Below are 115,343 nucleotides of genomic sequence, written 5' to 3'. Positions count from 1 at the left end.
GGGAGCCGCCGCAGGCGGGCTACCTGGCGTGGATCGATGTGCGGCCGCTGGGCGTGGACGACGAGGTGTTGCAGCGGGTGCTGGTCGAGCGGGAGAAGGTCGCGATCATGCCTGGGACCGTGTACGGGGCGCCGGGGTTCCTGCGGCTGAACGTGGGGTGCCCGCGCAGCAAGGTGATCGCGGGCGTGGAGGCGCTGATACGGGGCCTCGGGGCGGCCCGGTAGGGGTACGGGTGGCCGTGGGCCGGGCAACGCCTACCCGCTCACGCCCGCCGGGCCGATCCCGCCCGGCGCGGCGCCCGGGGACCCCGGAGCGCGGGCGGGAAGCGGGGTGATGCCCACGGGCCCGTCCCAGCAGGCACACTTGCACCCATGTCCATCCACGAGAACCTGCTCGGGGGCCCTCCCCGACCCATCTGCCCGACGACCCGGAGCCGCGCGAGCTGCTCGCCAACGGCGCGGCGCCCGCCGACGTCGCAGCGAAGTACCCCACCTCCTCGCTGGCCTGGGCGCAGCTCGCCGACGAGGCGTACGAGGGCGGCCGGGTCATCGAGTCGTACGCGTACGCCCGCACCGGCTACCACCGCGGCCTCGACGCCCTGCGCCGCGCCGGCTGGAAGGGCCACGGCCCCGTCCCGTTCGAGCACGAGCCGAACCGCGGCTTCCTGCGGGCGCTGCACGCCCTGGCCCGCGCGGCGGGGGACATCGGCGAGCAGGAGGAGTACGAGCGCTGCTCGTCGTTCCTGCGCGACTCCTCGCAGACCGCCGCCGACACGCTGGGCTGACCCCCCGCGCCGTACCGGGCCCCGTGGACGCGTGCCGTCCGCGGGGCCCGCGCGCTGCCGGGCAGGCCGCCCGACCTGCCACGCAGGACGCCGCCCCCGGCTCCGGCTTAGGATGCGGGCAGGGGACCGGAGCTCCACTTCCTCACGGAAGGGGCGGACCGCTACCCGGAAGCTCGTGTCGAGGAGACAGAAATGTCGACGAATCACCCCGACCCCGAAGCCACCGGTGCGGCCAACCCGCACCTCGACTTCGCGGGAACGACTCCGTACGAGGACTATGTCCAGGCGGATGTCCTGACCCACCTCCAGCACCTTCGCTCGGACGATCCCGGCGAGATGGTCTTCCTGGTCACCACCCAGGTCATGGAGTTGTGGTTCACGGTCATCGTCCATGAGTGGGAGACCGCGGCGCACGCCCTGCGCGAGGACCGCATACCCGCCGCGCGCGACGCGCTGAAGCGGTCCGTACGGGAGCTGGAGGCGCTGAACGCCTCCTGGACCCCGCTGGCCGGCCTCACCCCCGCCCAGTTCAACTCCTACCGGGGCGCGCTCGGTGAGGGCTCCGGATTCCAGTCGGCGATGTACCGGCGGATGGAGTTCCTGCTCGGGGACAAGTCCGCCTCCATGCTCGTACCGCACCGGGGCGCGCCCCGGGTCCACGCCGAGCTGGAGAAGGCGCTCCACGAGCCCGGTCTGTACGACGAGGCGCTCGCCCTGCTCGCCCGGCGCGGGTACGCGGTGCCGCAGTCGGTGCTCGGCCGGGACCTGACCAGGAAGTACGAGCCGTCGCCCGAGGTCGAGGCCGTCTGGGCGCGGATCTACGCCGATCCCGACCAGAACGCCGAGCTGGTCCGCCTCGGTGAGACGCTCACCGACGTCGGCGAACTGGTCTGGCGCTGGCGCAACGACCACCTGGTCGCCACCCGCCGTGCGATGGGCTCCAAGACCGGGACCGGCGGCTCGGCCGGGGTCGCCTGGCTGGAGAAGCGGGCCACGAAGAGTGTCTTCCCCGAGCTCTGGACGGCACGCAGCCATGTCTGAGACCTACGCCGGGAGGGCGGCGGCGCTCGACGCCGCCGACGAACTCGCCAAGTACCGCGAGCTGTTCACGCTCGACGACACCGTCTACCTCGACGGGAACTCGCTGGGCGCGCTGCCCAGGCACGTCCCCGCGCGGCTCCAGGAGGTCCTCACCCGCGAGTGGGGCGAGCTGCGTATCAGGTCGTGGGAGGAGAGCGGCTGGTGGACCGCGCCCGAGCGGATCGGCGACCGTATCGCCCCGCTCGTCGGGGCCGGGCCCGGACAGATCGTGGTGGGCGACTCCACGAGCGTGAACGTCTTCAAGGCCGTCGTCGCCGCGAGCCGCCTCGCGGCGCAGGGGCGCGACGAGATCCTGGTGGACGCGACGACGTTTCCCACGGACGGGTACATCGCCGGGTCCGCCGCCCGGCTGACCGGCCACCGGATCGTGCCCGTCGCCCCCGCCGACGTACCGGCCGCGCTCGGCCCCCGTACGGCCGTCGTCCTGCTCAACCACGTCGACTACCGCACGGGCAGGCTCCACGATCTGCCCGCTCTCACCGCCGCCGTGCGCGCGGCGGGCGGTCTCGCGGTCTGGGACCTGTGCCACAGCGCGGGCGCCCTGCCCGTGGGCCTGGACGAGCACGGGGTCGACCTGGCCGTCGGCTGCACGTACAAGTACCTGAACGGCGGTCCCGGTTCGCCGGCCTACCTGTACGTCGCCGAGCGCCACCAGGCGGCCTTCGACTCCCCCCTGCCGGGCTGGACGTCGCACGCGGACCCGTTCGCGATGACGCCCGGATACGCGCCCGCCGAGGGTTCGGTACGGGGCCGGGTCGGCACCCCCGACATCCTGTCCATGCTGGCGCTCGAAGCGTCGCTGGACGTGTGGGACGGGGTCGAGGTGACCGCCGTACGGGCGAAGTCCCTCGCGCTGACGGACTTCTTCCTGGAGTGCGTCGCCGCGTACGTGCCACCCGGCCGGGTCACCTCGGTCACCCCGGCCGCGCACGCGGAACGCGGCAGCCAGGTCGCGCTGCGGTGCGAGGACACCGAGCGGGTGATGCGCGCGCTCGTCGAGCGGGGCGTCGTCGGTGATCTGCGGCGGCCCGACGTACTGCGGTTCGGTATCACGCCGCTGTACGTCGGCTTCGCGGACGCCGAGCGCGCGGCGCGGATTCTCGCGGACGTGCTGGAGGGGTAGCCCCGCCGACACTGTTCCCCGGTCGCCGGACGGGCCCACGGCGCCCGTCCGGTGATCGGAGGGAGTCGCCCGGTGCTGATACCGTCCCCGCAGGTCAAGCCAGTTGGGCTTATTCGAGGGACGGTTGGAGCAGCATGTCGGATTCTGCCGCGCGTGATCGTGATGCCGCCGAGGAGGAGTCGGCGTTCGCCCATCCGGTGATCGCCCCCGACCGGTCCGCGGCCTACGGCAGCCACCCCGACCAGGTGATCGACTTCTACGCGCCCCGGGACGGCCGGACGGGGGCGCCGCTCGTCGTCCTGCTGCACGGCGGGGCGTGGCGGGCGCCCTACGACCGGCGGCACGTGTCGCCGCTCGCGGACTTCCTGGCCAGGCGCGGCTTCGCCGTCGCCAGCGTCGAGTACCGGCGCGGCGGGGAGATCCCGCAGCAGCGCGGTGGCGAACCGGCCGCGGGGCGCTGGCCCGAGACGTTCGACGACGTGGCCGCCGCGATGGACGCGGTGCCGGTGCTGGCCGGGCGGGAGCTGCCGCAGGCCGATGTGCGGCGGATCGTGGTCACCGGGCACTCGGCGGGTGGTCAGCTGGCGCTGTGGGCGGCGGCCAGGCACGTACTTCCCGAGGGGTCACCGTGGCGGCTGCCCGCGCCGCCGCCGTTGCGCGGGGTGGTGGCGCTGGCGCCTGTCGCCGACTTCGCGACGGCCGTCGAGCTGGGCGTCTGCTCCGGAGCCGTACACCAACTGCTGGGCGGCGAGGGTGAGTTCGCGGAGCGGAGTGGCTTCGCCGACCCGGCCGCCCTGCTGCCCACCGGTATCGCGACAGCCGTGGTGCAGGGCACCTGCGATCTGACCGTGCCCCCCGCGGTCTCCGAGGCGTTCGTCGACGCGGCGGCCAGGGCGGGGGAGATGGTGGGCCTGACGCTGCTCGACGGGGTCGGCCACTTCCCGCTCATCGACCCGTCGGCCGACGCGTGCGCCGTGGTCGCGGAGGAGCTGGCCCAGCTCGCCTGGTGACCCCGGGCCTGTCCGCGGGGGCAGGCCCGGGCCGCTTCCCCGACTGCTTCCGGAGGCTCACGTAGTCCTTTCGGCGGACGCCGGGGAATCCGTATCACTGCTGACGACCCGGCTCGCCGCGCCGCCTACCGTGAGAGGCGTGACCGAGACCAAGACCAGAAGCCCCGAGTTCCGGGTGGCCGCAGACACGATAGGCGGCCTGCGGCAGGACCTCTTCCACGATGTGCTCGCCTACCGTCCGCTGGACCCGCTGGGGACCGGCGGCCGGGTGATCCGGCGGCTGCCCGAGCGGCTGCGGGCGCGTGCCGTCTGGTCCCCGCACGCGGCGGTCGGCGTGCTGGCCCTGTTCACGGTGATGATCGGCCTGACGGCGGCGGACTCCGACGGCGTCTACGGAGTGCCCGCCGTCGTGACCGGACTGCTGCCGGCCGTTCCGCTGCTGCTGACCCTGGTCAGGCCGGTCGGTGCCTTCTGGGCGTCGATGGCGCTGACCCCGGTGGCGGCGGTCGCGGGCAGTGGTGACTGGCCGTGGGGGCCGGGCATGTTCCTCTGCCACCTGGGCGTGATGGTCGTCGTCGCTGCCCGCACCCGGCCCCGTACGGCGGCCTGGATGTGGACCCTGACCCTCTTGTTGGGCTCCTTCCTGGACACGTTCGGCGGGTTCTACCGCTCCTCCACGATCTCGGGCATGGCCGTCACCTCCGCTTTCGCCCTGCTCGTCGTCGCCATGGTCCAGGTGCGCCGGGACGCCCAGCGCGAGGTGACCGTGCAGCGCACGGTGACCGCCGTCGAACGCGACCGGCGCACGCTCCTGGAGGAGCGCACGACCATCGCCCGCGAACTGCACGATGTCGTCGCCCACCACATGTCGGTCGTCGCGATCCAGGCGGAGGCCGCTCCCTACCGGGTGGAGAATCCGCCGCCCGAGCTGGAGCAGGCGTTCCGCACGATCCGGGAGAACGCCGTCGCCGCGCTCACCGAGCTGCGCCGGGTCCTGGGAGTCGTACGGGCCGAGGGATACGAGGCACCCGGGGGGCCGCAGCCCACGCTCGCCGAGCTGGACCGCCTCCTGGCCAACGTGGGCGACGCGGGACTGCGGACGGAGAAGACCGTCACCGGAGCCGTACGCGAGCTGCCGCAGGGCGTCGAGCTGTCGGCGTACCGGATCATCCAGGAGGCCCTGAGCAACACGCTGCGGCACGCGCCGGGCGCCACCGCGAAGGTGGAGATCGGTTACGTACTCGGCGGGCTCGGACTGCGGGTGGTGAACGGGCCGCCCACCGGTCTCGTCAAACCGTCGCCGGGGGCCGGGCACGGCATCACCGGGATGCGCGAGCGGGTGGCCATGCTCGACGGTGAGATGACGGCCGAGGCGACGGCGGACGGCGGCTACGAGGTGACCGCGTTCATCCCCGTGCAGACCGTGCGCGAGCAGGGGGCGGACGGCACGGCTGTGCAGGACACGGCGGGGCGGGACACGGCGGCGGGCGGCGCCGTATGAGCACCATCGGGGTGCTGATCGTCGACGACCAGATGATGGTCCGCGAGGGGTTCTCCGTCCTCCTCAACGCCATGCCGGGCATCGAGGTCGTGGGCGAGGCCGTCGACGGTCGCCAGGCCGTCTCGCAGGTGGCGGCCCTGCGTCCGGACGTCGTGCTGATGGACATCCGGATGCCGGAGCTCAACGGCATCGAGGCGACCCGCGAGATCGTCGCCGCCGACCCGGACGCCAAGGTCCTCGTCCTCACCACCTTCGACCTCGACGAGTACGTGTACCAGGCGTTGCGCGCGGGCGCCTCCGGCTTCCTGCTGAAGGACGCGTCGGCGCGGCAGCTGGCGGAAGGGGTACGGGTGGTGGCGTCCGGGGAGGCGCTGCTGGCCCCGGCCGTCACCCGGCGGCTGATCACGGAGTTCTCCAAGCTCGCCGAAGCGCCGCGCCCGCCCGCGCTGGCCCGGATCGGGGACCTCACGGAGCGGGAGACGGAGGTGCTCGTGCTGATCGCGCAGGGGTTGTCGAACGCCGAGATCGCCTCCCGGCTGGTGGTCGCCGAGTCCACCATCAAGACGCATGTGAGCCGCATCCTGGTCAAGCTGGGGCTGCGCGACCGGACGCAGGCGGCGGTGTTCGCGTACGAGGCACGGCTGGTCACACCCGGGTAGGGCCGGGTGGGTCCGGGCGGGAGCCCGGTGGGACGGTGGGGTGCGGGGGCCCGGGACCCGGGGCATGCAGGCGCGGGGCCCGGGTGCGGTGGGGCGCCGGCCGGTAGCGTCGGGGCATGTATGTGTCCTTCGACCCCTGGTCACCGGCGTTCGTCGCCGATCCGTACCCCGCCTACACCGCGCTGCGCGCCGCCGGCCGGGCGCACTTCTTCGAGCCGACCAGGCAGTGGCTGATCCCGCACCACTCCGATGTGTCCGCGCTGCTGCGCGACCGGCGGCTGGGCCGGACCTACCTGCACCGGTTCACGCACGAGGAGTTCGGGCGCACCCCGCCGCCGGACGCGCACGAGCCCTTCCACACGCTGAACGGGCAGGGGCTCCTCGACCTGGAGGCCCCGACCACACCCGCATCCGGCGGCTGGTCTCCAAGGCGTTCACACCGCGTACGGTCGAGCGCCTGGCGCCCACGGTGGAGCGGCTGGCGGCCGACCTGGTCGACGCGTTCGTCGCCTCCGGCGGGGGTGACCTGCTGGCGGCGGTCGCCGAACCGTTGCCGGTCGCCGTGATCGCGGAGATGCTGGGCGTGCCGGAGGGAGACCGGGAGCTGCTGCGGCCCTGGTCCTCGGCGATCTGCGGGATGTTCGAGCTGAACCCCTCGGAGGAGACGGCCCGGGCGGCCGTGCGGGCGTCGGCCGACTTCTCCGCGTATCTGCGGGGACTGATCGCGGAACGCCGGAGCGACCCCGGGACGGACCTGATCTCCGCGCTCATCGCCGCCCATGACGAGGGGGAGCGGCTGAGTGAGCAGGAGATGATCTCCACCTGTGTGCTGCTGCTGAACGCGGGCCACGAGGCGACCGTCAACACCACCGTCAACGGCTGGTGGACGCTCTTCCGGCACCCGGAGCAGCTGGCGGCCCTGCGCGGGGACCACGGGCTGCTGCCCACCGCTGTGGAGGAGCTGCTGCGCTACGACACCCCTCTGCAGATGTTCGAGCGCTGGGTGCTCGACGACATCGAGATCGGTGGGACCGTGATTCCGCGCGGCTCGGAGGTCGCGCTGCTGTTCGGCTCCGCCAACCGGGACCCGGAGCGGTTCGCCGAGCCGGACCGGCTGGACCTGTCCCGGCCGGACAACCCGCACCTCACGTTCGGGGCGGGCATTCACTACTGCCTGGGCGCACCGCTGGCCCGTATCGAGCTGGCGGCCTCCTTCGGCGAGCTGCTGCGCAAGGCGCCGGGCATGCGGCCGGCCGGGGAGCCGCAGTGGCATCCGGGATACGTGATCCGGGGGCTGAAGGCGCTGGACGTGGAGGTGTGACGGTGAAGAGGCCGTGTCCCGGTGACGGCGGGGCGGACCGAGGGCCGCCATCGGGGAGCCGCCGCGCTGCCGGCCCGGCCTATCCCGCCCCCACCACCGGGGGCAGTATCAGCGACCACGCTCCCGCCCGTACCGTCCACGTCCGGGTGCGCACCGGGCCCGTGACGTGTATGTCGGCCCGGTAGCGGAAGTCGGCGCCGGAGACCGTCACCGCCTTGGCCTCCCGGGACTCCGACCGGCCAGGCGAGGTGTGTATCACCACGTCGACCAGGCCACCGTCACCCTGGGCGGTCACCGAGACGCCCTCGACCGGCCGGTCCAGGTCGTTGAGCAGGACGCCGTCCGCCTCCACGCGCAGCCGGTACGTGCGCGGCGGCGGGTGGGCGGTGGTGGGGGCGGCCGGGTGGACCAGGGACGCCACCAGCGAGCGGCAGGTGTCCCAGACCGCCGTGACCCCCGGATGGGAGGCCGCACGGGTCGGGGCAGGACCGGGATGCGCAGTCTGCCGAGGACCACACCGTCGCTGTCGTCCACCAGCAGGTCGAGCCGTCGGACCGTGCCGTCGAGCGCCGAGCGGGCCGCGGCGACCGCGCCGCGGGGCACGCCGAGCGCGTGGGCCAGTTCGAGGGTGGGCGGGGCGCCGACCGGGATCAGCGAGAGGGCGCCACCGGACAGCTCGCGCTCCCGGTGCAGATGGGCGACGGCGCGCAGCAGCGCCCCGTCGTCGCCGACGACCACCGGCCGTCGTCCGCCCCGCCGCGACAGGGCTCTGATGAACTCCTCGGGGGTGTCCGGAAGGCAGATCTTGGCGCGTGAGCCGGCGCTCAGCACATCCTTCGCGATACGGACGGACTCACCGTCGGTCCGGCGGGCGACCGGGTCGATGAGCACCAGAAGCTGGTGGTCGCCGTCGCCGGGGGCTCTGCAGCCGACACCTCGGTCCTTCCTCGGGTAGCATCTTGGTGCAAGAGCCCCTTGCGCTATTGCGCCAGGGGCTTCGTCTATTCCGGGGCACCCGGTTCGACGGCTCAGGCTTTGCCGTACATCGTCGTGCGGCAGGTACACCTTTACGTACGCCCCCTGGCCTTGGACATGCCCCGCCCGGAAGGGGTGTACGCCTGTGCCCGCACTTGTGCTGCTCGGTGCTCAGTGGGGTGACGAGGGCAAGGGGAAGGCCACCGACCTCCTCGGTGGTTCCGTGGACTATGTCGTGCGCTATCAGGGCGGCAACAATGCCGGCCACACGGTCGTCGTGGGCGACCAGAAGTACGCACTGCATCTCCTCCCCTCCGGAATCCTGTCGCCGGGGTGTACCCCGGTCATCGGGAACGGAGTCGTGGTCGACCCGGCCGTGCTGTTCTCCGAGCTGAACGGTCTGAACGAGCGAGGCGTCGACACGTCCAAGCTTCTGATCAGCGGTAACGCTCATCTGATCACTCCGTACAACGTCACCGTCGACAAGGTGACGGAACGCTTCCTCGGCTCCCGCAAGATCGGTACCACCGGTCGCGGTATCGGACCGACGTACGCGGACAAGATCAACCGCGTCGGTATCCGGGTCCAGGACCTCTACGACGAGTCGATCCTCGTCCAGAAGGTCGAGGCGGCCCTCGACTTCAAGAACCAGATCCTCGCCAAGCTCTACAACCGGCGCGCGATCGAGTCCGGGAAGATCGTCGAGGAGCTGCTCACGTACGCGGACCGGCTGAAGCCGTACGTCGCCGACACGACACTGATCCTCAACGACGCCATCGACGAGGGCAAGGTCGTCCTCTTCGAGGGCGGCCAGGGCACGCTGCTCGACGTCGACCACGGCACGTACCCCTTCGTCACCTCCTCGAACCCGACCGCGGGCGGCGCCTGCACCGGTTCCGGCGTGGGCCCGACGAAGATCAGCCGGGTCATCGGCATCCTCAAGGCGTACACCACGCGCGTCGGCGCCGGTCCGTTCCCGACGGAGCTGCTCGACGAGGACGGCGAGGCGCTGCGCCGCATCGGTGGCGAGCGCGGTGTCACCACCGGCCGTGACCGTCGCTGCGGCTGGTTCGACGCCCCGATCGCGCGGTACGCGACCCGGGTCAACGGTCTCACCGACTTCTTCCTCACGAAGCTGGACGTGCTGACCGGCTGGGAGCAGATCCCGGTGTGCGTCGCGTACGAGATCGACGGCAAGCGCGTCGAGGAACTGCCGTACAGCCAGAGCGACTTCCACCACGCGAAGCCGGTCTACGAGATGCTGCCCGGCTGGTCCGAGGACATCACGAAGGCGAAGACCTTCGACGACCTGCCGAAGAACGCGCAGGACTACGTGAAGGCGCTCGAAGAGATGTCGGGCGCCCCGATCTCGGCGATCGGTGTCGGCCCCGGCCGCACCGAGACGATCCAGATCAACTCCTTCCTGTAGACCGGGAAAGGCGTGACGCGGGAGGGCCGGGACGCACACAGCGTCCCGGCCCTCCCGCGTCCGGGGTCCCCGTGACGCCTCACTCCTCCCCGCAGATCCGCAGGCCCTCCGGGGTGGCGCACGGCAGGTGGCCGTGGGTCCTGACGACGTCCTGGCCGCTGCCTCGGGTCAGATAGCCCAGGAAGCTGGAGGCCAGCGAGTCGGCGGGCGGCTGGCCGTAGCTGTAGGCGTACTCGATCTCGCGGTACGGATAGGTGCTGCTGCCGATCGTGTCGACGGACGGGGTGCTGCCGTCGATCGCGAGCTGGCGCAGCCCCTTCAGTTCGGTGCCGGCGCGCAGTTCGCTGTAGCCGATGGCTCCGGGGAGCCGGGCCACGGTGGACAGCACCTGTTCGGTGCTGTCGAGTTCGCAGCGGGTGACCGCGGCCTCCGGGTCGTCCATGGTGGCGCAGTCGCGGGAGGACTGGGCGGGCTCGTTGCGTCCGAGTACCCGTCGCTGGAAGACCTCGCGGGTACCGGAGTTGGCGTCCCTGCTGACGAGCAGGACCTTCAGGTCGGGGCCGCCGAGCGCCTTCCAGTTGCGGATCTCGCCCCGGTAGATCCTGCGGATGTCCGCCGAGGAGAGGTCGCGCACCGGCACCCGGTCGTTGACGACGAGGGAGAAGAGCGAGACGGCGACGCGGGTCTCGCGCAGCTGGGGGTAGCCGTCCGGTTTCGGCCCGTCCGAGAGGGCGAGGAGGGCGGGGGAGCCGGACGTGGCCTGTTCGCCCTGGTCGGCGAGTTGCCGTATGCCGGCGTTGGAGCCGCGCGCGTCCACGTCGACGGCGGAGCCCTCGCACTCCTTCTCGTACTTGTCGGCCAGTTCGCGTACGACCGGGGCGAACGCGGTGGAACCGGTCACCGTCAGCGTGCCCTGCGCGCAGCCGATCGGGGGCGGGCTGTCGTCGCGTACGAGGATGATCGAGGAGAGCGTGACCACGCAGGCGGTCAGGGCCACGGTGATCAGCCGGGCGGCCCGGCCGAACAGGGGCGGTTTCTCGTCGGGGCGGACAGCCTTGTTCGGGCCACCGCGCCGTCCCGGATGCCGCCGGTGATCGTGACGGGGCTGCCCACCTGCCCCCCGGTGAGCACGACGAGCAGCTTGAAGTGCTCGTTGCGGTTGAGCGGGACCCGGGGCAGCCGGATGAGGGACCCGCTGTCGCGCAGCCCGCCCGCAGGGGTGAAGTGCTCCATCAGGTGGTCGGCGCCCGGTGACTGGGTGACCGCGATGCCGCGCACGGTCCTGCCGGTGAACTCGACGGTCAGTCCGTGCAGTTCGCGGCCGGTGTAGTCGCTGTCGGCTATGGACTGCGAGCCGTCGTTCTCCACGCGCAGCAGGACGAGGGTGGCCTCGGACATCTCCGGCATCTCGTTGAAGAGTCCGAGCCGTACGTTGGCCCGGCCCTCGCTGACGTCCCGGCCGATCGGGGTGTCCATCTGCACCCGGTAGCCGATGCGTTTGCGCCAGGGCACGCGGCGCTCGTACCAGAGCACCCCTACGGAGGCCAGTACGCCCAGTACGGCGGTGAGTACGGCCACGACGTTCTCGGCGCTTAACCATTCCACGGCTGTCCGCGCTCCCCCGGCTACCGAGTACTTCCCCGAGCCGCTTCCCCGAGCACTCCCCGGCGCGCACGGTCGTGCGCCTGGCGCGGCCATCGATTCGCGTCACCGTAAGCGCGGGGCGGGTGGGGGGAAAGGCGAGTTGGCGTTCCGTCGGCGGAAGTTCGCCCGTTGTTCGCCCATGCGGCCAACCTTGGTCTAGACCTTGACAGGTCCAGACCACTCCGCTTGAGTGACGGACACCCCCATGGCGGCGCACGGTATCCCGGGCGCCGCGCCGAAGGAGTGATCACCTTGATCAGACGCGTCCTGAGTCTGCTGACCGCGCTGAGCGCGGTCGTCGCGACGCTCGTCATCCTCCCCGCCACCACGGCGGCGGCGGCCACCTGCGCCCCGGCCTGGAAGGCATCGTCCGTCTACACCGGAGGCGGCACGGCCTCCTACAACGGCCGCAACTGGGCCGCGAAGTGGTGGACCCAGAACGAGACGCCGGGCGTCGCCCAGGTCTGGGCCGACAACGGCACCTGCGGTACCGGCGGCGGTACGGACCCCATCCCCTCGGGCTTCGTCGTCAGCGAGGCGCAGTTCAACCAGATGTTCCCGAGCCGGAACTCCTTCTACACCTACAGCGGCCTCAAGGCGGCTCTGAGCGCCTACCCGGCGTTCGCCACCACCGGCAGTGACACGGTCAAGCGCCAGGAGGCGGCGGCGTTCCTCGCCAACGTCAGCCACGAGACCGGCGGTCTGGTGCACATCGTCGAGCAGAACACGGCCAACTACCCCCACTACTGCGACAGCAGCCAGCCCTACGGCTGCCCGGCCGGCCAGGCCGCCTACTACGGCCGTGGCCCCATCCAGCTCAGCTGGAACTTCAACTACAAGGCGGCCGGTGACGCCCTCGGCATCGACCTGCTCCGCAACCCGAACCTGGTGCAGCAGGACGCCTCCGTGGCCTGGAAGACCGGCCTCTGGTACTGGAACACGCAGAACGGCCCCGGCACCATGACGCCCCACAACGCCATGGTCAACGGCGCCGGCTTCGGCGAGACGATCCGCTCGATCAACGGCAGCCTGGAGTGCAACGGCCGCAACCCCGCGCAGGTCCAGAGCCGCATCGACAAGTACCGGGCCTTCACCCAGATCCTCGGCACCACCCCCGGCTCGAACCTGAGCTGCTGACCCCCTAGGCCCCCCACCCGGACGGGGGGTGCTTCCGGCCACGGCCGGGGGCACCCCCCGCTTCGGTGTCCGGCCCCGTGCCTGCGGCGGCGGCTGCACGGACATCAGCAGATGCCGGAGCGTGGTTTCCGCGGGGGCCGGATCTCCGGGGAGCGCGGCGGCAGCGACCACCCCCGTGGGCCGCTGCCGTCGCGCCCGCTCCGGTCCCCCCGCGTGGCCGGCTTCCCCCGAAGACCGGACACGTTCGGACTCTAGGGGCCTGGCAGGCGACGGGGAGCTTCACTTCGCACTCCGTGAGGCGCTCGGGGTAACAGTTCGCACAACCGGACGGGTACGCTTCGCTCCGATTTCAGCAGTAGATCGAACAGTCGATCGAACGGAGCGGGCGGGTGCAGGCGTCGGAGCGGGCCGAGGACGTGCTGCGCATGTACCGTCTGGCCCGGACCGGCGGAACGGCGGAGCTGCTGCGCCGGCTCGCCCGGCGCGCCGACGGCTGGGCCGGTCTGCTGGACTCCGATGGCACGGTGCTCCATGCCGCCGCGGCCCCCGGCCGGGAGCACTCCCGCCCGCGCTCCGGGAAGCCGCCGCGCTGGCGGCGGAGGGCGTCGCCGTGCTGAAGGGCCGGGGCGTGCGCGCGTACTCCTTCGACAGGGACGCGTACACCGGGCTGCTCTTCCCCCTCGACGCGCCGACCGGTGCGCCCGCCCCCGGCCTTCCCGTCCTCGCCGTCCTGGCGCCCCGCCCCCTGCCCGCCGGGCTGTCCACCCTGCTGGCCGACGCGGTGATGCCGCTGGCCCTGTGCTGGGAGTCGGAGACGGTCGAACGCAAGCGCCGCCGCGTCGAGCTCGCGGAGTCACGGGGCCGTGAGGCCGTCCTGCACCTGCTGATGACCGGTCAGCTCTCCATCGCGCACCAGGTGGCGGGCGCGCTGCGGCCGAGGCTCCCGGACCCGGCGCGGGTGTGTGTCGTCGAGTGCTCGGGCGGGAGCCGCGACGAGGTGGCGCGGGTCTGCGCGGACGTCTCGGGCGGCCGGTCGTGGATCGTGCGCTGCCCGGTCTACGCACGCCATCTGATCCTGGTGACGCCCGCGGGGGACAAGACGCCGGGCGGCCCCCTCGGTCCGGCCGTCGCCGCCCTCGTGGACGACTGCGTCGTGGGGATCAGCGAGGAGATACCGCTCGGTGACACCGCGACCGGCTACCGGCAGGCGTTCCACGCGCTCGCCGTGGCCCGCGGACTCCCCGGCAGGCACTCCCGGTTCGGCCTCTCGCCGGAACCCGCCCTCGTCGTCGGCGGCGCGGGCGCGCGGTGGGCCGACGCCCTGCTCGGCCCCCTGCTGACCTACCGCCCGAGGCGCTCGCAGGACCCGGGTAGCCAGGAACTGGCGGCGACCCTCGGCTCCTGGCTGGCCTTCGCGTCCGGTGCGACCCAGCACCTGAAGATCCACCGCAACACGCTGACCGCCCGGCTGCGGCTGATCGGCGAGCTGCTCGGCCTGGACCTGGACCGCCTCGCCGACCAGGCGGCACTGGACCTCGCCCTCCGCGTACGGTCGGCCCCCGCCCGGACCCGCGCCCCGGACTCCGAGGCCCTCGCGCCGGACCTCGACGCACTGCTGGTCGGCCCCGCACTCCAGGCGTGGGCCGCGGGTCAGGTGGGGGCCCTCACCCCGGCCGGTGGGACGGCGGAGACGACTCTGCGCACCTGGCTCGCGTACGAGGGCCGCCTCGGCCCTACGGCGGAGGCGCTGGGCATCTCCGTGCCGGGAGCCCGTAAACGGCTCACCCGGCTCGAAGCGGTACTCCAGCGCTCCCTGCTCAGATCCCCCAGCGCCCGCTACGACCTCTGGCTGGCGTTCCGGGCCGTGGATCTGGCCACCTAGGGGGTCACTCCCATGGCCAGTGGCAGGTACGAAGGGAAGCGGAAGGCCGGGCACGCGTGCCCGGCCCCCGCTCGCTCAGCCCGCCCAGGTGAGGAACGTCGTCCAGGCGCCCGGGGCGACCTCGAAGGCGGGGCCTTCAGGGACCTTGGAGTCCCGGACGTGGACGGCGTGGGGGCAGGTGGCCACCTCGATGCACTCGCCACCGCTTGAGCTGCTGTACGAGGACTTGTGCCAGTCGAAGGCGACTTCGATGCACTCGCCGCCGCTGGCGTTGCTGTAGCTGGACGTGAACCAGCGCAGGGTGTTGCTCATACCCGATCTCCTGCCAACCGCTCGATGAGGCCCAGTGACTCACGAGGACCCATGGCCTGTGCCCGGATCTTTGCACACCGCTGGGCGTAGGTGCTTACCTTTGCCGGGTCGCTGAGCGTCCAGCTTTCTTCCTGTACCTCCAGGTAGATGAGGTACTGGTGGTCCGAGGTCTCCACCACGCTCAGCCCGCCGTGGCCAGCGGCGTACTCCCCGCCGAAACCGGCGTCCAGGGGCAGCACTTGCAGGGTGACATTGCGCCGGCGCGCGTACTCCGCGAGGTACCGCATCTGTTCGCGCATGACCTCCTTGCTGCCGATGCCCCGGGTGAGGGCGGACTCCTCAAGGACCAGCTCGATCAGTGCTGCCGGTTCGCGGTCGAAGATCGCCTTGCGGACCATCCGCATCTCGACCAGTTCCTCCACCCGCTGGTCGGACAGCGGGGGATACCCGCCGCCGATCAGCGCTCGTGCGTACGCCTCCGTCTGGAACAACCCGTGGATGACGTTGGTGGCGTACAGCTGGAGACCCACTGCCGCCTCCTCCAGGAGCGCGTAGTCCTGGAACTGCTGCGGATACTTCTCCATCCGTACGTACCGCCGCGCGGTCTCGAAGAAGTCCGCGCTCTCGTGGAACACCCGGTGCAGCGCGACCAGCATCGCGTCGCTCGCCGGCTGGGCGTTGGTCTCCATCGCGCTCACGGCGGCTGCCGAGTAGCCGATCTCGGTGCCCAGCTCCTCCTGGGTCCACTGCCGTTTGATGCGCATCGCGCGCGCCATTTCGGCCACCATCTGTGCCGTCGGACTCGCCGTTTCCTTGTTTTCCGCTCGCGCCATCGCGATCCCTTTTCGACTCAACCGGACTCAACCGGTCACTACCCGACACTGCCGAACTCAACTGAGGAGCAGAGGAGTTCGCGCAGGTCAACGGGTGTGCGACGCCCCTCGCCAGTCAGAGGAAACGCTAGGCGTTCGGCCGCACAATGTCCCTGTGAATGCGCCGAACAGTGAACTGAACATCGAGTGGATTCCGGACTCGGGATTCCAGCTCCGCAAGGCGGGCGTGCAATTCGACGCCGTCCGCGTCGACGGGGACGACGGGCGTCGGCTCGCCGATCTCATGGAGGCGATCACGGGAGGCGAGCCCGGACCCGTGGTCACCGAGGCGAGTGGGCGGCGGGGGGTGTATTTCCTCGTACCGGCCGGGACGACGGCAGGGCGGGCGTGGCCCCAGGGGGTGACGCGGCTCAACGCGACGACCGGGTCGGTCAGTTACGTGCCCGTACCGGCGCTGACCGGGCGCACGTGGCCGCTGGAGTGGCGGTATCCGCCGACGTGTCCGGGGCGCTTCGTGCACACGCTGATCCTGCTCAACGCGGCGTTCCTGCTGCTGGGGTGAGGGGGAAGAGGGGGGAGGTGCCGTTCACCCGGGACCGGGCCGCCCCTCGGCACCCCTGCCGGCGGCTGCGCCGCCCACCGCGTCCACCGCGTCGGACAGCCGCTCCAGCACCCGTACGGTCTCCGCGAACCCCTCCGGCCCCAGCTCCCGCGCGAGCCGCGCCGCGAACTCCGCGTGGCCGGGGCCGATCCGGAACATCGCCGCCCGCCCGTCCCCGGTCGGGCGGAGCAGCTTCGCCCGACGGTGGGCCGGGTTCGGTACGTACTCCGCGAGGCCCCTGCCCACCAGCAGGTCCGCGATCCGCTGCACGCTCTGCCGGGTGATCCCCATCGCCCGCGCGATCGCGGACACCGGCAGCGGTTCACCCACCACCGCTCCGAGGACCTGCCACCAGGCCGCCGTGAGCCCGGCCGGCCGGGCCAGTTCCTCCGATACGGCGAGGAACTGGCCGTTGAGCCGGAACACCCCCAGTGCGGTCCGGCTCAGCCGGCTCCGGTCGTCGGAGCCGCTCATCCCGCCAGCACCTCGTAGGCGCCCGGGTCGGAGTCGTGGAACAGGCGGTACCAGGCGTCCAGCTTCTTCTCGTCGTACACCCCCAGCAGCCGGAACACCTCCCGGGCGAGCGCCACCGGCTCGGTCGGCCCCGCCGTGACCAGGCCGCCGTCCGTCACCGCGTCGGCGTCCACGTACCGCGCGCCGCCCGCGTACCCCGTGGCCGCCAGGTAGAAGGAGACCGCGCTCGTGTGGGCCCGGTCGTCGAGCAGCCCCTCGCGGGCGAGCCCGGCGGTCGCCCCGCAGATCGCCGCGACCGGAACCCCGGCGTCCAGGAACGCGCGGGCTCTGCGGGCGAAGGGGGCCAGCTCGTCGCCGCTGTCCCAGAGGGCCGCCCCGGTCAGGACGAGCAGCGCGCTCTCCTCGGGCCGCAGCTCGTCCAGCGCCAGGTCGGGCTGGACGCGCAGCCCGCCCATGGTGGTGACGGGTTCGGTGGTGGCGGCGACGGTCCGGACGGTGTAGCCGTTCTGGGTGAGGTGGGCCGTGGTGTACCCGGTCTCCCAGTCGGCGAAGGTGTCGTAGACGGCCAGATGAACGGTCGTGCGGGTCATGGCGACCTCCGGGACGGGGAACACGGGACCTTCACCGCGTCAGCTATGACAGCAGACTGTCATGAAGACAGTGTGCTGTCAACGTGTCCGCAACCCGACACCCTGCCGAACCCAGCGCCACACTCCATACAACGTGGCCATGGAGCGCGCCCCCCGCCAGCACCTACGCTCACCGGCATGACCCCTCATGCCCCGTATGTCGACTCCGCAGCCGGTGCGGCCGTGAAGGCCGCCGACCGCGCGCACGTGTTCCACTCCTGGTCCGCCCAGGGCCTGATCGACCCGCTCGCCGTCGCCGGCGCCGAAGGGGCGTACTTCTGGGACTACGACGGCAACCGCTACCTCGACTTCTCCAGCGCTCTCGTCTACACCAACGTCGGCTACCAGCACCCGGCCGTCGTCGCCGCGATCCAGGAGCAGGCGGGCAAGCTCGCCACCTTCGCGCCCGCCTTCGCGATCGAGGCCCGCTCCGAGGCCGCACGCCTCATCGCCGAGCGCACCCCGGGCGACCTGGACAAGATCTTCTTCACCAACGGCGGTGCCGAGGCCGTCGAGAACGCCATCCGGATGGCGCGGCTGCACACCGGACGTACGAAGGTGCTCTCCACCTACCGCTCGTACCACGGCGGCACCTCCACCGCGATCAACCTCACCGGTGACCCCCGGCGCTGGCCGTCCGACAACGGTTCGGCGGGCGTCGTCCGCTTCTGGGCGCCGTTCCTCTACCGCTCGCCGTTCCACGCCGGGACCGAGGCCGAGGAGTGCGCGCGGGCCCTCCAGCACCTTGAGGACACCCTTGCCTTCGAGGGCCCGTCCACCATCGCGGCGATCATCCTGGAGACGATCCCCGGAACGGCGGGCATCATGACGCCGCCGCCCGGCTACCTCGCGGGCGTCCGCGCGCTCTGCGACCGGTACGGGATCGTGTTCGTCCTCGACGAGGTCATGGCCGGTTTCGGCCGTACGGGCAAGTGGTTCGCCGCGGACCACTACGACATCACCCCCGACCTGATGACCTTCGCGAAGGGCGTCAACTCCGGTTACGTGCCCCTCGGCGGGGTCGCGATCAACGCGGAGATCGCCGCGACCTTCGAGACCCGTCCCTTCCCGGGCGGACTCACCTACTCGGGCCACCCGCTGGCCTGCGCTGCGGCCGTCGCCACCATCAAGGTGATGGAGGACGAGAAGGTCGTCGAGAACGCCGCCCACATCGGCGAGCACGTCCTCGGCCCCGGCCTGCGGGAGCTGGCCGGGCGCCACCCCTCGGTCGGCGAGGTCCGCGGCCTCGGCGCGTTCTGGGCGGTGGAGCTGGTCCGTGACAGGGAGACCCGTGAACCGCTGGTCCCGTACAACGCTGCGGGCGCGGACAACGCCCCGATGGCGGCCTTCGGCGCGGCGGCGAAGAAGAACGGCCTGTGGCCCTTCATCAACATGAACCGCACCCACGCCGTACCCGCCTGCAACGTCACCGAGGCGGAGGCGAAGGAGGGACTGGCGGCTCTGGACGCGGCGCTCTCGGTCGCGGACGAGTACACCGTGTAGAAGCCCCACCCGACGCTCCCGCCCCCTGCGCCCCTCCTCCGCTTCCCTCCCCTTCGGCTTCCCTGCCCGGAAGCGGGCAGCCGTGCCTGGCTTATGGTGACCGGAACCGAAAAGGGGAGGGGGCGCCATGGGGGCGAGCGGAGGCGTGACCCGCAACACGCTGAGGCAGCAGATCGCGGACGCACTGCGGGACGAGGTGCTGTCCGGGCGTCTGCGGCCGGGCCGGGAATTCACCGTCAAGCAGATCGCCGAACAGTACGGGGTCTCCGCGACCCCGGTACGCGAGGCGCTGTTCGACCTTTCCGCACAGGGCCTCCTCGAATCGGACCAGCACCGCGGTTTCCATGTGCGCGAGTTCAGCGTGGCCGACTACCGGTCGATGGTCGAGGCACGCGCGCTCGTCATCGACGGGGTGTTCCGCGAGGTCTTCGAGGCCCGGCAGCCGGCCCAGGGCTGCCTGGTCCCGCACCGGGACGCCCTCGTCTCCGTACGCCGCCGGGCGGAGGAGGCCGCGCGGGCGGCCCGCTGCGGCGACCTCGACATCCTGATCGGTTACGACCTGCGCTTCTGGCGTGAGCTCGGCACGTTCGTCGCCAACACGTACATCACCGATTTCCTGCACCGCCTGCGCGTCCAGGCGTGGGTGTTCGCCGTGCCGTACCTGCGCGGGGAGGCCGACGTACTGGACTGGCTGTGGAACGGCCACCAGGAACTGGTCGAGGCCATCGCGTCCGCGGACGCCGCCGCCGTACGCGCGGTACTCGACGCGTACAACGAGCACGGCATGAAGTGGGCCGACCGGCTCGCGGCCGGAAACCCGGTACACCCCGGCCACGGCGCGAGGACGGCCGGGGCGGCGGAATAGGTCGGGAGGTGCACTGTGCGCGACGTTCCGTCCGCATTACGCTGTCCCGACCACCGCACGACCGTTGGAGAGCGAGAATTCGTGGCCTGTGACCTGTGGCTGGTCCCCCTCGTCGACGTGCTGTGCCACAGCCCCGACAACCCCTTCGCCGAAGAGATCGCCGTCTACGACAAGGCGCTGGGTGAGGCGGGGCTCCCGCCGGTCCCGGTCTACGCCTACATGCCCGGGCTGAACGGGGACGTGGCCCCGGTCGCCGGCTTCGACTACGACGCGCTGCACTTCCTTCGCCGCGCCTACCTGCTCCGGCTGAGCGGCCTCGCCGTGACGCCCGTCGACGAGCTCGGCGGGGACTACGAGCAGTTGTTGGAGATGTTCGAGCAGAGCGCGCAGCAGTCGCACCTGGTCTGGCACTACGACCACGCGGGGGCGTACGTCCCGGTGGACTTCGCCGGCCCGCTCTCGAACGACGAACTGCTGGAGGGCGGCGGCCCGCTCGGCTCCTCACACGGCCTGCTGCGGGACCTGGAGTTCGTGGCCCCGGCGATCGGCATCGACCCGGCCAACCCGCCGGCCGCCCCGCTGCCGCCCATCGGCCCCACGACGCTGGAGGAACCGGCCGGCCCGATCGTCCACGACGACCACCCGTTCGCCCGCGAACGCCACGTCTGGCTGGGGCTGCACGCGGCCTCGACGAGGAGCCTGGCCCAAGGCTCCATGATCATCTTCAGCTGACCGCGCCGCTCGCTCACGGAGGCGACCCCCGGGCCCGCCCCCCGGGTCTACTCCGGGGGCCGCTGCCGGGGCATGTTCGGCCGCCCCACGGTGGGCAGCGCGAACCGCCCCACCGGGCCGCCCGGCTCGGCCCGCCCGCCCCCGCCGCCCGACACCATCGACTGCATCCCCATCGGCGCGGGCCCGGCCCGGAACTCCACCATCCAATCGGCGGTCTCCGAGCGCACCAGTTCCGTGATGTCCTCGGAGAACCGGCGCAGCACCCCGAGGCACCGCTCCGCCGCCTCGCTCGCCGTACCCTCGGCGGGCCCCAGCACCTCCCGTACGGATTCCGACGCCCAGTCGAACTGGAGCACCTGGAGCCGCCGCTGCACCGCCTGTGCCGTCGCGAGGTCCCTTATCCACCCCGACGTCAGCCCGAAGTACCGGTCGCAGGCCATGCAGGCCGCACCGAGCAGCAGCGACAGGTAGCCGTACCCCGCCGCCCCGTCGAGCGCGCCCGTCAGGTCGAGCAGCGGCAGCGCCGCCCCGGCGACCACCCCCGCCGCCGTGCCCAGCCGCAGCGCCCGCGCCGCGCGCCGCTTGCGAAGGCGGTCCTGGAGGTACCAGTCGGCGGTGCTCAGAGCGCCCTGTTCGGCCCAGCGGTAGAGCTCGTCGAGCCGCTCGGCCGGTTCGCCCCAGTCCCCGAGCGGGAAGGCGCGGCTGGTGAGGTCCCGGGGGGCCTGAGCCTCCCGGGGATGCCCGGAGGGCTCAGCTCCGGTCTCTGCGCCGGTTCCCTCGCCGGACTCCTTGCGGGGCGGCCCTTCGGGCCGCATCTCCGGCTGACTCACCGGGGCACTCCTCTGCACTCTGCGTAGGAACGACGGGGGGATCTACTGAATGGCTCCGGGTAACTGTGCGTCACCGCCGACTCGCGTGGGCGTACCGATGCGCATCTCTTCCTACCGCCGAATGGTGGGCCGTGGGATCAAAATCCCCGGATTCCCGCGTGTACACGGTCCGTGATCAGGTATAGGACGGTGAGCACGGCGTTCCGAATCTCACCCGAAAGAGTTGGCCCCCGGTGAGTGGGGCGAGCCGACCGGCGAGCACGTAGGCTCGGGATACCGAAAGTTCTGTCGTCGAAATGCCAGGAGTGCACCGTGATTCCCGGTGGTGGTCAGCCCAATATGCAGCAGCTGCTCCAGCAGGCCCAGAAGATGCAGCAGGACCTCGCCGAGGCCCAGGAGGAACTGGCCGGGACCGAGGTCGAAGGACAGGCGGGCGGCGGTCTCGTCAAGGCCACGGTGACCGGGTCCGGAGAACTCCGCGCCCTGGTGATCGATCCCGCCGCGGTGGACCCGGAGGACACCGAGACGCTCGCCGACCTCGTGGTGGCCGCGGTCCAGGCGGCGACCGAGAACGCGCAGACGCTCCAGCAGGAGAAGCTGGGACCGCTCGCGCAGGGCCTCGGCGGGATGCCCGGCCTCCCGTTCTGATCCGCTCGGTCCGTCCGCGACCCCGTAGCCGGTTCCGGCCACCGGGACGCGGCCGGGACCTACAGATACCCAGGCGTACCAACTACGGTACGGACAGAGCAGTACAGCAGCAGAAGAAGGGCTTTCCGTGTACGAAGGCGTTGTTCAGGACCTCATCGACGAACTGGGCAGGCTGCCCGGCGTCGGTCCCAAGAGCGCGCAGCGGATCGCCTTTCACATCCTTCAGACCGAGCCGACCGATGTACGACGTCTCGCGCACGCCCTCCTGGAGGTCAAGGACAAGGTCCGGTTCTGCTCGGTGTGCGGCAACGTCGCCCAGCAGGAGCAGTGCAACATCTGCCGGGACACCCGCCGCGACCTGACCGTCATCTGTGTGGTCGAGGAGCCGAAGGACGTCGTCGCGATCGAGCGGACCCGCGAGTTCAGGGGCCGCTACCACGTACTCGGCGGCGCGATCAGCCCGATCGAGGGCGTCGGTCCCGACGATCTGCGCATCCGTGAGCTGCTGACCCGGCTCGCGGACGGCTCCGTCACGGAGCTGATCCTGGCGACCGACCCCAACCTGGAGGGCGAGGCCACCGCGACGTACCTGGCGCGGATGATCAAGCCCATGGGTCTCCGGGTGACCAGGCTGGCCAGCGGCCTGCCCGTGGGCGGTGACCTGGAGTACGCCGACGAGGTCACCCTGGGCCGCGCGTTCGAAGGCAGGCGGCTCCTGGATGTCTGACGCCCGCGCCGTACTTCTCCGGCCCCACTCACCGTCCGAGACCGCGCCTACGGGAGGTCCCCTCGATGTCTGACGCCACGCTGAACTCCGTCACGCAGGACCCGGACGACTTCGCCGTCCAGATCGCTGACCAGATCAAGACGTTCATCGTCGCGGTCACCGAGGTGTCCAAGGTCGAGGAGCCGGAGGAGGCCGTCCCCGTACTGCTGCTCCAGGTCTCGCAACTCCTGCTCGCGGGAGGAAGACTCGGTGCGTACGAGGACGTCCTGCCCGACGAGCGCTACGAGCCGGACCTCGGCCCCGAGCCGGACGCGGACGGCCTGCGCGAACGGTTCGCGGCCCTCCTCGAACCGATCGACGTCTACTCCGAGGTCTTCGACCCGTACGAGCCCCGCAAGGCGCCGCTCCCGCACCGCATCTCCGACGGCCTGGCCGACCTGGTCACCGACCTCGGCCACGGCCTGGCCCACTACGAGGCGGACCGCACGGCCGAGGCGCTGTGGTGGTGGCAGTTCTCGTACTTCTCCAACTGGGGCTCCACGGCCTCCGCGACCCTGCGGGCCCTCCAGTCCCTGGTCGCCCACATCCGCCTGAACCAGCCCCTTGCGGAGCTCGACGGCCTGGACACGGACCAGGACCCGGGCGACGCCGACCTGGCGGAGGAGGCGGGCCGCGTGATGTTCCAGGAGATCGCGGGTCCGCTGGGCCTCGGCCCGGTGAAGTAACCGCACATCCGTACGGACACTCCGGCGTGGCCCATGAGCACCACGGGCCACGCCGGAGGTATGTCGTCGCAGGTCGCCCCGGGGCTCAAGCCCGAGCCCCGAGCTCTTTCTGTAGGAATGGGTGGTCGGGTTCAATCCCACCCACCCACCCACCCACGTGCCCTGCGGACGCGTGCGGACCGCACACGAAGTGACTTTCGGTGACCGGCTTGCGTCGGAGCGTGTGCACGCTCTAGGTTCGCGTTGAGCAACCCACAATCCGAAAAACGGACGACCCCGGCGGTGCGCCAACACCAACCGGGGTCTTGCCGAACGAGATCGAGACAGAGGTCGATCCGATGGCTACGGCCCACATTAGTGCCGCCCTGCGCGCACCGTCCCACCCGATGGCCAAAGCCGGTTACGGCAAACGCCACGCGCCCGGCGAGGCCCCGCGCGGCGCGGCCGACTTCGCCCATCTGCCCGCCAGGGAAGCGGCGATCGCCGGATATATCGACCGGCTCCCCGAAGGCTCCGCCATCGGCTACAAGCCGCTCGCCGAGGAGCTGTCCGACTACGGGCAGCAGGCGTGCCGCAGCGCCCTGGACCGGCTGACCCGGGCCGGGCACCTGCGCCGCATCAAGGTGCACCTCACCGTCGACGGCGGCGGAAAGCGCTGGGTGACGCGTACGTACTTCTCCCGGACGGCCCGCGACGCGGCCTGGTGGGCGGAGTTCGTGCGCTTCATCCGGGGCGTGGACGTCACCGGCCAGCCGGCCGCCGTGCCGGAGGCGCCGCAGGCCGGCCCGCAGGCCGACACGGTGGGCGAGCCGCCCGCGCGCTCGGAGGCGTACGACGTCCTGGCGGGACTCGGCCGCAAGGAGCCCAGGCTCCAGCTCTCGGACGGCGAGTGCGTGGTGCTGGAACACCTGGTCGACGAGTGGATGGCGCGCGGCGCCGGCCGCGAACAGGTCACCCATGCCCTGGTGGCGGGGTTGCCGGCCTCCGTGCACTCCGCCGGAGCCTTCCTCCGTACCCGACTGGAGAACAAGATGCCCCCCGCCCCGCAGCCCGCCGGGAACGTGCAGCAGGAAGAGATCGTCGGCGCCGAGATGATGTGCGCGTTCTGCGACGAGGACGAGACCACGACCACGCTGATCGACGGCGTCTGCGTGGACTGCCGCGCCGACATCGACCGCGACGAGGCGGCCGGGGAGACGGGCGACGTACCGGACACGTTCCTGGCCCGCCCCCGGCAGCGGCCGGACGTCGCCGCCCGGGTGGCCGAGCTGCGCGCCGCGGCCGGCCGGGGGACCCTTCCGCTGCCCAGGCGCCGGTAGGAGGCCACGACCAGGCCGCCGCACCCATCGTTGTGGACTGGGACACAGAAGGGCGTGGTTCGGGTGCCGGTGGGCAGCAACCCCGTACGAGCGGTTCGGGACGGCACGCCGGACCATGTGGTGGGCGGGACATCTCACCATCTGGTATGGACGGGTCGAACCCGGGCTGCTCGTTAAACTGAGCCGACCGCACCATTGAACTGAGCGAGGAGCGCACGTGGGCCTTGTCGTGCAGAAGTACGGAGGCTCCTCCGTAGCCGATGCCGAGGGCATCAAGCGCGTCGCCAAGCGAGTCGTCGATGCCAAGAAGAACGGCAACCAGGTGGTTGTCGTGGTGTCAGCGATGGGCGACACGACGGACGAGTTGATCGATCTCGCCGAGCAGGTCTCCCCGATCCCTGCCGGGCGGGAGTTCGACATGCTGCTGACCGCGGGAGAGCGGATCTCCATGGCGCTGCTGGCCATGGCGATCAAGAACCTGGGCCACGAGGCCCAGTCGTTCACGGGCAGCCAGGCCGGCGTCATCACCGACTCGGTTCACAACAAAGCGCGGATCATCGACGTCACGCCGGGCCGGATTCGTACCGCGCTCGACGAGGGCAACATCGCGATCGTCGCCGGGTTCCAGGGTGTGTCCCAGGACAAGAAGGACATCACCACCCTCGGCCGGGGCGGGTCCGACACCACCGCCGTCGCACTCGCGGCGGCGCTGGACGCCGAGGTCTGTGAGATCTACACCGACGTGGACGGTGTCTTCACCGCCGACCCCCGGGTCGTGAAGAAGGCCCGGAAGATCGACTGGATCTCCTCCGAGGACATGCTGGAGCTGGCCGCGTCCGGTTCCAAGGTGCTGCTCCACCGCTGTGTGGAGTACGCACGCCGTTACAACATCCCGATCCACGTCCGCTCGTCCTTCTCCGGACTGCGCGGCACCTGGGTCAGCAACGAGCCGCAAGGGGACCAGCAGGTGGAGCACGCGATCATCTCCGGAGTCGCCCACGACATCTCGGAGGCCAAGGTCACGGTCGTCGGCGTGCCCGACAAGCCGGGCGAGGCCGCCGCGATCTTCCGCACCATCGCGAACGCGGAAGTCAACATCGACATGGTGGTCCAGAACGTCTCCGCCGCCTCGACGGGTCTGACGGACATCTCCTTCACCCTTCCGAAGTCCGAGGGCCGCAAGGCCATCGACGCCCTGGAGCGGCAGAAGGGTGCGATCGGCTTCGACTCGCTGCGTTACGACGACCAGATCGCCAAGATCTCCCTGGTCGGCGCGGGTATGAAGACGAACCCCGGCGTCACCGCGGGCTTCTTCGAGGCGCTGTCGGACGCGGGCGTGAACATCGAGCTCATCTCGACCTCCGAGATCCGCATCTCGGTGGTCACCCGTGCCGACGACGTCATCGAGGCCGTCCGCGCCGTGCACACCGCCTTCGGACTCGACAGCGACTCCGACGAGGCCGTGGTCTACGGGGGCACCGGACGATGACGCACAGCCGCCCTTCGCTCGCGGTCGTCGGTGCGACCGGGGTGATCGGCGGCGTCATGCTCCAGATCCTTTCGCAGCACGCGGATGTCTGGGGCGAGGTGAAGCTGATCTCCTCGCCGCGGTCGGCCGGCCGGAAGCTGGTCGTCCGCGGTGCGGAGACAGAGGTCCTCGCGCTCCACGAGGACGTGTTCGACGGGGTCGACGTGGCCCTCTTCCTGGTCCCGGACGACGTGTCCGCCCGGTGGGCGCCGGTCGCCGTGGCCAAGGGCGCGGTGGTCATCGACGACTCCGCCGCCTTCCGGATGGACGACGACGTGCCGCTGGTCGTCCCCGAGATCAACTCCCATGCCGCCCGGCTCCGGCCGCGCGGCATCGTCGCGTCCCCGCACTGCACGACGCTGTCACTGATCGTCGCGGTCGGCGCGCTGCACGCCGAGTTCGGCCTCCGGGAACTGATCGTCTCCTCCTACCAGGCGGTGAGCGGCGCGGGCCGAGAAGGCGTCGCCGCGCTCCGCGAGGAGCTGTCCCTCGTCGCCGGTACGGAACTGGGCACCCACCCCGGAGACGTACGGCGCGCTCTGGGCGACGGTGGCGCGAGCCCGTTCGCCGCCCCGGTGGCGCTGAACGTCGTGCCGTGGGCGGGGACCGATGCCGGGCACGGCTGGTCCTCCGAGGAGATCGCGATCCGCCAGGAGTGCCGGAAGATCCTGAGCCTGCCGAACCTCCGGGCCACCGCCACCTGCGTGTACGTGCCCGTGGTCGCGACGCACTCGATGTCCGTCCACGCACGCTTCGAGAACGAGGTCCCCGTGCACCGGGCCCACGAGATCCTGGCGACCGCCCCCGGGGTGGTGCTCTTCGACAGTCCGGCGGCCGGTGACTTCCCCACCCCGTCGGATGTGGTCGGCACCGATCCCACCTGGGTCGGCCGGGTACGGCAGTCGATGGACGATCCGAGAGCGCTCGAAATGTTCATCTGCGGCGATAACCTCAGAAAAGGGGCAGCGCTGAATATCGCGCAGATCGCCGAGTCCGTGGCCGCCGAATTTCCCCGTACCTGAACAAGCCGGTTTTGTGGGATCTGTGCGTTCCCTGTGAGCAACTAGCAGGTCTGAACCTCTTGAGCTGGGACATTGCCGTATCCGACGATGATCTCCTGGCTTTCTGCAACCGCGGGTCGGACGACTGCGTCTCTGTCGTCACCCTTCTGTGGCGGGGCACATTTTTGGGGCATTCGGGGAAGAGCAGGTATGTATGAGGGCATGTCGCACAGCGCCGAACGCGGTGGCGCACGCGTACAACCCTGACGGGGGAAGCGTGTCCAACAGGCGTGGCAGAGGTTCTCGACATCACAGTGGTGGGCCCGTTGCGAGGCGCTTCGTTGCGTCCGCTCCGGAAGCCCCGCGCAGCCGGCGGCATGCCGGTGATCGCGCCCATGCCCGCAGCGCGTTCCACCCGGCTGCCTTCGCAGCGCGGGGGCGCTGAGGAGACGGTGGCGGCGGGGACCACGGTCGATCACCTCACGGAGACGTACAGCGCCCACTACCGTTCACTGCTGGGCCTGGCGGCCCTGCTGCTGGACGACACCGCGTCGTGCGAGGACGTGGTGCAGGAGGCGTTCATCCGCGTGCACTCGGCGCGCAACCGGGTACGTGACCCGGAGAAGACACTCGCCTACCTCCGCCAGACGGTGGTCAACCTCTCGCGTTCCGCGCTGCGTCGGCGCATTCTCGGCCTCAAGCTGCTCTCCAAGCCCATGCCGGACATGGCGAGCGCGGAGGAGGGGCGTACGACCAACTGGAGCGGGACGCGCTGATCAAGGCGATGAAGGGCCTGCAACGGCGACAGCGTGAGGTGCTGGTACTGCGCTATTTCGCCGATATGACGGAGGCTCAGGTCGCGGAGACCCTCGGGATATCACTCGGCTCGGTCAAGGCGTACGGTTCCCGAGGCATCGCGGCGCTGCGCGTCGTGATGGAGGCGCAGGTATGAGTGGCCCAGAACCCAGGCATGAGAGCGACCGAACTGGAAACGGAATTGTGAACCACGGGTCGGAGAACGCACCGAACGCCTCCTCGGAGGCTCAGGGTCAGGTTCCGGACCAGGAGCCGACCCAGGAAGTGGAACTCGAACCGGAAGTTGAACCGGAAGTTGAACCGGGACGTGAGCCCGAGGTCCGACCGGCACCGGAGCTCGAACGGGACGTCGCCCCGCAGCCGCAGCCGCAACCGGAGCCGCACGGTGTGCAGGCCCGTGACACAGCGGCCGTCGACGGCGAAGGTGACGCCGTGCCGCCCGTCGACGGCCGGGACGACGGTGAAGGCGCAGGCGCAGGCGACGGTGAGGACGACCCGGCCGGTACGCGGGTGCTGACCGGCCTCTTCGGCCGCGTCCCGGCGGCCGGCGCGGAAGCCGTCCCCGAGGCGGAAGCCGGCCTCGACGAGCTCGCCCTGCGGCGCATGCTCCGTGGAGCCGTACAGGACCTCGCCCCCTCCAGCGGCACCCTCGACCACCTCCACCGCGCCGTGCCCGCCCGGCGCGCGCGGCGGCGGCAGGCGGTCGTCGGCTTCGCCGCCGCGGCCCTGCTGATCGGCACCGCGGTCCCCGCCTTCGTTCACGTCGCGCGCTCGGACGGGGACACCGGCGTCAACTCCGCCATCGCCGGTCACGGCGAGCAGGCCCAGGGCGGCAGCGGTGAGGAACCGGACGAGAAGCCCGACGGCGGCAAGGAGTCCGGACCCGCCGACGAGGTGACCGACAGCGGCGAGGGCGAACCGGATGTCTCCGCCTCCCCCTCCGAGGACGGCGCCACGGTCCCCGGCCCCGAGGCCGGCGGCGGCGGCGTCGTCGACGCACCGCGCTCCGAAGCGGCGGCCGTCCCCGGCTGCGGCCCCGGCCAGCTGGGTGTCGTCTCGGCCGAGTCGGGCGCCCCGGGCGCGGACGGCGTGGTGTACGGCACCTTCCGGATCTCCAACGTCTCTGCCACCGAGTGCTCGGTGAGCGGCGACGGTTCGGTGGGCGTGCAGACGACGGGCGCGGCCGACCCGCTCAGGGTGCAGGTCGTCAAGCACGCGGCGGGCGACCCGGCGGCCGGACTGCCCGATCCCGCGACGGAGCCGGGCACGGTGACGCTGAAGCCGGCCATGGCGTACGAGGTGCGGTTCGCCTGGGTGCCGTCGGACACCTGTCCGGTGACAGAGCCCACGCCCACCCCCACGCCCACGGACGACGGCGCCGCTGGTTCCACGGGCGACGGTACGGCCTCGGAGGGCACGGGGACCCAGTTCGGCGGTGAGGACGGCGGCACCATGGACGGCGGCATCGCGGTGACGCACACCCCGGAAGCGGGCTCACCCTCGGCTCAGACGACGATCACCAACGCCTGCGCGGGCACGGTCTACCGCACGGGAGTGCTCCCGGCCTCGCAGTGACGGGGCTCGCAGTGCCGGTGCCGCACCATGACGGGGTCGTGGCGGCGCCGGTTCAGTCGGCGTCGGCCGCGAGTCCCAGCTCCACGTCGCGCGCGGCCTCGGCCTCGCGCCTCATCAGCCGGAACCACATGAAGAGCACGAAGCCGCCGAAGACGAACCACTCGCCGGTGTAGCCGAGGTTCTGGAACGCCTTGAGGTCGAGCCCGCTGTTCTGCGGCGCCTCGGCGGGCACCGGCTTCAGCGCGCTCGCGTCCTTCGCGCCGCCTGCCGCGCCCGCACCGCCCGCCTCGGGCTTCTGGAGCGTGATCCAGGCGTCGTACACGTCGTAGGGCACCAGGTTGACCAGCGTCGCGGCGCTGATGATGCCGAGCTGGCCCTCGGGCAGCCCGCCCCTGGAGTGGGCGCCCTCGGTGCCCGCGTTCTCGGACGCCTGGAGATCCCCGGTCACCGTGACCTCGCCGGCCGGTGCGGCGGGCACGTCGGTGGCGCCCGCGTCGCCCGGCAGCCAGCCGCGTACGACGGGCAGGGCCTTGCCGCTGTCCGTACGGAGCAGGTTGAGGACGTAGAAGCCGTCGCGGTCGTCCAGCTCGCGGCCGGGGACGAGGAACTGCTCGGCGTACGTCCCGGTGGCGGTCGCGGGACTGCCGGACGTCACCTGGTCGACCGGCAGCAGGGAGTCCAGGGGCCTGGCGGCCCGCGTGCCGGGATCGGGCCGCTTCCCGGCCTCCTCGTGCGACTGCACGCGGTCCTCGAAGCGGCCGAGCTGCCAGGTGCCCATGAAGACGCAGAACGGGATGGCCAGCGCGACGAAGAGGTGAATCCCCCACCATCGCGGGGTCAGCAGGAACCGGTACACCCCTCCACGGTACGGTCCCCGCTCCGGGCTTCCGGATCTGGGGGCCCTCGGCCACGCCGGGGATGTCGAGAAACCGTTTCCGGCTCCGTCCTCGTAGTGCAAGCGGCCACAATGGGCCGCACCAGAGCACCGAGGAGAACCACCATGGCCAAGTACCTGCTGCTCAAGCACTACCGCGGAGCCCCGGCCGCCGCCAACGACGTCCCCATGGACCGGTGGACACCCGAGGAGATCTCGGCCCACATGCGGTACATGCAGGACTTCGCGGACCGCCTGGAAGGGAGCGGCGAGTTCGTCGACGGTCAGGCGCTCGCCCCCGAGGGGACCTTCGTCCGGTACGACGGCGAGGGGCGCCCGCCCGTCACGGACGGCCCGTTCGCCGAGACGAAGGACCTCATCGCCGGGTGGATGATGATCGACGTCGACAGCTACGAGCGTGCCGTCGAGCTGGCCGGGGAACTCTCGGCCGCTCCCGGGGCGGGCGGGAAGCCGATCCACGAGTGGCTCGAACTTCGCCCGCTCCTGACCGCGCCTCCCACCATCACGGAGTGACCTCCCAGGTGAACGAGGTACTGCTCCGGAGCCTCACGCCCAGCGTGCTCGGCGTCCTCGTCCGCCGCGGAGCCGACTTCGCGGCGGCCGAGGACGCGGTGCAGGAGGCGCTGGCCGACGCGGTACGGGTCTGGCCGGCCGACCCGCCCCGGGACCCGAAGGGCTGGCTGGTCACCGCGGCCTGGCGCCGGTTCCTCGACGCGACCCGGGCGGAGGCCGCCCGCCGCCGCCGCGAGGACCTGGTGGTCGAGGAGCCGGCGCCCGGGCCCGCGCCGGCGGTGGACGACACGCTCCAGCTGTACTTCCTGTGCGCCCATCCGTTGCTGACGCCGTCGTCCGCGGTCGCGCTCACGCTGCGCGCCGTGGGCGGGCTGACCACCCGCCAGATCGCCCAGGCGTATCTGGTGCCGGAGGCCACCATGGCCCAGCGCATCAGCCGGGCCAAGCGCACCGTGTCCGGTGTGCGGTTCGACCGGCCCGGCGACGTCGCCACCGTGCTGCGTGTCCTCTACCTGGTGTTCAACGAGGGCTACTCCGGCGATGTCGACCTGGCCGCCGAGGCCGTCCGGCTGACCCGGCAGCTCGCGGCGACGATCGACCACCCCGAGGTGGCGGGGCTGCTCGCCCTGATGCTGCTCCACCACGCCAGGCGGTCCGCCCGGACCGCGCCTGACGGCAGCCTGGTGCCGCTGGCCGAGCAGGACCGGGGCCGGTGGGACACGGTGCTGATCGCCGAGGGCGTCGAGATCCTTCAGGCGGCACTCGCCCGCGACCGGCTGGGCCAGTTCCAGGCGCAGGCGGCCATCGCGGCGCTCCACGCCGACGCGCCGCGTGCGGAGGAGACCGACTGGGTGCAGATCGTCGAGTGGTACGACGAGCTCGCGCGCCTCACGGACAGCCCGGTCGTGCGGCTCAACCGGGCGGTGGCGGTCGGGGAGGCCGACGGCCCGCGCGCGGGCCTGGCGGCGCTGGCGGCCCTGGACGAATCGCTGCCCCGCCGGGCCGCGGTGGCGGCGTACCTCCACGAGTGCGACGGCGACCTGGCGACGGCGGCGCGGCTGTACGCCGAGGCGGCCCGCAACGCCCCCAACCTCGCCGAACGCGCCCACCTGACCCGCCAGGCGGCCCGGCTCAACACCCACCGGGGCCTCTGAGGGCGGGGGAGGGCGGGGGCCACGGGCCGGGCGCACGGGTTTGAGGACCCGTGCGTCGCGGACCGGGCCTCGGTCTTGAGGCCCGCCCCCGCCCCGCCCCCCGCCCCCCGCCCCGTACGCCCTCCGGCCTCAGCCTTCTCCGAGGTGCCGGAGCGCGAAGTCCAGTTCCAGGCGCACCTGCTTGATCCGTTCCTCCACGACCAGGGAGCCGTGGCCCGCGTCGTACCGGTACACCTCGTGCACCGCGCCGCGTGCCTTCAGGCGGTCCACGTAGTTCTCCACCTGGCGGATGGGGCAGCGCGGATCGTTGACGCCCGCGGAGATGTAGACGGGAGCGCGCACCGCGTCGACGTAGGTCAGCGGGGAAGACGCCTCGAAGCGCTCGGGCACCTCCTCCGGAGTGCCGCCCAGCAGCGTCCGGTCCATCGCCTTGAGGGCCTCCATCTCGTCGTGGTAGGCCGTGACGTAGTCGGCGACCGGAACGGCGGCAAGCCCCAGCGCCCAGGCGTCCGGCTGCGTGCCGAGGCCGAGCAGGGTCAGATAGCCGCCCCAGGAACCGCCCGCCAGGACCAGCCGGGCCGGGTCGGCGAGACCGGACTTCACCGCCCAGTCGCGGACGGCAGCGATGTCCTCCAGCTCGATCAGCCCGACGCGGTGCTTCAGCGCGTCCGTCCAGGCACGGCCGTAACCCGTCGACCCGCGGTAGTTCACCCGGATGACGGCGAACCCGTGGTCCACCCAGGCGGCCGGGCCGGACGCGAAGGCGTCGCTGTCGTGCCAGGTCGGACCGCCGTGGATCTCGAAGACGGTCGGGAACGGGCCGTCCCCGCCGGCGGGCCGCTGGACGAGTGCGTGGACCCGGCCGCCGGGGCCCTCCACCCAGGCGTCCTCGACAGGCACCGACGCCGGCGCCTTCGGGCCCGGCGGGTCCAGGACCACCGCGCCGGTGGTGGACCGGACGACCGGGGGCAGCGCGGCCGACGACCAGAGGTACTCCACGGTGCCGTCCGGGCGGGCCGTCGCGCCCGACACCGTGCCGGCCGGGGTCTCCACCCGGAACGGCTCCTTCGCGCCGGGCTCGTACCGCCACAGCTCGCTGCGTGCCTCGAAGCTGTGCTCGATGAGCAGCGCGGAGCCGTCCGGATACCACTCGGCGCCCACATCACCAGGAAGGTCTATGGGGAGATCCGTCTCCGTCCCCGCGACCGGGTCCCAGATCATCGGCTCCCAGCGCCCCCGGCGCTGGTGTCCGACGAGGAGACGGGTGTCCCCGGCCGCCGGGGCGAAGCCCAGGACGGTGAGGCCCAGCTCCTTGGTGCCGCCCTCGGTGTCGTCGAGCTCGGCGAGCGTCGAACCGTCCGGCCGCACCACCCGCAGCGCCGAGTGCATCGCGTCGCCGTGCTCCGTGTGCTCCAGGGCGATCATCGTGCCGTCGTGGGAGAGGTCCCCGACCCCGGCGGACTCCCGGTGCCGGTAGATCTCCACGGGTGCGGCGGAGGGCCGTACGACGTGGATGGTCGTGCCCTCCTCGTCGGTGGACCGGCCGATCACCGCCGTACCGTCCCGGCCGATGGCGAGACCCGCCGGGTAGGAGGCTTCCAGGCCGGGGGCGGCGGGCTCGTCCTGCCCCTGGGGGCCGTCGAACGGCTGCCGCATCCACACACCGAACTCGTCACCGTCGCTGTCGCTGAACCACCAGATGGCCGATCCGTCAGGGGTCAGCACCCCGTCGGTCGTCCCGTTGGGCCGGTCGGTCACCTGGCGCTGCCGGCCGCTCGCCCGGTCCCAGGCGTAGAGCTCGTACGTCCCGGTGGCGTTGGAGACGAAGAGTGAGCGGTCAGGGGCGTCCTCGGCCCAGTCGGGCAGGGACACCCGCGGCGCGCGGAAGCGCTGCTCCCACTCGGGCGTGGACGAGCTGTCCGGCGAGGACGAGCTCTCCGGCGTGGACGGGACCTTCTGTGTGTCGCTCATGCCACCATCCAACCCGATCGGGCGCCGCGCCCGAGTGGCCTGTGGATAACTGTTCGCGTGACCACCGGCCCGTGGGTAGCTTTCGGACATGCACGCACCGGCTCCGGACGACTGGCACGACACCAACCGCGCGCGGTGGGACGAACGTGTGGCGATACACGCGGCGAGCGACTACTACGACCTCGACGCGTTCCGCGGGGGAAAGGACGCGCTGCGCGACTTCGAGCTCGCGGAGGTGGGTGACGTCACCGGGAAGTCCCTGCTGCACCTCCAGTGCCACCTCGGCCTCGACACCCTCTCCTGGGCCCGGCACGGCGCCTCCCCCGTGGTCGGCCTCGACTTCTCCGAGCCCGCCGTGGAGACCGCCCGCGGTCTGGCCCGCTCGCTCGGTCTCGGTCCTGAGCGCGCGGCGTTCGTCGCCGCCGATGTGTACGACGCTGCGGAGGCCGTCCCCGACCCCTCGTACGACATCGTGTACACGGGCGTCGGCGCGCTGAACTGGCTGCCCGACATCGGGCGCTGGGCGGAGACCGCCGCCTCGCTCGTCGCGCCCGGCGGCTTCCTCTACCTCGCGGAGTTCCATCCGCTGGCCGACGCCCTGGACGACGAGACGGGCTCCCGGGTCACGTACGACTACTTCACCCGCGAGGCGTGGGTGGACGAGACACCCGGTACGTACACCGACCTCGACGCGCCGACGATCCACAACCGCAGCGTCGAGTGGCAGCATCCGGTGGGCGAGGTCGTCTCGGCGCTGGCTGCGGCCGGGCTGCGGATCGAGCTGCTGCACGAGCACGACGTCTCGCTCGTCGCACGCTTCGCGGCGCTGGAGAGGCGGAGCGACGGTTACTACCGCTTCCCGGCCGACCACCCGCGTATCCCGCTGATGTACTCGGTCAAGGCGTCTCGTCCGCTCGTCGGCTGAGCGCGGGCGCGTAAGCGAGAGCGGCGGTCCACCGGAGCGGGCTCCGGCGGACCGCCGCCTCTGCCGCGGAATACTGTGTCGAGCGGCTGACCGCGCGGCCGACTACGCGGCCGAGCGGAAGGCCGGCAGATATCCGCCCGCCTGCCCCGTGGCCTTGGGGTGGTAGGAGTTGTGGACCGGGATCGACACGCTGTGGAGCCAGGCGTCACCGGAGCACAGCTCGTGTCCGGTGAACTCGTCCACCACGCTGGAGAAGGCGAATCCGGCATCGGCGGACCGCTTGGCGATGACTCCGTTCAGGATGTCCGACGCCCTGTTGATCGCCCCGCGCTCGGTCTCGGTGAGTCCGGCGATGCAGCTGCCCGACATCTTGTAGAAGCGCGGGTACCCCAGCACGACCACCCGGGCCTGCGGAGCCCGAGCGCGGATGCCGTCGTAGAGCGAGTCGAGCCGCGCGGGCAGCACGTTCTGCACCTGGGAGATCGCCGCGTTCACGCTGTTGACGCACGTGGCCTCGCTCGCCAGGACGCAGTCCGTCATGACGCTCGCGAAGCCGACGTCATTGCCGCCCGCCGTGACACTGACGAGAGCCGTCGAAGAACTCAGCGCACCCAGCTGCCCGTTGGCCACCGAGCTGGTCGTCGCCCCGGAGCAGGCGACGAACGTGAATGACGAGGGGGAATTCGCCGCGGCCCAGAGGTAGGGGTACGCCTTGGTGCTGCGCATGCAGTCGCCGCTGTCGGTGAGGTAGTTGCCGGCACCGACACCGGAGGAGTACGAGTCGCCGAGAGCGACGTAGCCACCGGCGGCCGCGGAGGCCGGAGTGGCGGCGCCCAGGGCGGCGACGGCGGCGAGAGCGAGTGCGGTGAGGGATGCCCGGAATCTGCGTACCGACATGGTTGCCAGCCCTTCGAAGCATTGGGGGATGCGGGGGGATTTGGTGGGGCGCCCCAGTTTTTAGCAGCTCCGGGTACTCATCGGTAATGCCTGCGCGAGAAGTCGTCTGATATGCCCGAATGATCGTTCGGCACCCATAGCTTCGCGCGTAGATAAACCTCGAAAGCCCCCTGAAATAAAGGCTGTTGGGCCAACTAAGGATGTAAATCATTTGAATGCAGACTGCGGGGCTCATAGCGTTCCCCGCCGGATCACCCACCCGGATACCACTTCCGCCGCGAGGGCTGAGGCAGGGGACGCGTCAGGGCTGACGCAGGGGAAGGGTCAGGGCTGACGTAGGGGATGCGTCAAGACCGCCCCCTTTCCCGTATGGGACCCGTCAACGGGAGCGCCGGCCCCCTGAAGAGGGCGTTTCCTCGGACTGTCCGAGAATCCGTTCTTCATCCAGGAGCTCACGATGGCCGATACGGCCTTCGTCGTCACCACGATCGCGGTCTTCGCGCTGGTGGCCTTCATCGCCCGAGGGGTGGCGAAGCTGTGACCGCCGAGAACATCGTCGGCATCGTCGTGGCCGCCGCCCTGCTGGGCTACCTCGTGCTGGCCCTCATCAAACCGGAGAGGTTCTGAGTCCGGCCATGAGTCCTGCCCTCTCCGGAGTGCTCCAGCTCCTCGCCCTGGCCGCCGCGCTGGGGCTCGTGTACCGCCCGCTCGGCGACCACATGGCCCGTACCTACTCCTGCGACCGGCATCTGCGCGTCGAGAGGTGGATCTACAAGGCCATCGGGGCCGATCCCACCGGCGAGATGAGCTGGCCCGCGTATCTGCGCGGCGTCCTCGCCTTCTCCGCGGTGGGCGTCCTGTTCCTCTATCTGCTCCAGCGGGTGCAGGGCGTGCTGCCCGGTTCGCTGGGCTTCTCCTCGATCGACCCGGACCAGGCGTTCAACACGGCCGCCTCCTTCGTGTCGAACACCAACTGGCAGTCGTACTACGGCGAACAGGCCATGGGGCACGTCGTGCAGACCGGTGGCCTCGCGGTGCAGAACTTCGTGTCAGCCGCCGTGGGCATGGCCGTCGCCGTCGCCCTCGTACGGGGCTTCGCCCGCGCGCACACCGGTGAGCTCGGCAACTTCTGGTCGGACCTGGTGCGCGGCACCGTCCGCGTCCTGCTGCCGGTCTCCGTGATCGGCGCGATCGTGCTGGTGGCGTGCGGAGTGATCCAGAACTTCGCCGGTATCCACGGGGTCGGCCAGTTCCCCGGCGGCACCCAGCAGTGGAACGGCGGCGCGGTCGCCTCGCAGGAGGCCGTCAAACACCTCGGCACGAACGGCGGCGGCTACTTCAACGCCAACTCCGCACACCCCTTCGAGAACCCCACCCCCCTCTCGAACCTCTTCGAGGTCTTCCTGATCCTCCTCATCCCCTTCGCGCTGACGCGCACGTTCGGCAGGATGGTGGGCAGCCTCAGGCAGGGGTACGCGATCCTCGCCGCGATGGCGACCATCTGGGTCGTCTTCACGCTGCTCATGATGTGGACCGAACTCGCCCACCGCGGAACGGCGTTCGAGATCGCCGGCGGAGCGATGGAGGGCAAGGAGACCCGCTTCGGCATCAGCGGATCGGCGCTCTTCTCCGTCGCCACCACGCTGACGTCGACGGGCGCGGTCAACTCCTTCCACTCCTCCAACACCGGGCTGGGCGGGGGCATCAACCTGCTGGGCATGCAGCTCGGCGAGACAGCGCCCGGCGGTGTGGGCTCGGGTCTGTACGGCATGCTGGTCATGGCGGTCGTCGCGGTGTTCATCGCCGGTCTGATGGTCGGCCGGACGCCCGAGTACCTGGGCAGGAAGATCGGCACCCGCCAGATCACGTTCGCCGCCTGCTACCTCCTCGTCACCCCGGCACTGGTGCTCGGGTTCACCGCCGCGGCGATGGCCCTGGACACACCGGGGCACTCGATGACCAACTCCGGAGCGCACGGCTTCTCCGAGATCCTGTACGCGTACACCTCGGGCGCCAACAACAACGGATCGGCCTTCGCCGGTCTGGACGCGGACACGCAGTGGTTCAACACCACGATCGGCATCGCGATGCTGCTCGGCCGGTTCCTGCCGATGGTGTTCGTCCTCGCGCTGGCCGGTTCCCTGGCCGAGCAGACCCCCGTACCCGAGACGGCCGGCACCCTGCGCACGCACAAGCCGCTGTTCACGGGGCTTCTGATCGGCACGATCCTCATCATCACCGGTCTGACCTACTTCCCGGCGCTCGCGCTGGGACCGCTCGCCGAAGGGCTCGCGTCATGAGCACCAGCACACCGGCCACCCTCCCCGACGAGGTGCCCCACCAGGACGGGCCCACCGGTCCCGCGCCCGGTCATGCGTCCGGTCACGCGTCCGGGAACGGCGCGGTGGGCGGGGGGTTCTTCGATCCCGGGATGCTCGTCAGGGCGGTCCCGGACGCGCTCCGCAAGCTCGATCCACGGGTCATGGTCACGTCACCCGTGATGTTCGTCGTGCTGGTCGGGTCCGTACTGACCACGGTCCTCGCTCTCAGGGAGCCGGGCGACTGGTTCGGCTGGGCCATCACCACGTGGCTGTGGCTGACGACCGTCTTCGCCAACCTCGCCGAGGCGGTGGCCGAGGGCCGGGGCAAGGCGCAGGCCGACACGCTCCGCAGGGCGAAGACGGACACGGTCGCCCGCCGGATCACCGGCGCCGGCGAGGAGCGGGTGCCCGGCACGGAGCTGCGCGTCGGCGACCTCGTGGTCTGCGAGGCGGGTGACACCGTCCCCGGCGACGGTGACGTCACCGAAGGGGTCGCCTCGGTCGACGAGTCGGCGATCACCGGCGAGTCGGCGCCGGTGATACGGGAGTCGGGCGGCGACCGCAGCGCGGTGACGGGCGGTACGAAGGTGCTGTCCGACCGGATCGTCGTCAGGATCACGACGAAGCCCGGTGAGACCTTCATCGACCGGATGATCAATCTGGTCGAGGGCGCGGCCCGGCAGAAGACACCGAACGAGATCGCGCTCAACATCCTCCTGGCATCGCTCACGATCGTCTTCCTGCTCGCGGTGGTGACGCTCCAGCCGTTCGCCACGTACGCGGGCGCCGGGCAGTCGATGACCGTGCTCACGGCCCTGCTCGTCTGCCTCATCCCGACGACGATCGGCGCGCTGCTCTCGGCCATCGGAATCGCGGGCATGGACCGGCTGGTCCAGCGCAACGTGCTGGCGATGTCCGGGCGGGCCGTCGAGGCGGCGGGCGATGTCTCCACGCTTCTCCTCGACAAGACCGGCACCATCACCCTCGGCAACCGCCAGGCGTCGGAGTTCGTACCGGTGAAGGGCGCGACGCGGGCCGAACTCGCCGATGCCGCCCAGCTCTCCTCGCTGGCCGACGAGACGCCCGAGGGGCGCTCGATCGTGGTCCTGGCGCAGGAGGCGTACGGCCTGCGGGAGCGCCGACGCGGCGAACTGGGACCCGCCGAGTGGATCGGGTTCACCGCACAGACCCGGATGTCGGGTGTGGACGTCGGTCGGCGCAGAGTCCGCAAGGGCGCGGCGGGTTCCGTCACCGCGTGGGTGAGGGAGCGCGGCGGCCGTGTCCCCGAGGACACGCGGGCGCTCACGGACCGCATCTCCCAGGCCGGCGGCACACCGCTCCTGGTGGCGGTGGAGGACGGCGGGGGCGCCCGGGTCCTGGGTGTCGTCCACCTCAAGGACGTGGTGAAGGCGGGGATGCGGGAGCGGTTCGAGGAGCTGCGCCGCATGGGCATCAGGACCGTCATGATCACGGGTGACAACCCGCTGACCGCGAAGGCGATCGCCGAGGAGGCGGGGGTCGACGACTTCCTCGCCGAGGCGACCCCCGAGGACAAGTTGGCCCTCATCAAGCGTGAGCAGGCGGGCGGAAAGCTCGTCGCAATGACGGGCGACGGTACGAACGACGCCCCGGCACTCGCGCAGGCGGACGTCGGGGTGGCCATGAACACCGGCACGTCGGCCGCCAAGGAGGCCGGGAACATGGTGGACCTGGACTCCGATCCCACCAAGCTCATCGAGATCGTCGGGATCGGCAAACAACTCCTCATCACCCGAGGTGCCCTGACGACGTTCTCGATCGCGAACGACGTCGCGAAGTACTTCGCGATCATCCCGGCGATGTTCGCGGTCGCCTATCCGGGCCTGGACAAGCTCAACATCATGGGGCTGTCCTCACCGGAGTCCGCGATCCTCTCCGCCGTCGTCTTCAACGCGCTGATCATCATCGCGCTGGTACCGCTGGCACTCCGGGGCGTCCGCTACACGCCAACGAGCGCCGACCGGATGCTCCGCCGCAACCTCGGCATCTACGGACTGGGCGGGCTGGTGGCCCCGTTCATCGGCATCAAGATCATCGACCTGCTCCTCTCGACGCTTCCCGGAATCGGCTGACCTGCCATGAACAGCTCTCTCAAGAACACCGCCCGGATGCTCGGCGCGGGGCTGCGCGCCCTGCTCGTGCTCACGCTGGTCTGCGGGGTCGTCTACCCGCTCGCGGTCACGGGCGTCGCCCAGACGCTCTTCCGCGACCAGGCGAACGGCTCGGAGATCACGTCCGAAGGACGGGTCGTCGGCTCCTCGCTCATCGGGCAGCGCTACGACCTTCCCGTGACCACCGGGACCGGGGAGGCGGCCGCCCCTGACCTGCGTTGGTTCCAGCCGCGCCCGTCGAACGGACTCGGGGCCAACGGCGTCAACACCCGGTACGCGCTCATCCTCTCCGGCGCCACCAACCGCGCCGGAGACAACGCGGAGCTGGTCCGGTGGGTGAAGGACGCCAAGGAGGCGGTGAGCCGGGACAACTCGACCCCCGGCCACCCGGTCGCCCCGTCCGACGTCCCGGCCGACGCCGTCACCTCGTCGGGGTCGGGTCTGGACCCCCACATCTCCCCGGCGTACGCGAGACTCCAGGTCAACCGAGTGGCAGAGCGGAACGGCCTGGACGCGGGGCGGGTCGCCGAGCTGGTGGAGTCCCATACCTCCGACCGCGTGCTCGGCTTCATCGGCGAACCCCGCGTCAACGTGCTCCAGCTGAACCTCGCACTCAGGGCGTCGGCCTCGTGAGCTGATCGAGAACCCGGAGCGCTACGCCATGCCGCGCCAGGTCCTCCTGCTCGCCTGCGACAGCTCCGATCTACGGAACGTCTCTGCCGGGGAGTGGCTGGTCCTGGCACCGGCGATGCTCTGGGCCGGGTCCGAGCGCCTCGTCGTCACCAGCCATCCCGTCATCGATTCGGCCGGCGCTGACGACGGCGAGGTGGGAGGTGGCGAGGAGGGCGGCGGCGTGGTGGGTGGCGGCGAGGAGGACCACGGCGCCGAGGTGGGTGGCGGCGAGGTGATCGACCGGCACCTGCTGACGGCCCTGCTGGAACGCCGTGAGCTCGGTGAAGCACTGCGAGAAGTGCAGATCGAGCAGCTGGGGCGATGGCGCTCCACCGGCCGGGAGGGAGCCCCGGTGCACTGGGGCGGACACCTGGCCATGGGGGCCTACGGAGACGTGAACGCGCCCACCTGGCTACCGCCGAGCCGACGGCGGTATGTCCACGCTGGTCTGCTGGAGCTGCTGGACGACGCCGCCAAGGACTCGGCGACTGCCGGGCGGCACGTCCTCACCGGGAACGGTCTCATGGTCAAGCTCGCCACCCACGGCTTCGCGGAGGAACTGCCCAAGCCCCGCCGTCTCATCGCGCTGATCCTCGTACGCCCTTACGAGCTCGCCGCGTTCGGACGGGCGGCCAAGAACCCTGTGCCCGCGCTACGGGCGACACCGGATGAGAGCGTCTTCGAACTCCTGCGGAGCGCCGCCGCCATCGCACGCGCGGCGGGGCACCCCGTCGTGAACGTGGAACATCTGCTTGTCGCCGTCCTCGGCGCGTCAGGGCGCTCCGCGCTCCTCGCCAGAACCCTCTCCGGCTGGGACGGCCGACAACCGGAGGTGGTGAAGGAGATCATCGGGGACACGCAGGCCGGACTCCAGGACACGAGCCTCCCGGAGACCCCGCACCTGACCGCGGACACCGTATCCGCGGTCTACGCGGCACTGGACGCTCACATGCCAGGCCCGCAGGACGCGGCACCTTGGTACACCACGGACCGCTGACCCACCCGCCGGCGCCGCTCGCGGTATGCGCTGACCTCCGGAGTACGGCCCTCACGCGAGGAAGGGCCGCACTTTCCGGCGAGGCGGATCGGATGATCGAAGGGCGGAATCGGCGCTGCAGCCCGACAACTGCGGAGACGCCCCCGCCGGCTCCGGCCGCCCCACCTGCCCAAGCTGACCCCGCCAAACGAAGGCGCATACGGCCTGGGGAAGCTCCGTTCCCTAGTGGCCTCAAGTGTTCTCAGAGGGCCCAGGGACGAGTCAGGGGCCTGGCCCATTCTCGCAGATGAGGCCCCTGACCTGGTGTTACAGCTGTCGGGGTGGCAGTACTTGCACCCCGACCTCTTCGTCTCGAATGAGGGTCGGGTGGGGTCACCATCTGGGCGGACGGTGTTTTGCCTGGTCAGAGGTTCGGCGCCGGGTGGTATGCCGTGGTGCCGCGCGGTCTTCGGGAGCGGGTCGGCTCTCAAACGGCTCCCAGATTCCTCACGAGGCCAGCACCCTCATGGCGAGCACAGATCCGTCAGGATTCATCGAGACCGGTCCGCGCCACCTGCTGTCCCATGTGTCGACGGGCCAGGCATTCCGCAGGGCGTAAACCTCGCGGCGATACTGCTCCACCCTACCTTCTTCGAGGTGACGGAAGAGGTCTTCAGCGACCCCGGAGAACGCCTCAACACGTGTTCTGTTCAGACGGAAGACATGGTCTGTGCCGACGAACTGAATACCGAGGAGCTTCTCTCGCGCATCCTGAACACTGCCTGTGGCCGCGTGCGCGAAGCCGGTGAAGTGACGACCGCCCTGCCGCTTGGTGAGGTACTGGACTGTGGCCTCGCCGTCGCCGGCGAAGGCGGTCAGTCCAGCGGCTTCGGTACGTGCGAGGACATGCCGGAACCAATCGCGCCGATCCGGCGTGACGTGGAAGCCCGGCTCGGTCTGTGGTTTCCTGTCGTCTTCGTCTGGCCTCTGGATCCCGGGGAAGAAGTTTGCGTCCTGGATGAAATGGTCCAAGCTCCTGTTGCTCTGTTCCGCAGGGTGATTCAGTTGACCGTCCTTTTCAGCGGAATGCAGAGCGTGGATGGTGAGGGGCCCTCCACGAGCAGCTCCGTGCTGAATACCAGGCTCGGCGTCTCGTTCCACGATCCGAGGTGCACCGCCTCCACGTGCGCTGAGGCGGAGGCGAGCTGGTCGTGAGACACGGTGGCGTTACTGTGGTTGCCCTTGCACTCGATCGGGAAAACTCGCGACGCCTCTCCGGGTTTCCAGACCTCGGCGAAGAATCGCGGACGGTACCGATAGCCGGCTCGGGGCCCCTTGTCCCTACTGGTCAGAGCCCAGACTGCTCGCAAGGTCGTGTCGGCCGGAATGATCGAAACGATGTGCCGCGGATATCGACGGCTCAGGATCTGCTTGGCCAGCATGAGAGCGAAGCCGATCCAGAGTTCGTCCGACTCGAGGGCCTTGTAGTAGTCCGCTGTTTCGCGGCCCTCGCCAGAGAGCTTCATGTAGGCGTCCGAACCCCCGGTCAGGGCTTGGCTGTACTTCAGGCTTCCCCAGTGCTCGGCGAGTCCGCGACCTGCCCCTCGCCGGGCGAGAGCCACTGCCCGCCCCAGCGTGTGGAGCACTTGCCAGGGGGTCAGACGAAGAGAGCCAACTTCCTTCGCGGCTATTGCCTGGAGTTTCGGCTTGCGTCGCAGGGCGTCGAGTTCCTTCTCCTTCCTCTTCTCGTCCTCTGCGGCGCCCGCCGCTTCCACGCTGCCGTTGAGCGCCATGCTGGAGTGGGTCGCCAGCGCAGGGCCATGTTCGAGGGCGCCTGGCTGGCCTTGGGGCATAGTGCCCACGGAGACCTGGAGGCGGCCTGTGAGATCGGCCAGATCGCGGCTGACCGCCTCGACGCCGTACGTTCGCCGAGGAGCGCGGCGCTACTCCACCAGCTTGCTGTGGACCTTCGCCGCCGCCAGCGCAACCCGCACGTCCGCAGCTTCCTGCCAGTCCTCGAAGACGCACTCGCCCGACACGCTCCGTCGATGCCACCCGGCCGTTAGGGTCGAGATCATGACCGCAGGGGAGCGCGTTGTCGTTGTCGGGGCTGGAGTGGCAGGACTGACCACCGCCGTCGTTCTCGCCGAGGCCGGGTTATCGGTGCACGTGATCGCCGAGCAGGTGCCCGGTGTCACCTCGCTGGCCGCTGGCGCGATGTGGGGCCCGTATCTGGTAGAGCCGAAGGACAAGGTTGACCGGTGGGGAAATCGGTCCCTGGAGATTTTCCGGGAGCTGGCCGAGGAACCAGGTCACAGGCGTCCGGCTCAGCAGGGGCATCGAGGCGTCCCGCACTGCCGAGGCCCCACCGGATTGGGCCACCACGCTGCCTGAGTTCCGGCCGTGCGAGCCGACCGAACTGCCGGACGGGTTCACGGCCGGGTACCAGTTCACGGTGCCGCTGATCGACATGCCCGCCTATCTCGACTATCTCCTGCACCGGCTGCGAGCGGGCGGCGGTACGGTCGAGCAGCGACGTCTGGCCTCGCTCGCGGACGTTGGCCCGACCCCTGTGATCGTCAACTGCGCGGGCTTGGGAGCCCGTGACCTGGCTGTGGATTCGGAGCTGCGGCCGATTCGCGGCCAGCACGTAGTCGTTGCCAACCCTGGGCTTACCGAGTTCTTCTCCGAGGACACCGGCACTTCACCGGATCTGCTGTGCTTCTATCCGCATGGAGAGACTGTCGTCCTGGGCGGAACAGCCATCGAAGACGAAGGCGACCTGGCCCCAGACGAGACGGCGGCGGCCCGCATCCTCGCCCGATGTGCCGAGGTCGAACCCCGCCTCTCCCATGCCCGCGTCCTGGAGCACCGGATCGGCGCTCGGCCGACCCGTTCCACGGTCCGCGTGGAGGCGGAGCGACAGGAGGGAGTCCTGGTCGTGCACAACTACGGGCATGGAGGAGCCGGCGTCACGCTGTCGTGGGGGTGCGCCCGGGAGGTTTCGGAGTTGCTTGCTTCGAAGTAATCCTGCATCTACTGCTGTTACATCTCCCGTCGGGCGACGCTCTTGGAAGGCATACGTGAGGCAACAGAACGCGGAGAAGCGACCGGGCATCGCCGCAGCGATCGTCGTCCACGAGGGACGGGTCCTCACGGTGCGCCGCCGGGTCAGTGAGGGGCAGCTCTCCTGGCAATTCCCTGCTGGCGAGGTTGAGCCTGGCGAGTCATGCGAGGGCGCCGCTGTGCGCGACACCAAGGAGGAGACCGGCCTGACCGTCTCCGCAGTCAAGATGCTCGGCAAACGGATCCACCCGAAGACGGGCCGGCTGATGTCGCACACGGCTGCACTGCTGTAAAGGGTTGGCGTGCGGGCCTGGAACCTGGTCGTATACGCGCCATGAGCCGGGCGCGGACTATACGGTCTCGCAACTGCTCGACGAGACAGCAGCCCGGCGCTCCCTGGACCTCTCCGATCTCAGGAGCAGGCGGCCTTGGTCGAAACGCTATGCTCCCGTCACCCCTGACATGCGCAAGCTCCTCCTGCTCGGCCTGACGGAGCAGTGGGGCGCGGCACTCACTGCACGCTTGTCGATGTGTCCCACGTCGCCCGTGCGCGTCCTCGACGCCCTCCTGCATGTACGCCGATAACACGGGCCGAAGCGAAGTCTGGGCGGCGCGAGGCGCCGGGACTTCCCGATCGCAAGGGTGAAATCCGAGCCGGACGGTCGTGCCCTGCTGGAAGTTGCTCCCCGGATCATGCGGACCGTCTCCAGGGCCTCGCATGAAGAGGGGGATGGGTAGCCATGGACATACGGGCCTAATATGAGGACCACCTCGGCCGTCCGAGACTCGCTTGGCCGCCTGTCTCGGACGGCCGAGCGCGTTTCCGCACGGGCTTGGCCGAGGGACAAAACGGCTCGCCGGGGCGGCACCCGGGTGCCATACGATTGCGGCGGCTTGCAGAGCCGACCTCACCACGCGTGACCGATTGCGCGACCTGAGCGGTCGTGCCCGCTGCACCCTCCCCACCTGGGCCCGCCGTGGCACTGTCACCGGCGCCGTATGAAATGGAGCATCCAAGGATGGCTCGACACCTGGTAACCAGCGCGCTTCCGTATATCAACGGGATCAAGCACCTGGGCAACATGGTCGGGTCGATGCTTCCGGCGGACGTGTACTCCCGGTACCTCCGCCAGCGTGGTCACGACGTCCTGTACATCTGCGCGACCGACGAGCACGGGACGCCCGCCGAGCTGGCGGCCAAGGCCGCCGGGGTCCCGGTGGCGGAGTTCTGCGCGCAGGCGCACAACGACCAGAAGGCTGTGTATGACGGTTTCGAGCTGACGTTCGACTATTTTGGGCGCAGTTCCTCGCAGCAGAACGCCGAGATCACCCAGCACTTCGCACGGAGGCTGAAGGAGAACGGCTTCATCGAGGAGCGGGCGATCCGGCAGGTCTACTCCCCGGTCGACGGCCGTTTCCTCCCTGACCGTTACGTCGAGGGGACCTGCCCGCACTGCGGTTACGACAAGGCGCGCGGCGACCAGTGCGAGAACTGCACCCGCGTCCTGGACCCGACCGACCTGCTGGACCCGCGCTCGGCGATCAGCGGCTCCACGGAGCTGGAGGTCCGCGAGACCAAGCACCTGTTCCTGCTCCAGTCGAAGCTCCAGCACGAGGTCGAGGCATGGGTGACCCGGCATGAGGCCGACTGGCCGCAACTGTCGTCCTCCATCGCCCGCAAGTGGCTGACCGAGGGCCTGCACGACCGGGCGATCACCCGCGACCTGGACTGGGGCGTTCCGGTTCCGGCGGACACCTGGCCGGAGCTGGCGGCCGAGGGCAAGGTCTTCTACGTCTGGTTCGACGCCCCGATCGAGTACATCGGCGCGACGAAGGAGTGGTCGGACGCCGCCCTGGACGGTGAGAGCCGCGATTGGAAGTCGTGGTGGTACGAGGCCGACGGCACGGTCCGCTATACCCAGTTCATGGCGAAGGACAACGTCCCGTTCCACACGGTGATGTTCCCCGCCACCCAGCTGGGCGTACGCGAACCGTGGAAGAAGGTCGACGTCGTCAAGGGCTTCAACTGGCTGACGTACTACGGAGGTAAGTTCTCCACCTCGCAGAAGCGGGGCATCTTCACCGACGCCGCGCTGGACGCGCTTCCGGCGGACTACTGGCGCTACTTCCTGATCGCCAACGCCCCCGAGTCCGACGATTCCTCCTTCACCTGGGAGCACTTCGCCGCCACAGTCAACAAGGACCTGGCCGACACCCTCGGCAACTTCGTCAACCGCGTGCTGTCCTTCTCCCGCAAGCGCTTCGGGGACGAGGTTCCCGCCGGCAACGAGGCGGGCGAGGTCGAGGCGGAGCTCGGCGAGGAGATCGCGCGCCTCCTGGCCGAGTACGAGGAGCACATGGAAGCCCTCCAGTACCGCAAGGCCGGTGCGGCGTTGCGGGCCCTGTGGTCGGCCGGCAACTCCTACCTGGAGGAGAAGGCCCCCTGGCTGGAGATCAAGACCGACCCGGACGGCGCGGCCCTGACCCTGCGTACCGCGATGAACCTGATCCACCTGTACGCGATCGTCTCCGAGCCCTTCATCCCGGCCTCGGCGGCCGCCATGCGGGGCGCCTTCGCCCTGGCCGCCGACTCCGCGACCTGGGTGGCGCCTGAAGAGGCGAAGTCCCTGGTCTCGGTCCCGGCCGGCACGCCGTTCACGATCCCGCCGGTCCTCTTCGCGAAGATCACGGAGGAGGACCTGGAGTCCTACCGGGAGCGCTTCGGCGGCGCTGGCGCCTGAGCGGGGGAGCGGTCAACGACGGGCTGAGAGCCTCATAGGGCTCCTAGCCGTCGAGGAGTCGCCGGAACTCGTCCTCGCGCAGGCGCTGGTCCGGGTCGGCGGCCTCCCCGTCGAAGCGCACGCCTTCCCCGATCAGCACGGACAGGGCAGTGTCCGTGCGCGAGGGATCAGGCCATCGGAAGCCGGAGCTGACCTTCCCCGCGGCCGTGAGGACGCGCCAGGGGTTGGGGCATCGGCCGCAGGAACTGAGGTGCTGGCCTATGGGGACGGCATGGCTCCCGACCACCGCCGCCAGGTCCCCGTAGGTGGTCCACCGTCCGGCCGGGACACCGCTGAGCAGAGTGTGCAGCCCGGTCCAGTCCTTGCGGGTGCCGCTGAGCTGTTTGGCCAGAGCGGTGAGGTCGGAACCTGCCAGCGTGGCCCATGCTTCGGGGTCGATGCCGGCGGGCACCTGGGCGGTGTCCACGTCCCACCACGTCGTTCCCTGTATGCCGTCCACACTGCGACCGGTCACGCTCGTGAAGATGTGGTTGGCCAGCCCGGTAGGGGAGTAGGAGGCTCTGTCAGCGTCCCAGACCAGAGGCTTGGCGGTGTCATTGGCCCAGGTGGCGGCAGCTCGGGCGGTGTCCTGCGCCACCCATGACCGGATCTCGGTGCGGATGGCATCCGTCACGCCGTGGCGCGGTGTCATCAGCAGCCTGGTTCCGTCAGGCAGCAGGCCCGCACCGACGAGCACATGGACGGCATTGCGTGAACGTGAGCGCTCCTGCAGCTTTTTGGCCACCGCCTCGCCTTCGACCCGGGCGGGGGCGAGCGTGAACTCCTCGACCTCCGGGGTCGGGTAGACCTTGGTGAACCCGGCGACGAGACTCCCCTCCACCCGCCAAAGGCCGACCTGGACGAGGTCGATGTCGATGCCCATCTCCGACAGCCAGACCACGGAGTGTGTGACCTGCTTGGGGAAGTCGGCGGCGATGATCACCTGCCGGGGCCGTTGGAGCAACGCCGGGCTCCACTCCCCGTCCACGTGGTCCAGCAGACGCTGCTTGCACATGTCGGCGTCGAGGGCCTGCCCCCGGTGCGACAGGAAGTCGCGGTGCGCCTGGGCGAGAGTGTGGAGGTCGAAGCGGGACACCAGGGCGGCGTAGGTGATCGCCTGGAGATGCACGTCCCGATCTGCCGTGCCGCGCTTCAGCTCCACCACGACGAGCCGCCCGGTCGCATCCAGCCCCAGCACATCCAGCCGGTCACGGGCCGGAACCCCGTCGGCGTCGGCCCACCGGTCGTACTCCGAGGTGATCACGAGCACCGACTCCCCGAGCACGTGGGGATGGGCGATCACCCACTCCTGGAGATGCTGCCGCTCCAGCAGGCTCTCGGCGGCGAGCCCGGTGCGCGATATCGGCGTGGCCGTCCGGCCATCGACGGTGAAGAGATGATCCACGGTGCCCCCTTGAGCGCCCGGCGCTGTGCGTCGGACGCCCAGAGCGTACGTGGGCGGGGTCCCCCACGAGGGCTGTCTCGCCGAATCACCGAAACGCCGAACCGGTCCGGGAGCAGACGGGGCAACCGATGCTGACCACCACCAAGCTCAGCAGTGATGTGACGGTCAGCAAGGCGCTGTGCCTGGCCGCCATCGAGCAGCTGATCAACTGTCGCTCCGGCCTCGGTCTCCGCGCTAATACGGAAGTGCCACCTGACCGAGTTCGTCGTCCGCAAGGAACGACAGAGCAAGGGCATGTCCTGACAGCTATGGGCGTTGCGGGGGTACCGCGCGGTCGTCGGCCGGCTTCGGCTTTTGACGGCCCGCCCGGTCGCGCATTCGAAGGGGCCGTCTGAGCCCTTCAGCACGCGTACGCGCGATGTCCGACCCGCCGTGGAGGAGCACCACGATGTCGAGGTCCGACATCGCCGTGCGGCGGCCCGTCAGGACGCTGCCTCACAGGAACGCAGCACGGACGTCAGGGTGGTGTTCCTCTACAACGGCACGCGCGGCGTCAATCGCATCCATGCGGTGACTATTCAGCACTCTGCTTATCGTGCACACGGGGTTTCTTCGGGATCCGGCAGGTATGTCCCCTGAGGTCGACTGCCGCTGCGTATGACATGTCCCTATGTCGGAGGGCAAGTGCCTGTGGGCGAGAAGACGGCGAATGGTCTCAGCTCCCGGTTCCCCTTTCCGGACCGTGTGACCGACAACCCTGGTGATCAGTCGGCCGAACTCGTGCAGCGTCGGCGCGCGGTGGCGGGCGGATCAGTTGGCGTCGCAGCCGATGCCGTCACCGTCCCGGTCAAGGCGATGCGGGTCGTCGGGGCCGACCCAGACGGGGCCTGAGAGGTCCGAGCAGTCCACGTCGGGGACACCAGCGGGAGGACCGTCCGGGAGGTCTAGGCGTGTCGGGGTGTCCGGGGCAGGCGACTCGTTCGTGTCAGGGGGAGCGATGGAGGTCTCCGGCTGTTCGGGGCAGGCCGTCCACAGGCCGGCTCCTACCTGCCGGGCGGCGTCCTCCGCGTCAGAGATCCTGGGCCAGTACTTGTCGTTGGGCGGGTAGAGGACCGCCTTGGCGTGACCGCTGCGGACGAGGGACTCGTTGACGAAGGTTTCTTGCTCGTTCCACACGTAGAGCAGGTACCGGTCATAGGGGTCGGTGAGTTCGGCGTCACGTTCGGCGCGGATGCGGCTGCCCGGCGGCAGGAGTGTGGCAGTGCGGGCGGTGGCGTCGTCGGCGAAACAGGCACCACGTTCCGGGGTGTCGATCTCTAGAAGCCGCACCCGGGCCACGGTGTCCTTTGGCAGAACCCGGCCGTCGCCGCGTACCTCGAGGGTGTCACCGTCGATGATGCGCAGCACCGTCACGCCCGACGGAGCTGTTGAGGATGGCTTCGGCTTCTGCGTTGGTGTGGCCGTCGGACCATCGGAGGTCTCGGCGGGCGCCTTCGTCATGTCTCCGGAGTCGCGATGAGGTTCGTCGGGCGCCTGAGTTGCGGAGGTCTGCGTCGGCGTAGCCGTGCCGGAAGGGCGCTCCTGGTCCTCCCCGAGCAGCGCCCCGAGGCCGCCCAGGCCCAAGAGAAGACCGACGATCACCAGGAGTGCGGTCATCCAGGGATGCTTGAGGCGTTTGGGCCGTCTGGGACCGCGCGGGCTTCCCGGGCCGGGGCGCCAGGGTTGGTCGCGCCAGGCGTTCGATTCAGGTGGCGGCGAAGGGCACATGGCGCCCCCAGAGGTGGAATAACGCTGCATTACCAGTACAGCACCAGCCCTGCCCGGCCGCCTTCCGATGGGCTACGGGAGCGCCTCCTGGACCAACTTGCCATCCGGGAAGCGAACACTGACGGCTACGGCGGGAATGTCCATGGCGGCTCCCAGCGGGTGATGCCCCTCGTCCAGCCACGATGCTCGGCTGCGCCGAGGAAGAGCGGGCAGACCCATCCGCGCCCCCGACGATGGACGACCGGTCGGCGCTGAAGGTGCGCATCGCCTTCCGAGCGCGAGGTCGGCGGCACGGGTGTGATTCCCTCCCGTGCCGCGTGGCGCCCTCGTAAGGTCAGGGGGCGCGCTTCACGTTGCGGACCAGCCACATCAGCAGGGCGTCCAGGTCGGCGGCGGCTGAGAGGACCCGGGCGACCGCCTCGGGTGTGTGCAGCCACTCCTCGCAGCCGAGAGGGCGAGCGGCGATCAGCGAACGGTGGCGCAGCAGGTCCGTACGGGAATGGTCCGCCGGATAGCCGCGCGGGGGGCGTTTCATCACGTCCCGGAGATGTCGTAGCCCTTCTTCCGCACGTCCTCGACGATGGCGGACAGTTCGTGGCCGCTCCCCTCGGAGGCCACGGCTTTGCGGAACATGTCCACCTGGCCGGGATCGGGGTACCACCAGGCGCCCTGGATCCGCAGGCCGTCCAAGGAGAACCGGAGACCGATCTCGACCTTTCGGCCGAGCCGGATCACCGCGCTCTGGTGCTGCCACCACCAGGAGTCGGTGCGGTAGTGCCAGACGGAGAAGTCCTCGTAGCGGGGGTCGGTGTCCGCGACCTCGTTGAGCAGGGCGATCATCGGCTGCCGGACCAGGCGTTCGCGGTCCGCGCGGTAGCGCTCGCGGGTCGCGTGGGTCGGTTCGCCCTGGAGCTGCCACAACACGTCCATGGCCTGCTCCGGCCAGCCGGTGAACTGTCCGCACATGCGCGCAGGGTAGCTCACCGGTGATCCGCGCATGCGGAGAGAAAGACGGGCAGGGAGGCGTAACTCCCAGACAAGGTGGGAGGCGCTGCGGCCGAGGCTCGCTGGCCGGTTTGATGAGACGACGGACTTCTCTACGACGCCGTCGCTGACACGCTCCCCGGCCTCAGCTGGAGCAGCCTAGCGATCGTCCGAGAACGGCAGGAGCTCAACGAGGCGCTGGAGTACCGGCAGGTTGTGCGCAGCACCGTCCTCCACATCAGCCCCGACACCCTCCGCTGGGCCCAATGGGTCCTGTCGTATGCCTTCAACTCTGTAAGTCGGACTCTCTCGCAGGGAGTCACATGCGGACTCGGCTCCCAAGACGCCCCGGTAACCACTCAGGGGCCTGACCTGGTCTTGAAGCTGTCGGGGTGGCGAGATTAGAACCCACGACCTCTTCATTCCGAAGCAACTTGGGTGAGGGCTCGACCTTTGGCTGATACACCTTCCCACTGCTGCGATGGTCCGTGGGTGTCCGCGCTCGTCCGCCGCTGTCTGGTGGCGTTGTCACGCAGTTAGACACTCAGATGAGTACGGCTCCAGCGCACTGAACCCCTGCTATCCGCTCCGGCCTCAGCCCTTCTGATCCTTGAGAACACTTGCGGCAAGGTCGTCGACGGACCGTCGTAGCTCTCGTTCTGACAGAGAGGCTTTAGGGCCAAACTGCTCAATGTAGAGCTTTGCTCCATTCCGTCCCTGGCCAACCGGCCTGGGATCTACGATGTGCGTGGCCCGCGTCGGTTGGTGGCCGCTTCCCCGGTGCCGGTCCGTTGTGGAGGGTCAGCCCGTTCAAGGAGAGAGATGGGGAGAGGGAAGTTCGATGAATCCACAAGGGCGGTCCCGCCAGCGGCGCGAGCGAATCGACATCATCACCGAGTGGAGTCAATCCGGGATCTTGGAAGAGCGCCGTCGCCTGCTCGTCGAGGAGCAGTTCGCCGAGCGGGTGGCGCGAGCGAATTCCAGGTTCTTCATCCCGCTCCCGCTTACTTATTCGGATGACATTTGGTACAACACGCAGGTTTCCTTCTTGTTGGAAGCCTTCGATGCCCTTCCTCGACGTCCTGATATTGCCTTCGACTCAGTGTGGAAGGTGCTCGAAAGGAGTGCCAGTATGTGGTTGCCTTCTCACTTGGGGCGACGACGAAACATCACTGACACGCTGGGTCAGTTGAGTGCCGATTCGCGACTTTCCTGCTCAGTCACGGAAATTCTACTCGCTGATATTCCAAGTCAGACGTGCGGATACCTCTTCAAGCGGCTCATCACCCGAGAGCCAGTCGAAAGTAGCGGTCGCGCCCGTATGAGGCTAGCAAAAAGCTACGGTGTCGGAGACGTTCTGCCCTCAGAAATCGAAGCTTTCCTCGCTCTCGTCGAGAAAAGATATGCCGCCCCGGACACTGATACGGCTCGTCGCGGGGCCATGCTGCTCCGCCGGGCCCTGAACGGAGAAACCCTGGACGTCGCAGAAACGCAGATCAGCCTCTCGCTTCATGCCCGGATGCGTATCCTGCTTTGCGGGCTCCTTTATACCGTTCGCAACGAGCGGTACCACGGGGAGTCCTTCTCTCCCTTCTACAGCAGCGCCGCAAGCATAAAGACCTACACGCACCCGCATTACCTGTTTCTCGCGGCCTACGCCCTGGTGCACCTCGTCTGGGCCCACACCAACAATTCCTATGCCCCGTCGCTGGATGCCGTCGAGGAGAACACGGTCACAAATCTTCGCGAAGCTCGCGCCCTTTACGCCCGTCACTGGAGCAGCTGACCCATACCTCCGGGTTTCCCTGCGGTAAGGCAGCTCCTGGCCGCTGTTGAGGATGCCTCGGACCGAACAACAGCCGACGCTCTGCCTCTCGGCCTGACCGTTGATGACGCCGTGCGGTCCACTCGAGGACGCCCCCACGAGGACGCCGCGCCCCCGCTCTCGGCACGCTGCTCAACCCCGACCGCAGCGACTACCACACCGCGCTCCTCTGGAACGCTCACGCAGGCGCACTCCGGGCCCGCTTCACCACCTACATCCGCCAGGCGGAGCGGCGACACCAAGACCCGCAGGTCCCGGCGCACGCTCGCCCTGCCGTCACGCGTATCGATGCCCTCTGGCGGCAGCACGTGGATCAGGGCTGTGACCGGCCTGCCGCCGGCGACGAGTGGGAGGAACACGGGCTCGTCTTCTCCTCGGCCGTCGGTAAGCCGCTCGACGCTACCAACGGCCGGCGCGCCTTCCGACAGGCACTCAAAGACGTCGGCGGAAGCGACGCGGACGAGTGGACGCCTCGGGAGCTGCGCCACAGCTTCGTATCCCTGCTCTCCGACCGTGGCGTCCCTCTGGAGGAGATCTCCCGGCTCGTCGGTCACTCGGGGACGGCCGTGACCGAGGAGGTCTACCGGAAGCAGATCAGGCCGGTGATCCAGACGGGCGCCGTCGTCATGGACGGCATCTTTGGCGCGGACCCACGGAAGCCGTAGGCACGCAGGAAGCGATAGTCACGCAGATAGACACACAACAACGCCAGAGGGCCCTTACCAATTCGGTAAGGGCCCTCTGACCTGCTACTCAGCTGTCGGGGTGGCGGGATTTGAACCCACGACCTCTTCGTCCCGAACGAAGCGCGCTGCCAAGCTGCGCTACACCCCGATGCCGCGCGGTCTCCCGGCGACATCGATTACTTTAGCCCACCCGCGGCCGGAGGCGAAATCCGGTTTCGGCGGGCGTGGGCGGCCTCAGGGCCGCTGAGGCGGCCGGGCACCTGACCCTCCGCCGTACGTCAGTCGCGGGGTGTCAGCGTCAGCAGCGTGGCCTCGGGGGGGCAGGCGAAGCGGACCGGGGTGTAGCGGTTGGTGCCGCAGCCCGCCGAGACGTGCAGGTAGGAGCGGCGGTCTTCGACCGTGTGGGTGGAGAGGCCCTTGACCCGGTCCGTGTCGAGGTCGCAGTTGGTGACGAGCGCCCCGTAGAAGGGGATGCAGAGCTGGCCGCCGTGGGTGTGGCCCGCCAGGATCAGCGGGTAGCCGTCGGCCGTGAACGCGTCCAGGGAGCGCAGGTACGGGGCGTGGACCACGCCGATGGAGAGGTCCGCCCCGGTTTCGGGGCCGCCCGCGACCTCCGCGTAACGGTCGCGCTTGATGTGCGGGTCGTCGAGGCCGGTGAACGCGATCTCCAGGCCGTCGAGGCTCAGCCGCCCGCGTGTGTTGGACAGGCCCAGCCAGCCGGCCGCGTCGAAGGCGTCCCGCATCGGCTCCCACGGGTTGTGGGCGACACCCACCGCGGGGGCGTTGCCGTTGAGGCCGTGGGCGCCCTGCATCTTCTCGAACAGGTACCGGGCGGGGTTACGCAGCTTGGGCCCGTAGTAGTCGTTGGAGCCGAAGACGTAGACGCCGGGGAACTCCATCAGGGGACCGAGCGCGTCGAGTACCTCGGGGACGGCGTCCGGGTCGGACAGGTTGTCACCGGTGTTCACGACGAAGTCCGGACGCAGACCCGCCAGCGACTGCAGCCAGGCCCGCTTCTTGCGCTGGCCGGACACCATGTGGATGTCGGAGACCTGGAGGACGCGCAACGGTCGTGCTCCCTGCGGGAGTACGGGGACGGTGATCCGCCGCAAGCGGAACGAGCGGGCCTCGAACCCGGCCGCGTAGGCGAGACCGGCGACGCCGACCGCAGCGCCGACAGCCGTGACTTTCAGGGGTACTCCGTAGCGTGCGCGCATGGGCCCATCGTCGCAGACACGGTGCCGCGACAGGAAAACGAGCGGGCGGCGGGTGCCCCGTACCTGTCACAATCGCCGCATGACCACGCTCAAGTCCAAGCTCAAGGAAGACCTCACCACGGCCATGAAGGCGCGTGACGAGCTCACCTCGTCCACCCTCCGGTTGACCCTCACCGCGATCACCAAGGAGGAGGTCAGCGGCAGGACGGCGCGCGAACTCTCCGACGACGAGGTGCAGAAGGTGATCGCCCGGGAGGCGAAGAAGCGCCGGGAGGCGGCCGAGGCGTTCACTCAGGGCGGTCGGCAGGAGCAGGCGGAGCGGGAGAAGCTGGAGGGCGAGCTGCTCGACGCGTACCTCCCCAAGCAGCTCACGGACGAGGAGTTGACGGACATCGTCACCGCCGCGGTGGAGGAGGCGAAGGCCGCCGGAGCCGAGGGGCCGCGTGCGATGGGCGCCGTCATGAAGATCGTGAACCCGAAGGTGGCGGGCCTCGCCGAGGGTGGCCGGGTGGCCGCGACGGTGAAGAAGCTCCTCGCGGGCTGACCCACCCAGTCCGGTTCGTTGTGCGAACGGCACAGCGGGTCCCAGCGGGCGCAGCGCACAGCCCGCCGGGCCGGCAGCCTGACGAGCCCTGCGGCGCGGAGGTGGTGCGGTGCCTCCGGCGGGAGGGTCAGTACGTGGCGTCCCCCCTCCCGCACGACGAGCCGAGCCCCCGTCGACTCGGCGTCCGCGACCAGACCAGACCAGGCGCCGACGCCGACGCGGAGAGGGTGGCCCGGGACGAACCCGGACCACCCTCTTCACATTCCGCCCGTGCACGGAAGCCCGCGCACCGAAGCCCGCAGGCCGTTCCGTCAGGTCAGCCCCGGCCGCCTGCGCCGTTCCCTCGGCCGCCGCCGTTGCCGCCGTTGCCGTTCCCCGGGCCGCCGTCGCCGCCGCCGATGAGGCCGGGCGGGAAGGAGATGCCGTCGAAGGGCTCGTCCCCACCGCCGCCGTCCCCGCTCTCCGGGTCGCCCGGCTCCACCTTCCCGGCCTCGGTGCTGCCGCGCGGGACCTTGACAGGGTTGAACGCGGGCGTCTCGGCGGCGGTCAGCACCTCGGTCATCGCGGTCCGCCAGATCGGACCGGGGAGGCAGCCACCGCAGACCTTGTCGTAGTACTGGCCGCCGATGGTGATGTTGTACATTCCGCGCTTCTCGCCGACGTCGTCGCCGACCCAGACCGCGGTGGACAGGTTCGGCGTGTAGCCGACGAACCAGGCGTCCTTGCGCTCATCGGTGGTTCCGGTCTTGCCCGCGTTGTCGCGGTCGGTGAGTCCGGCCCGGGTTCCGGTGCCGTCCTCGACGACACCCTTGAGCATCTGGTTGATCATGTCGGCGGTGGTCTCGCTCATCGCCCGATCGCAGTCGGTCTTCGGGACGGGCAGGGACTTGCCGGCCCTGGTGGTGACCGCCTCGATGGCGACGGGGGAGCAGTACGTGCCGCGGTTGGCGTAGGCGGCGTACGCGGAGGCCATGCCCAGCGGGGTGTTCTCCTCACCGCCGAGCGTGATCGACGGGTCCTCGCCGATCTTCACGCCCGTCCCTTCCTCGTACCCCAGCTTCTTCGCCATGGTGACGGTCTCGCACAGACCGACCTTCTGCTCCAGCCGTGCGAAGTAGGTGTTGATGGACTTGCCCAGCGCGCTGGTCAGGTCGAAGGGACCGAACTCGGACTTCAGCTCGTTCTGCACGGACCACCGGTCCGACCCGGTGGGACTGCCGGCGCAGGTCAGGTAGTCGCTCTTCTCCATCTGGATCTTCCACGGGTCGTCGTAGACCTGGGTCGGGCTGATGCCCTTCTCCAGGGCGGCCGCCGCGGTGATCGGTTTGAAGGTCGAGCCGACCTGGAATCCGTAGGTCGTGCCGCCCATCTTGCTGCCGACGGCGAGGTTCATCACCGTCTCGTGCTTCGTCCCGTCGAGCCCGTACGGCCGTGACTGCCCCATCGAGAGGATCTTGCCGGTGCCGGGCTGGACCTGGACGACCGAGGCGGCGACGCCGTCGGTCTTGTAGACGTGGGAAGTGGCCGCCTTGTTGGCCGCCGCCTGTGCCTTGGGGTCCAGGGTGGTCTTGATGGTCAGGCCGCCGAGGTCCCACAGCTTCTTCCGGTCGGCCTCGGTCTTGCCGAAGGCCGGGTGGGTCAGGACCGTCTTGCGGACGTAGTCGCAGAAGAAGCCGGCCCCCTCGACGGCGGTGATGCAGCCGCTGCGGGGCTTACTGACCTTCAGGCCGAGTGGGGAGGCCATGGCCTTGTCGGCCTCGGCCTGAGTGACGGCCTTGGTCGCCGCCATGCGCATCAGCACGATGTTGCGACGCTTGGTCGCCTCCTGCGCGTCGTTGACCGGGTCGTAACGGCTCGGCGACTGGACGATGCCGGCCAGCAGCGCTGCCTCCGTGAGCTCCAGGTCCTTGGCCGGCTTGGAGAAGTAGCGCTGGGACGCGGCCTCGACGCCGTACGCCTGCTGTCCGAAGAACGTGATGTTGAGGTAGTTCTCCAGGATCTTCTTCTTGCCGAGCTCCTCTTCGACCTGGATGGCGAACTTGAGCTCGCGGACCTTGCGGCCCAGTGTCTGCTGGGTGGCCTCCAGGACCTTCGCCTGGTCGTCACCCGCCTCTTCCACGAAGACGTTCTTGACGTACTGCTGGGTGAGGGTCGACGCGCCCTGCGCGGCCCCGCCCGCCTGCACGTTGCGGTTCATCGCACGCAGGATGCCCTTGAGGTCCACGGCTCCGTGCTCGTAGAAGCGGGAGTCCTCGATCGCGATGATCGCGTCCTGCATGTACGGGGAGATGTCCTTGAGGGGGACGACGGTCCGGTCGCGGGAGTAGTCCGTCGCGATGAGACCGCCGTCGCTGTCCAGGATCGTGGTGCGCTGACTGAGCGGTGGCGTCTTGAGGTTGGAAGGGATTTCGTCGAATCCCTCGACCGTCCCCTTGGCCGCGAGGCCGAGCACTCCGGCTGCCGGCAGTGCGATACCTGCCAGGACAGCTCCGGATAGTGCGGCGACACCGAGGAACTTGGCGGCCTGCTGGGTCGTCGTGAGACCCCCGCCCGAGCGCTTCTTTGGCATGGGGGCAGCCTACGTTCTCATTCGCCGGACAGGCGTATATGCGTTGGCCTAAGCTGCTCTCAACTGTCACAGCTGACCGGATTTGTTTCAACCCCCGTGCAGTTCCAGCCATCTTCGTACGCACCGTCTCTGCGGCCCCTGGCATTCCCGAATTCACCCTGTGCGTCAAGGAATGCCCATCGCGATTTGGGTGCACTGTCCCCCTTTCGGGGTGATGGTCTCGTATGTCCCCACCTCACTCCTCTGGGTGATCTGCCGCGTACGCATAGTCCGTTCGGGCCATCGAAGATTGGGCCCGAAGGGGGTGTTGTGCTGTCCCTACCTTCCGTAACGTCCTCAACCGGTGGCGGTGAATATGCCGCCGCCGCCGTGGGGGAGCCTCGATTCGGGAGAGGACGGCGCCGGGATGGGCTGGGTAACCGACTGGAGTGCGCAGGCAGCCTGCCGCACTACCGATCCGGATGAATTGTTCGTACAAGGGGCAGCGCAGAACAGGGCCAAGGCGGTGTGCACCGGTTGTCCGGTGCGGACCGAGTGCCTGGCCGACGCGCTGGACAACCGCGTCGAATTCGGCGTGTGGGGGGGAATGACGGAGCGGGAGCGCCGCGCACTGCTGCGCCGACGACCCACCGTCACGTCATGGCGCCGCCTGCTGGAGACCGCTCGTAGCGAGTACGAGCAGTCGACGGGCATCCTGCCCGCGGCGGTCGGCCTGGAGGACGACGTACTGCACCAGACGTACGCCGCCGTGGGGTAGCCGCGGGGTGGGGTACGGCCGTCTCCGGCGGTGACGGCCCGGCGGGCAGGGCCTAGGCAGCTCCGGCCGGAGCGGAAGCGGGACCGGCCGCGAGCCGGTCCCCGATGGCTCTAAGACCCGTGAGGTCATGTACGTCACCGGGCAGTGCGGCCACTTCGGTGACGGCTACCTCGGGGTGGAGTGCGGTGAAGCAGTCCCGGGTGCGCTTCTCGCGCGCGACGACCTGCATGCGCTCGGCATGCAGCCGCAGCAGGCCCGCGGTCAGCTGCTCGACCGAGTACGCGGCCGACGCGGGCGCGGCATCCTCATCGTCCGGCTCTTCCTGGCTTCGGTCCTCGGTCTCGCCCTGGTCATGTCCGGTCTCGTTCGCATCGGGCGACGCGGTCGGCGTGTCGCGGCCGTCTGGGGGCAGCGGTGTACCGACGGCTTCGGGGGAGACGCCTGCCGGGTCCACCGGGTCACTGAGGCCAGCCTTCCCGGTCGTGTGATCCACAATGCCGCCCTCTTCAAGATTTTCGGCGGCGGACAGGGCGCGCTCCGCGGTCAGCCGGGAAGCCCCGCTGTCGTGGACCCGGTTGAGCACCAGACCGGCCAGGGGCATCTGCTCCGCGGCCAGCCGCTCCACGAAGTACGCCGCCTCGCGCAGTGCGTCCCGCTCCGGCGTCGCGACGACCAGGAACGCCGTGCCGGGGGCCTGGAGCAGCTTGTACGTGGCGTCCGCCCGGGTGCGGAACCCGCCGAACATCGAGTCCATGGCGGAGACGAAGGTCTGTACGTCCTGGAGGAACTGACCGCCCAGCAGCTTGCCGAGCGTCCCCGTCATCATCGACATGCCGACATTGAGGAACTTCATCCCGGCCCGGCCGCCGATCTTCGCCGGAGCCATCAACAGCCGGATGAACTTGCCGTCCAGGAACGAACCGAGACGCTTTGGCGCGTCCAGGAAGTCCAGCGCGGAGCGCGAGGGCGGCGTGTCGACGATGATCAGGTCCCACTCGTCGCGCGCCCTCAGCTGCCCCAGTTTCTCCATGGCCATGTACTCCTGCGTGCCCGCGAAGCCGGCCGACAGGGACTGGTAGAAGGGGTTCTCCAGGATCGCGCGGGCCCGGGCGGCGTCGGTGTGCGCCTCGACGGTCTCGTCGAAGGTCCGCTTCATGTCGAGCATCATGGCGTGCAGCTCACCGCCGTTCGCGCCGTCGATGTCCTCGACGCGGCGCGGGACGTTGTCCAGCCGGTCGATGCCCATGGACTGCGCGAGGCGGCGGGCCGGGTCGATGGTGAGGACCACCGCCCTGCGTCCGCGCTCGGCGGCCCGTACCCCGAGGGCGGCGGCCGTCGTGGTCTTGCCGACCCCGCCCGACCCGCAGCACACGACGATCCGGATGTCCCGGTCGTCCAGGAGCGCGTCCGTGTCCAGTCCCGGTGCGACGTCCGGTCCGAGCGTCATGACCCCACCTCTTCCCCTGCGCCCTGTTTGCGGAGCTCGGCCGCCAGGTCGTGCAGCGCGGAGAGGTCCACGCCATCGCCGAGCAGCGGGAGCTCGGCCGTGGGCAGTCCCAGTCCGGCCAGTACGGCGCGCTGCTCGCGCTCCAGCGACACCCGCTGCGCGTGCTGTGCCGCCTGCTCGACCAGCGGCCGTACGAGCGCGGCTGCACCGGTCACACCCGCCCGGGTCAGCGTCTTGGCGATCTCCTTGCGGCGGGCACCCGAGACGGTCAGCAGCGCCTCCTCGTCCAGCAGGTGGGGGCGCACCATGTTCACGATGACCCGGCCGACCGGCAGCTCGGCCGCGCGGAGTTCGGCGATGCCGTCCGCGGTCTCCTGGACCGGCATCTCCTCCAGCAGCGTCACCAGGTGGACCGCGGTCTCCGGGGACTTCAGCACCCGCATCACCGCCTGCGCCTGATTGTGTATCGGGCCGATCCTCGCCAGTCCGGCCACCTCGTCGTTCACGTTGAGGAAGCGCGTGATGCGTCCGGTGGGAGGCGCGTCCATGACCACGTGGTCGTAGACGAAACGCCCCTTCTTGTCCTTGCGGCGTACGGCTTCGCACGCCTTGCCGGTCAGCAGGACGTCCCGCACCCCCGGTGCGATGGTGGTCGCGAAGTCGATCGCGCCGAGCTTCTTGAGCGCACGTCCCGCGCTGCCCAGCTTGTAGAACATCTGGAGGTAGTCCAGGAGGGCGCGCTCGGCGTCGATCGCCAGGGCATGTACCTCCCCACCGCCCGGAGCGACGGCGATCCTGCGCTCCTCGTAGGGAAGGGCTTCCGACTCGAAGAGCTGGGCGATGCCCTGTCTGCCCTCGACCTCGACGAGGAGGGTGCGCTTGCCCTCGGCCGCGAGGGCGAGCGCGAGGGCGGCGGCGACCGTGGTCTTACCGGTACCGCCCTTACCGCTGACGACCTGGAACCTGCTCACGTCCTGGAGCCTAACCAGTCGGGCCCGGGCTACGCACGAGACCGTACGTGCCAGGCATTACAGTCGCCCCTATGACCAAGTGGGAATACGCGACCGTGCCCCTTCTCGTGCACGCGACCAAGCAGATTCTGGACACCTGGGGCGAGGACGGCTGGGAGCTCGTCCAGGTCGTACCCGGCCCGAACAACCCCGAGCAGCTCGTGGCGTACCTGAAGCGGGAGAAGCCGTAGTGGCGGGCGCCGTCGAAGCGCGCCTCGCCGAGCTGGGTCTGACGCTCCCGGACGTCGTGCCGCCGCTGGCCTCGTACCAGCCGGCCGTGCGGTCCGGGGTGTACGTCTACACCTCCGGTCAGCTGCCGATGGTGGAGGGCAGGCTCGCGGTGACCGGCAAGGTGGGCGCCGAGGTCACGCCTGACGAGGCCAAGGAGCTGGCCAGGACGTGCGCGCTCAACGCCCTGGCGGCCGTGAAGTCCGTCGCGGGCGACCTGGACCGGATCGCCCGGGTCGTGAAGGTCGTGGGCTTCGTCGCCTCCGCCTCCGACTTCACCGGTCAGCCCGCCGTGATCAACGGTGCGAGCGAGCTGCTGGGCGCGGTCCTCGGTGACAAGGGTGTGCACGCGCGCAGCGCCGTGGGCGTCGCGGTGCTGCCGCTGGACGCGCCGGTGGAGATCGAGGTCCAGGTCGAGCTCGTCGAGGACTGACCCGTACCCGTATGCGAGGGATGATCCCGCCCGGTCCGCGTGACCGGGCGGGATCGCGCGTGTATGGGGGAAGGGCGCCGGGGGATGGGGCGGGTGGGGGCGGTGCGCTGTGCACCCGGGCGTCGTGTGTGTAAGGGCCACGCACGGCCACCCGGGGCCCTCGAACATCGGGACGGTTCCGGATAGCCTCCGGCCATGTCCAATGGTCAGTGGTACCCACCGGAATGGCCCGACCGGATCCGGGCCCTCGCCGCGGGCGAGCTGACGGTCGCGACGCCCAGGCGGGCCGCCACCGTCATGCTGCTCCGGGACCGCGCCGAGGGCACCGGGGGCGGGCCGGCCGTGCACATGCTCCGCCGCCGTACCTCGATGGCGTTCGCCGGGGGCGCGTACGCCTATCCGGGTGGCGGAGTCGATCCGCGCGACGACGACCACCTGATCGGCTGGGCCGGTCCTCCGCTGGAGCACTGGGCAGGGCGGCTCGGCGTCACCACGCCGACCGAGGCGCAGGCCATCGTCTGCGCGGCCGTCCGCGAGACGTACGAGGAGGCGGGCGTCCTCCTGGCGGGGCCCACGCCCGGCACGGTCGTCAGCGACACGACGGGCGCGGAGTGGGAGGCCGACCGCGAGGCACTGGTCGCCCGCGAGCTGTCCTTCGCGCGGTTCCTGGACCGGCGCGGCCTGCTGCTCCGCTCCGACCTGCTCGGCGCGTGGGCGCGCTGGATCACCCCGGAGTTCGAACCGCGCCGGTACGACACCTGGTTCTTCGTCGCGGCCCTCCCCGAGGGCCAGCGCACCCGCAACGCGTCCACCGAGGCCGACCGGACGGTGTGGATCGAACCCGGTGAGGCGGCGGACGGTTACGACAGGGGCGAACTGCTGATGATGCCGCCCACCGTGTCCACGCTGCGGACGCTCAGGCCGTACAGGACGGCCGCCGAGGCCCTGGAGGCGGCAGATACCCAGGACCTGACCCCCGTACTCGCACAGGCCCGCCTGGAGGGCGAAGAGCTGGTTCTCAGCTGGCCGGGGCACGAGGAGTTCACCAAGCACGTCCCGGCCGGCGGCGCGGGAGGCGGGGGCGCGTGAGCGACGCGGCGGCACTTCCGGGGCAGCCCCGGGGCGGAGTCCTCTCCGGCCCCGCCACCACCCGTACCGTGAACGTCCTCGCCCCGAACGCCTCGGTGATGACCCTGGACGGCACCAACACCTGGATCGTGGCCGAGCCGGACTCGGGCCTGGCCGTCGTCATCGACCCGGGCCCGCTGGACGAAGGCCATCTGCGGGCGGTGATCGAGACCGCCGAACGGGCCGGGCGGCGGGTCGCGCTCACTCTCCTCACGCACGGGCACGCCGACCACGCGGAGGGCGCGGCCCGCTTCGCCGAGCTGACCCGGACGAAGGTGCGCGCCCTGGACGCGGCGCTGCGCCTGGGCGACGAGGGGCTGGGGGCGGGCGACGTCATCACCACCGGCGGACTCGAACTCCGGGTGGTCCCGACCCCCGGGCACACCGCGGACTCGCTCTCCTTCCACCTGCCGGCCGACGGGGCGGTACTCACCGGCGACACGGTCCTGGGGCGCGGTACGTCGATGGTGGCCCATCCGGACGGGCGGCTGGGCGACTACCTCGACTCGCTGCGGCGGCTGCGCTCGCTGGCGGTCGACGACGGGGTGCACACCGTCCTCCCGGGGCACGGTCCCGTCCTGGAGGACGCCCAGGGGGCGATCGAGTTCTATCTCGCCCACCGTGCGCACCGCATGGCCCAGGTGGAGACGGCGGTGGAGTCCGGACACCGGTCGCCGTCGCAGGTGGTGGCCCACGTCTACGCGGACGTGGACCGGTCCCTGTGGCCGGCGGCGGAACTGTCGGTACGGGCGCAGCTGGAGTACCTGACCGAGCACGGGCTCATCTAGGGAGCACCGGCCGCGGCGCCCGCGAAGGGCCCCGCCATCCGGCGGGGCCCTTCGCGGCACGTCAGCGGGAGCGCTTCGCCAGCCGCTCCACGTCCAGCAGGATCACGGCGCGTGCCTCCAGGCGCAGCCAGCCGCGTCCGGCGAAGTCCGCGAGGGCCTTGTTGACCGTCTCGCGGGAGGCGCCGACCAGCTGGGCCAGCTCTTCCTGAGTCAGGTCGTGCACGACGTGAATGCCCTCGTCGGACTGCACGCCGAAGCGGCGCGACAGATCGAGGAGCGCACGGGCGACACGGCCCGGTACGTCGGAGAAGACCAGGTCGGACATCTGGTCGTTGGTCTTGCGCAGGCGCCGGGCGACAGCGCGCAGGAGCGCGGTGGCCACCTCGGGGCGGGCGTTCAGCCAGGGCTGGAGGTCGCCGTGGCCGAGGCCGAGCAGCTTGACCTCGGTCAGGGCCGTCGCCGTCGCCGTGCGCGGGCCCGGGTCGAAGAGCGACAGCTCTCCGATCAGCTCGCCGGGACCGAGGACGGCCAGCATGTTCTCGCGTCCGTCGGGGGAGGTGCGGTGGAGCTTCACCTTGCCCTCGGTGACCACGTAAAGGCGGTCACCCGGGTCGCCCTCGTGGAACAGCGCGTCGCCGCGCGCGAGGGTCACCTCACTCATCGAGGCGCGGAGCTCCGCGGCCTGCTCGTCATCGAGCGCCGCGAAAAGCGGGGCGCGCCGCAGAACGTCGTCCACGAAATCTCTCCTTGTCGGCCTGTTCAGGGAACCGTGGTCCCCATGATGCCGGACGGCAAAACAGTGCGATCGATCACAAACCAGTTTGACGCACGTACGTGCCGGTACGTGCGGCAGGGGGCCGATTGCGCGCGGATACGCAGTGACCGGGGCGGATGTCGGTGCCGGGCCCTAGGCTGGCCGGGTGTCCAGAATGCCGGTGGGAGCGCGGGCCGAAGGGGCTGATCGGGTGTCGGAAGGCCCTGATTCCGCTGTGGGCGAACGGATCGCGCATTGCTCCGATAATGCCATGAAACGCCCGGACGGAAGCGCTGCGGACGAGCCCGCGGCCGACGCGGTGAAGGTGACGACGACGAAGGCGACGCGGTGAAGACGACGAAGGCGAAGATGACGAGGACGACGACGAAGCCGGCCGCACCGGAATCGCGTCTCGCGATGGTGCGGCGTGCCCGCCGGATCAACCGCGAGCTCGCCGAGGTGTATCCGTACGCCCACCCCGAGCTGGACTTCCGCAACCCCTTCGAGCTGCTCGTCGCCACCGTGCTCTCGGCGCAGACCACGGACCTGCGGGTCAACCAGACCACCCCCGCGCTGTTCGCCGCCTACCCGACCCCCGAGGACATGGCGGCGGCCGATCCGGAAAGGGTGGAGGAGCTGATCCGGCCGACCGGCTTCTTCCGCGCCAAGACCAGGTCGCTGATAGGACTTTCGACCGCGATCAGGGACAACTTCGGCGGAGAGGTCCCCGGCCGGCTCGACGACCTCGTCACGCTGCCCGGGGTGGGCCGCAAGACCGCCAACGTCGTTCTCGGCAACGCGTTCGGGGTCCCCGGCATCACGGTGGACACGCATTTCGGCCGCTTGGTCCGCCGCTGGAAATGGACCGACCGGGAGGACCCGGAGAAGGTCGAGGCGGACGTGGCCGCGATCTTCCCCAAGAGCGAGTGGACGATGCTCTCCCACCGTGTGGTCTTCCACGGCCGCCGCGTCTGCCACTCACGCAAGCCCGCGTGCGGCGCCTGCCCGATCGCTCCGCTCTGTCCCTCCTACGGTGAAGGGGAGACGGACCCGGAGAAGGCGAAGAAGCTCCTGAAGTACGAGTTGGGCGGTTACCCGGGCCAGCGCCTCAGCCCGCCGCCCGACTACCCGGGCGAACCGGCACCGCCCCTCGGGGCCGAATGAGGGACGGGCGCGGCCCGGGCAGGACGGAACCGAGCGAGAAGACCCCGGAACGAAATGGTCGATGACAGGCGTTGTGAGACGGAGGGGGTGCATATGACGCACGCACAGAGCACGCGGTCCGCTCCGGCCGCCGGGCGGGGCGCGTCCGCCGGCGCCGGAAGCGGCGGGCACGCCGACGAGCGTTCGCGCGCGTGCTCCCAGGACCAGATCCCCGTCACCACCGAAGGGCTGCCCGAGTGGCTCGACCCGGTCGCTCGCGCGGCACGGGCCATCCGGCCCCGGCAGCTGAGCCACTTCCTGCCGCCCGAGAGCGGTGAGGGCCGCCAGTCCGCCGTCCTGATCCTCTTCGGCGAGGGCGAACGGGGGCCGGAGCTGCTCCTCATGGAGCGCTCCAGCACCCTGCGCTCCCACGCGGGCCAGCCGTCCTTCCCCGGCGGCGTCGTGGACCCCGAGGACGGTGACCCGGCGACCACGGGGCCGCTCAGAGCCGCGCTGCGGGAGGCCGAGGAGGAGACCGGGCTCGATCCGCGGGCGTGCAGCTCTTCGGCGTGCTGCCCCGGCTGTACATCCCCGTGAGCGACTTCGTGGTGACGCCCGTCCTCGGCTGGTGGCGGGCACCGAGCCCGGTCGGTGTCGTGGACCCGGCCGAGACCGCCCGGGTGTTCACGGTCCCCGTGGCGGATCTCACCGACCCGGCCAACCGGATGACCACCGTGTACCCCAGTGGCCACCCCGGCCCCTCGTTCCTGGTCGAATCAGCTCTCGTCTGGGGGTTCACGGCCGGTGTGATCGACCGGATTCTGCACTTCGCGGGCTGGGAGCGCCCGTGGGACCCGACCAGACAGGTGCCGCTCGACTGGCGCCCATGACAGGCTGACTGCTCCATCCCGTGCTGCGCTGCTCCGGCCCGGCCCGGATCCCGTCGGACGGACGACGGGCCAGGTGACGATTCTGCGAGGCTAGAGACAGTGAACGTGCTGGACATCCTGCTGCTGGTCAGCGCCGTGTGGTTCGCGGTCATCGGCTACCGCCAGGGTTTCGTCGTCGGCATCCTGTCGGTGATCGGTTTCCTGGGCGGCGGACTCGCCGCCGTGTACCTGCTGCCGTTCATATGGGACCAGGCGACCGAAGGCTCGGAGGTCTCCTCCACGGCCGCCGTCGTCGCGGTCATCATCGTGATCGTGTGCGCCTCGGCTGGCCAGGCGTTCACCACCCACCTGGGCAACAGACTCCGCCGGTACATCACGTGGTCGCCGGCGCGCGCCCTGGACGCGACCGGCGGCTCCCTCGTCAATGTCGTGGCGATGCTGCTGGTCGCCTGGCTGATCGGCTCCGCCCTCGCCGGAACGTCACTGCCCACGCTCGGCAAGGAGGTCCGCAGTTCCAAGGTCCTCCTGGGCGTCTCGCGCGTGATGCCTCATCAGGCGTCCACCCTGTTCACGGACTTCACCTCGGTGCTCGCGCAGAACGGCTTCCCGCAGGTCTTCAGCCCGTTCGCCAACGAGCCCATCACCGAGGTCAAGCCGCCGGACCCGGCACTCGCGGGCAGCCCCGTCGCCGCCCGCGCCAGGAAGTCCATCGTCAAGGTGGAGGGCATGGCGCCCGGCTGCGGAAAGCTCCTCGAAGGCACCGGCTTCGTCTTCGACGACCGCAGGGTCATGACCAACGCCCATGTCGTCGGCGGAGTGGACGAGCCGACCGTCCAGATCGGTGGCGAGGGACGGCTGTACGACGCGAAGGTCGTGCTCTACGACTGGCAGCGCGATATCGCCGTACTGGACGTGCCGGACCTCCGGGCCAAGCCCCTGCGCTTCACCGAGAGCGACGCCGAGACCAGCGACAGCGCCATCGTCGCGGGCTTCCCCGAAGGCGGCGACTACGACGTACGGTCCGCGAGGATCCGCGGGCGCATCGACGCGGACGGCCCGGACATCTACCAGCGGGGGCTCGTGCGCCGGGATGTGTACTCCCTGTACACGACCGTGCGGCAGGGCAACTCCGGTGGCCCGCTGCTCACTCCGGACGGAAAGGTGTACGGGGTGGTGTTCGCCAAGTCCCTCGACGACCCGAACACCGGGTACGCGCTGACGGCCGACGAGATCCGCACGGACATCGAGCGCGGCCGGACTGCCGACCAGCAGGTCGACAGCCAGGAGTGCGCCCTCTAGAGCCCGTGCGGACTCTCCGGACCGGTCGGGGGATGGGGGCCGCCATCACGGCGTGGGACCTCTCCGCGGGAAGAGGCCGCGTCAGCCACGGGGATGACGCAGCCGCGCCGAGACCCAGCGGGCCCGGCGGCGGAGGATGCGCGGGATTCCAAGCTGGGGATCGTGAAAGTCATGCACTCCGTGCACCCGGCCCTGCGGGCCGCCCCCCTCGTGAGTGCTCGAACCGACCATCGCGGTCGAGCGGCGGTTACGTGCTGCGTCACCGAAGTCGTGCGTCCAGCCCATACCCCGACGTCTGCCCGGCACCCAAGGTCGGTAACCGTGCGGAAGTCAGCCAATTGGCCTATGCGGCAGGCAATTGGCTGTTCGACGTACGTGCGTACCCCTGGATCAGCGGTCGGGCTCAGGGTCCTTGAGCCAGTTGATGAGTTCGGTCGAGAACCCCACCGGGTCCTCCTCGTGGGGGAAGTGCCCGAGACCGTCGAAAAGCCGCCAACGGTACGGCGCTTCCACGTACTCGCCGGACCCCGCGGAACTCCGCGTCCGGATCGCCGGATCGAGTGAACCGTGCAGATGCAGCGTCGGTACGCGCACCGGCCGCTTCATCCGCCGGTTGAACTGGATGCCGTCCGGCCGGGCCATGGACCGCACCATCCAGCGGTACGGCTCGATCGCGCAGTGCGCCGTCGACGGGATGGACATCGCGCGCCGGTAGACGTCCAGTGCCTCGGTGTCGGGGAAGTCGGCGTTCCCGGGGCCCGCCCACTCCGTGATCAGCCGGCCCACGAGGGCCGCGTCGTCCGCGACGAGCGCGCGCTCCGGCAGCCAAGGCCGCTGGGACCCCCAGACGTACGATCCCGCCCGCGACTGCGAGAAGTCGGAGAGCATCGCGGAGCGCCAGCGGCGCGGATGCGGCATCGAGGAGACCGCGAGCCGTCGCACCAGCTTCGGACGCATCACGGCGGCGGTCCAGGCGAGATAACCGCCCAGGTCATGGCCGACCAGTGCGGCGTCCGGCTCGCCGAGCGAGCGGATCACGCCGGTGACGTCCAGCGCCAGGTTGGCGGGGTCGTACCCCCGGGGTGTGCGGTCGCTGCCGCCGACGCCCCGCAGATCCATGGCCACCGCCCGGAACCCGGCGTCGGCCAGCGCGGTCATCTGGTGGCGCCACGTCCACCAGAACTGCGGGAAGCCGTGCAACAGGAGCACCAGGGGCCCGTCGCCCAGTTCGGCGATGTGGAAGCGCGCACCGTTGGCCGCCACGTCCCGGTGGGTCCATGGACCGTCGAGTCGTACAGGACTGCCGGAACCGGCCGGGCCGAGAGGGCCTGCTGCCGGGCCGGCCGTACGGGAATCGGGGAGCGTCATGTGGACGAGCGTGCCACAGCGGGCGCCTCGTCCCGGACCGGAGGGCTCGCGACGGCCTTGTCCGCGAGGGTGCTGCCCATCGCCGTACGGGCCGTGCCGGGCAGCACCGCAGGGCGGGGGTGCGGCTTGGCGTTCTGCAGGACGGCGGCGGTCTGCTTGGCCGAGGCGATGGACCTCTCCGGCGGCTTGAGCTGGCCGAACTTGACCTTCGCGAGCAGCGCGAAGAGCGCGCCGAGCACGATGTACGCACCGCCGACGATCAGGAAGCACCAGGCGAGGCCGAGACCGGAGCTGTGAATCCAGTAGGCGAGGGCGAAGCTGAACATGGGGATCGAGGCCAGGAACAGCACCCCCATGACGACGCCGGCCACACCGCCCACGGCGCCGCGCTTCACGTCCTGGCGGAGTTCCGCCTTGGCCAGTGCGATCTCGTCATGCACCAGTGCCGACATCTCGGCCGTCGCCGAAGCGACCAGCTGTCCGAGACTGCGGTCGCCGTTGCCCGCGTAGTTGCCGGGGTCGCTCATCCGTGACTCCCTCTCCTGTTCAACACATCCGGTGTCAGATCATGCCGGACTGTCCGTCCCGCTGCTCGTTGCCCCCGCCGCGCGGGCCAAACGGCGATGCTCGGCGGCCTTCTCCTCCAGGATCGCCGCCATCCGGAGGTGGTACTCCGGATTGTCCTGCTCGTAGACGTCGGGGATGCCGTCCTGGTCCGCGTCGAGCTCCTCGGCGTCGAACAGGGCCTGATACCTGCGTACCCGCAGTTTGAGCAGTACACCGGAGAGTACGGCCGCGATCAGTGAACCGATGAGGACGGCGGCCTTGATGTCGTTGACCGTCTCTCCCTGACCCTCGAACGCGAGTTCCCCGATGAGCAGTGAGACGGTGAAGCCGATACCGGCGAGTGAGGCGACGGCGAAGAGGTCGGCCCAGGCCAGGTCCTTGTTGAGCTCCGCCCTGGTGAAGCGGGCGGCGAGCCAGGTGCCGCCGAAGATGCCGACGGTCTTGCCCACGACGAGACCGAGGACGACGCCGAGCGTCTCGGGCTGGGTGAAGACACCGGCGATCGCGTCGCCCTGGAGCGAGACACCCGCGGAGAACAGCGCGAACAGCGGTACGGCGAGACCGGCGGAGAGCGGGCGGACCAGATGCTCGATGTGCTCGCCGGGGGAGTGCGCCTCGCCGTCACGCGTCGTGCAGCGCAGCATCAGGCCCATGGCCACCCCGGCGATGGTCGCGTGGACACCGCTGTTGTACATCAGCGCCCAGATGACCAGCGCCAGCGGCACGTAGACGTACCAGCCCCTGACCTCGGCCCGCAGCAGGAAGTAGAAGACGACCAGACCGACGACCGCTCCGCCCAGTGCCATGAAGTCGATGCTGTCGGTGAAGAAGACCGCGATGATCAGGATCGCGAAGAGGTCGTCGACCACGGCGAGGGTGAGGAGGAACGCGCGCAGCGCGGAGGGCAGCGAGGTGCCTATGACGGCGAGGACGGCGAGGGCGAAGGCGATGTCGGTGGCGGTGGGTACCGCCCAGCCGGCCAGGGAACCGCCGCCGAGTACCGCGGTCAGGGTGTAGACGAGAGCGGGCACGGCCATGCCGCAGAGCGCGGCGATGACCGGGAGGGCGGCCGCTCTGGGGTCCTTCAGCTCGCCCGCGACCAGTTCACGCTTGAGTTCGACCCCGGCGACGAAGAAGAAGACGGCGAGCAGGCCGTCGGCGGCCCAGTGGGCCACGGAGAGGTCCAGGCCCAGAGCCTCCGGGCCGAAGTGGAAGTGGCTGACCGACTCGTAGCTCGCGCCGAAGGTGTTCGCCCAGATCAGTGCGGCGACGGCGGCCACCAGCAGGATGATGCCGCCGACCGTCTCGGTGCGCAGCGCTTCGGCGACGTAGTTCCGCTCGGGCAGGGGAAGGCGTCCGAGGACGGTACGACGGGGGGAAGGCGGGGTGGGCGCGGCCACGGTGGGGACCTCCGGGTCGGTATGGCGGGCATGGCTGAAGCACTTGCCGACCAGACTTCCCGGCGCACCTATCGAAGATTTCTTATGACGTTATTGACGGAACCCTCACTCTACCGGGGTGCCGAAACCATTTCGAATGATCTTCACACTAGACGCCCGAGGGGCATCCGGCTCGTTGCCGGATGCCCCTCGGGGATGTGCGGAACAGACGACCCTGTCGGTGAAGGAGGGCGTCCTGGACCAGCCCCGCGTCAGTCCTCGGACGAGGAGGACGGCAGCTGGGTGGTGATGAGGTCCATGACCGAGGAGTCGGTGAGCGTGGTGACGTCACCCAGCTCGCGGTTCTCGGCGACGTCGCGCAGCAGGCGGCGCATGATCTTGCCGGAGCGCGTCTTGGGCAGCTCGGCGACCGGCAGGACCCGCTTGGGCTTGGCGATCGGACCGAGCGTGGTCCCGACGTGGTTTCGCAGGTCCGCCACCAGTTCGTCCGAGACGGTGGCCGTGCCCCGCAGTATCACGAAGGCCACGATGGCCTGGCCCGTCGTCTCGTCGGCGGCGCCCACCACGGCGGCCTCGGCGACCGCCGGGTGCGACACGAGCGCGGACTCGACCTCGGTGGTCGAGATGTTGTGCCCGGAGACGAGCATGACGTCGTCGACCCGGCCCAGCAGCCAGATGTCGCCGTCCTCGTCCTTCTTGGCGCCGTCGCCCGCGAAGTACTTGCCTTCGAACCGCGCCCAGTAGGTGTCGAGGAAGCGCTGGTCGTCGCCCCAGATGGTGCGGAGCATGGAGGGCCACGGCTCGGTGACGACGAGGTAACCGCCTCCGCCGTCCGGGACCTCGCGCGCCTCGTCGTCGACGACGGTGGCCGAGATGCCGGGCAGCGCGCGCTGCGCCGAACCGGGCTTGGCCGCCGTGACCCCGGGCAGCGGCGAGATCATCATCGCGCCGGTCTCGGTCTGCCACCAGGTGTCCACGACGGGGCACTTGTCGGCCCCGATGTGCTTGCGGTACCACATCCACGCCTCGGGGTTGATCGGCTCACCGACCGATCCGAGCACGCGCAGCGACGACAGGTCGAACTTGGCGGGGATGTCGTCACCCCACTTCATGAACGTACGGATCGCGGTCGGCGCGGTGTAGAGGATGGTGACGCCGTACTTCTGCACGATCTCCCAGAAGCGCCCCTGGTGCGGGGTGTCGGGCGTGCCCTCGTACATGACCTGGGTGGCGCCGTTGGCCAGCGGCCCGTAGACGATGTAGGAGTGTCCGGTGACCCAGCCGATGTCGGCGGTGCACCAGTAGACGTCGGTTTCCGGCTTGAGGTCGAAGACCGCGTGGTGGGTGTAGGCCGCCTGGGTGAGGTAGCCGCCGGAGGTGTGCAGGATGCCCTTGGGCTTACCCGTCGTACCCGAGGTGTAGAGGATGAAGAGCGGGTGCTCCGCCTCGAACGCCTCGGGGGTGTGCTCGACGGACTGCCGGGCGGTGATCTCGTGCCACCAGACGTCGCGGCCCGAAGTCCACGCCGTGTCCTGTCCGGTGCGCCGCACGACGAGGACGTGCTCGACGGAGGGGATACGGGAGACGGCGTCGTCGACCGCGGGCTTGAGCGCGGAGGGCTTGCCGCGGCGGTAGCCGCCGTCGGCGGTGATGACGACCTTGGCGTCCGCGTCCTCGATGCGGGCGGCGATGGCGTCGGCGGAGAAGCCGCCGAATACCACCGAGTGCGCGGCGCCGATGCGGGCGCAGGCCAGCATCGCGACGGCGGCCTCGGGGATCATCGGCAGGTAGACGGCGACCCGGTCGCCCGCGACGACACCGAGTTCGGTGAGGGCGTTGGCGGCGCGGCCGACCTCGTCCTTCAGCTCCGCGTAGGTGATGGCGCGGCTGTCGCCGGGCTCGCCCTCGAAGTGGATGGCGACCCGGTCGCCGTTGCCCGCCTCGACGTGGCGGTCCACGCAGTTGTACGCGACGTTCAGAGTGCCGTCCGCGAACCACTTGGCGAAGGGCGGGTTGCTCCAGTCGAGCGTCTCGGTGGGCTCGGTGGCCCAGGTCAGGCGGCGGGCCTGCTCGGCCCAGAAGCCCAGCCGGTCCGCCTCGGCCTGCTCGTACGCCTCCGCCGTGACGTTGGCATTGGCGGCCAGCTCGGCAGGCGGAGCGAACTTCCGCTCTTCGCGAAGCAGGTTGGCGAGGCTTTCGTTGCTCACGACTTCTCCCAGTCCCAGGGTGTCCGTTGTGTCCCGGGGCACAGCTCATCAGGCCAAAGGCCGGGTGACAAGGGCCTGCCGGGAATTGGTTTAGACCTGTGTTCTCGTGTATGGGACCACAGGTCCCGCTTCCGCGAGCAGTCGGGTGCGTCGCGGAAGCGGGTCCACAAGGTCTCACGGACCGGGTGGGCACATGGTTCAGGCAGCGCGTGGTGGGGATGGACGCGCGGCTCGGTGGGTGTGCCGTGGCCGGGCGTGCCGTGGCCGGGTATGTCGCGGTCAGGTGTGTCGCGGTCAGGCGTGGGCTTCGGCTTCGAGGGTGGTGCTGAGACCGGCGCCGGGGCCGACCCGGTCGAACACCTCGTCGGGGCCCGTACCCGCGCTGGCGCCCTGGGCCAGCAGATACGCCTGTGCCTCGCCCACGTGGAAGTACATGCCGTGCAGCTCCAGCGTGCCTTCCGCGAGTCTGCGCGCCACCGACTCGTGTGCCCGCAGATGGTCCAGCTGCTGGACGATGTTGGTGAGGCAGAGCTGCTCCACCGCGTCGGTGGGCAGCCGCCCGGAGATCCGGGCCCAGGAGTGCTGACGCGAGGCCATCCGCTCCAGGCTCGGCAGGCCGTGCCGCAACCAGCGCCACAGAGGTGTCCGGGGAACACGCGGCTGGGCGCTGAGCAACGCCTGCATGGCGCCGCAGCCGGAATGTCCGCAGACGGTGATGGACTCGACCCGCAGCACGTCCACCGCGTACTCGATGGCGGCAGCCACCGAGTCGTCACCGCTCTCGGTGGTCGCCGTGTCCGGTGGCGGCACGAGATTGCCCACGTTCCGCACGGTGAAGAGGTCGCCCGGCCCGCTCGACGTGATCATGCTGGTGACCAGCCGGGAGTCGGCGCAGGCGATGAAGAGCTGGGAGGGGTGTTGGCCCTCGGCGGCCAGCCTGGCCAGCTCTTCGCGCACCAGCGGAGCCGTATTGCGCTGGAACGAACTGAGGCCGTTGAGCAGGCGATGCGCCCCCGCCGGGCGTGAGGAGCCGCCCGCCGTCGTGCCGCTCGCCCCCGGGCCGGTGCGCGCGCCCGCACCGCCGGTGCCGTCGATGTCCCACGGACCGGCTTCACCCAGGGTGGCATCGTGGACCGTGAGCTCGGTGGTGGTCGCGGCGGCGTGTTCGGACCGGCCGTGGCAGTGGTGATTGCGCCAGGGAGTCCACGGCCGGCAGCAGGAGTGCGCCGCCGCCGCGGGCTCGGCGACCCGGCCGCCCGACCTGCCGGTGAAGACGATGCGACCGCCCTGGGCGATCTGGGCGTTGCGCCAGTCCTGGATCGCCTCGAACGCCGCGTGGTCCATGAAGAAGCCGTCCAGCTCGACGACCGCGTCGACGCCCGGGGGCAGCTGTCCGAGGGCTCTGCTGAGCCTCGGCACGGCCAGGAACGTCAACTGGCCGCGGACCGTGACCAGATAACGGCCGTCCTGCTCCGCCACCGTGATCCTCGTACGGGCCAGCCGGTGCAGCGCGACGGCCACCGCCACCGCGACGCCGAGGGCCACACCCTTCAGCACGCCGAAGAGCACGACACCGGTGATCGTGGCCCCGTACACCAGGAATTCCCGGTGCTTGTGGACGTTACGGATATGGGCGAAGCTCACCATCTGGATGCCGACCATCATCACCAGGGCGGCGAGGGCGGCCAGCGGAATCCATTCGAGCACCGAGACCAGCAGGGCGGCGGCCACCAGCACCCACAGGCCGTGCAGCACCGTGGCCGCCCGGCCGGTCGCGCCGGCCCGTACGTTGGCCGAACTGCGCACCGCGCCGCCTGAGATCGGCAGCCCGCCGAGCAGTCCGGACAGCGAGTTGGCGATGCCCTGACCGCGCAGCTCGCGATCGAGGTCGGCGCGCTCGACCCGCTCGTGGCCGGACGGCCCGCCTTCGGAGCCGGCCGCACGGTCCGCCGCCAGCTTGTCCACGGCGACCGCCGAGAGCAGTGACTCCAGACTTGCCACCAGCATGACGGTGAACACCGCGGTGGCCAGTGCGAGAGCGGGTCCCTGCGGCATCTCGGGCAGTGCGTGCGAACGCCAGGAAGGCAGGTCGACCCGGGCGATCGCGGGCGTCGCGAGGGCGGCGACCGCCGTGGCGATGGCCACCGCGGCCAGCGCCGCCGGAATTCTCCGTACCGCCTGGCCCACCCGGCCGGGGAGGCGTGGCCACAGCACCAGGACGGCGATGGTCAGTGAGCCGATCAGCGGGGCGGCCGGGCTGAGGCGCTCCAACTGTGCCGGCAGCGCGAGGGCGTTGTCGACGACGGAGCTCTGGGGTGAGCCGCCGAGCACGATGTGGAGTTGGGCCAGGGCGATGGCCACGCCGATCCCGGCGAGCGTGCCGTGCACGATGGCCGGGCTCACGGCGAGCGCGCTGCGGGCCGCTCTCAGGGAGCCCAGCAGAATCTGCAGGAGCCCGGCGCCGATGGTGATCGCGCAGGTGGTGCGCCAGCCGTAGACCTGGATCAACTCGGCTGTGACGACCGTCAGTCCGGCGGAAGGACCGCTGACCTGAAGGGGCGTGCCGCCGAGCAGTCCCGCGACGATGCCGCCGATGGCCGCGGAGACCAGGCCGGCCTGGAGTGGGGCGTCTATGGCGACGGCGAGGCCGAGCGACATGGGGACGGCGATGAGGAAGACCGTGATCGACGCGGACAAATCGGCGCCGGCGATGCGGAACCGGCGACCGCCGGGCGGCGGTGGCGGGCTGGGCGGCCGCTTGACTCCCGGGGCACGGGAGGGGGCGAACTGCGGGGTGTGCGGTTGTTGCGGGTGGGGACGCAGGCAGACATGTTCCCGTCTCCTCCGGGGCGGCGCGGTCGCGGAATGTGAGGGACGCGGCCGTGGGGCACGGCGTGCAGCGGCGGGATTTCTCAACTCTCAGTAAACGAATCGTAATGCAGAGTAAAGAGATGTGTCCATGATCTAGGGCAAATGGTCTCTTGAGCCACCCAATCAGGTGAATAGGCAGTTTTTCATTCGGTCTGTCGTCCTGATTAATCAGGTTTACGTGGGACGTTGGCCGCGCCGTGTCGGCACTTCGACGCAAATAACCTGCAAGGAAGAGGGTGGGCGGATGATGGCCGCCACGAAGAGGATCGTCATGGGTGTCATGGCGACGGCACTGGTCGCGGGTCTGGCGGGCTGCACCGGCTCCGGTGCGGGATCGGGGGCAGCGGGCGCCGGTGCCGAGAAGGGGGCCAACGGCCCGAAGGAGGAGGCGCCGGCCGCCGCCCCCAAGAGCAAGGTCCAGCTCATCGGTGACGGCTCCACCGCTTTCACGGGAACGCAGCCGAAGACACCCAAGGCCCAGCGTCTGGCGCCCGGTCAGAAGCCCCCGCAGTTCGTGGTGTTCTCCTGGGACGGCGCCGGTGAGGACAGCCAGAAGCTGTTCTCACACTTCCGGGGCGTGGCCAAGAAGCACAACGCGACCATGACGTACTTCCTCAGCGGTGTGTACCTGCTGCCGGAGGAGAAACGTCACCTCTACAACCCGCCCCAGCACTCGCCGGGCCGCTCGGACATCGGCTTCAACGACAGCAAGGGCATTCGCGACACCCTCGCCGAACTGCGCGCCGCCTGGAAGGACGGCAACGAGATCGGTACCCACTTCAACGGCCACTTCTGCGGCAAGGACGGCGGAGTCGGGACCTGGTCCGTCGAGGAGTGGAAGAGCGAGATCCGCCAGGCGAAGTCCTTCGTGCAGAGCTGGAAGTCCAACGCTCCGGAGCTCAAGGCCGAGGCGCCGCTGCCCTTCGACTACGAGAAGGAACTCGTCGGGGCTCGCACTCCCTGCCTCGAAGGGCAGGAGAACATGGTCGCCGCAGCCCGGACGATGGGCTTCCGGTACGACTCCAGCGGCGTCGACAACCAGGTCTGGCCCAAGAAGAAGAACGGCCTCTGGGACCTGCCCCTCCAGCTCGTCCCCGTACCGGGCCGCGCCTTCGAGACCCTCTCGATGGACTACAACTTCATGTTCAACCAGTCCGGCACCACGAAGGGTGACCCCGCCAAGCACGAGTACTGGGGCAACCAGATGCGCGACGGCCTGCTCCAGGCGTTCGACCGCTCGTACAACGGCAACCGCGCACCGCTGATCATCGGGAACCACTTCGAGTCGTGGAACGGCGGCACGTACATGCGCGCCATCGAGGAGACGATCAAGAAGGTCTGCCCCAAGAAGGGCGTGCGCTGCGTCTCCTTCCGGCAGCTCGCGGACTGGCTCGACGCCCAGGACCCGGCGACGCTGGCCAAGCTGGCCACGCTCGGCGTGGGTGAGGCGCCGAAGGAGAGCTGGGCCAGCTACCTGGGCCCGAAGCCGTCAGGGAAGCAGGCCGCCGGGCCCGCCACCACGCGGGGAGAAGCCGAGCCCGCTGCCCAGTCCCAGGGCGGGCGGTCAGCCGGCTGACCGCGTCGGCGGCTCGCCCGGCGGGGAGCGTGGCATCCGGGGTGGGATGCCCCGGATGCCGCCCTCCCGCTCCTGGGTGCCGCCTCGTCCGGCCGGTGTCACACGGGCTGGGCGGCACCCCTCTGTACGCACCGCTCATCGAGTACGAAGGCGGGGTCGACCTGCGCGGCCAGGTCGGCGCCCGTCTTCGCGTTGCCCCAGCTCTCCGCGTTCTTCAGGTGGAAGTGGACCATCTGGCGCGTGTAGCGCTTCCAGTCGCGCTGGGTGTACGAATCCTCGGCGACGTCCTGAAGGGCCTGCAGCGCCATCCGGTTGTCCGCTTCCAGCAGCTCGAACCGGGAGGGGCGCCCCTTCTCCATCGAGCGCACCCAGTCGGAATGGCCGACACCGACCAGCAGGTCGTCGCCGACCTCGGCCCGCAGGAAGTCGAGATCGTCCTGGCCCTGGACCTTGTTGCCGACGACTCTCAGCGCGACGCCGAAGTCCCGGGCGTACTCCTTGTACTGGCGGTAGACGGAGACCCCCTTGCGGGTGGGCTCCGCCACCAGGAACGTCATGTCGAAACGGGTGAACATCCCGGAGGCGAACGAGTCCGAGCCCGCGGTCATGTCGACCACCACGTACTCGTCCGGGCCGTCGACCAGGTGGTTGAGGCACAGTTCGACGGCCCCGACCTTGGAGTGGTAGCAGGCCACACCCAGATCGGACTCGGTGAACGGTCCGGTGGCCATCAGCCGGACCTCTCCGTCGTCGAGCCTGACCGTACGCGCGCAGGCGTCGTAGACCGGGTTGTCCTCGCAGACGCGCAGAAGCCGCGAACCCTCACCGGGCGGGGTCGTCTTGATCATCGTCTCGGCGGAGGCGATACGGGGGTTGCTGCCCCGCAGGTAGTCCTTGATGAGCGGGAGGTGCGCACCCATGGCGGGCAGGGCGGCGGCCTCCTCGTCGTCGAGTCCGAGCGCGGCTCCGAGGTGCTGGTTGATGTCGGCGTCCACCGCGACGACATGGGCTTCATTGGCAGCGAGGTGGCGGATGAAGAGCGAGGACAGCGTTGTCTTGCCGCTGCCGCCCTTCCCCACGAAAGCGATCTTCATGTTCACCTAGGGTAGTGGTCCGATGGCGGTGCGCTGTCACACTTCGTGAAGAAGACCACTCCAAGGCGGTAAGGGTGTGGGGGCGCGTAGCCTCGCTACTTATGAGTACGACTGCTGCTGATCCGCTCGCCGCGCTGGCCGCCCTGCCCGGCGTCACCGATGCCGTGGACTCCGTACGCAAGGCCGTGGACCGGGTCTACGGCCACCGCGTCATGCGGCGCCGGAGCAACGAGGTCACCGCGGAGGCCGCCCTGCGCGGCGCTCGCGGCTCCGCGGCGCTCTCGGGTGCCGACTGGAATCTGGAGGAGGTGCGTCGGCGCACCGACTTCAGAGGCGACGAGGAGGCCCGCACGATCGGCGCGGCCCTGCGGCTGACCGCGGAGGCGGGCCAGCTGCTCTCCATCTGGCGGCAGTCGCCCCTGCGTGTCCTGGCGAGGCTGCATCTGGTGGCGGCGGGAGGTGCCTCTCCCGAGGACGCGGTCGGGCGGCCACGGCTGGCGGGTGAGGCTGTCGAGGAGCCGCTGATCGAGGCTCCGGTACCGCCCGCCGGCGAGGTCGCCGGGCGGCTGGAAGGTCTCTCGCAACTGATCATCGCCGGAAGCGCGGCGCCGGCCCTCGTCTCGGCGGCGGTCGTGCACGGTGAACTGCTGGCCCTGCGGCCCTTCAGCTCCCACAACGGCCTGGTCGCACGGACGGCCGAGCGGATCGTGCTGATCGGCAGCGGCCTCGACCCGAAGTCCATCTGCCCGGCCGAGGTGGGCCATGCGGAGCAGGGCCGGGCCGCGTACGTCGCCGCTTTCGAGGGTTATCTGACGGGGACGCCAGAGGGCATGGCGGCCTGGATCGCTCATTGCGGCCGCGCCGTCGAGCTCGGTGTGCGGGAGTCGACAGCTGTCTGCGAGGCGCTCCAGCGCGGCGCCGCGTGACGTGGAGGGCGAGATGAATAGGTGCGTCGAAGGGGTGCGGCGGTACCGGTTCCGGTACCGCCGCTGACATGTCCGCCGGGTTACCAAGCGTCCTCGAAATATGCCCATCAGGTCGGGAGCTTCGCCCGTGCCCTGGTGCGGCTGGCCCGTAATCGACGGGTCGACGTCGCGTGGGTGCTCGACTTCCATGCTCGGTCCGTGGGGCCGATTTGCGTGTGAAGGCGATCCTCTCGGATGGCCTTGGTCTCGCGGGCCGTTGAGTCCTTTGTACTCCGCTGGTGGAGGAAGGGAAAGCGGTGGCTCCACTTCTTTACTTTCCCTTTCAAATAGGGGCGAGCCGGACAAGGCGTGTCGCGAGTGCGTCGCGGTGCCGGTGTGCGACCTGTAGTGCCGTGTGCGACTCGTGAGGGGCCTCTCGGGCTCGACGGTCAGGTGGCGAGGGCGGTGGCGCGTCGTCGGCTGGCGTACCAGACCAGACCTGCGGTGACGGCTGCGGCGCCCACCGCTGCGGCCGCCACCAGCGCTGGGCGCGGTGGCATCGAGAAGGCGGGGAACCGCTGCTTGAGCCGGACCGGCCGGTTGAAGACGAGAATCGGCCACTCCCGCAGGACCGCCTCGCGACGCAACGCCCGGTCCGGGTTGACCGCGTGGGGGTGGCCCACCGACTCCAGCATCGGTACGTCGGTCGCCGAGTCGCTGTACGCGTAGCAGCGCGCAAGGTCGTACCCCTCCGACTCCGCGAGCGCCTTGACGGCTTCCGCTTTCGTCGGCCCGTAGGCGTAGTACTCGACCTCGCCGGTGAAGCAGCCGTCGTCGCCGACGACCATCCTGGTGGCGACGACCCGGTCCGCGCCCAGCAGCTCCCCGATCGGTTCGACCACCTCCGCGCCCGACGTGGACACGATGACCACGTCACGCCCCGCGGTGTGGTGCTCCTCGATGAGGGTGGCGGCCTCGTCGTAGATGATCGGGTCGATCAGGTCGTGCAGGGTCTCGGCGACGATCTCCTTGACCTGCTCGACGTTCCATCCTTTGCAGAGCGCGGAGAGATATTCGCGCATCCGCTCCATCTGATCGTGATCGGCGCCTCCGGCAAGGAAGACGAACTGTGTGTACGCGGTGCGCAGCACGGCACGGCGGTTGATCAGTCCGCCTTGGTAGAAGGACTTGCTGAAGGTCAGCGTCGATGACTTCGCAATGACCGTCTTGTCCAGGTCAAAGAAGGCTGCTGTGCGCGGTGAGAAGCAGTTTTCCACGAGGCTGAGCATAGGGCCCACCATTCGGCGTAAACTCTGGCGTGTGGGTTTGCCTGAGAAGGCTCTCGGGTACACCATGGAAGTCACGGATCGTTCGCGACCGTGCTAACCCGGTCCGGCTCCTCCCCCCCGAGTCGGCCGTGGAGACGACCCCCGCTCTCCCCCCGGCGGGGGTCGTCGCATGTCCGGACGCGTTTCTGCCGCCCGGGATCACGATTTCCGCCTTCTCCCGGCCGCGACGGCCCAGCTCCGAGCGGAACTCCTTCAGTCTGCCTCGTCACCATGCGTTACGGAAGAGCTGCGCTCGGAAGTCGCCGGTATGGGTTACCGAGATATCCACACCCCTGAAGTTGTCCACAGTTTTGCGGCAAGATCCACATCTTTTTCCGAAGCGTTGCACGGTGATTCCACCCGTGAAGTCCACGGGCTTCGGAAATCGTGCGTCTCGGAACGCTCCGAGATCGCCGCGAACCGTAGTGAACGGGCAGTGAGAAGGGGGGCGGAGATCGTGGCTGGATCGTTCGCACGAGAAGGTCTGCGAGGCTCGGAAGGGCGCCCGGGCGGGCCGTTGATCGTGACCGAGGACGTCGAGTTGCTCGACGACCTGCTGCGGCTCTGCGCGGCAGCGGGCGCGGAGCCGGAAGTGCACCACGGGCCACCCGAACGCCGGGGCGGCTGGGAGCAGGCTCCGCTCGTACTGGTGGGTGACGACGCCGCCACGCGCTGCCTCGGCGTCGCCCGCAGGCGGGGCGTGATGCTGGTCGGACGGGACCAGGACGCCCCGGACGTCTGGCGGCGGGCTGTGGAGATCGGGGCCGAATACGTGCCACGGCTGCCCGATGCGGAAGGCTGGCTGGTCGATCAGATCGCCAACGCGGCGGAGGGGGTGGGCCGTCCGGCACTGACCGTCGGCGTCATGGGCGGGAGGGGCGGCTCCGGCGCATCCACGCTGGCCTGTGCGCTTGCTGTATCCGCCGCCAGGTCCGGTCGGCGGACGATGCTGATCGACGGCGACCCGCTGGGCGGGGGCATCGACGTGCTGCTCGGCGGAGAGAGGGCCGAGGGGATGCGATGGCCTGATTTCGCGCACTCCAAAGGGCGGGTGGGCGGCGGCGCCCTGGAGGACTCGCTGCCCGCCGTGCACGGATTGCGGGTGCTGAGCTGGGGCCGCGACGACGAGGTGGTCATCCCGCCGCAGGCCATGAGGGCGGTGCTCGCCGCCGCGCGCAGACTCGGGGGAGTGGTCGTCGTGGATCTGCCGCGCAGGGTCGACGAGGGCGTGGCCGAGGCGCTGGCGCAGCTCGATCTCGGGCTGCTGGTCGTGCCCGGCGAGCTGCGGGCGGTCGCGGCCGCCCAACGGGTGGCGTCGATGGCCGGAATGGTCCTGGAGGATCTGCGGGTCGTCGCGCGCGGCCCTTACGCGGCGGGACTGGACGAGCGATGGGTGGCCAGGACTCTGAGGCTGCCGCTCGTCGGCGATCTGCCCTGGGAGGCGGGGCTTATGGCGGCCCAGGACGACGGCGCGCCGCCGGGGAGCGCGGTGCGCGGGCCACTGGCCCGGTTCTGCGGGGCCTTCTGGGAGCAGGCGTGCGCCACCGGTGGCGGAAGCCTCGCCGCCGGACTTCCGGGCGGAGGTGTGTCATGACGGAGGCTCTGCTCGACGCGGTGCGGCAGCGGCTGGCCCGCAGCGGTACGGCGCCGACCCCGGCGGGGGTAGCGGCTGCCCTGCGCGCGCAGGGGCGGCTCCTGGGGGCCACGGAAGTGCTCGGGGTGGCACAGGAGTTACGGGGCGAGCTGGTCGGTACGGGGGTGCTTGAGCCACTGCTCGCGGACCCGGCGGTGACCGATGTGCTGGTCTCGGCGCCGGACCGGGTGTGGGTGGACCGGGGCGGCGGGCTGGAACTGACCGATGTCACCTTCGCCGACGCGGCCGCCGTACGCAGACTGGCCCAGCGGCTCGCGGCCGTCGCGGGGCGGCGTCTGGACGACGCCCGGCCCTGGGTCGACGCACGGTTGCCGGACGGTACGCGGATGCACGCGGTGCTGCCGCCGGTGTCGGTCGGGTCGACGTGCCTGTCCCTGAGGGTGGTGCGGCCCAGGGCGTTCACGCTCAAGGAGCTGGTCGAGGCCGGGACAGTGCCGCCGGGCGGTGACCGGGTGCTCAGAGCCCTGGTGGAGGCCCGCGTCTCGTATCTGATCAGCGGGGGTACGGGCGCGGGGAAGACGACGTTGCTGTCCAGCCTTCTCGGAGCGGTGGGGAGCCAGGAGCGGATCGTGCTCGCCGAGGACTCCTCTGAGCTGCGGCCGGACCACCCGCACGTGGTGCGCATGGAGTCGCGTCCGGCCAACCAGGAGGGCGCGGGCCATGTGACCCTGCGGGATCTTGTGCGGCAGGCGTTGCGGATGCGGCCCGACCGTCTGGTGGTCGGTGAGGTGCGGGGAGGTGAGGTGACGGAGTTGCTGGCCGCGCTGAACACCGGTCACGAGGGGGGTTGCGGCACGGTGCACGCCAATGCCGCCGAGCATGTCCCGGCCCGCCTTGAAGCCCTGGGGACGGCCGCAGGGCTCGACAGGACGGCCCTGCACAGCCAGTTGGCGGCCGCACTCTCGGTGGTGCTCCATCTGGTGCGGGACCGGAGCGGCCGACGGCGGCTGGCCGAGGTGCACGTCCTGGAACGGGACGTGTCGGGGCTGGTGGTGACGGTGCCCGCCCTGCGCTGGGGCGCCGAGGGATTCGTACGGGAGCGGGGTTGGGAGCGGCTGAGTTCCCTGATCGGGGGTGCGCCGTGACAGGGATGGGCTCCGCGTACGCGATGTGCGCGGCGGCGGTGTGTGCCGGTTCGGCGGCCTGGACGGCTGCGGGGCGCGATCTCGCACCGCGTCGGGCGCGGCTGCTGTTCGCGGCTGGGGCACCGGAGCCGGGGAGGCTGGGGGCGTACGGGGCGGGGGCGCCGGCGTTCTTCCGCGGGCGGCGGGAGTGGCTGTGTGCCCCGGTGGCGGTGCTGCTCGCCGTGCTGGGCGAGTCGGTGCTTCCGCTGGTCGCGGGAGCAGTGGCGGTGCCGTTGGTCAGGCGGTGGCTGCGCGGGCGGTCCCGGCTGCGGGAGCGGGAGCGTGCGGCGGATGCGGTGATGGCGCTGTGCGGCGCGGTGGTGGGGGAACTCCGGGCGGGGCGCGAGCCGGGCCAGGCGCTGCTGGTGGCCGCTCGTGACGCGGGGGAGGCGTTGGGCGGGGCGGAGGCCGCCGTGCTGGCGGCCGCGCGGTTCGGCGGAGACGTGCCGGGTGCGCTGCGGCGGGCCGCGGAAGCCCCGGGGCGTGAGGGGCTTGTCGGAGTGGCGGCGTGCTGGCGGGTGGCGGTGGACGGCGGGGCGGGCCTCGCGGCAGGACTCGACCGTCTGGAGGGCGCGTTACGGGCGGACAGGCGCCGGCGGGAGGAGTTGCGGGCCCACCTGGCGGGCGCCTGGTCGACGGTCGTGGTGCTGGCTCTGCTGCCGGTGGCGGGGCTGGGGCTCGGTGCCGCACTGGGAGCGGACCCCTTGCGGGTCCTGCTGCACAGTCCGGGCGGACTGGCCTGTCTGGCTGCGGGGGGTCTGCTGGAGGCGGCGGGCCTGATGTGGGCGCGGCGGATCGTCAGGACGGGAGAGGCGGCGTGAACGGGATGACAGGGGGCGCTGTCCACAGCCTGGGGGTGGCGGGGGCAGTGGTGTGCGCGGTCGCGTACGCGGCCTTCACGGTGGTCGGCCGACGGCGGGAGAGAGCGGCGCGCAGGCGCGGAGCGCTGCTCCTGGCGGCTGGTGCGGGGAAGCGGCGCCGGTGGCCGTCCGGAGTCGATGCCGGTGTGCGGAGGTGGGCGGCTCCGGCGGGGGCGGCGGCGGTGGGCTGGGTGCTGGTCGGAGGGCTCACCGGCTGTCTGACAGCGGTGGCCGCGGCGTACGGGACGTGGCGCTGGCAGGAGTCACACACGGCACGTGATGCGGGCGCCGTGGAGGTGGAGGCCGCTGTGACGACCGCGCAGCTTCCGCTCGCCGCCGATCTGCTGGCGGCCTGCCTCTGTGCCGGGGCCGGTCCCATGGAGGCGGCGGAGGCGGTGGGCGAGTCCATGGGCGGCCCGGTCGGCGACCGGCTGGCCAGGACGGCGGGGGAGATCCGGCTCGGCGGGGAACCGGCTGAGGCGTGGGGCCGGTTCGCGGAGATACCGGGCGCGGGGCCGCTGGCCCGCTGCCTGGACCGGGCGGGGACGACCGGCGCACCGGTGGCGGAAGCGGTGGCGCGGCTGGCGGAAGCCCTTCGTGCCGAACGGTCGAGTGCGGCCGTGGCCCGCGCCCAGCGCGCCGGCGTGCTGATCACCGCACCGGTCGGCCTGTGTTTTCTGCCCGCCTTCCTGGCGATCGGAGTGGCGCCCGTGGTGATCGGCCTGGCGACGGGACTGCTGAGCGCCGGCTGACGCGGAGGCGACGGGGGACTCAGTTCGGGCACCTGGTGTGCCACAAAAAAATCGACATATCTATTTCGGGGGTTCAGATGAGCGGAAACCGCAAGAAGCGGGTGCTGGATTCGGTGCGCCGGGTGCGGGCCGTGTGGACCGGTGCACGGGGATGGCGAGGCCGGTTCGCCCGGTCGGACCGTGGCATGACGACGTCCGAGTACGCGATGGGGACCATCGCGGCCTGTGGGTTCGCCGCGGTGCTCTACAAGGTGGTGACGAGCGGGCCCGTGCTGTCGGCGATGCAGTCGCTGATCGAGGACGCCCTCGATGCGAAGTTCTGAGGCCGGGAGGGGGAGCGGGGGGCGATGCGCCACCCGGGGGATGGGCGGTCCCGGCCGGGACAGGGGCGCCGTGACGGCTGAGGCGGCGATGGTCATTCCGGCGCTGGCCGCCTTCGCGGTGGTGTTGATCTGGGCCCTGGTGGCCGCGGCCGACCAGATCCGGTGTGTGGACGCGGCACGGGTGGGGGCCCGCGCGGCGGCCCGCTCGGAGCCGCCGGCGGCGGTGCTGGAGGCGGCGCGGTCGGCGGCTCCCGGGCGGGCACGGGTCGAGGTCGAGCGGTCGGGGGAGCTGTGGCGGGTCCGGGTGGAGGCGCCGACACCGGGGCCGGGGCCGCTGGCGCTCACTCTGAGCGCCGAGGCGGCCGCGTTGGCCGAGGACGGGGCGGGGGTGTCGCCGTGACGGGTCGAGGAGAAGGTCCGGGGTTCGGGAGCCGGGCCGGTGACCGGGGGGTGGCGACCGTGTGGGTGGCGATGACCACGACCACCTTGTGCGTGGTGTTCGCCGTGGTGCTCGCCCTGGGACAGGCGGTGGCGGCCCGGCACCGGGCCGGGGGCGCGGCGGACCTGGCGGCCCTCGCGGCGGCCGACCGCGCCCTCCAGGGTCAGGAAGCCGCGTGCGAGGCGGCCGGGCGGGTGGCCGGGGCGCAGGGGGCGGTGGTGGTGCGGTGCGCCGTGCGGGGGGAGATCGCCGATGTGACGGCCCGTGCCCGCTTCGGGCCGTACGGACCAGCGGTCAGGTCCCGCGCCGGGCCGCCGCGTGCGGATGCGGGCGGCCACCCCCTAGCCCTCCCGTGCGTCCTGCGGGGGCGGGGGAGCGGTGCGCAGGAGTTCGGTGAGGAGGCGCACGGCGCCCCGCTTGTGCAGGGGCTCGTTGCCGTTGCCGCATTTGGGGGACTGGATGCACGAAGGACAGCCCGCGTCGCACTCGCAGGACGCGATGGCCTCGCGGGTCGCCGTCAGCCACGTCCTGGCGGTGTGGAAGGCCCGCTCGGCGAAGCCGGCGCCCCCCGGGTGGCCGTCGTAGACGAAGACGGTGGGCAGCAGGGTGTCCGGGTGGAGGGGCACGGAGACCCCGCCGATGTCCCAGCGGTCGCAGGTGGCGAAGAGCGGGAGCATCCCGATCGACGCGTGCTCGGCGGCGTGCAGCGCGCCACCGAGGATCTCCGGACTGATCCGGGCGGCATCGAGCTGGTCCTCGGTGACCGTCCACCACACGGCGCGGGTCCGCAGGGTGCGGGGCGGGAGGTCGAGCTTGGTCTCGCCCATCACCTCCCCGGTCATCACCCGGCGGCGGAGGAAGGAGACGACATGGTTGGTGACTTCGACGGAGCCGTAGCAGAGCCTTCCGTCGCCCCACGGGACCTCGGTGTCGGTCTCCAGGACGGAGATGGCGGTGGTGTCGCGCGCGGTGGTCGAGTAGGGCGGGTTCGCCTCCTCGACGAGGGCCACCGAGTCCTCCAGGTCCAGTTTCCGCACCAGGTAGGTGCGGCCCTGGTGGAGGTGGACGGCGCCCTCGTGGACGGCGGTGTGCGCGGCCGACTCGTCGACGGTGCCGAGCAGGCGGCCGGTGCCCTCCTCGACGATCTGGACCGGACGGCCGCCCCCGCCCCGGATGTCGGTGAGGTCGGCTGCCCGCTCCCGGCGGGTCCAGTGCCAGCCGGACGGCCGCTCGCGCAGCAGTTTCGCGGCCTCCAGCTGTGGCAGCAGGCCGGGCACGGCAGGGCCGAAGAGCGCGATGTCGGACTCGGTGAGCGGCAGTTCGGCGGCTGCGGCGCACAGATGGGGGGCGAGGACGTACGGGTTGTCCGGGTCCAGGACGGTCGACTCCACGGGCTGCTGGAACAGTGCCTCGGGGTGGTGGACCAGATAGGTGTCCAGAGGGTCGTCCCGGGCGACAAGGACGGCGAGCGCGCCCTGGCCCGCACGTCCGGCGCGGCCCGCCTGCTGCCACAGGGAGGCCCTGGTGCCCGGATAGCCGGCGATGACGACGGCGTCCAGGCCCGAGACGTCGATGCCCAGTTCCAGGGCTGTGGTGGCGGCGAGGCCGAGGAGCTCACCGGAGTGCAGGGCTCGTTCCAGGGCGCGGCGTTCCTCGGGGAGGTAGCCGCCGCGATACGCGGCGATCCGCCCGGGCAGTGAGCGGTCCACCTGGGCCAGGCGTTCCTTGGCGATCACGGAGACGAGCTCGGCACCTCTCCGGGAGCGTACGAAGGCGACCGAGCGGACGCCCTGAAGGGTCAGGTCGGTGAGCAGGTCGGCGGTCTCCGCCGTGGCGCTACGGCGTACCGGAGCGCCCTTCTCGCCGTGGAGATCGGTCAGCGGCGGCTCCCAGAGGGCGAAGACCAGCTCGCCCCGGGGCGAGGCGTCGTCGGCGACCTCCTTGACGGGGAGACCGGTCAGACGGCCTGCGGCGACCGCGGGGTCGGCCGATGTGGCCGAGGCGAGGAGGAAGACCGGATCGGCGCCGTAACGGGCGCACAGGCGGCGCAGCCGCCGGAGCACCTGGGCGACGTGGGAGCCGAACACGCCCCGGTAGGTGTGGCACTCGTCGATGACGACGAAGCGCAGGGCGCGCAGGAACGAGGACCAGCGGGGATGGGATGGCAGGATTCCGCGGTGCAGCATGTCCGGGTTGGTCAGGACGTAGTTGGCGTACTGGCGTACCCACTCGCGCTCCTCGACGGGCGTGTCCCCGTCGTAGACCGCCGGCCGGATCGCGTGGCCGAGAGGCGCGGCGAGTTCCTTCACGGACCGCCGCTGGTCCGCGGCGAGGGCCTTGGTGGGGGCGAGATACAGGGCAGTCGCCCCGCGTCCGTTCGGGGCCTGCGAGCCGTCGAGGAGGGCACTGAGCACCGGCGCGAGGTAGGCCAGCGACTTCCCGGACGCGGTACCGGTGGCGATCACGACGGACTCGCCGTCCAGGGCGTGCTCGGCGGCGGCGGCCTGGTGCGCCCACGGGTGGTCGATTCCGGCTCGTTGAATGGCCGCGAGAACTTCCTTGCGGATGCGATCCGGCCAGATGGCATGGGTTCCCGCCCGTGGGGGCAAGTGCTCCGTATGAGTGATGCGCGCGGACCGGCCCGCCCCTGCGGCGAGCCGGTCGAGGACCATGGCGGGAGAGGGGCGCGAGCCCTCACTCCCGGGCGGTCGACTGGGGCGGTGATTCTTGGCCATCGGCACCGAGTGTGTCACTGGCGTGGCGGACAATGGCCCCAAGGCGTCGTGCATGGCTGCTGGTAAGTGATTGAATGCCATCGCGGCTGGCGATCCGTCCCCTGGCTCCGCCGGGGAGACCGAGGGGCGACCGCTCGATAGCAAGGTGCTGGAGGATCCGTGGACCTGTCCTTGTCGACTCGCAATGTGTCCGGCCCTGGTGGCGACCGTACGGTCGTCGAGGTCGGTGGCGAGATTGATGTGTATACCGCGCCCAAGCTGCGCGAGCAGTTGGTCGAGTTGGTGAATGACGGCAGCTACCACCTGGTTGTCGACATGGAAGGCGTCGACTTCCTCGACTCCACCGGTCTCGGCGTGCTCGTGGGTGGCTTGAAGCGTGTCCGGGCCCATGAGGGCTCGTTGCGCCTGGTCTGCAACCAGGAGCGCATTCTCAAGATCTTCCGGATCACAGGTCTGACCAAGGTGTTTCCCATTCACACCACGGTCGACGAGGCTGTCGCGGCCACCGACTGACGTCGGAGCGGGCCGGCCCCACGGGGCCGGCCGGCAGGCAGTGAACAGCCCGGCACGCGGCAGCAGGCAGGCCGCGTCGAGCAGGTGGTCGGCCTCGGGCCGGCTGCCGGCTTTGTCGGATCTTCCGGAGGGTTCGAGAGCAGGGGTACCGGGCGGCACGCCCGGGCCTCTGAAAAGCACGCCCGTACGTTCGAGGGGGATCGCATGGCCACCGTTGAACTCCGCTTCAGCGCTCAGCCCGAACATGTCAGGACGGCACGCCTTGTGGCAGCCGCCGTGGCACGCCGGGCAGGGGTCGGCGAAGCGCTGCTCGACGAGGTCAGGCTCGCCGTGGGCGAGGCGTGCAGCCGTGCTGTCGGACTGCACAGGAGTCACGGCATCACCGCCCCCGTCACCGTGGTGCTGACCGAGGAGGAGAAGGCTTTCTCCATCGAGGTCGGCGACGAGGTGCCCGGCCCCGGCAGCGAGGCCCGTGCCGCTGCGGCATCGTCCGACGCCACGCCCGGCGGGCCCGCGGGTCCGATAACTTTCGATTCCGACGCCGATGCCGAGGACGAGATGGGTCTCGCGGTCATCAGCGGGCTGGTCGACGACGTGGAAGTCCGGTCGGGCGTGGACGGCGGAGTGATCCGTATGAGCTGGCCGACGAAGTCGGCGGCGGCGGTTTCCTGAGATCCGCGACCGAACCTCCACCACGGCCCTGCTGAGCAGGGCCTTTTTTCGTTTTCCTTGACCGGTGATCTCACGGCAATGGTTCTCTCCCGTTACTGCATTCGGGTCGAATCGGGAGTGAGATCGTTTACCGATCGAGGAACGTGGGTCAATTCCATTACGCACCCACTGTTTTGATCAGATTCTGCTCCCTACAATCCGTCCACGACTTGAGCGCTGAGCGTCAAGGAGGACGTATGGCGGAGTTCCTCAACACACCACTGGCAGAACTGACGCAGTTTTCCGCATCTTCCGACCGTCCCGCCTCACTCGCGGCCGCGGTTCTCACCGACGACAACCGGCTGATCATCATCGTTGTCGCAGTCGTCGCGGTCGCCGCGCTGGTCGTGGCCCAGCTACTGGCGCGCCAGGTCCTGGCGGCAGGCGAGGGTACCGAGCGCATGAAGGAGATCGCGGCAGCCGTGCAGGAGGGTGCGAATGCGTATCTGGCGCGGCAGCTGCGTACCGTCGGCGTCTTCGCCGTCGTCGTGTTCTTCCTGCTTCTGCTGCTGCCGGCCGATACCTGGTCGCAGCGCGCGGGGCGTTCGCTTTTCTTCCTGGTGGGTGCGCTTTTCTCGGCGGCCACCGGATACATCGGCATGCGCCTCGCCGTACGCAGCAATGTGCGCGTTGCCGCAGCGGCGCGTGAGGCGACTCCGGAAGAAGGTGAACCGGAAAAGGACCTCACCGCTGTTTCGCACAAGGCGATGAAGATCGCTTTCCGCACGGGGGCGTGGTCGGCATGATCACGGTGGGTCTCGGCCTGCTCGGTGCCTCCTGTGTCGTCCTCGTGTACGCGGCCGACGCGCCCAAGGTCCTGGAGGGATTCGGCCTCGGTGCCGCGCTGATCGCCATGTTCATGCGGGTCGGCGGCGGCATCTTCACCAAGGCCGCCGACGTGGGCGCCGACCTCGTCGGCAAGGTGGAGCAGGGGATTCCGGAGGACGACCCGCGTAACGCCGCCACCATCGCCGACAACGTGGGCGACAACGTCGGGGACTGCGCCGGAATGGCGGCCGACCTGTTCGAGTCGTACGCCGTGACGCTCGTCGCCGCGCTCATCCTCGGCTCGGCGGCCTTCGGCGACTCCGGACTGGCCTTCCCCCTGATCGTGCCGGCGATCGGCGTGGTCACCGCGATGATCGGCATCTTCGCGGTCGCCCCGCGGCGCGCCGACCGCAGCGGGATGACCGCCATCAACCGCGGGTTCTTCATCTCCGCGGTGATCTCACTCGTCCTGGTGGCCGTGGCGGTCTTCGTCTACCTTCCGTCCTCCTACTCCGAACTGGAGGGCGTCACCGACAGCACCATCTCCTCGCACGGCGGCGATCCCCGGATCTTCGCGCTGGTCGCCGTGGCCATCGGGATCGTGCTCGCCGCGCTGATCCAGCAGCTCACCGGCTACTTCACCGAAACCAGCCGCCGACCGGTCAGGGACATCGGGAAGTCCTCGCTGACGGGCCCGGCGACCGTCGTGCTCGCCGGGATCTCCATCGGCCTGGAGTCCGCCGTCTACACCGCACTGCTGATCGGGCTCGGCGTCTACGGGGCGTTCCTGCTCGGCGGCACGTCGGTGATGCTGGCGCTCTTCGCCGTGGCGCTCGCCGGTACCGGCCTGCTCACCACCGTCGGTGTCATCGTCGCCATGGACACCTTCGGACCCGTCTCCGACAACGCGCAGGGCATCGCCGAGATGTCCGGCGACGTGCGGGGCGCCGGAGCGCAGGTGCTCACCGACCTGGACGCGGTCGGCAACACCACCAAGGCCATCACCAAGGGCATCGCCATCGCGACCGCGGTCCTCGCGGCGGCGGCGCTCTTCGGTTCGTACCGTGACGCGATCGCCACGGCGGTCGAGGACGTGGGGGCCGGCGCGGGCGAGCTGGGGCTGAGCCTGGACATCTCGCAGCCCAACAACCTGGTGGGGCTGATCCTCGGCGCGGCCGTCGTGTTCCTCTTCTCCGGGCTGGCCATCAACGCGGTGTCCCGGTCCGCCGGGGCCGTGGTCCACGAGGTGCGGCGGCAGTTCCGCGAGCATCCCGGGATCATGGACTACACGGAGAAGCCGGAGTACGGGCGCGTCGTCGACATCTGTACCAAGGACGCGTTGCGCGAGCTGGCCACGCCCGGGCTGCTCGCCGTGCTGGCGCCGATCGCGGTCGGCTTCGGTCTCGGTGTCGGCGCGCTCGGCTCGTACCTCGCGGGCGCCATCGCGACCGGCACGCTGATGGCCGTCTTCCTCGCCAACTCCGGTGGCGCGTGGGACAACGCGAAGAAGCTCGTCGAGGACGGTCATCACGGCGGCAAGGGCAGCGATGCCCATGCCGCGACCGTCATCGGCGACACGGTCGGCGATCCGTTCAAGGACACGGCCGGGCCGGCGATCAACCCGCTCCTCAAGGTGATGAACCTGGTGGCACTGCTCATCGCTCCCGCGGTCGTGCAGTTCAGCTACGGGGAGGACGCGAGTGCCGGTGCGCGGGCGCTGGTGGCCGGGTTCGCCGTCGTGGTCATCGCCGGGGCGGTGTACGTGTCCAAGCGGCGCGGGATCGTCATGGGTGACGAGGAGGAAGCCATCGGGCGGTAGTACGGGCTCAAGCCGCGGGCGGCCGGACCCGTCTGAGGGGTCGTCCGCCCGTGTGGCCTGACGGTAAGTCACTCGATGCGGGGTGGCTTCGCACGCGCGATCGAGCTTTCGGGTGAGTTGTATCTCCCTCATTTCCCTTGGTGCAAATGGCTGCAAAAGCCAGTAGATCCGACGACCGACGCCAGAATGTCGCCCACTTGGCGTGTAAGTTCCGGGGCCGAGAGCCTTGGAAGGGATCCAATCCGGTGAACAAGAAGCTTGCAGCCGCACTGTCCGGCGGTGCGGTACTCGTACTGACGCTGTCGGGCTGCAGCGACGACAGCGACAACAAGGTCGATGACTGGGCCAAGAAGGTCTGCGACCAGGTCCAGCCCCAGTTGCAGAAGATCGCCGACGCCAACGCCGACATCCAGCGGCAGACCGCGGACAACAGCAAGCCGGCCGACGTCCAGGCGACCGACTCGGCCGCTTTCCAGCAGATCTCGCAGGCGTACAAGGCGCTGGGCTCAGCCGTGGACTCGGCGGGCCCGCCGCCCGTCGACGACGGTGAGACCACGCAGAAGGAAGCGGTGAAGGAGCTCAACGCCTCCTCCGCCGCCTACGCCGAGCTGAAGACGAAGGTCGACGCGCTCGACACGAAGGACCAGGCGAAGTTCGCCGACGGGCTCAAGGGCATCGCCGACGAGCTGAACAAGATCAGCACCAGTGGTGACCAGGCGCTGAAGAAGCTCCAGTCCGGTGAGGTCGGCACCGCGATGGCCAAGCAGAAGGGCTGCCAGAAGCCGACGGCCTCCTCGCCCCCGCCCGCCGGGTCCCCGGCGCCCGCGTCGCCCTCCGCCTCGGCGAGCAAGAAGGCGTAGCCGAGCAGGCAGGCGTACGCGAAGAGGCGTGCACTGGGTTCGAGAAAGCGCCTGGTGGACCGCCGGTCAGCGGTCCGGCCGCCCTGGACGGGCGCCGGGCCGCTGCCGTTGTCAGTGGGAGCGGACACAATGGGCAGGTGAGTACGACCAGCCTTCCCGCATCCGACCGAATCCCCGCGCTCCGCGAGGCCCTGCTCTCCGCCGCCTTCACCGCGGACGGGCTTCTCGACCGGCTCGGCGCGTCCGCCTACGCCGCGCTCGCCCGCAGCGAGACGGTCCCCGCGCTGCGGGCCACCAGAGGCGCATCGCCGCTCGACACGCTGGTGCGGCTCTTCCTTCTCCAGCGCTCCGTCGCGTACGAGCGGGCCCGCGCCGCGCTACCCGTGGAGGAGTGCCTCCAGGACGGCTGGCTGAGACGGGAGGGCGACGAGGTCCGGGCTACTGTCGACGTCCGCCCGTACGGCGGTCCGGAGGGCGAGGACTGGTTCATCGTGTCCGACCTCGGATGTGCGGTGGGCGGCGCGGGCGGCATCGGTTCGCACGAGGAGGGTGTCGTCCTCGGAGTCGGCGGGGCGTCGACCACGCTGGCCGGGATCACGGTCCGTCAACCGGTGGCCTCTGCCCTGGACCTCGGTACGGGTTCGGGTATCCAGGCGCTCCACGCGTCCCAGCACGCCACCCGAGTCACGGCCACGGACCTCAACCCGCGTGCGCTGGCCTTCACCCGGCTCACCCTCGCTCTGTCCGGGGCCGCCCCGGCCGCCCAGCGCGAGGGCTCCCTCTTCGAACCCGTCTCCGGCGAGACGTTCGATCTGATCGTCTCCAACCCGCCGTTCGTGATCTCGCCGGGCGCCCGGCTGACGTACCGCGACGGGGGAATGGCCGGTGACGACCTCTGCCGCATGCTCGTGCAGCAGGCCGGCGACCGGCTGAACGAGGGCGGTTACGCCCAGTTCCTCGCCAACTGGCAACACGTGGAGGGCGAGGAGTGGCAGGACCGGCTGCGCACCTGGGTGCCGCGCGGATGCGACGCCTGGATCGTGCAGCGGGAGGTGCAGGACATCACGCAGTACGCGGAGTTGTGGCTGCGCGACAGCGGTGACCACCGCTCGGATCCCGCCGAGTACGCCGCGCGCTACGAGGCGTGGCTCGACGAGTTCGACGCCGCCGGCACGAAGGCGGTCGGTTTCGGCTGGATCACGCTCAGGAAGACGCGTGCGGCCGAGCCGTCGATCGTGGTCGAGGAGTGGCCTCACCCCGTGGAGCAGCCGCTCGGACCCGCGATCGAGGCCCACTTCGCCCGCCAGGACTACCTCAGGGAACAGGACGACGCGGCGCTGCTGGCCGCCCGTTTCACGCTGGCGGCCGAGGTCGTGCAGGAGCAGGTCGGACTGCCGGGTGCGGAGGACCCCGAGCACGTGGTGCTGCGCCAGCACCGCGGGATGCGCCGGGCCACCAAGGTCGACGCGGTCGGGGCCGGGTTCGCCGGAGTCTGCGACGGATCGCTTCCCGCCGGCCGGATTCTGGACGCCATCGCCCAGCTCATGTCCGAGGACCCGGTCCTGTTGCGCGACCGCACTCCGCAGGCGATCCGGCTGCTGGTGGAAGAGGGTTTCCTGGAGCCGGTCCGCGAAGGCGCCTGACCACGCGGGCGACCCAGGCGGCCGGCCCTCGGCCCCCGGGGACCGGACGCCCGCCCGGCGGCCCCGGGGGTGGACGCCCGCCCTCCGCCCCCGCAGCTGCGCAACCCGGTGGTGTGTGCGGGGCCGGAAGGGCTGCCGAGGGTGAGTGCCAGGCCAGGGGGGCGGGGACGAGGGCGTTCGAGGAAATCGGACGCGCCCTGTCCGGACGTGACGTCCCGCTCCGCTCCGGCCCGGCCGCTTCCCGCCCCGCCTACGCGGCAGGCTCCCCATCTGCGCCTTCCTCACCACCCACCTGCCCCCTTCCACCGCGTCCGCGGATTCCGCTCCAGGGCCGACGGGAGGGGGATGAGGGGCCGTGGGAGTGCTGTTCACCCGCGGTTCGTGTCGGCGATGCCCCGGCGTGGCAGCCTCCACCTGCCGGTCACGTCAGCACGACGAGTGGGTTTGAGGAGTACGGACATGGAGCACGTCACCGCCGCCTTCGCCGGTACGGCTTTCGCGCTGTTCGGCGCCGCGCTCCTGGTCTGGACAGGGGCGCGCACCCTGCACCGTGCGCCGGTGGCTCACGGTGTGAGCCCCGTCGCCTCCACCGCGCTCGCCACACTCTTCGGCGTGACCTTTCTCCTGGTCGGTGCATGGTGCTTCACCCGCGTCTGATTCCGGCCCTCAGCAGGGCCTGATCCCTGCGGGGCCACCTCCGGCGGGCTCCGGGAAGGTGCCTCGGCGGCACCCGGGAATGCGCAGGCGGGAGGCGTGCGCACTGCGGACCGAACGGTACGGGCGGCAGGAATGGCGGAAGTCGGGTTACCGTTCGAGTGGCCGTTGCGGGCTTTTGCCGTTTGACACGGGGGCGGGTTGTACCGTCACACTCCGCAGCGACAGCACCTCGGGCAGCGGCGTTTCGCTGCCCGGATGCCCACTGAGTGCCGACCGGAGAGAAGAGCGAAGTTGTCCCCGACCAGCGAGACCGCACAGGGCGGCCGCCGACTCGTCATCGTCGAGTCGCCTGCCAAGGCGAAGACGATCAAGGGCTATCTCGGCCCCGGATACGTCGTCGAGGCGAGCGTCGGGCACATCCGCGACCTCCCGAACGGGGCCGCCGAGGTACCGGACGAGTACACCGGAGAGGTACGCCGTCTCGGTGTGGACGTCGAGAACGACTTCCAGCCGATCTACGTCGTCAACGCGGACAAGAAGGCCCAGGTCAGGAAGCTCAAGCAGCTGCTGGCCGAGTCCGACGAACTCTTCCTCGCCACCGATGAGGACCGCGAGGGCGAAGCCATCGCGTGGCACCTCCAGGAAGTCCTCAAGCCCAAGGTCCCCGTCCACCGGATGGTCTTCCACGAGATCACCAAGGACGCGATCCGGGCCGCCGTCGCCAACCCGCGCGAGCTCAACCAGCGCATGGTCGACGCCCAGGAGACCCGCCGTATCCTCGACCGCCTCTACGGCTACGAGGTGTCCCCGGTCCTCTGGAAGAAGGTCATGCCCCGCCTGTCGGCGGGCCGTGTCCAGTCCGTGGCGACCCGGCTCGTCGTCGAGCGGGAGCGCGAGCGCATCGCCTTCCGTTCCGCCGAGTACTGGGACCTGACCGGCACCTTCGCCACCGGCCGCGCCGGTGACGCGTCCGACCCCTCGACACTCACGGCCCGCCTCAGCGCGGTCGACGGCCGGCGCATCGCGCAGGGCCGCGACTTCGGCCCGGACGGGCAGCTCAAGTCGGCCTCCGGCCAGACGCTGCACCTGGACGAGACGAACGCCCGCGCCCTGGCGGCCGCGCTCGCCGACTCCACGTTCGCGGTCCGGTCCGTCGAGTCGAAGCCGTACCGCCGCTCGCCGTACGCCCCGTTCCGTACGACCACCCTCCAGCAGGAGGCCAGCCGCAAGCTGGGCTTCGGGGCCAAGGCCACGATGCAGGTCGCGCAGAAGTTGTACGAGAACGGCTTCATCACCTATATGCGTACGGACTCCACGACGCTCTCGGACACCGCGATCACCGCGGCCCGGGCACAGGTCACGCAGTTGTACGGAGCCAACTACCTGCCGGAGAAGCCGCGCACGTACGCCGGCAAGGTCAAGAACGCACAGGAGGCGCACGAGGCGATCCGTCCCTCGGGCGACCGCTTCCGCACGCCTGCCGAGACCGGCCTCACCGGCGACCAGTTCCGGCTGTACGAGCTCATCTGGAAGCGGACCGTCGCCTCCCAGATGAAGGACGCCGTCGGTAACTCGGTGACCGTCAAGATCGGCGGCCGGGCGAGCGACGGCCGGGACGCCGAGTTCTCGGCCTCCGGCAAGACGATCACCTTCCACGGCTTCATGAAGGCGTACGTCGAAGGCGCCGACGACCCGAACGCCGAGCTCGACGACCGCGAGCGGCGCCTGCCGCAGGTCGCGGAGGGCGACGCGCTCTCCGCCGAAGAGGTCACGGTCGACGGCCACGCCACCAAGCCGCCCGCCCGCTACACCGAGGCGTCGCTGGTCAAGGAGCTCGAAGAGCGCGAGATCGGCCGCCCGTCGACGTACGCCTCGATCATCGGGACGATCCTGGACCGCGGCTACGTCTTCAAGAAGGGCACGGCGCTCGTCCCGTCCTTCCTCTCCTTCGCCGTGGTCAACCTGCTGGAGACGCACTTCGGCCGGCTGGTCGACTACGACTTCACCGCGCGCATGGAGGACGACCTCGACCGCATCGCGCGGGGCGAGGCCAAGTCCGTACCGTGGCTGAAGCGCTTCTACTTCGGAGCGCGCGAGGACACGGCAGGCGCGGGTGCGGCCTCCGACGCGGGCAACGGCGACGGCGACCACCTGGGCGGTCTGAAGGAACTGGTCACGGACCTCGGGGCGATCGACGCCCGCGAGATCTCGTCGTTCCCGGTGGGCAACGGCATCGTGCTGCGCGTCGGGCGCTACGGCCCGTACATCGAGCGCGGCGAGAAGGACTCCGAGGGCCATCAGCGCGCCGACGTGCCCGAGGAGATGGCGCCCGACGAGCTCTCCGTGGAGTACGCGGAGGAGCTGCTGGCGAAGCCGAGCGGCGACTTCGAGCTCGGTGCGGACCCGGTGAGCGGTAACCAGATCATCGCGAAGGACGGGCGTTACGGCCCGTACGTCACCGAGGTGCTGCCCGAGGGCACGCCGAAGACGGGCAAGAACGCGGTGAAGCCCCGGACCGCCTCGCTCTTCAAGTCGATGTCGCTGGACACCGTGACGCTGGCCGACGCGCTCAAGCTGATGTCGCTGCCGCGCGTGGTCGGCGAGGACGCCGACGGTGTCGAGATCACCGCGCAGAACGGCCGCTACGGCCCGTATCTGAAGAAGGGCACGGACTCCCGGTCGCTGACCGCCGAGGACCAGCTCTTCGACATCACGCTCGAAGAGGCCCTGGCGATCTACGCCCAGCCCAAGCAGCGCGGCCGTGCCGCCGCCAAGCCGCCGCTGAAGGAACTGGGCACCGACCCGGTGAGCGGGGCCCCGGTGGTGGTGAAGGACGGCCGCTTCGGCGCCTACGTCACGGACGGCGAGACGAACGCGACGCTGCGGACCGACGACAGCGTCGAGGAGATCACGCCGGAACGCGGCTACGAGCTGCTGGCCGAGAAGCGCGCCAAGGCTCCTGCCAAGAAGACGGCGAAGAAGGCTCCGGCCAAGAAGGCCACGGCTAAGAAGGCCACGGCGAAGAAGACGACCGCCACCGCAGCCAAGAAGACGACGGCCGCGAAGAAGACGACGGCCGCGAAGAAGACGACGACGGCCAAGAAGGCCACAGCGGCGAAGAAGACGGTCTCGTCGGCCGCCTCGGCATCAGACGACGACTGACCGAGGACCGGTAACCGCGTACCGCGCGGACAGGACGGCGGGGCTTCGGCCCCGCCGTTTCGTTTCGCCTGGCGCAGCCGCACCGCCCCCCTACGGTCGTATGTTCGGACGGGGTCAACAGTGACCGCACCGCTCCGGATAGGCTGGGCGGATGACGCGAGCCGAGCAGCCAACGGTCGTGAGCCCCACCTCCGACACACTTGCCGCAGACTCACGCGAGCGCGCCGTACGAGCCCTGTTGCGTGTTCCCCCGCTGAAGCGGTTGTGGAGCGCCCAGCTCGTCGGCGGTATCGGCGATGCACTCGCCCTTCTCGTGCTGGTGCTGATGTCGCTGCAAGCGGCAATCCTTGAGGGCTCATTCGGACCGGGATACAGAGGGGCGGCTTTCGCCGTCGCCGCGGTGTTCAGTGTCCGGATTATTTCCACTGTGCTCTTCGGAGCCGTACTCCTGGGGCCACTGACGTCGCTCACGGGACCCGGCGGGCCGGTGGACCGGCGCTGGCTGATGATCGGGGTGGACGGGCTGCGGCTCGCGCTGCTGGTCGTCGCACCGCTGTGGATCGACTGGATGCCCGACAAGGCACTCATGATGGTCCTGATCACCGTCTTCCTCACCGGTGTCGGTGAGCGGCTGTGGACGGTCGCGAAGGAGAGCGCGGCCCCCGCACTGCTGCCCGCCCCGCCCGCCGAGGGCGCCGCCGTGCGCCCCCTGCCCGACCACCTCGACGCACTGCGCAGGCTCTCCCTGCGGACGAACTTCCTGGCCGTCCCCGCCGCCGGCGCGGCTCTGCTGGTCGCCACCCTGATCGGCAATCTGCTGGGCGCGGGACTCGACTGGTTCTCCTTCCACCAGGCGGCACTCGGGTCGTACGTCGCGGCCGGACTCTTCTCCGCCTCGATCTCGGTCCTGTACTTCCTCGAACTGCCCGCCACACCGACGCCCCGGCCGCGCTCGCCCCTGGAGGGCCTGCGCCGTCCGGTCACCGGAGCGGGGCCCGACAAGGGCCGCACCGGCACGCTTCCGCTGGTCGTCGGCGCCTGCGCCGCGGTCGCCGGAGCCATCGCCGCCGCGGCGGCGGTCTCCGTACTGCACGCGCTCGACCTGGGCGGCGGTCCCGCCACGTTCGCGCTGCTCGTCCTGGCGCTGACCGGCGGCACGGGCCTCGGCATCCGTACCGCGCAGAAGGTACTGCCCACCCTTTCGCGGCGCCGTCTGCTGGCCTTCGCCACGGCCGTCACCGGGGTCGCGCTCCTCGCGCTCGGGCTGGTACCGGACACGGCGACGGGGCTGCTCCTCGCGCTCCTCGCCGGTTACGCGGCCGGTGTGGCCGCGGCCACGGGGCACACGCTCATCGACCAGGAGACCGAGGAGTTCCGGCAGGCCAGGACCACCGAACACCTCCAGGCCGTCGTCCGGGTGCTCATCGCGCTCGGCGCCGTCGGCGGCCCGCTGCTCGCCGCCGCCATCGGACGGCACCGCCTGGTCTCCGGCGACTTCGTCTTCGCGCACGGCGGCGCCGCGTTCGCGCTCATGCTCATCGGCGCGCTGCTGCTGCCCGTCGCCGCGGTGCTCCTGGCCAGGACGGACGACCGCGCGGGGGTGCCGCTGCGGCGCGATCTGCGCGAGGCCGTACGCGGCGGTGACCCCACGGTCGCACCCGCGGCGACCGGCTTCTTCCTCGCCCTGGAGGGCGGCGACGGAGCCGGCAAGTCCACCCAGGTCGAGGCGCTCGCCGACTGGATCCGGGCCAAGGGCCACGAGGTCGTCGTGACGCGTGAGCCGGGAGCGACCCCGGTCGGCAAGCGGCTGCGGTCGATCCTGCTGGACGTGTCGTCGGCCGGGCTCTCCAACCGGACGGAGGCCCTGCTGTACGCCGCCGACCGCGCCGAGCACGTCGACTCGGTCGTACGCCCGGCGCTGGAGCGCGGGGCGATCGTCATCTCCGACCGGTACATCGACTCGTCCGTCGCCTATCAGGGCGCGGGCCGTGATCTGTCCCCGACCGAGATCGCCCGGATCTCCCGGTGGGCGACGAGCGGTCTCGTACCGCATCTGACGGTGCTGCTCGACGTGGACCCGGAGGTCGCGCGCGAACGGTTCACGGAGGCGCCGGACCGGCTGGAGTCGGAGCCGCCCGAGTTCCACGCCCGGGTGCGTTCGGGCTTCCTCACCCTCGCGGCGGCGGACCCGGTCCGCTACCTGGTGGTGGACGCGGGCCAGCAGCCGGAGGCGATCACCATGGTCGTACGCCACCGGCTCGACCGGCTCCTTCCGCTCTCCGAGGCCGAGATCGAGGCCCAGGCGGAGGCGCGCAGGGCGGCCGAGGAGGAGGCCAGGCGCAAGGCCGAGGAAGAGGCGGCCCGCAAGGCCGAGGAGGAACGGCTGGAGCGCGAGCGGCAGGAACAGCTCGCCAGGCTCCGTGCCGAGGAGGAGGAGCGCAAGCGCCGCGAGCTGGAGGAGGCGCGGCAGCGTGAGGCCGAACGGCAGGCGGAGGAGGCCCGGCTGCGGGCCGAGGAGGCCCGCCGTCTCGCGGAGGAGGAGCGCGCCAGGCGCGAGGCCGAGGAGCGGGTGCGCGCGGCCGAACAGGAGCGCCTGCGCAGGCAGGCGGAGGAAGAGGCGCGGCTGCGCAAGGAGGCCGAGGTACGGCGTCTGGAGAAGCAGCGCAAGGCGGAGGAGGCTCTGCTGAGGGCCGAGGAGGCGCGGCGCCAGGCGGAGGCTGCGGCGGCGGTCAGGGCGGAAGCCGAGGCCAGGGCTGCGGCGGAGGCCGCGTCCAGGGCTGAGGCCGCAGCTGCCGCTGAGGCTGCGTCCAGGGCTGAGGCCGAGGCTGCGTCCAGGGCCGAGGCTGCCGCTGCGGCTGAGCGGACGGAGCGAGCTGAGCGTTCACGGCAGCCCGCTCCGTCCGACGGGTCCGGCCGGTCAGACGGGCCCGCTGCGTCCGGCCGGTCTGCTCCTTCCGGCCCCTCGGGCCCCTCCGGCCCCGACAACGAGCTCACGGTGCCGACGCCGGTCATCGGGGCGAACGACGTGACGCAGACGGTGCCTTCACCGCTGGTGCCTCCGGCCGGCCGGCCGCACTCCGACCGTGCTCCCCGCACCGATCCCCGCACCGGTCGTCCGGCCGGGGACGACGCCGATACGGCCATGCTGCCGCGGGTGGACGATCAGGCCGGGCGCCGCCCGGCGCGGGACTCGGACGATACGGCGGTCCTGCGACCCCTACGGGACCAGACGCCGGCCGACCGGGTGCCGCAGGGCATCTTCCGCGACGAGCGCCCTGCCGCGCCCGCCCCGGAGAGCGACAATGAGCGCACGCGCGAGCTGCCGCAGATCAGCGACGACCCGCAGGCCACCCAGGAGGCGTACGACCGGCAGGCCCACCAGAAGCGCCCCCGCCCCGACTGGGCCGAGGAGACGCCGCTGGACGACCTGCCGTCCCTGGCCGACGAACTGCTCGGCGACCATGACGAGGACCCGGGCCGGTCCGGCCGGGGCCGCCGTCCGCGCGGCTGACCGATCCGTTCCACCCATCGGCGGGCCCGGGATTCCGGGCCCGCCGATGGCGTGGGCCGTGCAGGTGTCCGGACGGATGGGTAGGCGGGCCCGTCGCGAGGGCCGGAAAGCCGGGATTGTCAGACCCTTCCCCCACAATGGAACCACCGGCGCGATCACCGGCGCGATCACCGGCTGCGGAGCACTCGACGCGCGACGCAGGACCCTCACCCGACCCACCGCACGCACCACCCACCGCACGTACCACCCACCGCACGCACCATCGACCCCACGCACCATCCACACCACCGGAAGGGCGGTGACCCATGACCGTATGGGACGACCTCGTCGGACAGGACCGGGTGCAGCAGCAGCTCGCTGCGGCCGCCCGTGACGCCGATGTGCTGGTCACCGCCGTCTCCGCCCGTGAGCCCGTGCCGCCAGGCTCGAAGATGACGCACGCCTGGCTGTTCACCGGACCGCCGGGGTCCGGGCGGTCCACCGCCGCCCGCGCCTTCGCCGCCGCGCTCCAGTGCACCAGCCCGGACCGCGCCCTCGGAGGCATCCCCGGCTGCGGCTTCTGCGACGGCTGCCACACCAGCCTGGTCGGTACGCACGCCGACGTCGACGTCATCCGCACCGACCTGCTGTCGATCGGTGTGAAGGAGACCCGCGACCTGGTCCGCCGCGCCCAGCTCTCCCCGGCGATCGGGCGCTGGCAGGTCATCATCCTGGAGGACGCCGACCGTCTCACCGAGGGAGCGGGCAACGTCCTGCTGAAGGCCGTCGAGGAACCCGCCCCCCGCACGGTGTGGCTGCTCTGCGCGCCCTCGCTGGAAGACGTCCTGCCCACGATCCGCTCCCGCTGCCGCCACCTCACGCTCAGGACACCGCCCGTCGACGCCGTCGCCGACGTCCTGATCCGGCGGGACGGCATCGACCCCGAGCGCGCCGCGGCCGTGGCCCGCGCCACCCAGGGGCACATCGGCCGGGCCCGTCGCCTGGCCACGGACGAGCGGGCCAGGGCCCGCCGGGCAGCCGTGCTCAAGCTCCCGCTCCGGATCGACGACGTGGGCGGCTGTCTGAAGGCCGCCCAGGAGCTGATCGACACCGCGACGGATGAGGCCAGGCAGGTCTCGGACGAGGTCGACGTCAAGGAGACCGAGGACATGAAGACGGCTCTCGGCGCCGTCGCCGGGGGCCGGATGCCGCGTGGCACGGCGGGGGTGATGAAGGATCTCGAGGACAGGCAGAAGCGCAGGAAGACCCGCTCCCAGCGCGACAGCCTCGATCTGGCGCTCACCGATCTGACCGGCTTCTACCGCGACGTACTGGCCCTCCAGCTCGGTTCGCGGATCGCGATCGCCAACGTCGACGCCCAGGACTCGCTCGACCGTATCGCCCGGTCGTCGACGCCCGAGCGCACCCTGCGCAGGATCGAGGCGGTGATCGCCTGCCGCCAGGCGCTCGACCGCAACGTGGCGCCGCTGCTCGCGGTGGAGGCGATGACGATGGCACTCCGGGCGGGCTGACGCGGGCCCGCGCCGGGTCCGTACGAAGCGATGAGGGCTGGTGGGGCGGGCACTCAGTCGGCGGGCGTAACCCGGTGGTTGTCTCCTGGCAGTTATTCACCCGAATGAGCAGGAAATCGGACGAGTCGTCCTCCGGCGGCTACGCTCCGGGGATGGACACCAGGCGCCTGCTCCGCATCTCCGCCACCGCGCTCGGCACTGCCGGCCTCCTCGTTTCCGGCTGCAGCAGCGGATCACCGTCGACGAGTGCGCCGGCTGCCGGAGCCGTGGCCCTCAAGGGCCTCAAGCCGTACTACGCGCAGAAGCTGAGCTGGCGGGAGTGCGGAGTCGAGGGCTTCCAGTGCACCACCATGAAGGCGCCGCTGGATTACGCGCGGCCGGAGGACGGAAACATCAAGCTGGCCGTCTCCCGCAAGAAGGCCACCGGGCCCGGCAAGCGGATCGGCTCCCTCCTGGTGAATCCGGGCGGCCCGGGTGGTTCGGCCATCGGCTACCTCCAGGGGTACGCGGCCATCGGCTATCCGGCCCCGGTCCGCGCCCGCTACGACATGGTCGCCATCGATCCACGCGGTGTGGCCCGCAGCGAGCCGGTCGAGTGTCTGACCGGCAAGGAGATGGACGCCTACACCCAGGTCGACCAGACCCCTGACGACGCCGCCGAGGTCACCGGGCTCAGCGCCGCGTTCAAGAAGTTCGCCAACGGCTGCGAGAAACGCTCCGCGAGGATTCTCCCGCACGTCTCCACGGTCGAGACGGCCCGCGACATGGACGTCCTGCGCTCCCTGCTGGGCGACGAGAAGCTGCACTACGTGGGAGCGTCCTACGGCACCTTCCTCGGTGCCACGTACGCCGACCTCTTCCCGGACCGGGCGGGGCGGCTGGTCCTCGACGGGGCGATGGACCCGTCCCTCCCGGCCGTCGACATCAACCGCGACCAGACAGCGGGCTTCGAGGCGGCGTTCCAGTCCTTCGCCACGGACTGCGTGAAGAAGGAGGACTGCCCCCTCGGCACGACCACCACGGACGCGGCGGGCGCCGCGCTCAAGCAGCTCTTCGCCGACCTGGACGCCAAGCCGGTCCCGACCGGCGAGAGCCGCAAGCTGACCGAGTCGCTGGCCACGACCGGGGTGATCGCCGCCATGTACGACGAGGCGGCCTGGCCGCAGCTCCGGGAGGCGCTGGCGGGCGCCGGGCGCAGCGACGGCTCGGGTCTGCTGGCTCTGGCCGACAGCTACTACGAGCGTGAGCCGAACGGCTCGTACGCCAACCTGATGTTCGCCAACGCGGCCGTGAACTGCCTCGACCTGCCACCGGCCTTCGGCACCCCGGCCGCCGTCGAGAAGGCAGTCCCCGCCTTCGAGGAGGCGTCCCCGGTCTTCGGCCGGGGCTTCGCGTGGGCGGCCCTGAACTGCGGCTCCTGGCCGACCGGGCCGACCGGCACCCCGCACCGCACCGAGGCGAAGGGCGCCGCGCCGATCGTCGTGGTCGGCACCACCAGGGACCCGGCCACCCCCTACAGGTGGGCCGAGTCACTCGCGGACCAGCTCACCTCCGGCACCCTCCTCACGTACAAGGGCGACGGCCACACGGCGTACGGCCGGGGAAGCGACTGCATCGACACGGCGATCAACACCTACCTCCTGGAGGGCACGCCTCCCACGGACGGCAAGAAGTGCAGCTGATCCGCGCTTGACCTGGGGATACGTCTCCTGGGGCGGCCGGTGCGGAGCACCCCCGGAAACTGTGTAGACTTGGCCCCGCTGCTGATCGCACCATAGTGCGACAGGGCGTGCCGCCTTAGCTCAGTTGGCCAGAGCAACGCACTCGTAATGCGTAGGTCTCGGGTTCGAATCCCGAAGGCGGCCCTTTTGAAGCCCAGGTCAGTTCTCCACTGACCTGGGCTTTTTCATGTCCTGGGCACGCCGCGCCGCACGACGGGGACGCCGTGGAGGTGTTTGCGTGAGCGATGCCTGGGCGGCATGCAGCTCCTCGTGGCGGGCCGTCATGTCGCTGGGAACCCTGCCGAGGAGCATGCGAAGCAGTCCGCGCCGCCGGGTGGTGGCCGTGCTCGCCTACCTGCGGGGATGGTCCGCTGCGGTCCGGCCCACCGCGGCGACCAGCTCCACCGCCTCGTCGAGCGCCGTCAGCTCCTCGGCCGTCCGGCACGGGCCGGCCGCCCGGAGCGCCCTGGCGCGGGCGAGGGCCTCGGCGGGTATGCCGCCGTCCTCGTCGAGCCGGCCGGCCAGCTCGACGAGCAGCCCGCGGACAGCGGACGCGGCGGGCAACGAGGGAGCGAGCGTTGCCTGGGCCAGGATCAGGCAGGACATGGCCCGGTCGAGCTCCGGAGGCCCCTCCGACGCGTTGCACCAGTCGATCACCACCGGCCCGTGGGGCGTCAGCATCACGTTCTCCGGGTGCAGGTCCAGGTGGATGATCCGGTCGTACGGGTCGTTCGAGAGCCGGGGCGGGATCGTGTGCAGCTCGCGCAGGAGGCGTGCCAGTGTCTCGGCTGCCTCCGGCCCGCCGAGCGTGCCGGCGGTCAGGGCCTCGGCCATGGTCGGACCGGCCAGCCGTTGCAGCACCAGGTCACAGACCGGCATCGAGGGATCGGCGGGCGGGCCTATGCGGGGGACCGGGAAGCCGGAGGCGGCGAGGTAGGCCATGACGGCCAGTTCGGGGGTGGCGTCGGTTCCGTCGCGGTAGCGGCGCAGGACCCAGGACTTGTCGATCGCGTACACATCGGCGGTGCGTCCTGAGCCCAGGGGTTGGCCTGTGTGCATGAGGGGAACTTACCCGGGCCGCCGCCCGAGGGGGAGTCACCGGTGCGTACGGACGTCCTCGGCCCGGCCGGGCCCGGCAGCCGCGGTCCGGCCGGGCGGTCCCAGGGCACCCCATAACGCGAAGTGAGGGGGCGGACGGGATCTCCTCGGGCGCCGGGGACGCGGTTACGGTTTCGGCAATCCCCGATCCGGGCTCCCCCGCCCAGGAGCCCAACCCCCCTCACATCTAGGAGAGTTACGTGGAGCTCACCGTACTCCGCAGACGCGCGCTCGCCGCGTGCACCGCCACCGTGGCGGTGGGAGCGCTCGCGCTCGCAGGTCTGACCGGAACGGCGTCCGCCGATCCCACGGGCGCCGCCACACCCACGGCGGCCGGGGCCGGGCAGCTGTCACCCGGCCTGATCGAGGCCATGCGGCGCGACCTCGGCCTCAGCGAGAAGGAGGCGAGGAGCCGGATAGGCGACGAGTACCGCGCCGCGGCCGTCGCCGCCGGGCTGGAGAAGTCCCTCGGCGCGAGCTTCGCCGGGGCCCGGGTGAGCGGTGACAGCGCGGTCCTCACTGTCGCGACGACCGACGCCTCGCAGGCCGCGCGCATCACCGCCGCGGGAGCCGAGGCCGAGGTCGTGGGCCACAGTCTCGACCGCCTCGAAGCCGCCAAGGCGGCCCTGGACCGTACGGCACACAGCCGGTCCCCGAAGAACGTGCCGTCCTGGTACGTCGACGTGCGCACCAACCGGGTCGTCGTCAACGCGGCGGACGCCGCCTCCGCGCGCGCCTTCCTCGACACCGCCGGGGTCTCCCGCTCGCTCGTGCAGGTCAACCGGTCCACCGAGCGGCCGCGCGCCCTCGCGGACCTGCGCGGCGGCGACGCGTACTACATGAACGGCTCCGGCCGCTGTTCCATCGGCTTCCCCGTCAAGCGCGGCACGCAGAACGGCTTCGTCACCGCCGGCCACTGCGGCAGGCCCGGTACGACCACCACCGGCTCCAACCAGCAGGCCCAGGGCTCCTTCCAGGCGTCCACCTTCCCCGGTCGTGACTACGCCTGGGTGGCCACCAACGCCAACTGGACCCCGCGCGCCCTGGTGAACGGCTACGGCAGGGGCGACGTGACCGTCACGGGCTCCACCGAGATGCTCGAAGGCGCCTCGGTCTGCCGCTCGGGATCGACGACCGGCTGGCACTGCGGCACCATCCAGCAGCGCAACACCAGCGTCACCTACCCCGAGGGCACCATCTCCCCGGTGACCCGCACCAGCGTGTGCGCCGAACCGGGTGACTCCGGCGGTTCGTTCCTCTCCGGCGGCCAGGCGCAGGGTGTCACCTCCGGGGGCTCCGGCAACTGCTCGTCCGGCGGCACGACGTACTTCCAGCCCCTCAACGCCGCGCTCCAGGTCTACGGGCTGACCTTGATGACCAGCGGCACCCCGACCGACCCGCCCACGGACCCGACCGATCCGCCCACCGAGCCGGGCGGGACCTGGGCCGTGGGCACCAAGTACGCCCCCGGTGCCACGGTGACGTACGGCGGAGCGAGCTACCGCTGTCTGCAGGGGCACACCGCCCAGCCGGGCTGGCAGCCGCCGAACGTACCGGCGCTGTGGCAACGCGTCTGATCCGACCTGCCCTCCCCGTTCCGAGGAGTACGTCATGACACCACCCGCACGCGACGGCATGCCGGACGAAGGGATTCCCGGGACCACCGGGGACCGCCGGATCAGCCGCAAGAACGTCCTGAAGGCCGCGCTCGCCGTGGGCACCGCCCCCCTGCTCGTCGGAGGAGGCGTCGCGCTCGCCCGTGACGCCTCCTACGGGGGCCGGCTGCTCGTCCCCACCCCCGCCTGCGACGACGGGGACGATCCGACCCCGCCGCAGATGGAGGGCCCCTACTTCAGGCCCAACTCCCCGCGCCGCACCAGCCTGGTGACGGCCGGGACCCCCGGGGTGCCCCTGACCGTCAGCGGTTACGTCTTCGGCCGGGCCTGCCGCCCTGTCCCCGGGGTGCTCCTCGACTTCTGGCAGGCTGACGCCAACGGCGCCTACGACATGTCCGGGTACGCGTTCCGCGGCCACCAGTTCACCGGCGCGAACGGGGCCTTCACGCTCACCACGGTCGTGGCCGGCCTCTACCCCGGGCGCACCCGGCACATCCATGTGAAGGCCCAGGCGCCCGGCCGTCCGGTGCTCACCACTCAGCTGTACTTCCCGAACGAGCCGCGCAACAGCACCGACTCCCTCTTCGACCCGGCCCTGCTGATGAACGTGCGCACGGCGGGGAACGGCCGGCAGGGCACCTTCGACTTCGTCCTCGACATCGCCCAGACACCCGGCCCCACCGATCCGCCCACCGACCCACCGACCGATCCGCCGGGCGGGACCTGGTCGGCGGGCACCTCCTACCGCGCGGGAGACCGCGTCACCTACGGCGGGGTCGCCTACCGCTGTCTGCAGGGCCACCTGGCCATGGGGGGCTGGGAACCGCCCAACGTGCCCGCGTTGTGGGAACGCGGGTAGGGGCAGCAGCAGCTCGGCGCACCACCGCCTCGGAGGGTCCCGTCCGCGCAGGTGTCCGCGCGGACGGGACCCTTCCGCTGTGGGCGGTCCCGCGTACCGGTCGCGCTCACTTCGCGTCCGAGTACCGCTGGACGACCGCGGTCGTGAACGGGAAGCGGACCGGTGTCGCGCCGAACGCGGTCCGCCCGGCCAGCTCCCCCGCGGCGCGGATCGCCTCCACCACGGCCCCGGTCTCCTCGGCGGGGCAGTGCACGATCACCTCGTCGTGCTGGAAGAAGACCAGCTCGGCCCGCAGCTGTCCGGCGGCGAGCGTCCGCCGCAGCGCGGCCAGGAGCAGCAGCGCCCAGTCGGCGGCGCTGCCCTGCACCACGAAGTTGCGCGTGAAACGGCCCCGCGCCCGGGCGTCCGAGGAGGCGTGACCCGGGGTGGGTTCGGGGTCGCCCGATCCCTCCGGTCCGCTTCCGCCCGGCGCAGCCCCGGCCTCCTGCGGAATACCCGCCTCCCCGTCCTCCCCGGCCCCGGCGGCCGGAGGGCTCGTCCGGCCCAGCCACGTCCGTACGAGACGCCCCTCCTCACCGGCCTTCGCCGCGTCGTCGACGTAGGCGACGGCCTGTGGGAACCTCCGGCGCAGCGCGGCCAGGTTCTTCAGGCCGTCGCCGGACGTCTGTCCGTAGATCGCACCGAGCAGCGCGATCTTGGCGTGGTCGCGGTCGCCGTGGAACGCCCGGTCGGACAGGGCCTTGTAGAGGTCGCCGTCATGCCCGGCCACCTCCATCAGCCCCCGGTCGCGGGAGATCGCGGCCAGCACGCGCGGTTCCATCTGGTCGGCGTCGGCGACGACCAGCCGCCAGCCCTCGTCCGCGACGACTGCCTGCCGTATGACCTTGGGGATCTGGAGGGCGCCGCCGCCGTTGGTCGTCCAGCGCCCGCTGACCGTGCCGCCCGGCTGGTACTCCGGCCGGAAGCGGCCGTCACGGACCCAGTCCTGGAGCCAGCTCCAGCCGTGCGCCGTCCAGATCCGGTACAGCTTCTTGTACGCGACGAGCGGTTCCACGGCCGGGTGGTCCAGCTCCTCCAGCTCCCAGCGCCGGGTCGACTTCACCTTGAATCCCGCCTGCGCGAACGCCTTCAGCACGTCGGCGGGGAGATCGGGGCGCACCCGCCTGCCGAAGGCGGACGACACGTCGTCCGCGAGCTCGGCCAGTCTGCGGGGCTCCCCACCGCCCGCGTACCGCTCGCCCAGCAGCTCGTGCAGCAGCTCCCGGTGCACATCCGCCCGCCAGGGCAGCCCCGCCCTGTTCATCTCGGTGGCGACGAGCATGCCCGCCGACTCGGACGCCGTGAGCAGCCGCATGCGGGCCGGATGAGCCGCGGCGTCATGGCGGTGCAGCTGCTCGGCGTAGACGGCGAGGAGGGCGTCGAAAGGCACGTCCGTCCCCGACCGCGGCTCGAAGAGGGAGGACTGCGATCCGGGCTCGGCCGACCGGGACGGCGGATCGGGTGGTACGGGGGCGTGGTGCAGACGGGCGAACGCGGCGGCCGCTGACCGGGGCTCCCCGAGGCGTCCTTCGTGACCCAGCAGCAGCAGCTCGGCGCACTCGACGTCGTAACACCGCTCGACGCGCACCCCGGCCGCGAGCAGCCGGGGGTAGATGTCGGCGGTCGAGCGCCAGACCCAGCGCACCACGTCGGGCCGTGACCGCACGGCCTCCACGAGGTCGGGCTCGGCGAGGACGGGGCCGGCGGGCAGCCCGTCCCCACCCAGCGGTGCGAGCAGTGCGCCACCGCCCTCCGCCGTGGCCACAGCCCATCGTCCGGTCATGAAATCGAGTCTGACACCCGCCACTGACAACGGCCCGGCCCGCGTCGGCCGACGCGGGCCCCACCCCGGCAGCCCCGTGTCCCGCCCCCGCCTACCCTGGTCCCATGGAACCGGTGATCGACCAGGCATTCGCGGCGGCCCTGTACGCACAGGACGACACGGGCCTGGACACCGGTGCCTCCCTCCTCGCCGCGGACCCCGCCGCCGACGACGAGGTGCACGTACGCGGCGAGGAGTTCGTCCGGCGCGCCTGGTCACGGGGGTGGCAGCCGGCCGACCTCGTCCGGATCGTCCGGCGCGAGCGGGACGAGAGCGCGGTGGCGCTCGTGGCCGCGCTGATCACGGCCGAGACCGTCAGGTACCCGCACCTCCCGCCCCGCTGGGCCGGCCAGCTCGCCACGCTCCCCGCCCCCGCTGCCCGGAACCGGCCCGACCGCTTCTCGTACGCCTCCGCCCTCCTCGGCCTGTACCGCCTGCTCCTCGGCCTCCCCGTCATCGAGCCGGCCGGCCCCGCCCCGGGCACCGCGGCCGACCGCGTCCACCAGCCGCCAGCCCACGGCGAATCCCGGATGCTCACCCGAATCCGCGCCCTCCTGGCGAAGGCGGAGGGCACCGGCTTCCCGGAGGAGGCCGAGGCGCTCACCACCAAGGCGCAGGAGCTCATGGCCCGGCACAGCATCGACGAGGCGCTGATCGCCGCGCGGACGCACAGCGACGGGACGCCGGGCGCCTGCCGGATCGGCGTCGACGCCCCGTACGAGACGGCGAAGGCGATCCTGCTGGACGCCGTCGCCTCCGCGAACCGCTGCCAGGCCGTGTGGAACAGCGAGGCCGGCTTCACGACGGTCGTCGGTTTCGAACCGGACCTGGAGGCCGTGGAACTGCTCTTCACCTCCCTGCTCGTGCAGGGCACGGCCGCGATGACGAAGGCCGAGGCGGGCCAGCGGGCGGGCGGCCGCAAGCGCACCAAGACGTTCCGGCAGTCCTTCCTCATGGCGTACGCCCAGCGGCTGGGCAGCCGCCTCGCATCCGGCACCGCCCGGGTCACCGCGGCGGCGGACGCGGGCGGCGCCGGCGACATGGCCGGCGGCACGGAGTCCGCCGCTCCCGGCACTCTGCTGCCGGTCCTGGCCGCCAGGCACGTCGCCGTCACGGAGACGGCCGAGCGGATGTTCCCGAAGACGACCACCACCCGGGTGCGCGGTGCCACGGACCTCGACGGCTGGACCCACGGCACGGCCGCCGCGGACCGGGCCCGCATGGGCGCGAACGGGCCGGGGATCGACCGCTGACCCGGGAAGAAGGCCGTACGTCCCGGTCCTCCCGCCGTACGTCCCGGTCCTCCGCCCGGGTGGGAAGCGGTACGCGAGGCGGTGGCGCGGTGGGATTCCGAGGAGGCGCCCGCCCCCGGCTCGGTGACCGCACCGGGGCCCCGCGGTCGTCAGGGAGCCGGCGTGCCCGAAGGCTCCGTGGGCGGCGCGCCGACCTTCCTCCTGGTGAGCGTGTCCCTGGCCCCGGTGTCCCACGAGACGACGAGGGTCCTGCCGTCGTTGGACTCGACGGTGCCCTTCGTACGTTCGGTGCTGCCGCCGGTGCACGTCAGCCGCAGCGTCACCTTGTCCCGCTCCCTCACCTGACCGTGACAGACGTGCTGTTCGGCGATGAGCGCGACCGAGCGGGAGGCGACGGACAGGGCGATGTCCTTGCCATCGGTCAGCCCCGACCAGGTGCCTTCGAGTTTCCCGGCGCCCGCGCCGGGCTTCCCGTTCTGCCCGGGGCCCGAACCGGGGCCCGAACCGGAATCAGTACCGGAACCCGAATCGGCGCCGGAACCGGAATCCGCCCCGGAATCGGCACCGGATGCAGAATCGGAGCCGGAAACCGAATCCCCGCCCGAGCCGCTCTTGCGTCCGCCGTCGCCGTTTTCGCCGCCGCCACCGCCGCAGGCCGTCAGTGCGAGCGCGACCACGACGCTCGCGGTGACGACGGCTCCCATGCGTACAAACCCGCCCATGCGGACTTCCCCCTGTCTGTCTCCGGTCGAAAGACCGCGCCAAACTACCAGCGTTCCGCAATCAACTCCCTTGATACGGAGCCGAATACGCTCATCCGGCGTCTCTTTGACGGGAGGCGGGCAGACGGGAAGAGGAGCTGTAATCAAAGGAACACCCCGTGTGCACGTGCATCTGCTCATGCATTGGCATATGAACACAGCTATGATCCGAGCTAGTTGACACTTGCACCTTGCAACTCGGGGAGCGTCCTGTGCACCACGTGTACAACGGCATGGCGGCCACAGAGCTTCGCGGAGTCGTCTGGCAGAAGAGCAGACACAGCAACTCCCAGGGTTCCTGCGTGGAGTTCGCGAAACTGCCCGGAGGAAATGTGGCGATGCGTAACTCGCGCCACCCGGACGGGCCCGCACTGGTCTATACGCCGGCGGAGATAGAGGCGCTGCTGCTCGGCGTGAAGGACGGGGAGTTCGACCACCTGGCCGCGGGCTGACGCCCACCGGCCCGCACCCGGTCCGACGACGGCGCACGCGCCCACCCCGGGAGCGACCGGTACCCGGTGGAGCAGCCACCCGTACCGGCGCCCTCTACGCGCGTCAGCGCTCAGCGACGTCCTGCGCGCGGTCCGCCGCCGCACCCGGCAGCCGGAACAGGGCCCAGACCACCTTGCCGCGCAGCACTCCGGCGGGCAGCGTCTCACCGGCCGGGGCGGGCGAGGCGTGCCAGCCCCAGGAGTCGCTGAAGGACTCCACCAGGAACAGCCCGCGGCCCGACTCCGCCGAGTCCGCAGCCTCGCCCGTCACCGGACCGCTCCGGCTGGGGTCGCGCACCGCGCACACCAGGCGGGACGTCCAGTGCATCAGGTGCAGGCGTACGGGCGGGTCGTGCGGGTCCCTGGCCACGTCCCCGGGCAGGGCATGGCGCAGGGCGTTGGTGACGAGCTCGGAGACGACCAGGGCGATGTCGTCGAACCGCTCGG

The 115,343-nt window shown here is 70.7% G+C and carries 94 protein-coding genes, 2 tRNA genes and 13 pseudogenes (2 of these 109 only partly in view); 73 read left to right on the top strand and 36 right to left on the bottom strand.

The window, feature by feature from the left end; genetic code table 11:
* The 8 genes and pseudogenes from Sfulv_RS13350 to Sfulv_RS13315 all read left to right on the top strand — a co-directional run.
* Positions 1–224: the end of a MalY/PatB family protein gene (locus Sfulv_RS13350; RefSeq protein WP_173313896.1), read on the top strand. 931 nt of this gene lie to the left of the window's left edge; only the last 224 of its 1,155 coding nucleotides appear in the window; its start codon lies off the left edge, out of view; it ends in the stop codon at positions 222–224.
* Between the two features lie 147 nt (positions 225–371).
* A pseudogene (locus Sfulv_RS13345) lies at positions 372–784 on the top strand (DUF3151 domain-containing protein).
* Positions 785–976: 192 nt separating this feature from the next.
* The gene (locus Sfulv_RS13340; protein ID WP_173313895.1) at positions 977–1,825 is read left to right on the top strand and encodes a tryptophan 2,3-dioxygenase family protein; all 849 of its coding nucleotides are present in this window, start codon (positions 977–979) and stop codon (positions 1,823–1,825) included.
* Entirely contained in the window at positions 1,818–3,008 is a 1,191-nt protein-coding gene (gene kynU, locus Sfulv_RS13335; RefSeq protein WP_173313894.1) for a kynureninase, read from the top strand. The genes Sfulv_RS13340 and kynU overlap by 8 nt, the downstream gene beginning before the upstream one ends.
* Before the next feature lie 134 nt (positions 3,009–3,142).
* Positions 3,143–4,018, top strand: coding sequence for an alpha/beta hydrolase family protein (locus Sfulv_RS13330; protein ID WP_173313893.1), 876 nt, complete (start codon positions 3,143–3,145; stop codon positions 4,016–4,018).
* 139 nt (positions 4,019–4,157) lie between these two features.
* Complete coding sequence (locus Sfulv_RS13325; RefSeq protein WP_173313892.1) at positions 4,158–5,519, top strand: sensor histidine kinase; 1,362 nt, start codon at positions 4,158–4,160, stop codon at positions 5,517–5,519.
* Complete coding sequence (locus tag Sfulv_RS13320) at positions 5,516–6,178, top strand: response regulator (RefSeq protein WP_173313891.1); 663 nt, start codon at positions 5,516–5,518, stop codon at positions 6,176–6,178. The genes Sfulv_RS13325 and Sfulv_RS13320 overlap by 4 nt, the downstream gene beginning before the upstream one ends.
* 116 nt (positions 6,179–6,294) lie before the next feature.
* Positions 6,295–7,499 (top strand): annotated as a pseudogene (locus Sfulv_RS13315) (cytochrome P450).
* 79 nt (positions 7,500–7,578) lie between these two features.
* Here the strand turns inward: Sfulv_RS13315 and Sfulv_RS13310 are convergent.
* A pseudogene (locus Sfulv_RS13310) lies at positions 7,579–8,434 on the bottom strand (diacylglycerol kinase family protein).
* Between the two features lie 185 nt (positions 8,435–8,619).
* On the opposite strand from Sfulv_RS13310, the gene Sfulv_RS13305 reads away from it, so the two are divergent.
* Positions 8,620–9,903, top strand: a complete 1,284-nt coding sequence (locus tag Sfulv_RS13305; protein WP_173313890.1) for an adenylosuccinate synthase — start codon at positions 8,620–8,622, stop codon at positions 9,901–9,903.
* Positions 9,904–9,982: 79 nt separating this feature from the next.
* Here the strand turns inward: Sfulv_RS13305 and Sfulv_RS13300 are convergent.
* A pseudogene (locus Sfulv_RS13300) lies at positions 9,983–11,508 on the bottom strand (substrate-binding domain-containing protein).
* A gap of 291 nt (positions 11,509–11,799) precedes the next feature.
* Here Sfulv_RS13300 and Sfulv_RS13295 point away from each other — a divergent pair.
* The 3 genes from Sfulv_RS13295 to Sfulv_RS13290 all read left to right on the top strand — a co-directional run bounded on the left by Sfulv_RS13295 (position 11,800) and on the right by Sfulv_RS13290 (position 14,566).
* Positions 11,800–12,684: a glycoside hydrolase family 19 protein gene (locus tag Sfulv_RS13295; protein WP_173313889.1), complete on the top strand. Its 885-nt coding sequence runs from the start codon at positions 11,800–11,802 to the stop codon at positions 12,682–12,684.
* Between the two features lie 389 nt (positions 12,685–13,073).
* Positions 13,074–13,301 carry a hypothetical protein gene (locus Sfulv_RS31720; RefSeq protein ID WP_256668907.1) on the top strand — a complete coding sequence of 76 codons (228 nt, stop codon included), beginning with the start codon at positions 13,074–13,076 and terminating at the stop codon, positions 13,299–13,301.
* Complete coding sequence (locus Sfulv_RS13290) at positions 13,295–14,566, top strand: helix-turn-helix domain-containing protein (protein WP_256668904.1); 1,272 nt, start codon at positions 13,295–13,297, stop codon at positions 14,564–14,566. The genes Sfulv_RS31720 and Sfulv_RS13290 overlap by 7 nt, the downstream gene beginning before the upstream one ends.
* Positions 14,567–14,641: 75 nt before the next feature.
* On the opposite strand, the gene Sfulv_RS13285 is transcribed toward Sfulv_RS13290, so the two are convergent.
* Positions 14,642–14,878 carry a DUF397 domain-containing protein gene (locus Sfulv_RS13285; RefSeq protein WP_173313888.1) on the bottom strand — a complete coding sequence of 79 codons (237 nt, stop codon included), beginning with the start codon at positions 14,876–14,878 and terminating at the stop codon, positions 14,642–14,644.
* Positions 14,875–15,711, bottom strand: a complete 837-nt coding sequence (locus tag Sfulv_RS13280) for a helix-turn-helix domain-containing protein (RefSeq protein ID WP_173313887.1) — start codon at positions 15,709–15,711, stop codon at positions 14,875–14,877. The genes Sfulv_RS13285 and Sfulv_RS13280 overlap by 4 nt, the downstream gene beginning before the upstream one ends.
* Before the next feature lie 154 nt (positions 15,712–15,865).
* Here Sfulv_RS13280 and Sfulv_RS13275 point away from each other — a divergent pair, with 154 nt between their 5' ends.
* The gene (locus tag Sfulv_RS13275) at positions 15,866–16,273 is read left to right on the top strand and encodes a hypothetical protein (protein ID WP_173313886.1); all 408 of its coding nucleotides are present in this window, start codon (positions 15,866–15,868) and stop codon (positions 16,271–16,273) included.
* Between the two features lie 24 nt (positions 16,274–16,297).
* Here the strand turns inward: Sfulv_RS13275 and Sfulv_RS13270 are convergent, their stop codons facing one another.
* The gene (locus tag Sfulv_RS13270) at positions 16,298–16,786 is read right to left on the bottom strand and encodes a MarR family winged helix-turn-helix transcriptional regulator (protein WP_173313885.1); all 489 of its coding nucleotides are present in this window, start codon (positions 16,784–16,786) and stop codon (positions 16,298–16,300) included.
* The gene (locus tag Sfulv_RS13265) at positions 16,783–17,376 is read right to left on the bottom strand and encodes a type 1 glutamine amidotransferase family protein (RefSeq protein ID WP_173313884.1); all 594 of its coding nucleotides are present in this window, start codon (positions 17,374–17,376) and stop codon (positions 16,783–16,785) included. Before Sfulv_RS13265 ends, Sfulv_RS13270 begins: the two co-directional genes overlap by 4 nt.
* A 177-nt stretch (positions 17,377–17,553) precedes the next feature.
* Between Sfulv_RS13265 and Sfulv_RS13260 the strand changes: the two genes are divergently transcribed.
* From Sfulv_RS13260 to Sfulv_RS13250, 3 genes are all read left to right on the top strand, one after another.
* A complete protein-coding gene (locus Sfulv_RS13260) occupies positions 17,554–18,918 on the top strand; it encodes an aspartate aminotransferase family protein (RefSeq protein ID WP_173313883.1) in 1,365 nt (454 codons plus the stop codon).
* Between the two features lie 127 nt (positions 18,919–19,045).
* Entirely contained in the window at positions 19,046–19,783 is a 738-nt protein-coding gene (locus Sfulv_RS13255; RefSeq protein WP_173313882.1) for a GntR family transcriptional regulator, read from the top strand.
* A gap of 81 nt (positions 19,784–19,864) precedes the next feature.
* Positions 19,865–20,515 carry a putative DNA-mimic protein gene (locus tag Sfulv_RS13250; protein WP_173313881.1) on the top strand — a complete coding sequence of 217 codons (651 nt, stop codon included), beginning with the start codon at positions 19,865–19,867 and terminating at the stop codon, positions 20,513–20,515.
* A 47-nt stretch (positions 20,516–20,562) separates the two neighbouring features.
* On the opposite strand, the gene Sfulv_RS13245 is transcribed toward Sfulv_RS13250, so the two are convergent.
* Entirely contained in the window at positions 20,563–21,345 is a 783-nt protein-coding gene (locus Sfulv_RS13245; protein ID WP_173313880.1) for an SLATT domain-containing protein, read from the bottom strand.
* A 312-nt stretch (positions 21,346–21,657) separates the two neighbouring features.
* On the opposite strand from Sfulv_RS13245, the gene Sfulv_RS13240 reads away from it, so the two are divergent.
* The 8 genes and pseudogenes from Sfulv_RS13240 to Sfulv_RS13205 all read left to right on the top strand — a co-directional run bounded on the left by Sfulv_RS13240 (position 21,658) and on the right by Sfulv_RS13205 (position 29,684).
* Positions 21,658–21,993, top strand: a complete 336-nt coding sequence (locus tag Sfulv_RS13240; RefSeq protein ID WP_173313879.1) for a YbaB/EbfC family nucleoid-associated protein — start codon at positions 21,658–21,660, stop codon at positions 21,991–21,993.
* 127 nt (positions 21,994–22,120) lie between these two features.
* Positions 22,121–22,720, top strand: a complete 600-nt coding sequence (gene recR, locus Sfulv_RS13235; protein ID WP_173313878.1) for a recombination mediator RecR — start codon at positions 22,121–22,123, stop codon at positions 22,718–22,720.
* A gap of 65 nt (positions 22,721–22,785) precedes the next feature.
* Positions 22,786–23,445, top strand: coding sequence for a DUF5063 domain-containing protein (locus Sfulv_RS13230; RefSeq protein ID WP_173313877.1), 660 nt, complete (start codon positions 22,786–22,788; stop codon positions 23,443–23,445).
* A gap of 338 nt (positions 23,446–23,783) precedes the next feature.
* Positions 23,784–24,764: a hypothetical protein gene (locus Sfulv_RS13225; RefSeq protein ID WP_246353104.1), complete on the top strand. Its 981-nt coding sequence runs from the start codon at positions 23,784–23,786 to the stop codon at positions 24,762–24,764.
* 217 nt (positions 24,765–24,981) lie between these two features.
* A complete protein-coding gene (locus tag Sfulv_RS13220) occupies positions 24,982–26,253 on the top strand; it encodes an aspartate kinase (protein ID WP_173313876.1) in 1,272 nt (423 codons plus the stop codon).
* Positions 26,250–27,314: an aspartate-semialdehyde dehydrogenase gene (locus Sfulv_RS13215; protein ID WP_173313875.1), complete on the top strand. Its 1,065-nt coding sequence runs from the start codon at positions 26,250–26,252 to the stop codon at positions 27,312–27,314. Before Sfulv_RS13220 ends, Sfulv_RS13215 begins: the two co-directional genes overlap by 4 nt.
* Before the next feature lie 356 nt (positions 27,315–27,670).
* Positions 27,671–28,245, top strand: a pseudogene (locus Sfulv_RS13210) (SigE family RNA polymerase sigma factor).
* A gap of 128 nt (positions 28,246–28,373) precedes the next feature.
* A complete protein-coding gene (locus tag Sfulv_RS13205; RefSeq protein WP_371874663.1) occupies positions 28,374–29,684 on the top strand; it encodes a hypothetical protein in 1,311 nt (436 codons plus the stop codon).
* Between the two features lie 52 nt (positions 29,685–29,736).
* Here Sfulv_RS13205 and Sfulv_RS13200 read toward each other — a convergent pair whose 3' ends face one another.
* Positions 29,737–30,540, bottom strand: a complete 804-nt coding sequence (locus Sfulv_RS13200; protein ID WP_173313873.1) for an SURF1 family protein — start codon at positions 30,538–30,540, stop codon at positions 29,737–29,739.
* Between the two features lie 144 nt (positions 30,541–30,684).
* On the opposite strand from Sfulv_RS13200, the gene Sfulv_RS13195 reads away from it, so the two are divergent.
* Both Sfulv_RS13195 and Sfulv_RS13190 read left to right on the top strand, forming a co-directional pair.
* The gene (locus Sfulv_RS13195) at positions 30,685–31,092 is read left to right on the top strand and encodes a YciI family protein (protein ID WP_173313872.1); all 408 of its coding nucleotides are present in this window, start codon (positions 30,685–30,687) and stop codon (positions 31,090–31,092) included.
* Positions 31,093–31,100: 8 nt separating this feature from the next.
* The gene (locus Sfulv_RS13190; protein WP_173317819.1) at positions 31,101–32,246 is read left to right on the top strand and encodes an RNA polymerase sigma factor; all 1,146 of its coding nucleotides are present in this window, start codon (positions 31,101–31,103) and stop codon (positions 32,244–32,246) included.
* Between the two features lie 129 nt (positions 32,247–32,375).
* Here the strand turns inward: Sfulv_RS13190 and Sfulv_RS13185 are convergent, their stop codons facing one another.
* A complete protein-coding gene (locus Sfulv_RS13185; protein WP_173313871.1) occupies positions 32,376–34,217 on the bottom strand; it encodes a S9 family peptidase in 1,842 nt (613 codons plus the stop codon).
* Positions 34,218–34,305: 88 nt separating this feature from the next.
* On the opposite strand from Sfulv_RS13185, the gene Sfulv_RS13180 reads away from it, so the two are divergent.
* Positions 34,306–35,142 (top strand): class I SAM-dependent methyltransferase, encoded by an 837-nt coding sequence (locus tag Sfulv_RS13180; protein WP_173313870.1) that lies wholly within the window; start codon positions 34,306–34,308, stop codon positions 35,140–35,142.
* A 102-nt stretch (positions 35,143–35,244) separates the two neighbouring features.
* Here Sfulv_RS13180 and Sfulv_RS13175 read toward each other — a convergent pair whose 3' ends face one another.
* Entirely contained in the window at positions 35,245–36,039 is a 795-nt protein-coding gene (locus Sfulv_RS13175) for an SGNH/GDSL hydrolase family protein (protein WP_173313869.1), read from the bottom strand.
* A gap of 537 nt (positions 36,040–36,576) precedes the next feature.
* On the opposite strand from Sfulv_RS13175, the gene kdpF reads away from it, so the two are divergent.
* From kdpF to Sfulv_RS13150, 5 genes are read left to right on the top strand one after another with little or no spacing between them, the layout of a single operon-like run.
* The gene (kdpF, locus tag Sfulv_RS13170) at positions 36,577–36,666 is read left to right on the top strand and encodes a K(+)-transporting ATPase subunit F (protein WP_173313868.1); all 90 of its coding nucleotides are present in this window, start codon (positions 36,577–36,579) and stop codon (positions 36,664–36,666) included.
* A gap of 8 nt (positions 36,667–36,674) precedes the next feature.
* On the top strand, positions 36,675–38,339 hold the full coding sequence (gene kdpA / locus Sfulv_RS13165) for a potassium-transporting ATPase subunit KdpA (RefSeq protein WP_173313867.1): 1,665 nt from the start codon (positions 36,675–36,677) through the stop codon (positions 38,337–38,339).
* Positions 38,336–40,471, top strand: coding sequence for a potassium-transporting ATPase subunit KdpB (kdpB, locus tag Sfulv_RS13160; RefSeq protein ID WP_173313866.1), 2,136 nt, complete (start codon positions 38,336–38,338; stop codon positions 40,469–40,471). Before kdpA ends, kdpB begins: the two co-directional genes overlap by 4 nt.
* Before the next feature lie 6 nt (positions 40,472–40,477).
* Complete coding sequence (locus Sfulv_RS13155; RefSeq protein WP_173313865.1) at positions 40,478–41,143, top strand: potassium-transporting ATPase subunit C; 666 nt, start codon at positions 40,478–40,480, stop codon at positions 41,141–41,143.
* Between the two features lie 28 nt (positions 41,144–41,171).
* Positions 41,172–42,179: a hypothetical protein gene (locus Sfulv_RS13150; protein WP_173313864.1), complete on the top strand. Its 1,008-nt coding sequence runs from the start codon at positions 41,172–41,174 to the stop codon at positions 42,177–42,179.
* A 486-nt stretch (positions 42,180–42,665) separates the two neighbouring features.
* Here the strand turns inward: Sfulv_RS13150 and Sfulv_RS30370 are convergent, their stop codons facing one another.
* The 3 genes from Sfulv_RS30370 to Sfulv_RS31465 all read right to left on the bottom strand — a co-directional run bounded on the left by Sfulv_RS30370 (position 42,666) and on the right by Sfulv_RS31465 (position 44,236).
* A complete protein-coding gene (locus Sfulv_RS30370; protein WP_246353102.1) occupies positions 42,666–43,190 on the bottom strand; it encodes a hypothetical protein in 525 nt (174 codons plus the stop codon).
* Between the two features lie 29 nt (positions 43,191–43,219).
* Positions 43,220–43,951, bottom strand: coding sequence for a hypothetical protein (locus Sfulv_RS30365; protein WP_246353100.1), 732 nt, complete (start codon positions 43,949–43,951; stop codon positions 43,220–43,222).
* 150 nt (positions 43,952–44,101) lie between these two features.
* Positions 44,102–44,236 (bottom strand): hypothetical protein, encoded by a 135-nt coding sequence (locus Sfulv_RS31465; protein ID WP_256668903.1) that lies wholly within the window; start codon positions 44,234–44,236, stop codon positions 44,102–44,104.
* Between Sfulv_RS31465 and Sfulv_RS13140 the strand changes: the two are divergent.
* The 4 genes and pseudogenes from Sfulv_RS13140 (at position 44,235) to metG (ending at position 47,965) form a co-directional block, all read left to right on the top strand.
* A pseudogene (locus Sfulv_RS13140) lies at positions 44,235–45,186 on the top strand (FAD-dependent oxidoreductase). The gene Sfulv_RS31465 and the pseudogene Sfulv_RS13140 sit on opposite strands and share 2 nt — an antisense overlap.
* Positions 45,187–45,241: 55 nt before the next feature.
* Positions 45,242–45,505: pseudogene (locus Sfulv_RS13135) on the top strand (NUDIX hydrolase); the annotation flags it as partial.
* A 151-nt stretch (positions 45,506–45,656) separates the two neighbouring features.
* Positions 45,657–45,809 (top strand): annotated as a pseudogene (locus tag Sfulv_RS31790) (LacI family transcriptional regulator); the annotation flags it as partial.
* Between the two features lie 434 nt (positions 45,810–46,243).
* On the top strand, positions 46,244–47,965 hold the full coding sequence (gene metG, locus Sfulv_RS13130; protein ID WP_173313862.1) for a methionine--tRNA ligase: 1,722 nt from the start codon (positions 46,244–46,246) through the stop codon (positions 47,963–47,965).
* Between the two features lie 43 nt (positions 47,966–48,008).
* Here metG and Sfulv_RS13125 read toward each other — a convergent pair whose 3' ends face one another.
* Complete coding sequence (locus Sfulv_RS13125; RefSeq protein WP_173313861.1) at positions 48,009–49,409, bottom strand: MGMT family protein; 1,401 nt, start codon at positions 49,407–49,409, stop codon at positions 48,009–48,011.
* 128 nt (positions 49,410–49,537) lie between these two features.
* On the opposite strand from Sfulv_RS13125, the gene Sfulv_RS13120 reads away from it, so the two are divergent.
* On the top strand, positions 49,538–49,804 hold the full coding sequence (locus tag Sfulv_RS13120; protein WP_173313860.1) for a hypothetical protein: 267 nt from the start codon (positions 49,538–49,540) through the stop codon (positions 49,802–49,804).
* Between the two features lie 415 nt (positions 49,805–50,219).
* Here Sfulv_RS13120 and Sfulv_RS13115 read toward each other — a convergent pair whose 3' ends face one another.
* The 3 genes from Sfulv_RS13115 to Sfulv_RS30345 all read right to left on the bottom strand — a co-directional run bounded on the left by Sfulv_RS13115 (position 50,220) and on the right by Sfulv_RS30345 (position 52,142).
* Positions 50,220–51,065 (bottom strand): thermonuclease family protein, encoded by an 846-nt coding sequence (locus Sfulv_RS13115; protein ID WP_246353098.1) that lies wholly within the window; start codon positions 51,063–51,065, stop codon positions 50,220–50,222.
* A gap of 445 nt (positions 51,066–51,510) precedes the next feature.
* The gene (locus tag Sfulv_RS30350; RefSeq protein ID WP_256668901.1) at positions 51,511–51,711 is read right to left on the bottom strand and encodes a DUF2461 family protein; all 201 of its coding nucleotides are present in this window, start codon (positions 51,709–51,711) and stop codon (positions 51,511–51,513) included.
* Positions 51,711–52,142 (bottom strand): hypothetical protein, encoded by a 432-nt coding sequence (locus Sfulv_RS30345; RefSeq protein WP_256668900.1) that lies wholly within the window; start codon positions 52,140–52,142, stop codon positions 51,711–51,713. Before Sfulv_RS30345 ends, Sfulv_RS30350 begins: the two co-directional genes overlap by 1 nt.
* Before the next feature lie 117 nt (positions 52,143–52,259).
* Here Sfulv_RS30345 and Sfulv_RS30340 point away from each other — a divergent pair.
* The 3 genes and pseudogenes from Sfulv_RS30340 to Sfulv_RS13100 all read left to right on the top strand — a co-directional run.
* A pseudogene (locus tag Sfulv_RS30340) lies at positions 52,260–52,439 on the top strand (DUF317 domain-containing protein); the annotation flags it as partial.
* Positions 52,440–53,001: 562 nt separating this feature from the next.
* Positions 53,002–53,946, top strand: a complete 945-nt coding sequence (locus Sfulv_RS13105) for a hypothetical protein (protein WP_173313859.1) — start codon at positions 53,002–53,004, stop codon at positions 53,944–53,946.
* 255 nt (positions 53,947–54,201) lie between these two features.
* Positions 54,202–54,650, top strand: a pseudogene (locus tag Sfulv_RS13100) (tyrosine-type recombinase/integrase); the annotation flags it as partial.
* Between the two features lie 95 nt (positions 54,651–54,745).
* Here the strand turns inward: Sfulv_RS13100 and Sfulv_RS13095 are convergent.
* Together Sfulv_RS13095 and Sfulv_RS13090 are read right to left on the bottom strand one after the other, a co-directional pair.
* Positions 54,746–54,819, bottom strand: a tRNA-Pro gene (locus Sfulv_RS13095).
* 130 nt (positions 54,820–54,949) lie between these two features.
* Positions 54,950–55,888 (bottom strand): metallophosphoesterase, encoded by a 939-nt coding sequence (locus tag Sfulv_RS13090; protein ID WP_173313858.1) that lies wholly within the window; start codon positions 55,886–55,888, stop codon positions 54,950–54,952.
* Positions 55,889–55,967: 79 nt separating this feature from the next.
* On the opposite strand from Sfulv_RS13090, the gene Sfulv_RS13085 reads away from it, so the two are divergent.
* A complete protein-coding gene (locus Sfulv_RS13085) occupies positions 55,968–56,432 on the top strand; it encodes a GatB/YqeY domain-containing protein (RefSeq protein WP_173313857.1) in 465 nt (154 codons plus the stop codon).
* Between the two features lie 316 nt (positions 56,433–56,748).
* On the opposite strand, the gene Sfulv_RS13080 is transcribed toward Sfulv_RS13085, so the two are convergent.
* Positions 56,749–59,001: a transglycosylase domain-containing protein gene (locus tag Sfulv_RS13080; protein WP_173313856.1), complete on the bottom strand. Its 2,253-nt coding sequence runs from the start codon at positions 58,999–59,001 to the stop codon at positions 56,749–56,751.
* 406 nt (positions 59,002–59,407) lie between these two features.
* Here Sfulv_RS13080 and Sfulv_RS13075 point away from each other — a divergent pair, with 406 nt between their 5' ends.
* The gene (locus Sfulv_RS13075; protein WP_173313855.1) at positions 59,408–59,758 is read left to right on the top strand and encodes a WhiB family transcriptional regulator; all 351 of its coding nucleotides are present in this window, start codon (positions 59,408–59,410) and stop codon (positions 59,756–59,758) included.
* A 52-nt stretch (positions 59,759–59,810) separates the two neighbouring features.
* Here the strand turns inward: Sfulv_RS13075 and bagB are convergent, their stop codons facing one another.
* Positions 59,811–61,205: an ATPase BagB gene (gene bagB / locus Sfulv_RS13070; RefSeq protein WP_173313854.1), complete on the bottom strand. Its 1,395-nt coding sequence runs from the start codon at positions 61,203–61,205 to the stop codon at positions 59,811–59,813.
* Entirely contained in the window at positions 61,202–62,176 is a 975-nt protein-coding gene (gene bagA, locus Sfulv_RS13065; RefSeq protein WP_173313853.1) for an ATPase BagA, read from the bottom strand. Before bagA ends, bagB begins: the two co-directional genes overlap by 4 nt.
* A gap of 71 nt (positions 62,177–62,247) precedes the next feature.
* Between bagA and sp36 the strand changes: the two genes are divergently transcribed.
* From sp36 to Sfulv_RS13045, 4 genes are all read left to right on the top strand, one after another.
* A complete protein-coding gene (gene sp36, locus Sfulv_RS13060) occupies positions 62,248–62,406 on the top strand; it encodes a Sp36 family protein (RefSeq protein ID WP_019992579.1) in 159 nt (52 codons plus the stop codon).
* Entirely contained in the window at positions 62,406–62,876 is a 471-nt protein-coding gene (locus Sfulv_RS13055) for a RidA family protein (RefSeq protein ID WP_173313852.1), read from the top strand. Before sp36 ends, Sfulv_RS13055 begins: the two co-directional genes overlap by 1 nt.
* A gap of 195 nt (positions 62,877–63,071) precedes the next feature.
* On the top strand, positions 63,072–63,965 hold the full coding sequence (locus Sfulv_RS13050; RefSeq protein ID WP_173313851.1) for an NUDIX hydrolase: 894 nt from the start codon (positions 63,072–63,074) through the stop codon (positions 63,963–63,965).
* A complete protein-coding gene (locus Sfulv_RS13045; RefSeq protein ID WP_173313850.1) occupies positions 63,962–64,792 on the top strand; it encodes an MBL fold metallo-hydrolase in 831 nt (276 codons plus the stop codon). The genes Sfulv_RS13050 and Sfulv_RS13045 overlap by 4 nt, the downstream gene beginning before the upstream one ends.
* Positions 64,793–64,853: 61 nt before the next feature.
* Here Sfulv_RS13045 and Sfulv_RS13040 read toward each other — a convergent pair whose 3' ends face one another.
* Entirely contained in the window at positions 64,854–65,528 is a 675-nt protein-coding gene (locus Sfulv_RS13040; protein WP_173313849.1) for a Crp/Fnr family transcriptional regulator, read from the bottom strand.
* Between the two features lie 387 nt (positions 65,529–65,915).
* Here Sfulv_RS13040 and nth point away from each other — a divergent pair, with 387 nt between their 5' ends.
* From nth to Sfulv_RS13025, 3 genes and pseudogenes are all read left to right on the top strand, one after another.
* The gene (gene nth / locus Sfulv_RS13035) at positions 65,916–66,710 is read left to right on the top strand and encodes an endonuclease III (RefSeq protein WP_173317815.1); all 795 of its coding nucleotides are present in this window, start codon (positions 65,916–65,918) and stop codon (positions 66,708–66,710) included.
* Positions 66,711–66,803: 93 nt separating this feature from the next.
* Positions 66,804–67,579 (top strand): annotated as a pseudogene (locus tag Sfulv_RS13030) (NUDIX hydrolase).
* Positions 67,580–67,678: 99 nt separating this feature from the next.
* Positions 67,679–68,878, top strand: coding sequence for a MarP family serine protease (locus tag Sfulv_RS13025; protein ID WP_173313848.1), 1,200 nt, complete (start codon positions 67,679–67,681; stop codon positions 68,876–68,878).
* A gap of 81 nt (positions 68,879–68,959) precedes the next feature.
* Here the strand turns inward: Sfulv_RS13025 and Sfulv_RS30330 are convergent, their stop codons facing one another.
* The 6 genes from Sfulv_RS30330 to Sfulv_RS13000 all read right to left on the bottom strand — a co-directional run bounded on the left by Sfulv_RS30330 (position 68,960) and on the right by Sfulv_RS13000 (position 77,117).
* Positions 68,960–69,163: a hypothetical protein gene (locus Sfulv_RS30330; RefSeq protein WP_246353096.1), complete on the bottom strand. Its 204-nt coding sequence runs from the start codon at positions 69,161–69,163 to the stop codon at positions 68,960–68,962.
* 105 nt (positions 69,164–69,268) lie between these two features.
* The gene (locus Sfulv_RS13020) at positions 69,269–70,246 is read right to left on the bottom strand and encodes an alpha/beta fold hydrolase (RefSeq protein ID WP_173313847.1); all 978 of its coding nucleotides are present in this window, start codon (positions 70,244–70,246) and stop codon (positions 69,269–69,271) included.
* Complete coding sequence (locus tag Sfulv_RS13015; protein WP_173313846.1) at positions 70,243–70,773, bottom strand: phage holin family protein; 531 nt, start codon at positions 70,771–70,773, stop codon at positions 70,243–70,245. The genes Sfulv_RS13020 and Sfulv_RS13015 overlap by 4 nt, the downstream gene beginning before the upstream one ends.
* A gap of 39 nt (positions 70,774–70,812) precedes the next feature.
* A complete protein-coding gene (gene nhaA, locus Sfulv_RS13010; protein WP_173313845.1) occupies positions 70,813–72,213 on the bottom strand; it encodes a Na+/H+ antiporter NhaA in 1,401 nt (466 codons plus the stop codon).
* A gap of 251 nt (positions 72,214–72,464) precedes the next feature.
* A complete protein-coding gene (gene acs, locus Sfulv_RS13005) occupies positions 72,465–74,462 on the bottom strand; it encodes an acetate--CoA ligase (RefSeq protein WP_173313844.1) in 1,998 nt (665 codons plus the stop codon).
* 252 nt (positions 74,463–74,714) lie between these two features.
* Positions 74,715–77,117: a bifunctional SulP family inorganic anion transporter/carbonic anhydrase gene (locus tag Sfulv_RS13000; RefSeq protein WP_173313843.1), complete on the bottom strand. Its 2,403-nt coding sequence runs from the start codon at positions 77,115–77,117 to the stop codon at positions 74,715–74,717.
* A 418-nt stretch (positions 77,118–77,535) separates the two neighbouring features.
* Here Sfulv_RS13000 and Sfulv_RS12995 point away from each other — a divergent pair, with 418 nt between their 5' ends.
* Positions 77,536–78,867 carry a polysaccharide deacetylase family protein gene (locus tag Sfulv_RS12995; protein ID WP_173313842.1) on the top strand — a complete coding sequence of 444 codons (1,332 nt, stop codon included), beginning with the start codon at positions 77,536–77,538 and terminating at the stop codon, positions 78,865–78,867.
* Between the two features lie 98 nt (positions 78,868–78,965).
* Here the strand turns inward: Sfulv_RS12995 and Sfulv_RS12990 are convergent, their stop codons facing one another.
* On the bottom strand, positions 78,966–79,961 hold the full coding sequence (locus Sfulv_RS12990; protein WP_173313841.1) for an ATP-binding protein: 996 nt from the start codon (positions 79,959–79,961) through the stop codon (positions 78,966–78,968).
* A 101-nt stretch (positions 79,962–80,062) separates the two neighbouring features.
* On the opposite strand from Sfulv_RS12990, the gene Sfulv_RS12985 reads away from it, so the two are divergent.
* On the top strand, positions 80,063–80,887 hold the full coding sequence (locus Sfulv_RS12985) for a Fic family protein (protein ID WP_173313840.1): 825 nt from the start codon (positions 80,063–80,065) through the stop codon (positions 80,885–80,887).
* 428 nt (positions 80,888–81,315) lie between these two features.
* Here Sfulv_RS12985 and Sfulv_RS12980 read toward each other — a convergent pair whose 3' ends face one another.
* Complete coding sequence (locus Sfulv_RS12980) at positions 81,316–82,155, bottom strand: HAD family hydrolase (protein ID WP_173313839.1); 840 nt, start codon at positions 82,153–82,155, stop codon at positions 81,316–81,318.
* Positions 82,156–82,651: 496 nt separating this feature from the next.
* Here Sfulv_RS12980 and ssd point away from each other — a divergent pair, with 496 nt between their 5' ends.
* From ssd to Sfulv_RS30325, 7 genes and pseudogenes are all read left to right on the top strand, one after another.
* Positions 82,652–83,788 carry a septum site-determining protein Ssd gene (gene ssd, locus Sfulv_RS12975; protein ID WP_173313838.1) on the top strand — a complete coding sequence of 379 codons (1,137 nt, stop codon included), beginning with the start codon at positions 82,652–82,654 and terminating at the stop codon, positions 83,786–83,788.
* Complete coding sequence (locus Sfulv_RS12970; RefSeq protein WP_173313837.1) at positions 83,785–84,933, top strand: TadA family conjugal transfer-associated ATPase; 1,149 nt, start codon at positions 83,785–83,787, stop codon at positions 84,931–84,933. Before ssd ends, Sfulv_RS12970 begins: the two co-directional genes overlap by 4 nt.
* A gap of 5 nt (positions 84,934–84,938) precedes the next feature.
* On the top strand, positions 84,939–85,793 hold the full coding sequence (locus Sfulv_RS12965; protein WP_246353601.1) for a type II secretion system F family protein: 855 nt from the start codon (positions 84,939–84,941) through the stop codon (positions 85,791–85,793).
* 5 nt (positions 85,794–85,798) lie between these two features.
* Positions 85,799–86,584 (top strand): type II secretion system F family protein, encoded by a 786-nt coding sequence (locus Sfulv_RS12960; RefSeq protein ID WP_173317813.1) that lies wholly within the window; start codon positions 85,799–85,801, stop codon positions 86,582–86,584.
* 77 nt (positions 86,585–86,661) lie between these two features.
* Positions 86,662–86,907 (top strand): DUF4244 domain-containing protein, encoded by a 246-nt coding sequence (locus Sfulv_RS12955; protein ID WP_173313836.1) that lies wholly within the window; start codon positions 86,662–86,664, stop codon positions 86,905–86,907.
* Entirely contained in the window at positions 86,894–87,307 is a 414-nt protein-coding gene (locus tag Sfulv_RS12950) for a TadE family type IV pilus minor pilin (RefSeq protein ID WP_371874662.1), read from the top strand. Before Sfulv_RS12955 ends, Sfulv_RS12950 begins: the two co-directional genes overlap by 14 nt.
* Before the next feature lie 71 nt (positions 87,308–87,378).
* A pseudogene (locus Sfulv_RS30325) lies at positions 87,379–87,567 on the top strand (Rv3654c family TadE-like protein); the annotation flags it as partial.
* Between the two features lie 120 nt (positions 87,568–87,687).
* Here the strand turns inward: Sfulv_RS30325 and Sfulv_RS12940 are convergent.
* Positions 87,688–90,162, bottom strand: coding sequence for a DEAD/DEAH box helicase (locus Sfulv_RS12940; RefSeq protein ID WP_173313834.1), 2,475 nt, complete (start codon positions 90,160–90,162; stop codon positions 87,688–87,690).
* Between the two features lie 78 nt (positions 90,163–90,240).
* On the opposite strand from Sfulv_RS12940, the gene Sfulv_RS12935 reads away from it, so the two are divergent.
* The 11 genes and pseudogenes from Sfulv_RS12935 (at position 90,241) to Sfulv_RS12885 (ending at position 107,101) form a co-directional block, all read left to right on the top strand.
* A complete protein-coding gene (locus Sfulv_RS12935; protein ID WP_003967428.1) occupies positions 90,241–90,594 on the top strand; it encodes an STAS domain-containing protein in 354 nt (117 codons plus the stop codon).
* Between the two features lie 204 nt (positions 90,595–90,798).
* The gene (locus tag Sfulv_RS12930) at positions 90,799–91,266 is read left to right on the top strand and encodes an ATP-binding protein (protein ID WP_173313833.1); all 468 of its coding nucleotides are present in this window, start codon (positions 90,799–90,801) and stop codon (positions 91,264–91,266) included.
* Between the two features lie 236 nt (positions 91,267–91,502).
* Positions 91,503–93,953, top strand: a pseudogene (locus Sfulv_RS12925) (sodium-translocating pyrophosphatase).
* A 184-nt stretch (positions 93,954–94,137) separates the two neighbouring features.
* On the top strand, positions 94,138–94,752 hold the full coding sequence (locus tag Sfulv_RS12920; protein WP_173313832.1) for a small secreted protein: 615 nt from the start codon (positions 94,138–94,140) through the stop codon (positions 94,750–94,752).
* Positions 94,753–94,889: 137 nt separating this feature from the next.
* Positions 94,890–96,395 (top strand): DUF7059 domain-containing protein, encoded by a 1,506-nt coding sequence (locus Sfulv_RS12915; protein ID WP_173313831.1) that lies wholly within the window; start codon positions 94,890–94,892, stop codon positions 96,393–96,395.
* A 459-nt stretch (positions 96,396–96,854) separates the two neighbouring features.
* Entirely contained in the window at positions 96,855–97,052 is a 198-nt protein-coding gene (locus Sfulv_RS12910; protein ID WP_173313830.1) for a hypothetical protein, read from the top strand.
* A 291-nt stretch (positions 97,053–97,343) separates the two neighbouring features.
* Complete coding sequence (gene topA, locus Sfulv_RS12905) at positions 97,344–100,214, top strand: type I DNA topoisomerase (protein WP_173313829.1); 2,871 nt, start codon at positions 97,344–97,346, stop codon at positions 100,212–100,214.
* A 151-nt stretch (positions 100,215–100,365) separates the two neighbouring features.
* On the top strand, positions 100,366–103,725 hold the full coding sequence (gene tmk / locus Sfulv_RS12900; RefSeq protein WP_173313828.1) for a dTMP kinase: 3,360 nt from the start codon (positions 100,366–100,368) through the stop codon (positions 103,723–103,725).
* Positions 103,726–104,030: 305 nt separating this feature from the next.
* A complete protein-coding gene (locus tag Sfulv_RS12895; RefSeq protein ID WP_173313827.1) occupies positions 104,031–105,236 on the top strand; it encodes a DNA polymerase III subunit delta' in 1,206 nt (401 codons plus the stop codon).
* 152 nt (positions 105,237–105,388) lie between these two features.
* A complete protein-coding gene (locus Sfulv_RS12890; RefSeq protein ID WP_173313826.1) occupies positions 105,389–106,918 on the top strand; it encodes an alpha/beta hydrolase in 1,530 nt (509 codons plus the stop codon).
* Positions 106,919–107,027: 109 nt separating this feature from the next.
* Positions 107,028–107,101: transfer RNA gene (locus Sfulv_RS12885), tRNA-Thr, on the top strand.
* 207 nt (positions 107,102–107,308) lie between these two features.
* On the opposite strand, the gene Sfulv_RS12880 is transcribed toward Sfulv_RS12885, so the two are convergent.
* Positions 107,309–108,016 (bottom strand): phosphotransferase, encoded by a 708-nt coding sequence (locus Sfulv_RS12880; RefSeq protein ID WP_173313825.1) that lies wholly within the window; start codon positions 108,014–108,016, stop codon positions 107,309–107,311.
* Between the two features lie 239 nt (positions 108,017–108,255).
* Between Sfulv_RS12880 and Sfulv_RS12875 the strand changes: the two genes are divergently transcribed.
* Together Sfulv_RS12875 and Sfulv_RS12870 are read left to right on the top strand one after the other, a co-directional pair.
* On the top strand, positions 108,256–109,632 hold the full coding sequence (locus Sfulv_RS12875) for an alpha-lytic protease prodomain-containing protein (RefSeq protein WP_173313824.1): 1,377 nt from the start codon (positions 108,256–108,258) through the stop codon (positions 109,630–109,632).
* Positions 109,633–109,666: 34 nt separating this feature from the next.
* Positions 109,667–110,530 (top strand): carbohydrate-binding protein, encoded by an 864-nt coding sequence (locus tag Sfulv_RS12870; RefSeq protein WP_246353095.1) that lies wholly within the window; start codon positions 109,667–109,669, stop codon positions 110,528–110,530.
* Positions 110,531–110,636: 106 nt separating this feature from the next.
* Here Sfulv_RS12870 and Sfulv_RS12865 read toward each other — a convergent pair whose 3' ends face one another.
* Positions 110,637–112,352, bottom strand: coding sequence for a bifunctional 3'-5' exonuclease/DNA polymerase (locus tag Sfulv_RS12865; protein ID WP_173313823.1), 1,716 nt, complete (start codon positions 112,350–112,352; stop codon positions 110,637–110,639).
* 104 nt (positions 112,353–112,456) lie between these two features.
* Between Sfulv_RS12865 and Sfulv_RS12860 the strand changes: the two genes are divergently transcribed.
* Complete coding sequence (locus Sfulv_RS12860) at positions 112,457–113,644, top strand: DUF2786 domain-containing protein (RefSeq protein ID WP_173313822.1); 1,188 nt, start codon at positions 112,457–112,459, stop codon at positions 113,642–113,644.
* A gap of 149 nt (positions 113,645–113,793) precedes the next feature.
* Here the strand turns inward: Sfulv_RS12860 and Sfulv_RS12855 are convergent, their stop codons facing one another.
* Positions 113,794–114,366 (bottom strand): hypothetical protein, encoded by a 573-nt coding sequence (locus Sfulv_RS12855; protein WP_173313821.1) that lies wholly within the window; start codon positions 114,364–114,366, stop codon positions 113,794–113,796.
* Positions 114,367–114,617: 251 nt separating this feature from the next.
* Here Sfulv_RS12855 and Sfulv_RS12850 point away from each other — a divergent pair, with 251 nt between their 5' ends.
* Complete coding sequence (locus tag Sfulv_RS12850; protein ID WP_173313820.1) at positions 114,618–114,857, top strand: DUF397 domain-containing protein; 240 nt, start codon at positions 114,618–114,620, stop codon at positions 114,855–114,857.
* A 103-nt stretch (positions 114,858–114,960) separates the two neighbouring features.
* Here Sfulv_RS12850 and Sfulv_RS12845 read toward each other — a convergent pair whose 3' ends face one another.
* A protein-coding gene (locus Sfulv_RS12845; RefSeq protein ID WP_173313819.1) for an ATP-binding protein crosses the window boundary here: on the bottom strand, positions 114,961–115,343 show its 3' portion. 145 nt of this gene lie beyond the right edge of the window; 383 of the gene's 528 nt are visible here — the last part of the coding sequence; the start codon falls outside the window, past its right edge — the gene reads right to left on this strand; the stop codon is at positions 114,961–114,963.

It is taken from the genome of Streptomyces fulvorobeus, assembly GCF_013167895.1.
Classification (GTDB): domain Bacteria; phylum Actinomycetota; class Actinomycetes; order Streptomycetales; family Streptomycetaceae; genus Streptomyces; species Streptomyces fulvorobeus.
This window is presented reverse-complemented; position numbering and strand designations above follow the sequence as displayed.

Coding starts and splice junctions, on each gene's coding strand:
- Sfulv_RS13340 (WP_173313895.1), top strand. CDS start 977: ATGTCGACGAATCACCCCGACCCCGAAGCCACCGGTGCGGCCAACCCG.
- kynU (WP_173313894.1), top strand. CDS start 1,818: ATGTCTGAGACCTACGCCGGGAGGGCGGCGGCGCTCGACGCCGCCGAC.
- Sfulv_RS13330 (WP_173313893.1), top strand. CDS start 3,143: ATGTCGGATTCTGCCGCGCGTGATCGTGATGCCGCCGAGGAGGAGTCG.
- Sfulv_RS13320 (WP_173313891.1), top strand. CDS start 5,516: ATGAGCACCATCGGGGTGCTGATCGTCGACGACCAGATGATGGTCCGC.
- Sfulv_RS13285 (WP_173313888.1), bottom strand. CDS start 14,878: ATGAGCAACACCCTGCGCTGGTTCACGTCCAGCTACAGCAACGCCAGC.
- Sfulv_RS13280 (WP_173313887.1), bottom strand. CDS start 15,711: ATGGCGCGAGCGGAAAACAAGGAAACGGCGAGTCCGACGGCACAGATG.
- Sfulv_RS13270 (WP_173313885.1), bottom strand. CDS start 16,786: ATGAGCGGCTCCGACGACCGGAGCCGGCTGAGCCGGACCGCACTGGGG.
- Sfulv_RS13265 (WP_173313884.1), bottom strand. CDS start 17,376: ATGACCCGCACGACCGTTCATCTGGCCGTCTACGACACCTTCGCCGAC.
- Sfulv_RS13260 (WP_173313883.1), top strand. CDS start 17,554: ATGACCCCTCATGCCCCGTATGTCGACTCCGCAGCCGGTGCGGCCGTG.
- Sfulv_RS13255 (WP_173313882.1), top strand. CDS start 19,046: ATGGGGGCGAGCGGAGGCGTGACCCGCAACACGCTGAGGCAGCAGATC.
- Sfulv_RS13230 (WP_173313877.1), top strand. CDS start 22,786: ATGTCTGACGCCACGCTGAACTCCGTCACGCAGGACCCGGACGACTTC.
- Sfulv_RS13225 (WP_246353104.1), top strand. CDS start 23,784: ATGGCTACGGCCCACATTAGTGCCGCCCTGCGCGCACCGTCCCACCCG.
- Sfulv_RS13215 (WP_173313875.1), top strand. CDS start 26,250: ATGACGCACAGCCGCCCTTCGCTCGCGGTCGTCGGTGCGACCGGGGTG.
- Sfulv_RS13195 (WP_173313872.1), top strand. CDS start 30,685: ATGGCCAAGTACCTGCTGCTCAAGCACTACCGCGGAGCCCCGGCCGCC.
- Sfulv_RS13185 (WP_173313871.1), bottom strand. CDS start 34,217: ATGAGCGACACACAGAAGGTCCCGTCCACGCCGGAGAGCTCGTCCTCG.
- Sfulv_RS13180 (WP_173313870.1), top strand. CDS start 34,306: ATGCACGCACCGGCTCCGGACGACTGGCACGACACCAACCGCGCGCGG.
- Sfulv_RS13175 (WP_173313869.1), bottom strand. CDS start 36,039: ATGTCGGTACGCAGATTCCGGGCATCCCTCACCGCACTCGCTCTCGCC.
- kdpA (WP_173313867.1), top strand. CDS start 36,675: ATGAGTCCTGCCCTCTCCGGAGTGCTCCAGCTCCTCGCCCTGGCCGCC.
- kdpB (WP_173313866.1), top strand. CDS start 38,336: ATGAGCACCAGCACACCGGCCACCCTCCCCGACGAGGTGCCCCACCAG.
- Sfulv_RS13155 (WP_173313865.1), top strand. CDS start 40,478: ATGAACAGCTCTCTCAAGAACACCGCCCGGATGCTCGGCGCGGGGCTG.
- Sfulv_RS13150 (WP_173313864.1), top strand. CDS start 41,172: ATGCCGCGCCAGGTCCTCCTGCTCGCCTGCGACAGCTCCGATCTACGG.
- Sfulv_RS30365 (WP_246353100.1), bottom strand. CDS start 43,951: ATGGCGCTCAACGGCAGCGTGGAAGCGGCGGGCGCCGCAGAGGACGAG.
- Sfulv_RS31465 (WP_256668903.1), bottom strand. CDS start 44,236: ATGATCTCGACCCTAACGGCCGGGTGGCATCGACGGAGCGTGTCGGGC.
- metG (WP_173313862.1), top strand. CDS start 46,244: ATGGCTCGACACCTGGTAACCAGCGCGCTTCCGTATATCAACGGGATC.
- Sfulv_RS13120 (WP_173313860.1), top strand. CDS start 49,538: ATGCTGACCACCACCAAGCTCAGCAGTGATGTGACGGTCAGCAAGGCG.
- Sfulv_RS13115 (WP_246353098.1), bottom strand. CDS start 51,065: ATGACCGCACTCCTGGTGATCGTCGGTCTTCTCTTGGGCCTGGGCGGC.
- Sfulv_RS30350 (WP_256668901.1), bottom strand. CDS start 51,711: ATGAAACGCCCCCCGCGCGGCTATCCGGCGGACCATTCCCGTACGGAC.
- Sfulv_RS30345 (WP_256668900.1), bottom strand. CDS start 52,142: ATGTGCGGACAGTTCACCGGCTGGCCGGAGCAGGCCATGGACGTGTTG.
- Sfulv_RS13105 (WP_173313859.1), top strand. CDS start 53,002: ATGAATCCACAAGGGCGGTCCCGCCAGCGGCGCGAGCGAATCGACATC.
- Sfulv_RS13090 (WP_173313858.1), bottom strand. CDS start 55,888: ATGCGCGCACGCTACGGAGTACCCCTGAAAGTCACGGCTGTCGGCGCT.
- Sfulv_RS13085 (WP_173313857.1), top strand. CDS start 55,968: ATGACCACGCTCAAGTCCAAGCTCAAGGAAGACCTCACCACGGCCATG.
- Sfulv_RS13080 (WP_173313856.1), bottom strand. CDS start 59,001: ATGCCAAAGAAGCGCTCGGGCGGGGGTCTCACGACGACCCAGCAGGCC.
- Sfulv_RS13075 (WP_173313855.1), top strand. CDS start 59,408: ATGGGCTGGGTAACCGACTGGAGTGCGCAGGCAGCCTGCCGCACTACC.
- bagB (WP_173313854.1), bottom strand. CDS start 61,205: ATGACGCTCGGACCGGACGTCGCACCGGGACTGGACACGGACGCGCTC.
- sp36 (WP_019992579.1), top strand. CDS start 62,248: ATGACCAAGTGGGAATACGCGACCGTGCCCCTTCTCGTGCACGCGACC.
- Sfulv_RS13050 (WP_173313851.1), top strand. CDS start 63,072: ATGTCCAATGGTCAGTGGTACCCACCGGAATGGCCCGACCGGATCCGG.
- nth (WP_173317815.1), top strand. CDS start 65,916: ATGACGAGGACGACGACGAAGCCGGCCGCACCGGAATCGCGTCTCGCG.
- Sfulv_RS30330 (WP_246353096.1), bottom strand. CDS start 69,163: ATGGGCTGGACGCACGACTTCGGTGACGCAGCACGTAACCGCCGCTCG.
- Sfulv_RS13020 (WP_173313847.1), bottom strand. CDS start 70,246: ATGACGCTCCCCGATTCCCGTACGGCCGGCCCGGCAGCAGGCCCTCTC.
- Sfulv_RS13015 (WP_173313846.1), bottom strand. CDS start 70,773: ATGAGCGACCCCGGCAACTACGCGGGCAACGGCGACCGCAGTCTCGGA.
- Sfulv_RS12995 (WP_173313842.1), top strand. CDS start 77,536: ATGATGGCCGCCACGAAGAGGATCGTCATGGGTGTCATGGCGACGGCA.
- Sfulv_RS12990 (WP_173313841.1), bottom strand. CDS start 79,961: ATGAAGATCGCTTTCGTGGGGAAGGGCGGCAGCGGCAAGACAACGCTG.
- Sfulv_RS12985 (WP_173313840.1), top strand. CDS start 80,063: ATGAGTACGACTGCTGCTGATCCGCTCGCCGCGCTGGCCGCCCTGCCC.
- Sfulv_RS12980 (WP_173313839.1), bottom strand. CDS start 82,155: ATGCTCAGCCTCGTGGAAAACTGCTTCTCACCGCGCACAGCAGCCTTC.
- Sfulv_RS12970 (WP_173313837.1), top strand. CDS start 83,785: ATGACGGAGGCTCTGCTCGACGCGGTGCGGCAGCGGCTGGCCCGCAGC.
- Sfulv_RS12965 (WP_246353601.1), top strand. CDS start 84,939: ATGGGCTCCGCGTACGCGATGTGCGCGGCGGCGGTGTGTGCCGGTTCG.
- Sfulv_RS12960 (WP_173317813.1), top strand. CDS start 85,799: ATGACAGGGGGCGCTGTCCACAGCCTGGGGGTGGCGGGGGCAGTGGTG.
- Sfulv_RS12955 (WP_173313836.1), top strand. CDS start 86,662: ATGAGCGGAAACCGCAAGAAGCGGGTGCTGGATTCGGTGCGCCGGGTG.
- Sfulv_RS12950 (WP_371874662.1), top strand. CDS start 86,894: ATGCGAAGTTCTGAGGCCGGGAGGGGGAGCGGGGGGCGATGCGCCACC.
- Sfulv_RS12940 (WP_173313834.1), bottom strand. CDS start 90,162: ATGGCATTCAATCACTTACCAGCAGCCATGCACGACGCCTTGGGGCCA.
- Sfulv_RS12930 (WP_173313833.1), top strand. CDS start 90,799: ATGGCCACCGTTGAACTCCGCTTCAGCGCTCAGCCCGAACATGTCAGG.
- Sfulv_RS12910 (WP_173313830.1), top strand. CDS start 96,855: ATGGAGCACGTCACCGCCGCCTTCGCCGGTACGGCTTTCGCGCTGTTC.
- tmk (WP_173313828.1), top strand. CDS start 100,366: ATGACGCGAGCCGAGCAGCCAACGGTCGTGAGCCCCACCTCCGACACA.
- Sfulv_RS12895 (WP_173313827.1), top strand. CDS start 104,031: ATGACCGTATGGGACGACCTCGTCGGACAGGACCGGGTGCAGCAGCAG.
- Sfulv_RS12890 (WP_173313826.1), top strand. CDS start 105,389: ATGGACACCAGGCGCCTGCTCCGCATCTCCGCCACCGCGCTCGGCACT.
- Sfulv_RS12880 (WP_173313825.1), bottom strand. CDS start 108,016: ATGCACACAGGCCAACCCCTGGGCTCAGGACGCACCGCCGATGTGTAC.
- Sfulv_RS12870 (WP_246353095.1), top strand. CDS start 109,667: ATGACACCACCCGCACGCGACGGCATGCCGGACGAAGGGATTCCCGGG.
- Sfulv_RS12865 (WP_173313823.1), bottom strand. CDS start 112,352: ATGACCGGACGATGGGCTGTGGCCACGGCGGAGGGCGGTGGCGCACTG.
- Sfulv_RS12860 (WP_173313822.1), top strand. CDS start 112,457: ATGGAACCGGTGATCGACCAGGCATTCGCGGCGGCCCTGTACGCACAG.
- Sfulv_RS12855 (WP_173313821.1), bottom strand. CDS start 114,366: ATGGGCGGGTTTGTACGCATGGGAGCCGTCGTCACCGCGAGCGTCGTG.